The organism is Actinomycetospora lemnae, assembly GCF_028737315.1.
GTDB lineage: Bacteria > Actinomycetota > Actinomycetes > Mycobacteriales > Pseudonocardiaceae > Actinomycetospora > Actinomycetospora lemnae.
The window spans coordinates 452184-544652 of record NZ_JAQZAO010000003.1 but is presented as its reverse complement, the minus strand read 5'-3'; the positions used below and the strand labels follow the sequence as shown (position 1 = coordinate 544652).

Annotated in this window: 73 protein-coding genes and 4 tRNA genes (1 of these 77 cut by a window edge); 47 read left to right on the top strand and 30 right to left on the bottom strand. The window is 73.6% G+C overall.

Annotated features, from left to right (window positions below; genetic code table 11):
• Positions 1-400: 400 nt before the first annotated feature.
• On the bottom strand, positions 401-2506 hold the full coding sequence (locus PGB27_RS09515) for a cytochrome c oxidase assembly protein (protein WP_274200119.1): 2106 nt from the start codon (positions 2504-2506) through the stop codon (positions 401-403).
• A 60-nt stretch (positions 2507-2566) separates the two neighbouring features.
• Here PGB27_RS09515 and PGB27_RS09510 point away from each other — a divergent pair.
• Positions 2567-2639, top strand: a tRNA-Arg gene (locus PGB27_RS09510).
• 2 nt (positions 2640-2641) lie between these two features.
• On the opposite strand, the gene PGB27_RS09505 is transcribed toward PGB27_RS09510, so the two are convergent.
• Genes PGB27_RS09505 through PGB27_RS09495 form a run of 3 tightly spaced genes read right to left on the bottom strand, consistent with a single transcriptional unit; the run spans position 2642 to position 4287 of the window.
• Positions 2642-3262 (bottom strand): class I SAM-dependent methyltransferase, encoded by a 621-nt coding sequence (locus tag PGB27_RS09505; RefSeq protein WP_274200118.1) that lies wholly within the window; start codon positions 3260-3262, stop codon positions 2642-2644.
• Positions 3259-3393, bottom strand: a complete 135-nt coding sequence (locus tag PGB27_RS09500) for a hypothetical protein (protein ID WP_274200117.1) — start codon at positions 3391-3393, stop codon at positions 3259-3261. The genes PGB27_RS09505 and PGB27_RS09500 overlap by 4 nt, the downstream gene beginning before the upstream one ends.
• Before the next feature lie 60 nt (positions 3394-3453).
• Positions 3454-4287 (bottom strand): alpha/beta fold hydrolase, encoded by an 834-nt coding sequence (locus PGB27_RS09495; protein WP_274200116.1) that lies wholly within the window; start codon positions 4285-4287, stop codon positions 3454-3456.
• A 24-nt stretch (positions 4288-4311) separates the two neighbouring features.
• Between PGB27_RS09495 and PGB27_RS09490 the strand changes: the two genes are divergently transcribed.
• The 5 genes from PGB27_RS09490 to PGB27_RS09470 all read left to right on the top strand — a co-directional run bounded on the left by PGB27_RS09490 (position 4312) and on the right by PGB27_RS09470 (position 8597).
• Complete coding sequence (locus PGB27_RS09490) at positions 4312-4875, top strand: TetR/AcrR family transcriptional regulator (RefSeq protein WP_274200115.1); 564 nt, start codon at positions 4312-4314, stop codon at positions 4873-4875.
• 49 nt (positions 4876-4924) lie between these two features.
• Positions 4925-6118: a macrolide family glycosyltransferase gene (locus PGB27_RS09485; protein WP_274200114.1), complete on the top strand. Its 1194-nt coding sequence runs from the start codon at positions 4925-4927 to the stop codon at positions 6116-6118.
• A gap of 16 nt (positions 6119-6134) precedes the next feature.
• Positions 6135-6686, top strand: a complete 552-nt coding sequence (locus PGB27_RS09480; protein WP_274200113.1) for a putative glycolipid-binding domain-containing protein — start codon at positions 6135-6137, stop codon at positions 6684-6686.
• Positions 6687-6721: 35 nt separating this feature from the next.
• The gene (locus PGB27_RS09475; RefSeq protein WP_274200112.1) at positions 6722-7063 is read left to right on the top strand and encodes an ArsR/SmtB family transcription factor; all 342 of its coding nucleotides are present in this window, start codon (positions 6722-6724) and stop codon (positions 7061-7063) included.
• Between the two features lie 112 nt (positions 7064-7175).
• The gene (locus PGB27_RS09470) at positions 7176-8597 is read left to right on the top strand and encodes a WS/DGAT/MGAT family O-acyltransferase (RefSeq protein ID WP_274200111.1); all 1422 of its coding nucleotides are present in this window, start codon (positions 7176-7178) and stop codon (positions 8595-8597) included.
• On the opposite strand, the gene PGB27_RS09465 is transcribed toward PGB27_RS09470, so the two are convergent.
• Positions 8598-10082, bottom strand: coding sequence for a gluconokinase (locus PGB27_RS09465; protein ID WP_274200110.1), 1485 nt, complete (start codon positions 10080-10082; stop codon positions 8598-8600).
• A 174-nt stretch (positions 10083-10256) separates the two neighbouring features.
• Here PGB27_RS09465 and PGB27_RS09460 point away from each other — a divergent pair.
• The 8 genes from PGB27_RS09460 (at position 10257) to PGB27_RS09425 (ending at position 20962) form a co-directional block, all read left to right on the top strand.
• A tRNA-Sec gene (locus PGB27_RS09460) sits at positions 10257-10352 on the top strand.
• Between the two features lie 69 nt (positions 10353-10421).
• The gene (gene fdh / locus PGB27_RS09455; RefSeq protein WP_408630038.1) at positions 10422-13622 is read left to right on the top strand and encodes a formate dehydrogenase; all 3201 of its coding nucleotides are present in this window, start codon (positions 10422-10424) and stop codon (positions 13620-13622) included.
• Positions 13622-14701: a 4Fe-4S dicluster domain-containing protein gene (locus tag PGB27_RS09450; RefSeq protein ID WP_274200108.1), complete on the top strand. Its 1080-nt coding sequence runs from the start codon at positions 13622-13624 to the stop codon at positions 14699-14701. Before fdh ends, PGB27_RS09450 begins: the two co-directional genes overlap by 1 nt.
• A complete protein-coding gene (nrfD, locus tag PGB27_RS09445; RefSeq protein ID WP_274200107.1) occupies positions 14698-15792 on the top strand; it encodes an NrfD/PsrC family molybdoenzyme membrane anchor subunit in 1095 nt (364 codons plus the stop codon). The genes PGB27_RS09450 and nrfD overlap by 4 nt, the downstream gene beginning before the upstream one ends.
• Positions 15793-16136: 344 nt before the next feature.
• Entirely contained in the window at positions 16137-16457 is a 321-nt protein-coding gene (locus PGB27_RS09440; protein ID WP_274200106.1) for a hypothetical protein, read from the top strand.
• 7 nt (positions 16458-16464) lie between these two features.
• Complete coding sequence (gene selA, locus PGB27_RS09435; protein ID WP_274200105.1) at positions 16465-17772, top strand: L-seryl-tRNA(Sec) selenium transferase; 1308 nt, start codon at positions 16465-16467, stop codon at positions 17770-17772.
• Positions 17769-19559 carry a selenocysteine-specific translation elongation factor gene (selB, locus tag PGB27_RS09430; protein ID WP_274200104.1) on the top strand — a complete coding sequence of 597 codons (1791 nt, stop codon included), beginning with the start codon at positions 17769-17771 and terminating at the stop codon, positions 19557-19559. Before selA ends, selB begins: the two co-directional genes overlap by 4 nt.
• Before the next feature lie 146 nt (positions 19560-19705).
• The gene (locus PGB27_RS09425) at positions 19706-20962 is read left to right on the top strand and encodes a cytochrome P450 (protein ID WP_274200103.1); all 1257 of its coding nucleotides are present in this window, start codon (positions 19706-19708) and stop codon (positions 20960-20962) included.
• Here PGB27_RS09425 and PGB27_RS09420 read toward each other — a convergent pair.
• From PGB27_RS09420 to PGB27_RS09410, 3 genes are read right to left on the bottom strand one after another with little or no spacing between them, the layout of a single operon-like run.
• Complete coding sequence (locus tag PGB27_RS09420; protein ID WP_274200138.1) at positions 20935-21396, bottom strand: MGMT family protein; 462 nt, start codon at positions 21394-21396, stop codon at positions 20935-20937. The genes PGB27_RS09425 and PGB27_RS09420 overlap by 28 nt on opposite strands.
• Positions 21397-21401: 5 nt before the next feature.
• Positions 21402-22493 (bottom strand): DNA alkylation repair protein, encoded by a 1092-nt coding sequence (locus PGB27_RS09415; RefSeq protein WP_274200102.1) that lies wholly within the window; start codon positions 22491-22493, stop codon positions 21402-21404.
• Between the two features lie 14 nt (positions 22494-22507).
• Entirely contained in the window at positions 22508-23302 is a 795-nt protein-coding gene (locus PGB27_RS09410; protein ID WP_274200101.1) for a MerR family transcriptional regulator, read from the bottom strand.
• A 78-nt stretch (positions 23303-23380) separates the two neighbouring features.
• On the opposite strand from PGB27_RS09410, the gene PGB27_RS09405 reads away from it, so the two are divergent.
• Together PGB27_RS09405 and PGB27_RS09400 are read left to right on the top strand one after the other, a co-directional pair.
• A complete protein-coding gene (locus PGB27_RS09405; RefSeq protein ID WP_274200100.1) occupies positions 23381-23743 on the top strand; it encodes a nuclear transport factor 2 family protein in 363 nt (120 codons plus the stop codon).
• Between the two features lie 33 nt (positions 23744-23776).
• Positions 23777-24565, top strand: a complete 789-nt coding sequence (locus PGB27_RS09400; protein ID WP_274200099.1) for an SDR family oxidoreductase — start codon at positions 23777-23779, stop codon at positions 24563-24565.
• 192 nt (positions 24566-24757) lie between these two features.
• On the opposite strand, the gene PGB27_RS09395 is transcribed toward PGB27_RS09400, so the two are convergent.
• The 3 genes from PGB27_RS09395 to PGB27_RS09385 form a co-directional block, all read right to left on the bottom strand.
• Entirely contained in the window at positions 24758-25495 is a 738-nt protein-coding gene (locus tag PGB27_RS09395) for an RNA polymerase sigma factor SigF (RefSeq protein WP_274200137.1), read from the bottom strand.
• A gap of 92 nt (positions 25496-25587) precedes the next feature.
• Positions 25588-26043, bottom strand: coding sequence for an ATP-binding protein (locus PGB27_RS09390; RefSeq protein WP_274200098.1), 456 nt, complete (start codon positions 26041-26043; stop codon positions 25588-25590).
• Between the two features lie 93 nt (positions 26044-26136).
• Positions 26137-26502 (bottom strand): anti-sigma factor antagonist, encoded by a 366-nt coding sequence (locus tag PGB27_RS09385; protein WP_274192486.1) that lies wholly within the window; start codon positions 26500-26502, stop codon positions 26137-26139.
• 345 nt (positions 26503-26847) lie between these two features.
• Here PGB27_RS09385 and PGB27_RS09380 point away from each other — a divergent pair, with 345 nt between their 5' ends.
• Complete coding sequence (locus tag PGB27_RS09380; RefSeq protein ID WP_274200097.1) at positions 26848-27171, top strand: WhiB family transcriptional regulator; 324 nt, start codon at positions 26848-26850, stop codon at positions 27169-27171.
• A gap of 8 nt (positions 27172-27179) precedes the next feature.
• Here the strand turns inward: PGB27_RS09380 and PGB27_RS09375 are convergent, their stop codons facing one another.
• Positions 27180-27653 (bottom strand): bacterial proteasome activator family protein, encoded by a 474-nt coding sequence (locus tag PGB27_RS09375; protein ID WP_274200096.1) that lies wholly within the window; start codon positions 27651-27653, stop codon positions 27180-27182.
• Positions 27654-27794: 141 nt separating this feature from the next.
• Here PGB27_RS09375 and PGB27_RS09370 point away from each other — a divergent pair, with 141 nt between their 5' ends.
• Entirely contained in the window at positions 27795-28580 is a 786-nt protein-coding gene (locus PGB27_RS09370) for an ATP-binding protein (protein WP_274200095.1), read from the top strand.
• 16 nt (positions 28581-28596) lie between these two features.
• On the opposite strand, the gene PGB27_RS09365 is transcribed toward PGB27_RS09370, so the two are convergent.
• The gene (locus PGB27_RS09365) at positions 28597-29679 is read right to left on the bottom strand and encodes a DNA topoisomerase IB (protein ID WP_274200094.1); all 1083 of its coding nucleotides are present in this window, start codon (positions 29677-29679) and stop codon (positions 28597-28599) included.
• A 73-nt stretch (positions 29680-29752) separates the two neighbouring features.
• On the opposite strand from PGB27_RS09365, the gene PGB27_RS09360 reads away from it, so the two are divergent.
• The 4 genes from PGB27_RS09360 to PGB27_RS09345 all read left to right on the top strand — a co-directional run bounded on the left by PGB27_RS09360 (position 29753) and on the right by PGB27_RS09345 (position 35040).
• A complete protein-coding gene (locus PGB27_RS09360; RefSeq protein ID WP_274200093.1) occupies positions 29753-31456 on the top strand; it encodes a RecQ family ATP-dependent DNA helicase in 1704 nt (567 codons plus the stop codon).
• A 63-nt stretch (positions 31457-31519) separates the two neighbouring features.
• On the top strand, positions 31520-32005 hold the full coding sequence (locus PGB27_RS09355) for a hypothetical protein (protein ID WP_274200092.1): 486 nt from the start codon (positions 31520-31522) through the stop codon (positions 32003-32005).
• A gap of 43 nt (positions 32006-32048) precedes the next feature.
• Positions 32049-33998, top strand: a complete 1950-nt coding sequence (malQ, locus tag PGB27_RS09350) for a 4-alpha-glucanotransferase (protein WP_274200091.1) — start codon at positions 32049-32051, stop codon at positions 33996-33998.
• Between the two features lie 85 nt (positions 33999-34083).
• Positions 34084-35040 (top strand): type IV toxin-antitoxin system AbiEi family antitoxin domain-containing protein, encoded by a 957-nt coding sequence (locus PGB27_RS09345; protein WP_274200090.1) that lies wholly within the window; start codon positions 34084-34086, stop codon positions 35038-35040.
• Positions 35041-35072: 32 nt separating this feature from the next.
• On the opposite strand, the gene PGB27_RS09340 is transcribed toward PGB27_RS09345, so the two are convergent.
• Both PGB27_RS09340 and rfaE2 read right to left on the bottom strand, forming a co-directional pair.
• Positions 35073-35903, bottom strand: coding sequence for a glycosyltransferase family 2 protein (locus tag PGB27_RS09340; RefSeq protein ID WP_274200089.1), 831 nt, complete (start codon positions 35901-35903; stop codon positions 35073-35075).
• The gene (gene rfaE2 / locus PGB27_RS09335) at positions 35900-37438 is read right to left on the bottom strand and encodes a D-glycero-beta-D-manno-heptose 1-phosphate adenylyltransferase (RefSeq protein ID WP_274200088.1); all 1539 of its coding nucleotides are present in this window, start codon (positions 37436-37438) and stop codon (positions 35900-35902) included. The genes PGB27_RS09340 and rfaE2 overlap by 4 nt, the downstream gene beginning before the upstream one ends.
• A gap of 128 nt (positions 37439-37566) precedes the next feature.
• On the opposite strand from rfaE2, the gene PGB27_RS09330 reads away from it, so the two are divergent.
• On the top strand, positions 37567-37959 hold the full coding sequence (locus PGB27_RS09330) for an STAS domain-containing protein (RefSeq protein ID WP_274200087.1): 393 nt from the start codon (positions 37567-37569) through the stop codon (positions 37957-37959).
• A 23-nt stretch (positions 37960-37982) separates the two neighbouring features.
• Here PGB27_RS09330 and PGB27_RS09325 read toward each other — a convergent pair whose 3' ends face one another.
• The 7 genes from PGB27_RS09325 to PGB27_RS09295 all read right to left on the bottom strand — a co-directional run bounded on the left by PGB27_RS09325 (position 37983) and on the right by PGB27_RS09295 (position 44934).
• Positions 37983-38738, bottom strand: coding sequence for an SDR family oxidoreductase (locus PGB27_RS09325; protein ID WP_274200086.1), 756 nt, complete (start codon positions 38736-38738; stop codon positions 37983-37985).
• The gene (locus tag PGB27_RS09320) at positions 38735-40162 is read right to left on the bottom strand and encodes a PfkB family carbohydrate kinase (protein ID WP_274200085.1); all 1428 of its coding nucleotides are present in this window, start codon (positions 40160-40162) and stop codon (positions 38735-38737) included. The genes PGB27_RS09325 and PGB27_RS09320 overlap by 4 nt, the downstream gene beginning before the upstream one ends.
• Complete coding sequence (locus tag PGB27_RS09315; RefSeq protein WP_274200084.1) at positions 40159-40773, bottom strand: D-sedoheptulose-7-phosphate isomerase; 615 nt, start codon at positions 40771-40773, stop codon at positions 40159-40161. The genes PGB27_RS09320 and PGB27_RS09315 overlap by 4 nt, the downstream gene beginning before the upstream one ends.
• Positions 40770-42044, bottom strand: a complete 1275-nt coding sequence (locus PGB27_RS09310) for a glycosyltransferase (protein ID WP_274200083.1) — start codon at positions 42042-42044, stop codon at positions 40770-40772. The genes PGB27_RS09315 and PGB27_RS09310 overlap by 4 nt, the downstream gene beginning before the upstream one ends.
• A gap of 128 nt (positions 42045-42172) precedes the next feature.
• Positions 42173-43180: a glycosyltransferase gene (locus PGB27_RS09305; RefSeq protein ID WP_274200136.1), complete on the bottom strand. Its 1008-nt coding sequence runs from the start codon at positions 43178-43180 to the stop codon at positions 42173-42175.
• 126 nt (positions 43181-43306) lie between these two features.
• Positions 43307-44362: a glycosyltransferase family 9 protein gene (locus tag PGB27_RS09300; protein ID WP_274200082.1), complete on the bottom strand. Its 1056-nt coding sequence runs from the start codon at positions 44360-44362 to the stop codon at positions 43307-43309.
• Between the two features lie 41 nt (positions 44363-44403).
• On the bottom strand, positions 44404-44934 hold the full coding sequence (locus PGB27_RS09295; RefSeq protein ID WP_332843786.1) for an HAD-IIIA family hydrolase: 531 nt from the start codon (positions 44932-44934) through the stop codon (positions 44404-44406).
• A gap of 202 nt (positions 44935-45136) precedes the next feature.
• On the opposite strand from PGB27_RS09295, the gene PGB27_RS09290 reads away from it, so the two are divergent.
• From PGB27_RS09290 to PGB27_RS09255, 8 genes are all read left to right on the top strand, one after another.
• A complete protein-coding gene (locus PGB27_RS09290; protein ID WP_274200081.1) occupies positions 45137-45637 on the top strand; it encodes an ATP-binding protein in 501 nt (166 codons plus the stop codon).
• A gap of 239 nt (positions 45638-45876) precedes the next feature.
• Positions 45877-46614 carry a SigB/SigF/SigG family RNA polymerase sigma factor gene (locus tag PGB27_RS09285; RefSeq protein WP_274200135.1) on the top strand — a complete coding sequence of 246 codons (738 nt, stop codon included), beginning with the start codon at positions 45877-45879 and terminating at the stop codon, positions 46612-46614.
• A 4-nt stretch (positions 46615-46618) separates the two neighbouring features.
• A complete protein-coding gene (locus PGB27_RS09280) occupies positions 46619-47563 on the top strand; it encodes a glycosyltransferase family 9 protein (protein ID WP_274200080.1) in 945 nt (314 codons plus the stop codon).
• Between the two features lie 10 nt (positions 47564-47573).
• A complete protein-coding gene (locus PGB27_RS09275; RefSeq protein ID WP_274200079.1) occupies positions 47574-48383 on the top strand; it encodes a DUF2127 domain-containing protein in 810 nt (269 codons plus the stop codon).
• 152 nt (positions 48384-48535) lie between these two features.
• Positions 48536-49447: a YhjD/YihY/BrkB family envelope integrity protein gene (locus tag PGB27_RS09270; protein WP_274200078.1), complete on the top strand. Its 912-nt coding sequence runs from the start codon at positions 48536-48538 to the stop codon at positions 49445-49447.
• A complete protein-coding gene (locus PGB27_RS09265; protein WP_274200077.1) occupies positions 49444-50262 on the top strand; it encodes a carotenoid biosynthesis protein in 819 nt (272 codons plus the stop codon). The genes PGB27_RS09270 and PGB27_RS09265 overlap by 4 nt, the downstream gene beginning before the upstream one ends.
• Positions 50259-51380 (top strand): glycosyltransferase, encoded by a 1122-nt coding sequence (locus PGB27_RS09260; RefSeq protein WP_274200076.1) that lies wholly within the window; start codon positions 50259-50261, stop codon positions 51378-51380. The genes PGB27_RS09265 and PGB27_RS09260 overlap by 4 nt, the downstream gene beginning before the upstream one ends.
• A complete protein-coding gene (locus tag PGB27_RS09255) occupies positions 51377-52870 on the top strand; it encodes a phytoene desaturase family protein (protein WP_274200075.1) in 1494 nt (497 codons plus the stop codon). The genes PGB27_RS09260 and PGB27_RS09255 overlap by 4 nt, the downstream gene beginning before the upstream one ends.
• A gap of 72 nt (positions 52871-52942) precedes the next feature.
• Here the strand turns inward: PGB27_RS09255 and PGB27_RS09250 are convergent, their stop codons facing one another.
• Positions 52943-53578, bottom strand: coding sequence for a CDP-alcohol phosphatidyltransferase family protein (locus PGB27_RS09250; protein WP_274200074.1), 636 nt, complete (start codon positions 53576-53578; stop codon positions 52943-52945).
• Positions 53575-54567, bottom strand: a complete 993-nt coding sequence (ligD, locus tag PGB27_RS09245; RefSeq protein WP_274200073.1) for a non-homologous end-joining DNA ligase — start codon at positions 54565-54567, stop codon at positions 53575-53577. Before ligD ends, PGB27_RS09250 begins: the two co-directional genes overlap by 4 nt.
• A gap of 31 nt (positions 54568-54598) precedes the next feature.
• Here ligD and PGB27_RS09240 point away from each other — a divergent pair, with 31 nt between their 5' ends.
• From PGB27_RS09240 to PGB27_RS09210, 7 genes are all read left to right on the top strand, one after another.
• The gene (locus PGB27_RS09240) at positions 54599-54787 is read left to right on the top strand and encodes a hypothetical protein (protein WP_274200072.1); all 189 of its coding nucleotides are present in this window, start codon (positions 54599-54601) and stop codon (positions 54785-54787) included.
• A gap of 69 nt (positions 54788-54856) precedes the next feature.
• A complete protein-coding gene (locus PGB27_RS09235) occupies positions 54857-56878 on the top strand; it encodes an SDR family oxidoreductase (protein WP_274200071.1) in 2022 nt (673 codons plus the stop codon).
• Complete coding sequence (locus tag PGB27_RS09230; RefSeq protein WP_274200070.1) at positions 56875-58503, top strand: AMP-binding protein; 1629 nt, start codon at positions 56875-56877, stop codon at positions 58501-58503. The genes PGB27_RS09235 and PGB27_RS09230 overlap by 4 nt, the downstream gene beginning before the upstream one ends.
• A gap of 94 nt (positions 58504-58597) precedes the next feature.
• Complete coding sequence (locus tag PGB27_RS09225; protein WP_274200069.1) at positions 58598-59104, top strand: PH domain-containing protein; 507 nt, start codon at positions 58598-58600, stop codon at positions 59102-59104.
• On the top strand, positions 59101-60582 hold the full coding sequence (locus tag PGB27_RS09220) for a PH domain-containing protein (RefSeq protein WP_274200068.1): 1482 nt from the start codon (positions 59101-59103) through the stop codon (positions 60580-60582). Before PGB27_RS09225 ends, PGB27_RS09220 begins: the two co-directional genes overlap by 4 nt.
• Before the next feature lie 10 nt (positions 60583-60592).
• Positions 60593-61267 carry an oligoribonuclease gene (orn, locus tag PGB27_RS09215; RefSeq protein ID WP_274200067.1) on the top strand — a complete coding sequence of 225 codons (675 nt, stop codon included), beginning with the start codon at positions 60593-60595 and terminating at the stop codon, positions 61265-61267.
• A gap of 105 nt (positions 61268-61372) precedes the next feature.
• Complete coding sequence (locus PGB27_RS09210) at positions 61373-61792, top strand: cupin domain-containing protein (RefSeq protein WP_274200066.1); 420 nt, start codon at positions 61373-61375, stop codon at positions 61790-61792.
• Between the two features lie 7 nt (positions 61793-61799).
• On the opposite strand, the gene PGB27_RS09205 is transcribed toward PGB27_RS09210, so the two are convergent.
• Positions 61800-62042 carry a LapA family protein gene (locus PGB27_RS09205; protein ID WP_274200065.1) on the bottom strand — a complete coding sequence of 81 codons (243 nt, stop codon included), beginning with the start codon at positions 62040-62042 and terminating at the stop codon, positions 61800-61802.
• 157 nt (positions 62043-62199) lie between these two features.
• Between PGB27_RS09205 and PGB27_RS09200 the strand changes: the two genes are divergently transcribed.
• From PGB27_RS09200 to PGB27_RS09190, 3 genes are all read left to right on the top strand, one after another.
• Positions 62200-62272 (top strand) — tRNA-His (locus PGB27_RS09200).
• 65 nt (positions 62273-62337) lie between these two features.
• Positions 62338-62410 (top strand) — tRNA-Lys (locus PGB27_RS09195).
• A gap of 91 nt (positions 62411-62501) precedes the next feature.
• Positions 62502-63728, top strand: a complete 1227-nt coding sequence (locus tag PGB27_RS09190) for a tyrosine-type recombinase/integrase (protein ID WP_274200064.1) — start codon at positions 62502-62504, stop codon at positions 63726-63728.
• A 65-nt stretch (positions 63729-63793) separates the two neighbouring features.
• Here PGB27_RS09190 and PGB27_RS09185 read toward each other — a convergent pair whose 3' ends face one another.
• Positions 63794-65305, bottom strand: a complete 1512-nt coding sequence (locus PGB27_RS09185; RefSeq protein WP_274200063.1) for a restriction endonuclease — start codon at positions 65303-65305, stop codon at positions 63794-63796.
• Positions 65306-66083: 778 nt separating this feature from the next.
• On the opposite strand from PGB27_RS09185, the gene istA reads away from it, so the two are divergent.
• The 6 genes from istA (at position 66084) to PGB27_RS09155 (ending at position 85067) form a co-directional block, all read left to right on the top strand.
• Positions 66084-67505 (top strand): IS21 family transposase, encoded by a 1422-nt coding sequence (istA, locus tag PGB27_RS09180; RefSeq protein ID WP_274200062.1) that lies wholly within the window; start codon positions 66084-66086, stop codon positions 67503-67505.
• Positions 67502-68290, top strand: a complete 789-nt coding sequence (gene istB / locus PGB27_RS09175) for an IS21-like element helper ATPase IstB (protein ID WP_274200061.1) — start codon at positions 67502-67504, stop codon at positions 68288-68290. Before istA ends, istB begins: the two co-directional genes overlap by 4 nt.
• 1490 nt (positions 68291-69780) lie before the next feature.
• Positions 69781-73299: an exonuclease domain-containing protein gene (locus tag PGB27_RS09170; protein WP_274200060.1), complete on the top strand. Its 3519-nt coding sequence runs from the start codon at positions 69781-69783 to the stop codon at positions 73297-73299.
• Entirely contained in the window at positions 73296-76286 is a 2991-nt protein-coding gene (locus PGB27_RS09165) for a DEAD/DEAH box helicase (RefSeq protein ID WP_274200059.1), read from the top strand. The genes PGB27_RS09170 and PGB27_RS09165 overlap by 4 nt, the downstream gene beginning before the upstream one ends.
• Positions 76283-78643 carry a hypothetical protein gene (locus PGB27_RS09160; RefSeq protein WP_274200058.1) on the top strand — a complete coding sequence of 787 codons (2361 nt, stop codon included), beginning with the start codon at positions 76283-76285 and terminating at the stop codon, positions 78641-78643. The genes PGB27_RS09165 and PGB27_RS09160 overlap by 4 nt, the downstream gene beginning before the upstream one ends.
• Before the next feature lie 169 nt (positions 78644-78812).
• Complete coding sequence (locus tag PGB27_RS09155) at positions 78813-85067, top strand: hypothetical protein (protein WP_274200057.1); 6255 nt, start codon at positions 78813-78815, stop codon at positions 85065-85067.
• Between the two features lie 721 nt (positions 85068-85788).
• On the opposite strand, the gene mobF is transcribed toward PGB27_RS09155, so the two are convergent.
• The 4 genes from mobF to PGB27_RS09135 form a co-directional block, all read right to left on the bottom strand.
• The gene (gene mobF / locus PGB27_RS09150; protein WP_274200056.1) at positions 85789-90243 is read right to left on the bottom strand and encodes a MobF family relaxase; all 4455 of its coding nucleotides are present in this window, start codon (positions 90241-90243) and stop codon (positions 85789-85791) included.
• A 301-nt stretch (positions 90244-90544) separates the two neighbouring features.
• Entirely contained in the window at positions 90545-91408 is an 864-nt protein-coding gene (locus PGB27_RS09145; RefSeq protein WP_274200055.1) for a hypothetical protein, read from the bottom strand.
• 5 nt (positions 91409-91413) lie between these two features.
• Positions 91414-91770: a hypothetical protein gene (locus PGB27_RS09140; RefSeq protein ID WP_274200054.1), complete on the bottom strand. Its 357-nt coding sequence runs from the start codon at positions 91768-91770 to the stop codon at positions 91414-91416.
• Positions 91767-92469, bottom strand: partial view of a hypothetical protein gene (locus tag PGB27_RS09135; RefSeq protein ID WP_274200053.1) — the 3' portion only. The gene runs 23 nt beyond the window's last position; 703 of the gene's 726 nt are visible here — the last part of the coding sequence; the start codon falls outside the window, past its right edge; its stop codon occupies positions 91767-91769. Before PGB27_RS09135 ends, PGB27_RS09140 begins: the two co-directional genes overlap by 4 nt.

Below are 92469 nucleotides of genomic sequence, written 5' to 3'. Positions count from 1 at the left end.
AGGACCAGGCACTCAAAGAAACCCCACGACACCACACACACGCCACCAACGACGCAAGCATGATGCCGACGAGGACAAACACACCAAACATTCAGCACACTGTTGAGTTCTCAAAGGACAACCACACACGCCTCGCCGAGGCCGTTTCCGGCCCGGTTCTTCGCGGTGATGACCACTGTACCCGATCCGATCGGGGCCGTTTCCGGGGGGTCCCGGTCGGTCCGTCCGATGATCGGACGCGGTCGGTGCGTCAGCCCCGAGGGCTCGGCGCGACCGCGGTCTTCGACTGTACCCGAGGCGCTGGGCCCCGGTCGGCTCCCGGCCGGCCGCTGTTCCGCGTCCGTTCCCCGAGTGCTCCTCTACTGTACGCGAACGTCCGGGGTGCGCCGGAACATGGGGGTCAGGTCCGGCGTCGCTCCAGGTCAGGGGCCTCGTCCGCCGCGGGGGCGGGCTCGTCGGCCGTCGCCTCGGTCGTCGCCGACGCCGGGCGACCCGTCGTCGCGAGCGAGCGCAGCATCGCGTTGTAGGCCTCGAGGTCGGCGTCACCGTCCCGGTCCGCCCGGCGGTCCTCGCGGCGCGCGGTGCGCTCGTCGGCCCGCGACCACTGCACGAGCAGCGCGATCAGGACGAGCAGCATCGGCACCTCGCCGGACGCCCAGGCGAGGCCGCCCCCGGTGGTCTGGTCGGCGAGCCGGTCGATCCACGGCATCTCGAGCTGCTGGTAGAAGCCCGACCCGATCACCGTCTTCGAGCTCATGACGGCGATCCCGAAGAAGGCGTGCAGCGGGATGGCGACGAAGAGCAGCCCGAGGCGGCCGATGGGCGGCAGCGGGCGGGGGCTCGGGTCGATGCCGACGATCGGCCAGAAGAAGATCAGGCCGACGAGCAGGAAGTGCAGGTTCATCGCCACGTGCGCCCAGTGCGTCGCGAGGGCGACCTCGAAGAGCCCCGAGAAGTACAGGACGTAGAAGCTGCCGACGAACAGCGCGAGCGCCACCAGCGGCTGGGTCAGCACCCGTGCCACCGGCGAGTGCACGGCGGCGAGCACCCACTCGCGCGGTCCCGGCGGCGCCCCCGCGCCCGCCGGTGGCAGCGCCCGCAGCAGCAGCGTCACCGGTCCGCCGAGGACGAACAGGATCGGCACCAGCATGTTGAGGATCATGTGCTGGGCCATGTGCACGCTGAACACCGCCGGCGCGTACCGGCCGAGGCCCGACGAGGTCGCCACCAGCAGCACGAGGCACGCGGCGAGCCACGCCACCGTGCGCCCGACCGGCCAGGCGTCCCCGCGACGGCGCAGGCGCCGCACCCCGGCGAGGTAGAGCCCCGCGAGGACGAGCGCGAGCGTGCCGAAGATCAGGTCGAACCGGGCCTCGGTGATGAGGCCGGCGGCCGTCAGGGGCTCGTCGACCGGGTAGCCGAGCAGCGCCTCGGTGCGCGTGGGCAACGGCGCGGGCACCACCGGCGGCGGGGTGCGCCCGAGCGCCACGGCGACGCCGAACGTCGCCGCCATGAGCAGCACCTCGAGGCCCGCGAACCGCACGAGCGCGCCCTGGTCCCCGGCCGCGAGCGTGGGCATCGTGCGACGGCGGTGCCACAGTCCGAAGGCGCCGAGCGCGACGAGCGCCAGCAGCTTGACGAGGACGAGGGCGCCGTACGTGCTCGTCACGAGGTCGGCGGGCGTGATGCGCACCAGCGCGTTGACGACGCCGGAGATCGCCAGCACGACCCAGCAGACGAGCGCGACCGCAGAGAACCGGCGCGCGGCGAGTGCGGGGTGGCGACCCTTGGCGGCGAGGTGCGTGACGAGCGCGGTGAGCCCGCCGACCCACAGCGCCGCCGAGAGCACGTGCAGCACGAGGCTGTTGCTCGCCACGTCGTGGGCGCTGCCGCCCGCGGAGTGGCCGGTGAAGGCGAGCGGGAGGAGCCCCGCGAGCGCGACGCCCAGACCCACCACCGTCGCGCCCCAGCCGAGGACGACGCGGGTCACGACGAGGGCCACCAGCGCGACGAGCGCGGTGAGGGCCCAGGCCGTCGTGGTCTCGATGCCCGTGACCGAGGCCCCGAGGATGCGCACGTCGAGCATCTCGGAGACCGGCCGCCCGTAGGCGTCGGCCGCGCTGAGCGGGATCATCAGCAGCGCCGCGGCGGACCACGACGCCGCGGACCACGACGCCACGCGGACCGCCCGGTAGCCGTCGGCCGACAACCAGCCCGACGACGCCGGAGGCGTGAAGAAGGCCGCGAACAGCAGGAAGCCGACCGTGGCGGCCGCCGCCACCTGGCTGATCGCCCGCACGACGGGCAGGGCGTAGACGGTGACGGGGCCGGGGTCGGGCAGTCCGAGGCGGGCGAACGTCGCCGCGCCCGACAGGGTGCTCAGCGCCAGGGCCACCACCGCGGCGACGGCCAGGAGCGGCCCGACCTGCGCGGCGAACAGACCGCCGGGGGCGGCACGTGTCGCGGGGGTCGGCGCCTCGGCGGTCGGCGGGGTCGTGGTGGCCACGGGACCAGGGTAGGTCGCCGTCGTGGGGTGCACGTCCGGTCGGGCTACGCTCCCCCGCGAGCCCCCGTAGCTCAACGGATAGAGCATCGGCCTTCTAATCCGACGGTTGCACGTTCGAGTCGTGCCGGGGGCGCCTCAGGACCGGCGACGGGCCCGGACCACGGCGTCGACGCCGCTGCCCGCCGCCTCCCGCGGGCGGTCCTCCGCCACGAGGATCTCCCAGCGCTCCGGGTCGAGGGCCGCGAGCGCGTCGTCGACGGACACCTGCGTCTGCCCGGACGCCCGGGTGGGCGCGCCGGTGGATGGGTCGACCGGTCGGTGGCCGACGAGCAGGAGGGTCCCGCCCGCGGCGACGCCGCTCGCGAGGCGTCGCACCGCTGCCGTCACCGATCCCGCGACGTGGACGTAGAGGCAGGTCACGAGGTCGAAGCGACCGGCCGGCGGGGTCCAGGTGCCGAGGTCGGCCTCGATCGCCTCGACGCGGTCGCCGACGCCGTCGCGCTCGGCCCGGTGACGGGCCCGGGCGAGCGCGGTGGCCGAGAAGTCGACGGCGGTGACCCGCCAGCCCCGTGCCGCGAGCCACAGCGCCTCCGACCCGTGGCCCGCGCCCGCGTCGAGGGCCCGCCCCGGGGGCAGGTCGGCGACCTCGGCGAGCAGGTGCGCGTTCGGGTGCCGACGGTCCGCCGCCGGCGCGTCGGCGGCCAGCACCTGCGTCCAGCGCCGCTCCCAGGACTCCTGGCCGTGGTCGTCGCTCACCGGGTCCTCGCGACGAGGGTCTCGAGCCCGTGGGCCCGGTCACCGAGCAGGCGCCGGCAGAGCTCGGCCTCCTGCTCGTGGGTGAAGACGCGGGCGCGGTCCGCGGTGGTGCCCGCGGTGGTGTCGGTCATGCGCCCACGCTGGCGCGCCGGCGGCGGCCGGTCGAGGAACCTTGCCGGAACGGCAAGTGCTCAGGGGCCGGCCAGGAAGTCGAGGACCTCGCGGGTCAGGCGGTCGGGGTCGTCCTCCATGAGGAAGTGCCCCGCCCCGTCGACGACGACGAGCTCGGCGCCCGGGATGTCCTTCGCGAGCCGCTCGGCGTAGGAGACCGGCTGCCACCGGTCCGCGCGTCCCCACACGATCCGCACGGGCACCGCGATCTCGCCGAGCCGGTCGGTGAGCTCCTCGGTGTAGCGGGAGTCGTAGTGGCGGACCTGGTGCTCGAAGAAGGAGGTCCGGCCGATCGACGTCCGGTGCGGGGCGAGGAAGGCGGCGAGCTCCGCACCGCTCATGACGGACTCGTCGGCGACGGTCATCGTCAGCTGCCGGGTCATCATCGCCTCGAAGTCCTGCGCCGACATGCCCGCGTCGTCCTCGTGGCGGTTGCGGATGATCTCCTGCCAGGTCTCCGAGGGCCAGGAGTCGTAGCTCACGGTGTCGATCAGCATGAGGCGGCGGGCCGTGCCGGGGTGCAGGACGGCGACGCGCTGGCCGATCGCTCCGCCGATGTCGTGGGTGATCAGGGTCGGGTGGGTGACGCCGAGCTCGTCGAGCAGCGCGAGCAGCAGGTCGGTCTGGGCGGCGACGGAGGTGTCGCGGTCGAGCGGGCGCTCGGAGTCGCCGTACCCGAGGAGGTCGTAGGTGATCACGCGGTGGCCGGCGGCCTCGACCGCCGGCACGACGTGGCGCCACTCGTGGGAGTACGAGGGCGTGCCGTGCACGAAGACCACGGGCTCGCCCTCCCCGCGGTCGCGATAGGCGAGGCGGACGCCGTCGACGAGGACGTGGCGATCGAGGAGGCTCATGTTGGGTAGACTAGTCTACCTAGCATGAGCGCACGAGGATCGGCCCGCGCGAAGCTGCTGGACGCGGCGGAGGCACGCTTCTACGCCCAGGGCGTCGCGGCCACGGGCATCGACGTCATCACCGCGGACGCGGGCGTCGCGAAGATGAGCCTCTACAACAACTTCCGGTCGAAGGCCGAGCTCGTGGCCGCGTACCTCGAGCGGCGGCAGCAGGAGCTCCTCGAGATCCACCGCCGGCGGCTCGCGGCGCTCCCGGCCGACGCGGCGCCCGGCGAGCGCGCGCTCGCCGTCTTCGACGCCTACCTCGAGCACGCCGAGGGCGCCGAGGACTTCCGCGGCTGCGGGCTGCTCAACGCGGCCGGCGAGCTGCCCGCGGGCGACCCGGGGCGGGCGACGGTGGCGCGGCAGAAGGCCGAGGTCGAGGGGCTGCTGAGGGAGGCCCTGGCGCCCCGCGAGGACGCCGACGCGCTCGCCGAGCACCTGTCACTGCTGCTCGAGGGGGCGATGGTCCGCGGCGGGCTCGACGGCGACCTCGACCGTCTGCGCCGGGCCCGGGCGATGGCGGGGGCGCTGGTCGGGGCGGGATGAGGCGGAAAAGGCGTCGTCGGCCGGATCGGACGTCCCTACCGTCGCGCGCATGCCGCGCATCCTGTGCGTCGCCCTCGCGGGCCACGGCCACGTGACGCCGATGCTCCCGATCGTCTCCGAGCTCGCGCGCCGGGGCCACGACCTCGCGTTCGCGTGCGGCCCCGAGCACGCCGACGCGGTGACGCGCGCGGGCGCCGCGTGGGTGGAGCTGCCGGGGCTCCCGCCGTTCGTCCCGCCGGCCGAGGTCGGGCCGGCCGTGGTCGTCACCTGGTTGCGGCACTTCTTCGCGGCCCTCGCGCGGACCCACCCGGTGCTCCTCGCCCACGCCCGCGAGCGCCGCCCCGACGTCGTCGTGTACGACGCCACGAACTGGCCCGGGCGGCTCGTGGCGCAGGCCCTGGGCGTGCCGGCGGTGCGCACGGTGCCGAACCTCGCCGAGAACGACCACTGGCGCGGCATCGACCACGCCCTGTTCTCCGGGCTCCGCGACCACCCCGAGGCCGCCCGGCTGGGCGAGGACGTGGCGGCGTTCGCCCGCGAGCACGGCGTCGAGCTCGACGTGGCCACGACGCTCGAGGTCGTCGAGGACCTCAACCTCGTCTTCGTCCCCCGCGCCTTCCAGCCCGCCGGCGACACCTTCGACGACCGGTTCCGCTTCCTCGGCCCCGTGATCGGCGAGCGCGGCGAGGAGCCGTGGCGTCCACCGGTCGAGGACCGTCCCCTCGTCTACGTCTCGCTCGGTTCGATCTTCACCGGCCGTCCCGACGTCTACCGGGCCTGCCGGGACGCCTTCGCCGACGGGCGGTTCGCGGTGCGGATGACGGTCGGCGACGTCGACCCGGCGACGCTCGGGCCCCTGCCGCCGACGATGCAGGTGGCGGCGTGGTCCCCGCAGCTCGCGGTGCTGCGGCACGCGGCGGCCTTCGTCACCCACGCCGGCATGAACTCGACGATGGAGGCGATCCACCACGGCGTGCCGATGGTGGCCCTGCCGCAGATGCCCGAGCAGGTCGTGAACGCCGACCGCGTCGCGGAGCTCGACCTCGGCCGCCGCCTCGCCGCGGACGCGCTCACCGCCGAGGCGCTGCGCGCCGCGGTGGACGAGGTGACGACGAGCGCGGCGGTGCGCGCCGCCGTGGCGGCCGTGCGGGAGGACGCGGCGCGGGGCGGCGGGGCCGGCGCGGGCGCGGACGCCGTGGAAGGCGTCCTGGACGCGGCGGGCTTGCCCGGATCGTCCGGGTAGCGGTTGGCTCTCCGGCGTGCTCGCCCCGTTCCCCGCCTTCGCCGCGTGGCGGTTCGTCGACGGCGTCGACGGGTTCGAGGTCGTCTACCCCTCCCCCGGTCGCCTGCGCGGGCACACGTCGGCGGTGGAGGACGGCCTGCCGTACGCGGTGCGGTACGAGATCGTGCTCGACGACGACTGGCACACGCGCTCGGCGCGGGTGTGGACCGACACCCTCGACGGACCGTGCGAGGTCGCGCTGGTGTCGGACGGCGCGGGCAGCTGGACCGTCGACGGCGCGCCGGCCCCGCACCTCGACGGTCTCGTCGACATCGACATCGAGGCCTCCGCCTGCACCAACACGCTGCCGGTGCACCGGATGCCGATGCCGCTCGGCGAGGTGGTCACGGCGTCGGCGGTGTACGTCCGGGCGCTGGACCTCGCGGTGGTCCGGCTCGACCAGACGTACCGCCGGCTCGACGACCACCGCTTCGACTACACCTCCGAGGGCGACTTCACCACGCTGCTGGTCTACGACGACGCCGGGCTGGTCGTCGACTACCCCGGGGTCGCCCGCCGCTTCGCGTAGGCCCCTCTATCAGCCGTCGTTGATATCGTCGCGTCGTGCACGCCATGGACGTGCTCGGCGACCCGGTGCGCCGCCGGATCCTCGAGCTCCTCGCCGACGGGGAGCTGTCGTCCGGCGCGGTGGTCGAGCACATCCGCGCGGAGTTCGGCATCTCGCAGCCCGGCGTCTCCCAGCACCTGCGCGTGCTGCGCGAGAACGGTCTCGCCACGGTGCGCGCCGAGGGCACCCGGCGGCTCTACTCCGTCGACGCGACCGGGCTGCGCGAGGTCGACGGGTGGCTCGCGACGTTCCGGCACGTGTGGGAGCAGCGCCTCGACGCCCTGGGCACCGAGATCGCGCGGGGCAAGCGGGCCCGCCGCCGCGAGGAGGACGGGTGACGCGGTGCACGCGTGCGATCCGCGCGACACCGACTCACGAGTAGGTCACACTGGCGGACGATCGGCGCACCCGTCACACGCGGGCGCGCCTCGGGGGTCGAGGAGGCTGTCGATGGCGACCATGTCGTTCCGGGACGCGATGTTCCTGCTCGCGGAGTCGAGGGAACGACCGACCCACGTCGGGTCGCTGATGCTCTTCGACCGGCCCGAGGGCGCGGGGCCGGACTACCTCGCCGACCTGCACCGACGGCTCGTCTCCGGCGACGTCGAGGTGGCGCCGCTGTTCCGTCGCCGCGCCACGCGGGGGCTCTCGACGCTCGGCCAGTGGTCGTGGGTGGACGACGACGACGTCGACATCGAGTACCACGTCCGGCTCTCCGCGCTGCCCCGCCCGGGCCGCATCCGCGAGCTGCTCGAGCTCGTCTCCCGCCTGCACGGCAGCCTGCTCGACCGGCACCGGCCGCTGTGGGAGTTCCACCTCATCGAGGGTGTGGAGGGCGACCGCTTCGCGGTCTACAGCAAGATCCACCACGCGATGATGGACGGGGTGCGCGCGATGAAGCACCTCGAGAAGGCGCTGTCGACCGACCCGGAGCGCCGCGACATGGCGCCGTTCTGGGCGGTCGACCCGCGGCCCGGGCGCGCCAGCCGCCCGGTCGGCGAGAAGGCGCCCGCCCCGACGGGGTGGCTCGGGTCGGCGCGCGAGTACGTCGGCGGCGCGCTGCGCACCGCGGGCACGCTCGCCGAGGGCGTCGGGCAGTCGCTGAACGTCGGGCCGGCGCTCGTGTCCTCGGCCTACCGCGGGCTCGTCCAGCACGACCTCGCGCTCCCGTTCGAGGCGCCGCCGACCATGCTCAACGTCCCGATCACCGGGGCGCGCCGGTTCGCCGCCGAGTCGTGGCCGCTCAAGCGCATCCAGCGGGTGCGCGAGCGCACGGGCACGACGGTCAACGACGTCATGCTCGCCATGAGCGCCGGCGCCCTGCGCCACTACCTCTCCGACCACGGCGGCCTGCCCGACAAGCCGCTGGTGGCCGCGCTGCCCGTGGCCCTCGAGGACTCGGGCTCGGGCAACGCGCTGGGGGCGATCCTCGTCAACCTCGCGACGAACGAGCCCGACCCCGGGGAGCGGCTCAGGAAGATCCGGCAGTCGGGGCTCGCGGCGAAGCAGAACCTGCAGGGCCGCGACCCGATGACGATCGCCGCGCTGTCGGCCGTCGTCGCCGCGCCGATCGGCCTGGGCCTGGTCCCCGGGTCGTCGGCGATCAACCAGGGCTTCAACCTGATCATCTCCAACGTGCCCGGCCCGAAGGACCCGCTGTACTGGGAGGGCGCGAAGCTCAGCGGCATCTACCCGATCTCGGTGCCGCTCGACGGGCAGGCGCTCAACATCACGGTCATGTCCTACGCCGACGACATGGAGATCGGCATCACGGGCGACCGGCGGGCCGTGCCGCACCTGCAGCACCTGCTCGGCCACCTCGAGGAGGCGCTGGTCGAGCTCGAGGCGGTCGCGGACGCGGCGGACGAGTGATCACAGCCGGGCGATGACGTCGCCCAGCCCGTCGTGCACCTGCTCGAACAGGGGCAGGCGCGCGGCGTGGACGGCGGCGTTGGGGCCCGGGTGCAGGGTCTCGCCGAGCGGGATGCGCTCGGCGACGTCGACGAGCGCGTCGGGGCCGGGCGGGAGCAGGCCGACGCCCTGCATCCCGAGCAGCGCCGCGCCGAAGGCGGAGCCCTGGTCGACGGTCGGGAAGCCGACGGGCAGGTCGAGGACGTCGGTGAGCAGCCGACGCCACAGCGTGCTGCGGGCGAAGCCGCCGGTGGCGCGCACCTCGTCCACCGCGAGCCCGGCCTCGCGCATCGAGTCGAGGACGAGGCGCAGCTGCAGGCAGACGCCCTCGAGCAGGGCCCGCACGACGTGCCCGGGCGTGTGCCGCCGGTGCAGCCCGACGAGCGCGCCGGCGCCGCCGACGTCCCAGTGCGGGGCGCGCTCGGGCAGCAGATGGGGCAGGGCGAGCAGGCCGTCGGCGCCCGCCGGCACCTCCGCCGCCGCCGCGAGGAGGTGGTCGATGTCCTCGCCGAGCGTCTCGTGGGCCCAGTCGAGCACGAGCCCGCCGTTCGTGATGGCGCCGCCGACCACCCAGCGGTCGTCGGTGAGGTCGTAGCAGAACACGCGGCCGCGGGGGTCGACGGCGGGCCGCTCGACGGTGACGCGCAGGGCGCCGCTCGTGCCGATCGAGCAGGCCGCGACCCCGGGCCGCACGGCGCCGACCCCGAGGTTGGCCATCGGGCCGTCCGCGCCGCCCGCCACCACGGGCACGCCGGCGGGCAGGCCCCAGCCGGTCTCGCGCAGCCGCCCGACGACGGCGGTGGGCGCGACCGGCTCGCCCAGCAGGGCGGGGGTGATGCCGGCGATGTCGAGGGCCTCGGGGTCCCAGGTGCCGGAGGCGACGTCGAGGAGCCCGGTGCCCGAGGCGCACGAGGTGTCGGCGACGCGGGCGCCGGCGGCGCGGGCCAGCACGAGCTCCTTCATCCCTCCCCACGTGTGCGCCGCGGCGTGCAGGCTCGGGCGTGCGCGGCGCAACCAGGCGAGCTTGACCAGCGGGCTCATCGGGTGCACGGGCGTGCCGGTGCGGCGGTGCAGGTCCAGGGCGCCGTCCCGGGCGCGCAGCTCGCGGGCGACGGCGCTCGCCCGGCTGTCGGCCCAGGTGATGAGCGGTCCGAGGGGGTCGGCGCGGTCGTCGAGGGCGAGCAGCCCGTGCATGGCCGAGCTGAACGACAGGGCCGCCACCTGGGCGGGGTCGATCCCGGCGAGCGCGTCCCGGATCGCGTCGCCGACCGCCTCGTAGACCGCCTCGGGGTCCTGGACGGCGGCGCCCGGCTCGGGCTCGTCGAGGTGGTGGGGCGCCTCGCCGGTCCCGTGGTCGGCACCGTCGGGCGAGAACGCGACGGCCTTGGTGGCCGTGGTGCCGATGTCGACGCCGAGGACGAGGTCTCCGGTGACGTCGGCGCTCACAGCACGAGGCCCGCGAGGAGCACCACGACGGCCGAGGCCGTCACCACCAGCCGGGTGTCGCTCGCCGTCCACATGCCCGGCCCTGTTCCCCGACGGGGCGGCGCGCCGAACCTGCTCGCGTGTCCGCGGTGCCCCGACCTGCGTGCCCGGGGACCCCGACCTAGGCTGCTCCGCGGAGGCGTCAGGGTTCCTGGTGGGCCCCGCGGTCTTCAACACCGTAGTGGCCGAGCATCTCGGCCAGGCGGGTTCGATTCCCGTCCGCCTCCGCCAACCACCACATCTCCTCGACACCAGGGGGACCGACACGTGGGTGCCCGCACCTGGCTCGGTGAGTGGCCGATGTTCCGGCAGGCCACCGGCCCCGACCCGCTCGGGCGCGGCGCTGCCGTGCAGAGCCCCCGCACGCAGGCCCTCGGGCCACGGACCGCGGACGCCGACGAGGTCGTCAAGTCGGTCTGCCCGTACTGCGCCGTCGGCTGCGGCCAGAACGTCTACGTGCGCGACGGGCGCGTCACGCAGATCGAGGGCGACCCGGACTCTCCGGTCTCCCGCGGGCGCCTGTGCCCGAAGGGGTCCGCGTCGACGTCGCTGGTGACCTCCCCGACGCGCGTGACGACCGTGCGCTACCGGCGGCCGTACGGCACCGAGTGGGAGGACCTCGACCTCGACACGGCGGTCGACATGATCGCCGACCGCGTCATCGACGCCCGCCGCAAGGGCTGGCAGGACACCGACGACGACGGCCGCGTCCTGCGGCGCACGCTCGGGTTCTCGAGCCTGGGTGGGGCGACGCTGGACAACGAGGAGAACTACCTCATCAAGAAGCTGTTCATGGCGCTCGGCGCGATCCAGGTGGAGAACCAGGCGCGCATTTGACACAGCGCCACCGTCCCCGGTCTGGGGACCAGCTTCGGTCGTGGCGGCGCCTCGAACTTCCAGCAGGACCTGCAGCACGCGGACTGCATCGTCATCGAGGGCTCGAACATGGCGGAGGCCCACCCGGTGGGCTTCCAGTGGGTGATGGAGGCCAAGAAGCGCGGGGCCACCGTCATCCACGTCGACCCGCGCTTCACCCGCACCAGCGCGGTGGCCGACCTGCACGTGCCGTTCCGGGCGGGCGCGGACATCGCGTTCCTCGGCGGGCTCATCCACTACGTGCTGGACAACGAGCTCGACTTCCGCGAGTACGTCACGACGTTCACCAACGCCGCCGAGATCGTCGGTGAGGACTTCGTCGACGGCGACGTGAGCGGCCTGTTCTCCGGCTACGACCCCGAGACCGGGCGCTACGACCCGATCTCGTGGCAGATGGAGGGCGGGGTCTACGAGGCGCCCGCCGCCGGGCAGCGCGACCACTGGGAGCCCGAGCTGCGCGAGCACCACGCCGCGCACGCGGCCGACACCGGTGGAGGTGCGGGCGAGGCGGCGCACGCGCCGGCGGCGCCCGAGCGCGACGACACGCTGCAGCACCCGCGGTGCGTGTACCAGGTGCTCAAGCGGCACTACGCGCGCTACACGCCCGAGGCGGTCGCGTCGGTGTGCGGGATGTCCACGGCGCAGTTCCTGGAGGTCGCCCGCGCGATCACGAGGAACTCCGGTCGCGAGCGCACGACGGCGTGGGTGTACTCGGTGGGCTGGACCCACCACACCGTCGGCGCGCAGTACATCCGCGCGGCGGCGGTCCTGCAGACGCTGCTGGGCAACATGGGGCGTCCCGGCGGTGGCATCCTCGCGCTGCGCGGTCACGCGTCCATCCAGGGCTCGACGGACATCCCGACGCTCTACGACCTGCTGCCGGGCTACATCCCCATGCCCAACGCGCACCTGCACGAGGATCTGCAGAGCTTCCTCGACGCGGACGCCGCGAAGACCGGGTTCTGGGGCCACATGGACGCCTACCTGGTCAGCCTGCTCAAGGCGTGGTGGGGCGACGCGGCGACGCCGGAGAACGACTTCGCGTTCGACTACCTGCCGCGGTTGACCGGCAACCACGGCACGTACGGCATCGTCCGCGACCAGATCGACAAGAAGACGTTCGGCTACTTCCTCGTCGGCGAGAACCCGGCGGTCGGGCACGCCAACGGCAAGATGCAGCGCCTCGGGCTCGCGAACCTCGAGTGGCTCGTCGTCCGGGACATGCAGATGATCGAGTCGGCGTCGTTCTGGAAGGACGGCCCGGAGATCGAGACCGGTGAGCTGCGCACCGAGGACATCGGTACCGAGGTCTTCTTCCTGCCGTGCGCGAACCACACCGAGAAGTCCGGCACGTTCACCAACACGCAGCGGCTGCTGCAGTGGCGCCGCGAGGCGGTGCACCCGCCGGGCGACGCGCGCTCCGAGCTGCACTTCTACTTCCACCTCGGCCGCAGGATCCGGGAGAAGCTCGCCGGGTCGACCGACGAGCGCGACCGTCCCCTGCTCGACCTCACGTGGGACTACCCGACGTTCGGGGTGCACGACGAGCCGGACCCGGAGTCGGTGCTGGCCGAGATCAACGGCTTCGACGCCGACGGCAACCACCTGTCGAGCTACACGCAGATGAAGGCCGACGGGTCCACGTCGGGCGGCTGCTGGATCTACACCGGCGTCTACAAGGACGGGATCAACCAGGCCGACCGGCGCAAGCCCGGCTCCGAGCAGGACTGGGTCGCCGCCGAGTGGGGCTGGGCGTGGCCGGCCAACCGCCGCACGCTCTACAACCGCGCGTCGGCCGACGCCGACGGCAAGCCGTGGAGCGAGCGCAAGGCGTACGTGTGGTGGGACTCCGAGCAGGGCTCCTGGACCGGCCACGACATCCCCGACTTCGAGGCCACCAAGCCGCCGTCGTACCGGCCCCCCGAGGGCGCGCAGTGCGAGGACGCCCTGGCGGGCACCGACGCGTTCATCATGCAGGCCGACGGGAAGGCGTGGCTCTACGCGCCGACCGGGCTCGCGGACGGCCCGATGCCCACGCACTACGAGCCCGTCGAGTCGCCGGTGGCCAACCTGCTGCACGACCAGCAGGACAACCCGGCGCGCGAGGACATCGACCGCGCATGGAACCGGCTCAACCCGGCCATGTCGGAGACGTATCCCTACGTCTTCCTGACCTACCGGCTCACCGAGCACCACACCGCGGGCGGCATGAGCCGGTTCCTCGGCTACCTCTCGGAGCTCCAGCCGGAGTTCTTCTGCGAGGTCTCCCCCGCCCTGGCCCGTGAGCGGGGCCTCGAGCACCTGGGGTGGGCGACGCTGATCTCGGCGCGGACCGCGATCGAGGCCCGCGTCGTCGTGACCGAGCGCATGAAGCCGTTGCGCATCGGGGACCACGTGGTGCACCAGATCGGACTGCCCTACCACTGGGGGTCCAACGGCCTGTCCCACGGCGACCCGGCGAACGACCTGCTCGGCGTCGTCATGGACCCCAACGTCCACATCCAGGAGTCGAAGGTGGCCACCTGCGACATCCAGCCCGGGCGTCGACCCCGCGGACCCGCGCTGCTCGAGTTCGTCGAGTCCCACCGGCGCAAGGCCGGGGTGGAGCCGGGAGGTACCCGCTAGTGACCAACCTCTTCGACGCGTTCTCCGGGACCGCGCCGTCGCTGTCGGGCCCGCTGCCCGACCCGTCGACGGACGCGGGCTGGTCGGGGGACCATCCCAAGCGGGTCGGCTTCTTCACCGACACCTCGGTGTGCATCGGCTGCAAGGCCTGCGAGGTGGCGTGCAAGGAGTGGAACCTGGTGCCCGACGACGGCACCGACGCCTCCGATCTCTACCGCCTGACCGGGATGTCGTACGACAACACCGGTGACCTCGGCGCCTCCTCGTGGCGGCACGTGGCGTTCATCGAGGACGTCCGGCCGCACGGGACGGCGACGCCGGCGCACGGTGGCCAGGTCGGTGGTCAGCAGACCGGCTTCCTCCCCGACGGCCTGCCCGCGGTGCACGGCGGGGGCAACGGCCACACGCCCCGGGACGCCGCGACGGCGCCCCCCGACGGCGGCACGGTCGACCTGCTCGCCCTGCTGCCCGACGGCGGCGCGCACGGCCAGCAGACCCCCGACGACGAGCGCGACGTGCGCTGGCTCATGTCGTCGGACGTCTGCAAGCACTGCACGCACGCCGGCTGCCTCGACGTCTGCCCGACCGGCGCGCTCTTCCGCACCGAGTACGGCACGGTCGTCGTGCAGGACGACATCTGCAACGGGTGCGGCTACTGCGTCCCGTCCTGCCCGTACGGCGTCATCGACGTCCGCGAGTCCGACGGCGGCGCCCACAAGTGCACGCTGTGCTACGACCGGCTCGGCGAGGGCCTCGAGCCGGCCTGCGCGAAGGCATGCCCGACGAACTCGATCCAGTTCGGCGACCTCGACGAGCTCCAGGCCGCCGCCGACGCCCGGCTCGCCGAGCTGCACGGGCGCGGCGTGCAGGAGGCCCGCCTGTACGGGCGCGACCCCGACGACGGGGTCGGCGGCGACGGGGCGTTCTTCCTGCTGCTCGACGAGCCGGAGGTCTACGGCCTGCCGCCGGACCCGATCGTCACCACGCGCGACCTGCCCGAGATGTGGCGCAACGCGGCGCTCACGGCGGTCGGCCTGGGCGCGGCGGTCGTCGCGGCGTTCTGGGGAGGTCGCAAGTGACGGGACACGACGCCAACACCGAGCTGCCCGAGCGATTCGGACACGCCGAGGGCCGGGCGAACGACCGGGGCAGCGAGAAGCGCCGCGGGCGGGGCCGCAAGGGCGAGCAGCTGCAGGTCCCCGAGGCCGAGTTCCGCTCGTACTACGGGCGCCCGATCATCAAGGCGCCCGTGTGGAAGAACCCGGACGTCCCGCTGTACCTCTTCCTCGGCGGGCTCGCCGCGACCTCGGCGGGGCTCGGCGCGCTCGGCGGGGCGACGGACCGGCCCACGCTGCGGCGGACGGGACGGTTCGCGGCGGCCGGCGGCGCGATCGGCGGCACCGTCTTCCTCATCCACGACCTGCACCGTCCGGCGCGGTTCCTGCACATGCTGCGGGTGTTCAAGCCGACGTCGCCGCTCTCGGTGGGCACCTGGATCCTCTCGCCGTTCGCGACGTTCGCCGCGGCGACGGCGGCGGCCGAGGTGGCCGAGCCCGTCCTGCGCCGCCGGGGCGCGACCGGCCTCGCCCGGCTGCTGCGGCGCGCGGGCAACGCCTCGGGCGCCGCGTCGGCGGTGATCGGCCCGGCCCTGGGCACCTACACCGCGGTGCTGTTCTCCAACACCGCCGTGCCGACCTGGCACGAGGCGCACCGCCACCTGCCGATCGTGTTCGCCGGCAGTGCCGCGGCGGCCGGCGGCGGCATGGGGCTGGTCGGGGCGTCGGTGCGCGACAACGTGCCGGCCGCGCGGCTGGCCGTCGCGGGCGCCGCGGTGGAGCTCGCCGCGGGCGAGGTGATGGAGCGCCAGCTGGGGCTGCTCGGCGACGTGTACCAGAAGGGCCGGGCGCACACGCTGATGCGCGCGTCGAAGGCGTGCCTGGCCGCGGGCGCCGTCGGGACGGTGCTGGGCCGGAAGAAGCGCTGGTCGGCGGCGCTGTCGGGGCTCGCGCTCATGGCGGGCTCGGCGCTGACGCGGTTCGGCGTGTTCGACGCGGGCATCGCGTCGGCCAACGACCCGGCGCACATCGTCGTCCCGCAGCGCGAGCGCCTCGAGCAGCGGCGCTCGACGATGGACCAGGACGTGGCGCCGCCGGACCGCACCTTCGCCTGACGGGCGCGCGGTCCCGGGCCGCGCGTGTGAACCATCGACGGTCGTCCTCGTGCTGGCCGCGGCCGTGCAGGTCGCCCTGCCGTCGGCGTGGGTCGCCCGGGTGTTCGGCGCGGGCGTGCGCGGGGGTGTCCGCGGGAGCGCGCTGGCCCTGCCGTCGCTGATGTGCTCGTGCTGCGCCGCGCCGGTGGCGGTCGGACTGCGGCGGCGTGCGGCGGACCTGACCGCGACGCTCGCCTACTGGCTCGCGAACCCGGCGCTCAACCCGGTCCTGCTCGTGTTCTGCGGCGGTCCGGCTGCTGCCCGAGTACCTCGTCCTGGTCGTCGCGCTCGGCGCGTTCCGGGGGGTGCTCTTCCCCGTCGGGGCGTCCTGGATGTCGGGCACCGGCGCCGCCCTCGCCGTCACCGGGGTCGTCCTGCTCGCCGTCGCCGGCACGCTGCTGCCGATCCCGACCGGCGCCGAGGTCGCCGTGGTCGCCGCGCTGCCGGCCGTGGGGGTGTCGGGGCCGCTCGCCGCGGCCCTGCTGATCACCCTGCCCGCGGTGAGCCTGCCCTCGCTGCTCATGGTGCGCGGGGTCTTCCCGCGCCGGCTGCTCCTCGCGGTCACCGCCGCCGTCGCGGGCATCGGGCTGCTGACGTCGGTGGGGGCGCTCGCCGTCGGGCTCTGAGCGCACAATGGGCCGCGTGAGCGACGATCACCGCCGCCGGGTGCCGCGGACCGACACGGTGCTCGCCGACGCCCGGCTGGAGCCGGCGCTCGCGACGCTGGGCCGCGCGCGGGTCAAGGAGGTCGTCGTCGCGGCGCAGGGGCGTGCGCGGGCCGGGGAGATCGCGCCGGAGGCGGTCGCGGACGAGGTCGTCGCCTCCCTGCCCCGCACGGCCGCCAGCATGCGGCCCGTCCTCAACGCCACCGGGGTGCTGCTGCACACGAACCTCGGGCGCGCCCCGCTGTCGGCGGCCGCCCGCGACGCGATCGACGCGGCGGCCGGCACCACGGACGTCGAGCTGGACCTGGCGACGGGCGGGCGGGGTCGTCGCGGGGCGGGTGCGCTCGCCGCCCTGGCGGCGACGGTGCCGGACGCGGGCGGGGTGCACGTCGTCAACAACGGGGCCGCGGCGCTGATCCTGGCGGCGACCGCGCTGGCCGCGGGCGGGCGGGAGATCGTCATCGCGCGCGGCGAGATGGTCGAGATCGGCGACGGGTTCCGGCTGCCCGACCTGCTCGAGTCGACCGGCGCGCGGCTGCGCGAGGTCGGCACGACCAACCGGGTGCGGGTCGACGACTACGCCGACGCGGTCGGGCCGCGGACGGGGATGATCCTCAAGGTCCACCCCTCGAACTTCGTCGTCACGGGGTTCACGTCGTCGGTGCCGGCCTCCGAGCTGACCGGGCTGGGCGTGCCCGTCGTCGCCGACATCGGGTCCGGGCTGCTCGCGCCGCACCCGCTGCTGCCCGACGAGCCCGACGCGGCCACCGAGCTGCGCGGCGGGGTGCCGCTGGTGACGGCGTCCGGGGACAAGCTGCTCGGCGGGCCGCAGGCCGGCCTGCTGCTCGGTGACGCCGACCTCGTGCACCGCCTGCGCCGCCACCCGCTCGCTCGGGCGCTGCGCGTCGACAAGCTGACCCTGGCGGCACTCGAGGCGACGCTGCGCGGGCCGGAGCCGCCGGTGCGGGCGATGCTCGCGGCCGACGTGGACGCGCTGCGGTCGCGGGCCGGCGAGGTGGCCGCGGCGATCGGCGAGCCGGCGGCGGCGATCGACTGCGCCGCGCAGGTCGGTGGGGGCGGGGCGCCGGGGGTCGAGCTGCCGAGCGCGGGGGTGGCGCTGCCGGCCGCGTGTGCCGCGGCGCTGCGGGCCGGGGCCGATCCCGTCGTGGCCCGCGTCGAGCAGGGTCGGTGCGTCCTGGACCTGCGCTCGGTGCCGGCGTCGGAGGACGGGCGGCTGGTGGTGGCGGTGCGGGCGGCCCTGGCGGCTCGGGCATGAGGGTCGTGGCGACCGCCGGCCACGTCGACCACGGGAAGTCGACGCTGGTCCGCGCGCTCACCGGGATGGAGCCCGACCGCTGGGCCGAGGAGCGCCGGCGCGGCATGACGATCGACCTCGGGTTCGCGTGGACGACGCTGCCCGGTGACGACGAGCCGGTGGCGTTCGTCGACGTCCCGGGCCACGAGCGGTTCGTGACGCAGATGCTCGCCGGGGTGGGGCCGGTGCCGGCGACGATGTTCGTCGTCGCGGCGGACTCGGGGTGGATGCCGCAGTCGACCGAGCACCTCGACGCCCTCGACGCGCTCGGGGTGCGCGACGGGCTGCTCGTGGTCACCCGCAGCGACCTGGCCGACCCGGAGCTCGCGCGCGACGAGGCGCTGGAGCACCTCGCGGAGTCGTCGCTGGGGCGGCTGCCGGCGGTGTGCGTGTCGGGGGCGACGGGTGACGGGCTCCCCGAACTGCGGGCGGCTCTGTCGCGGCTGGTCGGCGGGCTGCCGGCACCGGACCTCGACGCCGACGTGCGCCTGTGGGTGGACCGCGCGTTCACGGTGCGGGGCGCGGGCACGGTGGTCACCGGGACGCTCGGGGCCGGGACGATCCGCGTCGGTGACGAGCTGGCGCTGGGATCGCGGACGGTCAGCGTGCGCGGACTCCAGGCGCTGGGCGAGAGCGTCGACCCGGTGCAGGCGGTCGCGCGCGTGGCGCTGAACCTGCGCGGGGTGGGGCTCGACGAGGTCGGGCGCGGCGACGCGCTGACGACGCCCGGCAAGTGGCTGCGCGGCGACGTCGTCGACGTGCGGGTGGGGCCGCCGCGCGGGTCCGACGTCGCGGTCGACCTGCCGCAGCAGGTGATGCTGCACGTCGGGTCGGCGGCGGTGGCGGCGCGGGTGCGGCCGCTGTCGTCGGAGCCGGGTGCGGAGCGGATGGTGCGGCTGACGCTGCGCGAGCCCCTGCCGCTGCGCCCCGGCGACCACGCGCTGCTGCGCGACCCGGGCGCGCACCGGGTGCTGGGCGGGGTGACGGTGCTCGACGTCCGGCCGCCGGCGCTGCGTCGTCGGGGTGCGGCCCGAGCGCGGGCCGGGGAGCTCGCGGCGACGGACGGGACCCCGGACGCCCTCGGGGAGCTGGCGCGGCGGCGGTGGATGCCGCGCGACGAGCTGGTGGCGCTCGGGGCGTCGGTGCCCGACGACGTCCCGTCGGCGGGCGGATGGCTGGTGGACCCGGGGTGGTTGCCGACGCTGGCGTCGCGGCTGGTAGCGGCGGTGGCCGCGCACGCGGAGGCGCAGCCGCTCGACGCCGGCCTGCCGGCGAAGGCCGCGGCGCGGGCGCTGGAGCTGCCCGATCCGCGCCTGCTCGACCTCGTGCTCGCCGAGCCCGGCGCGGCGTCGCTGGTCGCGGCGGGCGGGCGGATCCGGTCGCGCGACGCCGGCGGGCTACCCGAGGGCGTCCGCAGGGCCGTGGCGACGGTGCGCGCGGACCTCGCGGACGCGCCCTTCGCGGCCCCCGAGGCGTACCGGCTCGCCGAGCTGGGCCTGCGCGCCCGCGAGCTGGGCGCGGCGGTGCAGGCGGGCGAGCTGCTGAAGGTGGGCGACGGGATCTACCTGGCACCCGACGCGGTGGACGTGGCCGTGGCCCGGCTGGCTCTCCTGCCCTCGCCGTTCACGCTGTCCGAGGCGCGCCAGGCGCTGGGCACGACGCGGCGCGTGGCGGTGCCGCTGCTCGAGTACCTCGCGCGCCAGGGCCGCACCCGCCGCGACGACGAGGGCCGGCACGCCCTGCGCTGACGACCGTCGTCCTCGCTCGCACGACACGCCGGGCGCTCGGGCGCACGGGGTGTGCCAGCGTGGCGTCCACGCTGGCGTCAGACGTCAGGAAATCCGCCACGATCATCCGCCTTCCTCGCCACCCCGACGCGCGCCAGGATCACGTCATGGACCTGCGTCGCGACGTCGCCCTCGGGGCGCGGCTGGCGGCGATGCGCGCCGGCGGGCTGGCGCTGGCCCTGGCCGGCGACCCGGTGCTGCGCCTGCTCCACCGCCCGTGGATCGACGACCCGAGGTCGGTGCACCGGCAGCTGCGCGAGCCCCCGCAGCCCTACGCGAGCCGCAGCGGCGTGCTCGTCGTCGCCACCCACGCGCTGTGTCGCGACCTCGTCCGCGACCGTCGCTTCCTGGTGCGGCCGCGCGACGGGGGCTCGCTCGGCGGAGCGACCCCGGGCGCCCGTGACCCGCTGCTCGAGCCCGTCGACCTGTCGTTCCTCGGCATGGATCCACCCGAGCACACGCGGCTTCGGCGCCTCGTGGGCGGCTGGTTCACGCCGGCGCGGGTCGAGGCGTACGAGCCGCTGGTGGTCCGGCTGGCCGAGCGGTTGGTCGACGACGCGGCGCGGCGGGAGCGGTTCGACGTGGTCGCCGAGGTCGCGACGCCGCTGCCGGTCGCCGTGATCGCCGAGCTGCTGGGTGTCCCGGACGAGCACGCGGGGTCGTTCGCGCGGTGGGGCCGGGCGGTCGGGGCCGGGCTGGGCGGCGTGCGCTCGGTACGCGCGCTGCACCGGCTCGACGCCGCGGTCGGCGAGCTGCGGGGGCTGCTGGGCGGGCTGCTCGAGCAGCGGCGCCACGATCCCGCCGACGACCTCCTCAGCCACCTCGCCGCGCAGGACGCCGACGTCGAGGAGACGGTCAGCCTCGCGGCGCTGCTGCTGCTCGCCGGGTTCGAGACGACGAGCACGCTGCTCGCCAACGCCGTCGCCGCCATGACCGACGCCCGCGAGCCCTGGGCCCGGCTGGCCGCCGACCCCGGGCGTGGCGCCGACGCCGTCGAGGAGAGCCTGCGCCACGACGCGCCGATCCAGTTCACCGCGCGCACGCCGCACGAGACGGTGCGGTTCGGCGAGCGCGACGTCGCGCCGGACACCGTCGTCCTGGCGATGCTCGGGGCGGCCGGACGCGATCCCGCGGTGCACGCCGACCCGGACGTGTTCGACCTCGACCGCCCGACGCGCGGCGAGCACCTCGCGTTCTCCGGGGGCATCCACTACTGCCTCGGCGCGCCGCTGGCCCGGCTCGAGGGGCGCGTCGCGCTGGGAGTGCTGGCGGAGCGGATGCCGACGCTGCACCGGACGACGGGCGCGGTACGGCGGCGCTCGCTGCTGCTGCGGAGCTACCTGCGGCTACCCGTCGCGGTGTAGCCACGGGAGCGTGGTGTCCCCGGAGGTCGGCAGGCATCGGCGGACGTCGGAGCATCGCCACTCGGCCCGGGCCGCGGCGCTTCCCGGGTGGCGGGGGGTCGCGGATGCTCGTGGTCCTGACGTGGCTCGACGTAGCCCACATCGTCCGGGATGTGCCATATAGCAGCCGCGACGTCGACCGCGTAGGTCCCGTCGCCGGCCGTGTCCAGAGGGGTCTTCTCCTCGAGGAAGCGCTCGTGCGCGGCGTGCTCGGCACCAGGAGCGGGGCGACCGCTCGCGGTGACGACACGCCACCACGGCACAGCATGACCACCCGTCTTGAGCGCGTGCCCCACGCTGCGCGCGGTCGCGCCCTCGACGACGTCGGCGATCGATCCGTAGGTCGTCACCCGTCCTGCCGGTATCGACTCCACGATCGCGAGGATCTGCTCCATCGCACTCACGACGACTCCTCCGGGTCCACGAGTCGAAAGGTGTCGCGGCCGTAGGTCCGTCCGTTGACCTGCAGCTCGATCGCGTGTTCGCCGAGGTGGAAGGTCCGGGTCGTCCGAGCGCGGAACGAGTAGGACGTGTCGACGACGACCGCTTCACCCGGCGCGATCGACCGAGACATGATCTTGAACACCTTGGGTCGCAGCACACCGCGCGCCTTCCGGAAGTGCATGACGTAGTCGATCGCCGTCCGCGCCGGGACGGTTCCGGTGTTGATGATCCGCGCGGTGAACCGGACCTCCGCGCCCACGGGGACCTCGTGCTCGGTGACCGACGGTCCGTCCACCCGGAAATCGGCACCCTCGAACCCCATCAGCTCGAGGGCTCTCGGATGCCCCTTCTTGACCAACGTGCGCAGCGCATGACGGGCGACCCGTGGCGTGTTCTCGTCGGGGTGGTCCAGCCAGCCCGCCACGATGTCGGCCGCGAGGTCGGGATCGTCTCGCGCCAGGTCGTTGACGTGGTTGGCCACCGACCGGCGCACGTACTCCGATTCGTCGGTGTAGAGCGCGTCGACGATGGGGCGGGTGACCCCCGGCCGTCGGACCAGCTCCGGGACGCCTCTGGCCCACGGGAGGTGGGAGCGCGTCCCCTCACTGGCGAGCCGGCGCACGTGCAGGTCCACGCTGCTCGTCCATCCCGCGGCCACCGCGAGCGTCCGCTCGAACCCCGCGTCGAGCATGCTCCGGATGGCGAATTCACCGCTGAGTCGAGTAGTGAGCAGAGCGAGGACGTCCAGTGCGTCGTCGAAACTCCGCGCGGACCCCGACTCCAGAGCTCGGTCGACGACCGCCTCCGAGACCGGCCACAGCATCCACCCGGTGAACGTCTCGTCCGCGAAGGCGGCGCGGACGGCCGAGGCCGTCCCGTCGTACGTGGGCGGGAGATCGACCAGGAGGGCGTCGCGCACGATGTCGACCCGTCGGCGGAGCTTCTCCTCGCCGACGCGACTCGCCTCGAGTGCCGCCGGTCGGACGCCGGCCTGCCGGAGCGCGCCGGCGAGGTGCGTGATCAGCGCGGCGTCGATCAGCTCGTCCATGGCCCCCATGACGATCAGCCGACGCGGAAGACCGGCCAGCCGATCTCGGTGCGCCACGCCGCCGGGTCGGGTGTGTCGCGTGGCCCGACGAGGTAGCGCTCCCGCACCGGCCCGGCCACCGACATCGCGTTCTCCACCACCCACGCCCCGAGTTCGCCGTAGGTGACCTCGACGCCGTCGTGCTCGCCGACGTGGATGGTGACGGCCAGCTCCGCGGACGGCAGGTCCGCGGGGTGCACGCGTCCGGTCCGCGGTGGCGCTGCGGTCGGCAGGTACAGCAGCGCGTGGCCGCGCTCCTTCTGGAAGAGCGCGTTGTCGTAGGTGCCACCGAGGGGTCCGGAGGCCGCGGCACCGACGGCGGCCTCCAGTTCGGCCGTCGCGCCGGCGAACCAGCTCGCCACATCGTGGTGTCCGACGACGCCCTCCACCGCCGCGACCGTCCGGGCGGGCTCCGCGCGCAGCTCGACGTCGATCGGCGCGGGGTCGGGCCGGAGCAGGCGGCGCAGGGAGACCACCGCGGTACGGGTGCGGTCGAGCTCGTCCTCGAGGCGTTGCAGATGGTCCGCGACCAACGTCGCGCGAACCTCGGGATCCGGGGTCCGCAGGATCCGCCGGACGTCGTTCAGCGGGACGTCGAGTTCGCGGAGCCGGTTAATGACCTGCGCGGTCGGAATCTGGTCCACGCCGTAGTAGCGGTACCCCGTGGCCTCGTCCACCACGGCGGGTTCCAGCAGGGTCGCCTCGTGATAGCGGCGCAGGGTGCGCACGCTCAGGTGCGTCAGCTGCGAGAACTCTCCGATCGTGAGCACCCCGGCAGCGTGCACCCTCCCCCCGGGGGAGAGTCCACGGCTTGACCCTCCCGCCTCGCGAGCTCGCACGGTGGGCTCATGACACAGCACACCACCCCGCAGTCCGATGCGCTCCCGACCACCGTGCGCGACTTCCTCTCCGCGCACGTCGTCCGCGACGCCGACGCCTCGTGGTCCTGCCTCACCGAGGACGCGGTGATCGTCGACCAGGGCGAGGCCTTCCGCGGCCCGGAGCAGGTGTACGCGTTCCTGCGGGACGCCGGCTCCGAGTTCGAGTACACGACCGAGCAGATCGGTGCCCACCGCATCGACGACACCCACTGCGTGGCGGTCCTGCGGCTCGAGGGCTCCTTCCCGGGCGGTGTCGCCGAGCTCGACTACCGGTTCACGCTGCGGGACGACCGCATCGCCGGACTCGTCGTCGCCAACCACGAGGGCTGACCCGACCAGGCGACGCACAGACCGGAGACAGGAATGACCAGTACGGATCGCGATCGCCTCGAGGGGCGTCGGGCCCTCGTCACGGGCGGATCGAAGGGCTCGGGACGAGCCGTCGTCGAGCGACTGCGCGAGATGGGGGCCGACGTCTACGCGACGGCCCGGACGATGCCCGACGGGTACGACCGCCCCGACCGCTTCATCGAGGCGGACACCGCCACGGCGGCCGGCACCGACGCCGTGGCGGCCCGGATCGCCGAGACGGGGGGCGCACTCGACATCCTGGTCCACGTCGTGGGAGGCGCCTCGACGCCGCCCGGCGGGTTCGCGGTGATCACCGACGACCAGTGGCTCACCGAACTGAATCTGAACCTCCTCGGAGCGGTGCGGCTCGACCGGGCCCTCCTCCCGGCCATGCTCGAGGTCGGGTCCGGCGTGGTGGTGCACACCACCTCGATCCAGCGCGAACTGCCGCTGTACGACGCGTCCCTGGCGTACGCGGCGGCGAAGGCCGCACTGCGCACGTACAGCAAGGGACTGGCCAACGAGCTCGCCCCACGGGGCGTCCGGGTCAACGCCGTCAGCCCCGGCGGGATCGAGACCGAGGCCTACGAGGCCTTCGTCGACCGGATCGCCGAGGGCAACGGAATCACCCGGGACGGGGCGAAGCAGCAGATCCACGACTCGCTCGGGGGCGTGCCCCTGGGGCGTTTCGCGAGCACCGAGGAGATCGCGGACCTGGTCGGCTTCCTCGTCTCGGACCGCGCCTCGGCGATCGTCGGCGCCGAATACGTGATCGACGGCGGGACCGTTCCGACAGTGTGAGCCGGGATCGGTCCGATCCGGCCGCACCACCTTCTGCACGAGGGCCACGGGACCGTGGTGGGGATGTGGGAGCTGCGCCAGGTCAACTTCCGAAGGGGAGCTTTCCTGACGTTGAAGGCCAGCGTGGACGCCACGCTGGCACACCCCGGGCGCCGGTCCAGCCCGGCCATGCCGCATCGCTCCCGCGCAGAGCTACGACGCGGGGGGATCCGAGAGGTCGGCGCGCAGGGTCGCGAGGGTGCGGGTGAGCAGGCGCGAGACGTGCATCTGCGACACCCCGACGCGCTCGGCGATCTGGGTCTGGGTCATGCCGCCGAAGAACCGGAGCATGACGATCGTGCGCTCGCGCTCGGGCAGCTTGCGCAGGGCCGGCTGGACGGTCTCGCGGTGCTCGACCTGCTCGAGCTCGGCGTCCGCGGACCCCAGCACGTCGGCCAGGCGCCCGCTCGAGGGGTCGTCGACGAGCATGTCGTCCAGCGAGCTGGACCGGTACGCGTTGGCCGCCTCGAGGGCCTCGAGGACCTCCTCGCGGCTGCGCTGGAGGTGCTCGGCGAGCTCGCCGGCGGTGGGGGCGCGGTTGAGCTCCTGGGACAGGTGCGGCATCGCCGACCCGATGGCCAGGCGCAGGTCCTTGAGGCGCCGGGGCACGCGCGTCGACCACGCCTTGTCCCGGAAGTAGCGCCGGACCTCGCCGGTGATGGTCGGGACCGCGTACGACAGGAAGTCCGAGCCCCGCTCCGGCGAGAACCGGTCGACCGCGTGGATCAGCCCGACGGTCGCGACCTGCTCGAGGTCCTCCTGCGGCTCGCCGCGCTGGGCGAAACGCCGGGCGATGTGCCGGGCCAGCGGCAGGTAGCCCTCGACGAGCCGGTCGCGCAGCGCCTCGCGGCGCGGGTCGTCGGCGTCGAGCCCCGCGTGCTCGGTGAGCATCGGGACCAGGTGCTCGTAGGAGTCCTCGCTGCGGGAGCTCCCCCCGCCCGACGAGCCGCCCGCGCCGCCCGGCAGGGCGCGCGCCGCCTCGCTCACGGGTCGAGCCGTTGCTTGCGCAGGTGGATGCCGAGCCACTCCGGGTCGGCGTCGAGGACCTGGGCGTCGTCGGTGAGCGTGGTGAGGACCCGCCAGCCGAAGGTGTCCTGGCGCAGCGTGGCGTCGCCCGTGACCGGCACCCGGCAGATCACGTCGATGCGGCCGTCCGACATCGCGAACCCGCAGCGCAGCTGCCCGCCCTCGCGCGCCAGCGGCACGAGGGCCGAGCACGCCTCGTCGACCGCCATCCGGAGGTCGGAGACGGCGTCGAGGTCGAAGTCGGCGCGCGCGGCGAGGTCCGCCGCGACGGCGCGCACCGACGGGATCAGCGCGGGGTCGGCGTGCACGCGGACCTCGACGGGCGTCGGGGTCTCGGCCAGTCCGCCCGAGCCGTTGCCCGGATCGGTGGCGGTGGACGAACGATCACGCTGCTGCGGTTCCGGCGTCTGCACGGCTGCTGATCTCCGTTTCGCGGCAGGTGAGGCGGGCGGTGGCGGGGCCACCGTATCGGCGCAGGCGATGCGGACGGCAGGCCCCCGCACCGGTCATCCGGCGAGCGCGGCCTCGACCGACGGGTAGAGCGCGAACAGGTCGGTCAGCCCGGTCGCCTGCAGCGGCCGGCTCACCGGCCGCGAGTTCGCCACGAGGCGCAGCGCCACGTCACGGTTGCGGGACTCGTCGAGCGCCTCGACGAGCAGCGCGAGGCCGCTCGATCCCAGGAACTCGACGGACAGCATGTCGAGCACGAGCACCGTGGGCTTGCCCTGGAGCTCCTCGTTCACCTTGGCGCGCAGCGCGGGCGTCGTCAGCATGTCGATCTCGCCGGCCAGCCGGATCACCGACGCGCCGTTCGACCGCTGCACATCGACGCCCAGCGGGTCCTCCGCGGTGAGGTCGTCATCGGTGGCCACGGTCTGGTCCCCCTCCGGTCAGGTCGGGTGTGCTCCGGGGCGTGCGTCGAGCACTCCTCGTCGATCCACGGGCAACGTACTTGCCGTGCCGGTGAGCCTACTCGTCACCCCCCGTGGGCACCCGTTCATGGCCCGGACGGCCGCCCGGACGATGTCGCCGGACGCCCGGACGAGCCCGGCAGCGCGCGGTGACACGCCGACGACGGGCCGGACGACGCACGATCGTGACCTGCATTGGGCCGTTCAGGGGTGTTTGCCGTCTCGGAGGGCCGGGGATACCGCCGCTGCATCTCCGGTGCCGGGAGAACAGTGCCCCGTCCGGACGCCCTGACTGGGAGGACCGCCATGGCCGACATCCGCCTCCTGCCCGGCCCGATCATCGACGAGTGGGACTGGCAGCTCCACGGGTCGTGCCGTGGGATGGACTCGAGCTTCTTCTTCCACCCGGACGGGGAGCGCGGACCGCGCCGGGAGCACCGCGCGGCCGAGGCCAAGAAGGTGTGCGCGAGCTGCCCGGTGATCGAGCCGTGCCGTCGGCACGCGCTGGCCACCCGCGAGCCGTACGGCGTCTGGGGCGGTCTCACCGAGGACGAGCGCCGCGTCGCGCTGCGCGGGAGCCGCGGCGTCGAGACCCCCGCGGCCGGCGCCGTCGTCTACGAAGCCCGCTGAGGGGCTCCTCACAGGTACTGGCCGCCGTCGCCGCTCGGCGCGGGACGGCCGCGGCCCTGACGCATCTGCTCGAGCTGCCCGCGCGCGGCCATCTGCTGCGCGAGCACGGCGCTCTGGATGCCGTGGAACAGCCCCTCGAGCCAGCCCAGCAGCTGCGCCTGGGCGACGCGCAGCTCGGCCTGCGACGGCGTCGCGTCCGAGGAGAACGGCAGCGTGATCCGGTGCAGCTCCTCGCGCAGTTCGGGAGCGAGCCCCTGCTCGAGCTCGCGGATCGAGCGCTCGTGGATGTCGGCCAGCCGTGAGCGCCCCGCCTCGTCGAGCGGCGCCGACCGGACCTCCTCCACGAGCTTGCCGACCATCCCGGCCACCCGCATGACCGCGCCCGGGGACGCGACCAGGTCTCCGGTGCCCGCGCCCTCCCCCGCGCCCGACGCGGCGGCCGCCGCGAGGGCCGACGAGGGCCGTTCGTCCTGATCGCTCATGCGCCCATCATGGCGCGCCCCGGGCCGCCCGTCAGGACGACCGGCGACCGCTCCTCCACCGTGCGTCCACGACGGGCGACTCGACCTCGGGGACGCGCATGGCCCCCTGGGGGCGGGGGTACCAAGGTCCGGAGGTGAGTCGTGGACACAAGGATCGAGCTGTCCCTCGAGAACACGGGGGACGGCGAGGGCGACGCGTGGCCGGACCGGAACGGGAGCGAGCACGCGGCCCCGGGGGTGCTCGTCGCGCTGTCCGGTCCCCTGTCCCTGACCACCGCGCGCCCGCTCGTGGAGCGGGTCTGCCTCCTGATGCGCCGGTACGGCGCGGTCGTCGCCGACCTCTCGCGGGTCGACCTCGTCCACTCGGGCGCGGTGCACGCGTTCGCGGAGGCCGCCGCCCGCGCCGGTGAATGGCCCGAGGTCCGGCTGGCGCTCGCGGCCCCGGACGCGACGACCGCCGCGCTGCTCGTGAGCTCGCGCGTCGCCGAGCGCGTCCCGGTGCACCCCGACGTCGACGCCGCGCTGGCCCACCTCGACGAGCGCCCGACGCTGGTCCGCGGCTGGTGGCGCTTCGGCGTCGACCCCCGGGCTCCCGGCGACGCCCGGACGCACGTGCGCCGGGTCTGCGGCCACTGGTCGGTGGACGAGGAGGCCCGCGAGGCCGCCGAGATCGTCGTCACCGAGCTCGTCACCAACGCCGTCGAGCACGCGGAGAGCCGGTCGGTGGTCGAGGTGGAGCGCCGCGAGCACCTGCTGCGCCTGACCGTGCGCGACTTCGACCTCGCGCCCCTGCCGGAGGCGCACCTGCCCGCCCCCACGTCGCCGCGGGGGCGTGGCCTGGCGATGGTCGCCGCCGTCGCGGCGTCCTGGGGTGTCGAGCCCCACTCCGACGGCAAGACGGTCTGGGCGGAGATGACGACGGTCTGACCGGTCCCCGCGCTCCCTACGCGGCCGCGGCCAGGTGCACGACGTCGCGGTGGTCGAGCAGCTCGAGCACCGCCCGCTCGACGTGCGCGCGCATCGCCCGGTCGTCGCCCGGCGCCGATCGCAGCGCCTCGGCGATGGTCCGGCCGTGCTCGAAGTGCGAGACGATCACAGGGTCGACGTAGGAGCGCCTGCACACCGCCGGGGTGTTGCCCAGCTGCTCCGCGACCGCCTTCATGGTCCGCGTCACCGCGCCCTTCTGCTTGCGCTGCGCGCGCGGCGGGGCGCCGCCGTCGTCGCACTCGCCCGCGAGCGCCACGGCGGCCTGCACCCCCGCGTTCCAGGTGCGCAGGTCCTTGGCGGTGAACTCGTCGCCGATGAGCTCGCGCACGGCGTCGTTGACGTCCTGCGCGGTGACGTCGTGCCAGGGCCCGCGGTCGCCGCCACGCCCGCCGCGCCGGTAGGCGAGCAGGTCCTCGCCCCCGCCGCGGCGGCGCTTGAGGGAGCTGACGAGGGCGTGCACGTGCTCGTCGTGCAGCGTGATCCGCCGCGGCACCCCCGACTTGGCGGTGTACCGGAACTCGACGCCGCCGTCGCGACGCGCGACGGCGTGCTCGCGGCGCAGCGTCGCGAGCCCGAAGGACGCGTCGCCGGGCGAGTCGTCGCTGGCGTACTCCTCGTGCCCGACGCGGAAGACGCCGAGGTCGAGCATCCACACCGCGCCGGCGAGCACCCGGTCGCGACCGAGGCGGCGCCCGGCGGTGAGCCGCGCCGCGATCTCGGTGCGCGCGTCACCGATGACGTGCCCGAGACGGGCGACGCGGATGAACTTCTCCTGGTTGCGCTGCAGCGTCCACTGCTCGTGGTAGCGGTACTGCCGGCGCCCCGCGGCGTCGGTGCCGACGGCCTGGATGTGGCCGTTCGGGTCGGCACAGATCCAGACGTCCTCCCACGCGGGCGGGATGACGATCGCGCGGATGCGGTCGAGGTGGGCGGCATCGGTCACCGACGCGCCCGATTCGCGGTCGAAGTAGCTCCAGCCCTTGCCGCGACGACGGCGTCCGAGGCCGGGTCCGTAGGGCTCGACGTGCACGAGATCCACCGGCCGGGTCTACCCGCGGGTCACGCCGTACGAACGCCGTTTCTGGTGCAGATCGATCGGCTACCACCCGCCGGTGACCGACCCGGACCAGGATCTCCTCGGGCCCTGTGGCCCTGTCGATCGCCCCACCCGTGACGCGGTCGACGCGGCCGTCGTGCGCGTCCTCGGCGAGGGCGTCGAGCTCGGTGACGGCCAGCGCGACGCGGTCCTCGGCGCGCTCGTCGACGACTGCCTCGCCGTCCTGCCGCCCGCCGCCGGCAAGACCGCCGTCTACGCCGTCACGGGCCTCGTGCTGGGGGGACCGACGGTGGTGGTGTCGCCGACGCTGTCGCTGCACCGCGACCAGGTCGCCCACCTCGTCGACGCGGGCCTGCGCGCCGAGGTCCTCAACTCGACGCTCGCGAAGGGCCGGCACGGCGAGGTGCTGCGGGCCTTCGCCGACGGCGAGCTGGACGTGCTCGTCACCTCGCCCGAGCAGCTCGCGCGCCCCGACGTGCTCGACGAGCTCGCCACCGGCGAGCCCTCGCTGCTCGCGATCGACGAGGTCCACTGCGTGTGCGACTGGGGCCCGGACTTCCGCCCCGACTACCTGACGCTTGCCGTCGCGCGCCGGCGCCTCGGGCGCCCGCGCGTGCTGGGGCTCACGGCGACCGCGTCGGTGCCCGCGCGCCAGGAGATCCTCGAGCTGCTCGGCGTGCCCGAGGCGTGCGTCGTGGTGCGCGACCCCGACCGCCCGCACATCCACCTCGCCGCGCACCTCGTGCACGAGGAGGGGACGAAGTGGGAGCGGGTGGTCCGCGAGGTCACCGAGCTCGAGGGGACCGGCATCGTCTACGTGACGACCCGGGGGCACACGACCGAGGTGCGCGACCGGCTCCGCGAGGCCGGGATCGGGGCCGAGGCCTACCACGGCGGGATGAAGAACGGCGAGCGCGCGCGGGTGCAGGACGCGTTCATGGCCGGCGAGGTCCCGGTCGTCGTCGCCACCAGCGCGTTCGGGATGGGCATCGACAAGCCCGACGTGCGCTGGGTCGTGCACGGTGACACGCCGACCTCGATCGACGCGTACCACCAGGAGATCGGCCGCGCGGGCCGCGACGGCGCGCCGGCGACCGCCGTGCTGTTCCACCGGCCGCAGGACCTCGCCCGCCCCAAGCTCTTCGCCTCCGGTCGCGACGCGGGCGCGCAGGCCCTGACGACCGTGCTGACGGCGATCAGCGCCAACCCCGAGGGCGTCGCCCAGGGCGAGCTCGCCGACGCGGCCGGGCTGTCGAAGGCCGCGCTGGCGCGGGGGGTGCCGGGGCTCGTCGCGCTCGGTGCGGTGCGCCAGCTGCCCGGGCGCAGGCTCGCCCCGGGCGACGCGCTGGCCGACGGGGACGTCGACGAGATCGCGCGGGAGGCGGCCGCGCTCGTCACGCGCCGCCGCGAGCGCGAGCAGAGCAAGGTCGAGCTGGTGCGGCGGTACGCCGAGGCGACCGGGTGCCGGCGGCGCACGCTGCTCGAGGCGCTCGGCGAGTGCCGGGACGAGCCGTGCGGCTACTGCGACATGTGCGACGCCGGGCGCGCCGGGGACCCGGGCGACCGGACGGGGCTGCACGAGAGCCCCGGCCAGGAGGGCGACCCGGTGCCCGGCGAGGCCGTCCGTCACGACGCGTGGGGCCGGGGCACGGTGACGACGGTCGCCGAGGACTCGGTCGTCGTGCTCTTCGACGGCGGCGGCTACCGGACGCTGTCGTTGCCGCTCGTCCGCGAGAAGCACCTGCTGCAGCCCGCCTGACGTCACGTTTCGCGACGTCCCGGCGGAGCCGATCCCGGTGTGCATCCACGACGGAAGGTGACCGTGCTCCACGAACCGACCATTCCCACCCTGGCCCCGCCGGCCGCCGCCCCTGACATCCTGCCCACCCCCCGTCCGACCGAGGACGCCGAGGCCCCGCCCGAGGCCCTGCCCGAGGCCCTGCCCGAGGCCCTGCCCGAGGACCGTCCCGAGCGGGACTCCCCCCGTCGCCGACCCCGGGCGGTCACCATCCGGCCGAGCGGGCGCCCGGCGGCCCCGGCCGACCTGCGGGCCCTGGCCCGCCGCGCCGGACGCGACACCGTCGCGGCCCGCGAGCTGGCCGCCGCCCTGCTGTCCCGCGGGTGGGCGGTCCGGGAGGCCGTGGCGGCGACCGGCCTCGCCGAGAGCGCCGTCGCCGCGCTCGCGGGCGTCCGCCGTCCGGGCACCGCGGCCCGTGCCGTCGCCACCGACGTCGCCGCCCGCGCGCGCCGCCGCGCGGCCGGCACCGAGGAGCTCCCGCCCGCGCCGCGGGCCCGCCCCTCGGCCTGACATCCTGCTCCCCCCGTCCCACCGAGACCCCCAGGAGACGCCGGTGCCCGAGCCGGTCGAGCCGGACCTCGCCGAGCTCGCCACCGCCCACGGCGTCGCGGTGCGCTACCGCGACGCCGACGACCAGGAGGTCGAGCTCGACCGCGGCGTCGTGCTCGACGTCCTCCAGGCCCTCGACGTCGACGCCCGCACGCCGGAGGCGCTGAGCGCGGCGCTGGAGCGTCTGCGGTCGGCGGATCCCGACGCGCTGCCGGCGACGCTGGTCGTCGACGTCGGGACCACGCGGCCGCTGCCCGCGCCGGGGACGGTGACGCTGGAGGACGGCGCGCAGCGGTCGGTCGACGAGGTGCCCGCCGACCTGCCCGTCGGCTACCACCGTCTCGCGTGCGGCGACCAGGACGTCGCGCTGATCGTCGCGCCGCCCGCGCTCGAGCCGCCACCGCCGACGTGGGGCTGGATGGTGCAGCTGTACGCGCTGCGCTCGGCGCAGTCGTGGGGGTGCGGCGACTACGGGGACCTCGCGACGCTGCTGTCGCGGACCGCGTCGGAGCAGGGGGCGGGGGCGCTGCTCGTCAACCCGCTGCACGCGCTGGCGCTGGCCCCGGAGGTCGAGGCGTCGCCGTACTCGCCGTCGAGCCGGCGGTTCCTGCACCCGCTCTACGTGCGGGTGGCCGACACGGCCGCGTACGCCGCCGCGCCCGCGTCGGCGCGCTCGGAGGTGGACGCCTTGCGGCCGCCGTCGGGCGATCTCGTCGACCACGACGCGGTGTGGGCGGCCAAGCGGGCGGCGCTGGAGCTGCTGCGGCCGTACGACACCGCGGCCCCGACCGACGTCGACGCGCTCGACGAGGAGCTGCGCGACGTCGCCACCTGGTACGCGCTGGCCGAACGCCACGGCAGCGACCTGCACGCGTGGCCGGACGGGCTGCGGCACGTCGGGGACTCCGGCGTGGACGCGGCGCGGCGGGAGCTCGCGGACCGCGTGCTGTTCCACGCGTGGTGCCTCCAGCTGGCGGACGCGCAGCTGGCGGCGGCGCACGAGGCGACGTCGGGCATGGCCGTCGGGCTGATCGCCGACCTCGCCGTCGGCTGCTCGGCCGGGGGCGCCGACGCGTGGACGCTGGCGGGCGCGCTCGCGCCCGGCGTGACCGTCGGCGCGCCGCCCGACGACTTCAACCAGCAGGGCCAGGACTGGGCGCTGCCGCCCTGGCGCCCGGACGCCCTCGCGGCGTCGGGGTACGCGCCGCTGCGCTCGATGATCCGCGGGGTGCTGCGTCACGCCGACGGCCTGCGCGTGGACCACGTCGCCGGGCTGTGGCGACTGTGGTGGATCCCGCCGGGCCGCGGGGCGCGCGAGGGCGCCTACGTGCACTACGACGCGCGCGCGATGCTCGCGGTGGTGGCGATCGAGGCGTCGCGGGCCGGCGCGGTGGTGGTCGGCGAGGACCTGGGGACCGTCGAGCCGGAGGTCACCGAGGGGCTCACCGAGCACGGGGCGCTGGGCTGCGCGGTGCTGTGGTTCCAGCGGGACGCCGCGGGCGACCTGCTCCCGCCGCGGCGCTGGCACCCCGACACGCTCGGGACCATCTCGACCCACGACCTGCCCACGGCCGCGGGGTTCCTCGCCGACGAGCACGTGCGGGCGCGCGCCGAGGCCGGGGTGCTCTCGGACGTCTCGGCGGCGCAGGCCGACGCGGCGCGCGACCGGGAGGAGCTGCTCGGGCTCCTGCGCAGCGAGGGGTTCGGGGTCTCGGCGGACGCCGACGCCGACGCGGTGGTGCTCGCGATGCACCAACTGCTCGCGACCGCCCGCTCGCGGGTCGTGCTCGCGGCGTTCACCGACGTCCTCGGCGACGTCCGCCAGCCCAACCTCCCCGGGACGGTCGACGCCTACCCGAACTGGCGCATCCCTCTCTCCGCCTCCCTCGAGGATCTCCTCACCGACCCCCGCGTCCTCGCGGTGGCCCAGGCCCTCCGCTCCCGCCCCATGTGAGTAATTGGCACGCCTATAGGCGTGCCAACTACTCACATGGGGAAGCGGGTGGATCCGTCCGTCCTCGTCCTGCGTCGAACCGGGCATGGACGACCTCGACCTCGACGCGTGGCAGACGATCCGTCGCGAGCAGCACGACATTGTGACGATCGGCCAGCTCCACCGTCGTGGCTTCACCCAGCACGGCGTCGACGCCCAGGTGCGCGCCGGACGGTGGCAGCGGATCCATCGCGGCGTGTACGCCCTGCACAGCGGGCCGCTGCCCCCCGCAGCGCGGCGGATGGCAGCGATCCTCGCCTGCCGTGGCGGAGCCCTCCTGAGCCACCAGACCGCCGGTGAGCTGTGGGGGATGGTGCCCGCCGGTCCCGACGCACCGATCCACGTCACGGTCCCCTACGGCAACGCGGCGTACCGGGTCGACGGGCTGCGTCTGCACCGCTCGCGGGCGTTCGCCCACATCGGCGCGCCGGGTCTCGTGCCGCCGCGCACCGACCGGGTGCACACGCTGCTCGACCTCGCCATGGCCGCCCCGACGCAGGGGGAGGCGACCCGTCTCGTCCACGAGATCGCCGTCGCACACCGCATCCACGGGCTCCTCCTCGGCCGGGCCGTCGAGCTCCGACGACCGCTCCGCCACCGCCGCGCCATCACCGACGCCATCACGCTGCTGCTCGACGGCATCGACTCGATGCTCGAGCTGCGCTACCGGGAGGACGTCGAGGTGGCCCACGACCTCCCGGTCGGCAAGCGCCAGGAGCCGGTGGTGGTCGACGGGCACCGCCGCTACGAGGACGTCGTCTACGACCTGCCCACGGGCCGCGTCATCGTGCGCCTCGACGGCTACTGGTCGCACGCCGACAAGCTCACGGCCCTGACCGATCGGCGTCGGTCGGTCGCCGCCCTCCTCGATCACGCCGCGGCCCTGCCGTTCGGCTGGACCGAGGTCACCACCGCGCCCTGCCGCACCGCGCGCGAGGTCGAGGCGGTGCTGCGGATGGTCGGGTGGAGCGGACCTTCCCGGTCCTGCCCCCGATGCTCGTGAGTAGTTACCGCGCCTATAGGCGCCGCAACTGCTCACATGGGGAGGGCGTCGACGGCCGAGACTCCGCGGTCGGGGAGGGCGGTGGGGGACTCCTGGTGGTAGGCGCCCCCGGGCAGGATGCCGGCGGCGCCGCGGCGCGCCATCACCCGCTGCTGGGAGTACACGTCCTCGCCGTGCGCATCAGGTGGCACGTCCCGCCAGAACTCGAACCCCCCGGCATCGACCAGCGCGGCGCGGTCGAACAGCACGCACCCCGCCACCCAGGCCACCTTGTACGGCACGTAGCGCTCGGGCGGGGGCACCGGCGACCCCGGTCCGTCGAGCCCCAGCGACTCGGCCAGGTGCAGCCCGTTCGCCGCGTTGTGCAGGCGCCAGCGCTCCCAGCCCGGGCCGTCCTTGACCAGGGTCTCGGGCTGCACGCCGTCCTCCCACACCGAGAACGACGTCACCTCCCCCGGCCGCCGGTCGTCGGCGTGCCCGAGCGCCTGCATCGCCGCGCCCACCATCCCGCAGCGCAGCTCGCCCAGCGCCCGGTGCAGGCGCGCCAGCGCGCCCGGCTCGAGCCACACGTCGTCGTCGAGGTAGAGCACCGCCGGGGACGACGCCCGCGAGAGCAGGAACGCGCGCTGCTCGGCCATTCCGCGCCGGGGCAGGTGGCGCTGCAGGTCGACCTCGACCCCGCGCCGGCGCAGCCACCGGATCACCGTCCACGCGGGCGACGTGTCCCACGAGGGCGCGTCGTCGGACTGGTCCGAGACCACGAGCCGGTACGACACCCCGGTCTGCGCCGCGAGGCCCGCCAGCGTCGTCGCCAGCTCGATCGGCCGGTCCTTCGTGGGCACGAGGACGTCGACGTCGGTCACGGCGCCGACCCCCGGATGCGGTCGACGATCGCGCTGGTCGAGCGGTCGGGCAGGTAGTCGAGGATCACCGTGCGGCCGCCGTACGCGCGGACCGTCTCCGCCTCGCGCAGCATCTCGGGGGTGTAGTCGCCGCCCTTGGCGTACACGTCGGGGCGCAGCAGCTCGAGCAGCTCGACGGGGGTGTCGGCGTCGAACGTCGTGACGTGGTCGACGCAGCTCAGCGCGCCGATCACCGCGGCGCGGTCCGCGAGCGGGTTCACCGGGCGCTCGGGGCCCTTGAGCCGGGCCACCGAGTCGTCGGAGTTCAGCGCCACCACCAGGACGTCGCCGAGGCGCTTGGCCTGGTTGAGCGAGGCGATGTGCCCGCGGTGCACGACGTCGAAGCAGCCGTTGGTGAACACCACCCGCCGGCCCATGACGCGCTGCTCGTCGACGAGCGCGGCCAGTGACGCGGCGTCGAGCAGCGGGCCCTCGGCGGCGGCGACGCGCTCGGCGAGCTCGCCGGTCGCGCACACCGACGTGCCCGGCCGGCCCACGACGACGTCGGCGGCCGCCTGGGCCAGCTCGACCGCCGTGGCGGCCGGGGTGCCCGCGGCGAGCGCGAGGGACAGGGCGGCGGTGAACGTGTCGCCGGCCCCGCACGTGTGGCTCTCCGGCGCGGGGCGGGCGAAGGTGCGGTGCGCGGGCGCCTGCTCGTCGGGCAGCAGCAGCGCGCCGTCGCGGTCGAGGGTGACGACGACCGCGCCCGCCCCCGAGCGGGCCCGCAGCTCCGGGCCCGCGGCCTCGGCGGCGGCGACGCGGTCGGGACCGCCGAGGTCGCGGCCCAGCAGCCACGCCGCCTCCCCCGCGTTCGGGGTGACGACGTCGGGCCGCGCGGGCGCCCACCGCGCCGGGTCGTGCGCGTCGACGACGAGGCGCCAGTCGCGCCCCTCGTGCAGCGACCCGACCAGCGCGACCGTCGACTCGTCGAGCACCCCGCCGCCGTAGTCGCAGACGACCACGGCGTCGGCGCCCTCGACGGCCTCGCGCAGCGCGGCGTGCACCGTCTCGCGCACGCCCGCGTCCAGCGGTGTGCGCGGCGTCGTGTCGAAGCGCGCGACCAGCGCGTCGTCGGCGAGCACCCGGCGCTTGGCCGCGGTGGGTCGCGTCGGGTCGGTGAGGACGCCGTCGGTGCCGACGCCGTAGGCGGTGAGCAGCTCGCGCACCGTCGCGGCGTCCGCGTCGTCGCCGAGCACCGAGACGAACTCGGTGCGCGCGCCGAGCGCGGCGAGGTTGGCGGCGGTGTTCGCGGCGGCGCCGGGCGAGCCACGGGTGTGGTCGACCTCGACGACCGGCACCGGCGCCTCGCGCGACAGGCGCGTCGACGGCCCGGTCAGCCACTGGTCGAGCACGGCGTCGCCGAGCACGACGACGCGCGGGGCGGCGGCGGCCAACCGCGCGGGGAGGTCGGCGGCGAGCGGGGCGGCGTCGAGCGGGGGCACGACACCGGTGTCGCGATGACCGGTGTCGCGCCGGTCGATCTCGGGGGCGGCCATCAGCGATCCGTCCTTCCGGGGGAACACCTACGGGTGCGTTCGGCGGGGTGTGTTCCCGCCGGTCGGCGCGCCGCCGGTGGCGTGGGTACTGTCGTCCTCCGCCCCGTCACGCGCCTCCGGGAGTGCCGATGGCCCAGGACCCCCCGACCGATCCCGCGCTCGAGACCGAGGGCGCCGCGGACACCACCGTCACCACCCGTTTCCTGACCCCGGCCGTGGCCGTGGTCCGTCCCGTCGGCGACATCGACACCGCGACGGCCGGGCCGTTGCGCAGCACGATCCAGGAGCAGGTCGCCGCGGGCGCCCAGCACGTCGTGCTGGATCTCTCGGGCGTCGACTTCATGGGCTCGGCCGGGTTGGCCCTGCTCATCGCCGAGCGCGAGGCGGCGATCGCCCGCGAGGGCGAGCTGCGCCTGGCCGGCGTGCCGCGCACGGCGGGCCGGGCGCTGAGCCTGACCGGGCTCACCGAGCTGTTCGACACCTACCCGGACCCCGACGCCGCGGCCGCCGACCTGCGCTGACGAATCGGTCGGAGGGGGTCCGGTCACGGGTACGAGCCCTCTTCCGACGACGTGACGACGAGCTCGCGCACCTCGCTGCCCGCGGGGCGGGTGAGGGCGTAGAGCACGGCGTCGGCGGTCTGGGCGGGGTCGTTGAGCTTGGCGTCCGCTCCCGGCTTGTACTGGTCGGGGCGGTCGTCGAAGAAGTGGGTCCACATGCCGCCGGGGATCAGCAGCGTGACCCCGACGCGGCCGGCGGTCTCGGCGGCCAGCGCGCGGGTGAAGCCGACGACGCCGAACTTCGAGGCGCAGTAGGCGGTCGCGTCGGACACGGCCTTGACCCCGAGCGTCGAGGACACCGTGACGACCTTGCCGCGCCGTGACTCCAGCTCGGGCAGCGCGGCGCGCACCACGGCGGCGGTGCCGAGCAGGTTCACCGCGATGACGCGCTCCCACTCGGCGGCGTCGACGTCGACGAGCCGGCCGCAGCGGTCGATGCCGGCGGCGGTGACGACGGCGTCGAGGCCGCCGACCTGCTCGCTGGCGCGGCCGACGGCGGTCTCGGCGGCGCGGGTGTCGGACAGGTCGACCTCGACGAAGGCGTGCCCGGCGTCGGGCGCCTTGACATCGAGGACGACGGGCGTGCCGCCGGCGGCGACGACGGCCTCGCACACGGCGGCGCCGAGGCCCGACGAGCCGCCGGTGACGAGCACGTGGCCCGGGCCCTGGCGCTGCGAGTCGGCGGCGCGGGTGGCCTCGGGGTCGGCGGCGGGGACCGGGGACGCGGCGGCGCTGGTCATGGTGTTCCTCCCGAAGGGACGGAGTCAGGACTGGTCTCGTTCTCGAGGCGCGCCAGCAGGCGGGTCGACGAGCGGCCGGCGTGGTACGGCACGGCCACGACCTCGCCGCCCCAGCTGCGCACCAGCGGTGTCTCGAGCAGCTCGTCGGTGGCGTAGTCGCCGCCCTTGACCCAGACGTCGGGTCGTAGACGGTCGAGGACGGCGCGCGGGTCGTCCTCGTCGAACACCTCGACGGCGTCGACGGCGTCGAGCGCGGCGAGCATCTCGGCGCGGTCGGCCTCGGTGACCACGGGGCGGTCGGGGCCCTTGAGCCGGCGCACCGAGGCGTCGGAGTTGAGGCAGACGACGAGGACGCCGTCCTCGCCGGCGAGCCGTCGCGCCGCCGCCAGGGTGCGGGCGTGCCCGGCGTGCAGGAGGTCGAAACACCCGCCGGTGGCGACGACGGTGGCGCCGCGGGCGCGGGCGTCGGCGACGACGTCGGTGGTCCGCGGCTCCGCCGGGCTCTCGAGCGGCGCGTCGTCCAGCGCGGCCGCGCCGCCGGCGGCGACGAACGCGGCGGCCGCGGTGACCGCGGTGCGCACGGCGTCGTCGACCGCCGACCCGTCGGCGAGGGCGACGGCCACGCTCGCGGCGAACCGGTCGCCGGCGCCGCAGGGGTCGCCGACGCGCGCGGGCGTGGCCGGCGTGACCGACGTGCCCGTGGCCCCGCGCAGCACGGCGCCGTGGCGCCCGGCCGTGACCGCGACCGCGTCGACGCCCCACTGCGCGCGCAGCGTCTCCCCGAGCGCGGCGGGCTCGTGCGGGAACCCTCGTGAGCGGTCTTCCGGGCCATGGCTGGAGAGTTCGCTCACGTAGCCCCGGGCCTCGCCCAGATTCGGGGTCACGAGCGTGGCGCCGGGGACGGGCGGCGCGCCGTTCGGGTGCGGGTCCCAGACGACCGGCACGCGGCCGGCCGCCTCGCTCAGGGCCGCGCGGACCGCGGGGTCGGCGGTGATCCCGCGTCCGTAGTCGGAGACGAGGACGACGCCGGCGCCGGCGATGGCGTCCAGCAGGTCCCGGGTCGCCGCGACCGGGTCCAGGCCGCCCTCGTCGAGGCGCAGCAGCACCCGGTCGTCGGCCAGCATGCGGGTCTTGGTGGGCGTGGTGCCCCCGGTCTCGACCGCCACGACGTCCACGCCGGCCAGCAGCTCGCGCATCGCGTCGGCGTCGGACCCCAGCGCCGTCACCAGGCGCACCGGGCGCCGGGTGCTGCGCGCGGCGAGCAGGGCGGTCAGGCCCGCGCCGCCGGGACGCTCGCGCCGTTCGGCGGCGGCGAGCACCGGCGCGGGCGCGTCGGGGCAGAGCCGCTCCACGGCGCCGAACACGTCGACGTCGCGCAGGCAGTCGCCGACCACCACGATCGAGGAGCGCGTGCGGGGGCTCACGGCACGAGCTCCTCGGCGGCGCGCGAGGTCGGGGCCGAGGCGCGCCCGGCGAGCGCACGGTCGACCATCTCGCAGATGAGGTGCACGGTCACCAGGTGCGCCTCCTGCACCGACGGGGTCTCCCCCGGCAGGCACAGCGCCTCGGTGGCCGCGTCGGCGAGCGGGTTCGGGCCGGGCCCGGTCAGCGCCCACACGGTGAGCCCGAGGGACCGGCCCGCCTCCGCCGCGGCGACGAGGTTCGGGCTGCGCCCGCTCGTCGACAGCAGGACGAGCACGTCCCCGGGGCGGCCGTGCGCACGGACCTGGCGGGCGAAGACCTCGTCGTAGCCGTAGTCGTTGCCCAGCGCCGTGATCGTCGAGGTGTCCGCGTGCAGCGCGATCGCCGACAGCGGCTCGCGCTCGCCGCGGTAGCGCCCGACGAGCTCGGCGGTGAGGTGCTGCGCCTCGGCCGCGCTGCCGCCGTTGCCCGCGGCGAGCAGCCGCGAGCCGTGCCGCAGGCGGGTGGCCAGCTCGGTGCCCCAGCGCTCGATGCGCCGCGACTCGCCCGCGAGCCCGTCGAGTGTGGCGGCGAGGCCACCGAGGTGGCGGCGCACGATCCCGTCCCCGGTCATGCCGGGCTCCCCGTGGTCAGGGCGCCGACGGAGCCGACGGCGCCGGCGATCACCTCGCCGTACACGCGTTCGTGCGCTGCGGCGACGCGGTCCCAGCCGTACTCGGCCTCCGCGCGGCGGCGCCCGGCACGTCCGAGGGCGCGGGCGCGGCGCGGGGCGTCGCGCAGGCGGGCGAGCGCGGCCGCGACGGCCGCCGGGTCGCCCGCGGGCACGTGGTGGCCGGTGACGCCGTCGACGACGGTGTCGGCGAGCCCGCCGACCGCGGCCGCCACGACGGGGCGGGCGCACGCCATCGCCTCGAGCGGGACCAGCCCGAACGGTTCGTAGGCGGGCACGCAGGCCACGGCGTCGGCGGAGCGGTACAGGGCGGGCAGGGCGTCCTGGCCGACGGCGCCGAGGAAGTGCACGCGGTCGGCGACCCCGACCTCCCGGGCGAGGCGGCGCAGCCGCGCGACCTCCGGGTCGTCGTCGAGGCCCTCGGCGCGCGGCCCGCCCGCGACGACGAGCTCGACGTCGGCGGGCAGGTTCGCGAGGGCGGCGACGACGGTGTCGACGCCCTTGCGCGGCACGAGGCGGCTCACGGTCAGCACGCGGAAGCCGTCACCGCGGGCGGCGACCGGGCCGGCCCCCATGGTCGAGCTCCGCTGCGCTCCGTCTCCCGTCGCCGTGAAGTGCTGGACGTCGACGCCGCACGGCACCACCGTCACCCGGTCGACCGGCACCCCGAGGGCGACGAGCTCGTCGACCTCCTCGCGGCAGGTCGCGAGCACGCGGTCGACCGAGGCGCCCAGGTCGCTCTCGACCGCGACGCGGCGGGCGGGGCTGGTGTCCTCGGCGCCCTGGTGGCGGCGCTTGACCGACCCGAGCGCGTGGAAGGTCTGCACGACCGGCACCGCGAGCGCGCGGGCGGCCGGCAGCGCGGCCAGCCCGGACATCCAGAAGTGGGCGTGCACGACGTCGGGACGTTCCTCGCGCCAGCACGTCGCGAGCTCGGCGGAGAACGCGTCCATGTGCTCGACGAGCTCGTCCTTGGGCACCTCGACGGGTGGGCCGGCGTCGACGTGGTCGACGGTGACGCCCGGGGCGAGCGCGACGCGTCGTGGGGTGCGGCGGTCGGTGCGGCGGGTGTGCACGACCACGTCGTGGCCGGCGTCGGCCAGGGCCAGTGCCAGCGCGCGCACGGCGACGTTCTGACCGCCGGCGTCGACGCCGCCGAGCCCGTCCGACGCCGCCAGCGGGCTCGCGTGCTCGGAGACCATCGCGATCCGCATGCGCACTCCTCCCTCGGCCCGTGCAGGGGCCGGTCATCGATCGGGGGCGGCGCGGGGCGCGCCACGGGACGAGGGGGGACCCGGGACCGGCACGTTGCTGGACCGGTCCCGCACCCCCGTGTGGGTGGTCAGACCGCGGGTGTCAGGCGGCGGGGATCCCGGGCGCGCGCCGTCGCGTCACCCTCGATCAGCTCGTCGAGCAGCAGATCCCAGTCGCTGAGGAAGCGGTCCACCCCGTGGCGGGCCAGCGCCGAGGCCCGAGCGGTGGCGCCCGCCGCGCGGGCGAGCTCCGGATCGTCGCGGTAGGTGCGCAGGCCCTCGTGGAGGACCCGCAGGTCGGTGGCGACGACACCCGCCGCGGCCGGGACGTCGACCGCGGCCTCGGTGGTCGCGAGCGCGACCACCGGCATCCCGAGCATCATCGCCTCGATCAGCGACAGGCCCAGCGAGGTCCAGCGCACCGGGTGCAGGTAGACGCTCCTGCGCGCCATCTCGGTGTGCAGCCGGTCCTGGGGCAGGTCGCCCCCGATCGCGATGCCGGGGTGGCGGACGGCCTCGCCGAGGCGCTCGCTGCCGATCCCGTAGACGTCGAGACCGACGGTGTCGGCGAAGCCCGCGAGCAGGTCGGTGCCGGTGACGCGGTGGCGGCGTACCGGCTCGTTGACGACGACGACCGCGCGGTCGAGCTCGCCGGTGTAGCGCTCGCCCGGGTCCACCACGCCGTGCTCGACGACGTGGACCGGCGCCCGCCCGGTGTCCCACATCAACGCGTTGAAGTGCGTGACGTGGACGACGGGGATGTCGTCGCGGTCGGCCATCGGGTGGCGCGACGTGGGCACGTCACCCTTGGGTGTGTTGTGCTCCACGAACACCGCGGGCAGGTCGACGCCCGGTCGCCGCCCCGTCCAGCGCTCGGTGAGCTCGATCTCCTCGGGGCGCTGGAGCACGACGGCATCGATCGTCTCGGCGCGCTCGCGCAGCTGCTCCGGGGTGGCCTCCTCCGCCCGTGCCGGCCAGTCCCAGGCCGCCGGCCGCCCCCCGCCCCAGGGTCCGCGCTCCGGCAGCACCGGCAACAGGCACGTGTGCCGCCCCTGGACGAACGCGGTGGTCCAGGAGCCGTGGACGTGCCAGTGCAGGACGGTGCGCGCCGGAGTCCGGGCTGGTTCCGGATCCGACGCCGGGGACGGCGTGGGGTCGGACGGGTAGGTCACCGGCGAGGTATTGGTTCTGCGTCTAACCGATAAACTCCGCCCACCGAACTACTACTCTCCGTACACGACCGTGGTGACGGCTCTGACGACATCGTCGCCGCGCACACGGTCGAGACACGGATGACCAGGCACGGGGCAAGTCCGCGCGCGTGTCCCACGACACGGCGCGTCCTGGTCACCGAGCAGAATCCGTGGCACTCCGTAAGGAGCCCACCGCTCCGGCGGCACCACGGGAGCGAACAGGGAGATCACCGGCACACCCACCGCGGCGGCGAGGTGGGCGGGTCCGGTGTTGCCCACGACGACCGCCCGCGCCCCGGCCAGGACGGCGGCGAGCGCGCCGAAGCCGGTACGCCCGCCGAGATCCACTCCGTGGCGGCCGGCGACCTGAGCGGTCAGCGCCGTCTCCCCCGGCGCGCCGGTCACGACCACCCGGTGCCCGGCCGCCGCGAGCGCCGCGACGCCCTCGGCCGCCCGGTGCGGCGACCAGGCGCGCGCGGGCACGGACGCGCCCGGGTGCAGGACGACGTAGTCCCCGGCGACGTCGTGCGCGGCGAGCAACGTGGCGGCCTCCCGGCGCGCGTCGTCGTCGACGGTGACGGCGAGGCGCCCGTCGTCCCCCGCCGGCAGCGCGTACCCGGCGCGCTCGGCGACGGCCAGGGCGCGCTCGGCCTCGGGGAGGTCGTCGGGGAGGTCGACGGTCGGGTCGAGCGCCGGGTCGCCCGGGCGCAGGCGGACGTCGAGGAGGCTGCCGGGGTAGTCGACCGACGCGGCGGTGATGCGGGGGACGCCGGCGAGGCGCAGCACGAGCGCGGTCGGCAGCGGCGACTGGTGGAACGAGGTGAGCACCACCGCCTCGTCGACCCCCAGGGCCGCCAGGGCGTCGACGACCTCCTCGGTGCCCTCGCGCGTCACCGGCGGCGGCTCGCCGTCCACCCATGGGCAGCGCCACACCGTGACGGCGTCGATGCCCGGCAGCAGCCCGGCCGCCTGCCGCCCGCGGGGCCCGACGAGCGCCACCACCTCGTCGGCGCCGGCGGCGACCGCGCGGATCGCCGGCCCGGACAGCAGCACGTCGCCGTCGCTGTCGAGGCGCGCGACGAGCACCCGGCGTCCGGGAGACGGAGCCTGCGCAGCTCGACCCGTGCTCACGAGCCGAACCCCAGCAGCGCCACGGCACCGAGCAGGTCGTCGGCGAGGATGCCGCGGGCGCGGGCCGCCTCGACCTCCTCCGCGCGGGTGGCCGGGGTCGGCACGAGCACCGCCCGCGCGCCGGCGGCGTCGGCCGCCCCGACGTCCGCGGCGATGTCCCCGACCACCGCGACCTCGTCCGGCGCGACGCCCAGCGCCGCCGCCGCGGCGAGCACCATGCCCGGCGCGGGCTTGCGGCAGTCGCACCTGTCGTCGGCGCCGTGCGGACACCACCGCCAGTCGGCGAACGGCCCCAGCAGCTCCCCCACCCGGGCGTTCACGGCGGCCACCTGCGCGGGGTCCAGGAGGCCGCGCGCGACCCCCGACTGGTTGCTGACGACCCCGACGGGCACGCCCGCCGCGCGGAGGCGTTCGAGGGCCGCGGCGGCGGTCGGCACCGGCTCCACGAGATCCGGGTCGCCGTTGTAGGGGACGTCGACGACGAGGGTGCCGTCGCGGTCGAAGAGCACCGCGCGGGGACGGGTCACGGCCCGGCAGCACACCACGAGACCGGCCGGCGCGCACGTCCCCCCGGTGCGACGTGGCGCGTCTCCGGGCCCGGTTTGTGGGGTGGGGCCCCGGGTACACGCCGGGAGACCGGAGCCTCGCCGGTCTGTCCGCCGCCCGCGCGGGCGTGACCGACCAGGAGGACCTGCGTTGATCAGCCCCCAGCCACCCGAACACCGGGGCATGGGTGCGCCGCGTGACGTCGAAGTGCGCGTGCTGCCCGTGCCGGAGGCGCTCGTCACCGTGCGCACCGTCGCCGGCGACCTCGCCGCACGGGCCGAGTTCACCCTCGACGTGGTGGACGACCTGCGCCTGGCCGTCGACGAGGCGTGCACGTGCCTCGCCGCGCTCGCGCGCCCCGACACCAAGCTCACCGTCACGTTCGCCGTCGAGGACGAGCGGATCGTGATGACCGCGTCGGTCTCCACGACCGGGCCCACCACCCTGCCGACCGACACGTTCGCGTGGCGCGTGCTCACCGTCCTCGCCGACGACGTGCGCGTGCTCGCCGAGGCGCCGTCGGTGCCGGGCGAGGCGCACCGCCTCGCGCTCCGCGTGATCGTCGAACGCCGCCGCGACGTCCCCCTCGCCGACGTGCTGCCCGACACCGGGACCGCCGAGGAGACCACCCCCAGGGCCACCGTCTCCCGGCTCCCCGGGCCGCCGCGGGACGCGGGTCGGTGACGAGCCCCGCCGCCGGCGCGCAGGCCGGCCCCACCGATGCCCCCGAGAACACGGATGTGAGCTCGATCGACGTCATGACCGACACCGCCGGCGCGACCGGTACCCAGTCCGCCGACGGCGACGCGACCACCGCGCCGCGACCCGAGCCGCGGGAGAAGGGCACCGAGGACCGGTCCGACGGCCGCAACGGCGGACGCAACGGCGACCGCAAGGGCTCGCGCGGCGAGTACGACCACCTCATGCCGAAGCTCGCCGAGCACGCGGCCCTCGAGCAGGGCTCGCCGGAGCGTCTTCGGCTGCGCGACGAGCTCGTGCGCGGGCACCTGCCGGTCGCCCAGCACATCGCGCGCCGGTTCTCGCGACGCGGCGAGCCGGAGGAGGACCTCGAGCAGGTCGCCACGCTCGGTCTGATCAACGCCGTCGACCGGTACGACCCGGCCCGCGGCACCGACTTCCTGTCCTACGCCGTGCCGACGATCACCGGGGAGGTGCGCCGGCACTTCCGGGACCAGGCGTGGTCGATGCGCGTGCCCCGCCGGCTCAAGGACCTCAACGTCACGCTGAGCTCGGCGATGTCGCAGATGTCGCAGACGCTCGGCCGCGCCCCCAACGCCGCCGAGCTCGCCGAGCACCTGGGCATCGGCAAGGAGGAGGTGCTCGAGGCCCTCGAGGCGTCGAACGCCTACCGCAGCGGCTCGCTCGACGAGATGCTCGTCGACGACCCGGACTCCGGCACCGTGTCCGACCTGCTCGGCGAGGCGGACGCGGCGCTCGAGCAGGTCGAGTACCAGCAGTCGCTGGCCCCGCTGCTCGAGAAGCTGCCGCAGCGCGAGCGCACCATCATCATGCTGCGGTTCTTCAAGAACATGACGCAGTCGCAGATCGCCGAGCGCGTCGGGATCTCGCAGATGCACGTGTCCCGCCTGCTCGCCAAGACCCTCGCCCAGCTGCGCGACGGCCTCGGCGACGCGCGCTAGGGACGTGTCCCCCACCGCCGTCGTCCTGCGCGACCTGGGCCTCGGCGACCTGCTCGTCGCCGTGCCCGCCCTGCGGCTGCTGCGCCGGGCGCTGCCCGACCACGAGATCGTCCTCGTCGCCCCCGACGCCCTCGCCCCGCTCGTGGCGCGGCTGCCGGAGGTGTCCACCCACGTGAGCAGTTGTGACGCCTATAGGCGTGCCAACTGCTCACATGGGCCGGACCTCGCCGTCAACCTCCACGGGAAGGGGCCGGAGAGCCACGCACGGCTGGACGCCCTGGCGCCGCGGCGGCGGATCGGGCACGCCGCCCCGGGCTGGGATGGGCCGGCGTGGACCGACGACCCCGCCCGCCCCGAGCGCCGCCGCTGGTGCGACCTGCTCGCGGCCACCGGCCTCGTCACCCCCGACGCCGCCCGCGACCGCGCCGACGACCTGACGATCCCCGGCCGCCGCGCCGTCCCCGGCGGGCCGGTCGTCGTGCACCCCGGCGCCGCGTTCGGGTCCAAGCGCTGGCCGCCCGAGCGGTTCGCGGCGTGCGCGGCGGCGCTGGCCGCGCAGGGCCACGCGGTCGTCGTCACCGGGGGCGCGGGCGAGCACGCGCTGACCGCCGAGGTCGTCGCCCGCGCCGGCCTGTCCCCCGACGCCGACCTGGGCGGGCGCACCGACCTCGCCGGCCTGCTCGACCTCGTCGCCGCCGCGTCGCTCGTGCTCGCCGGCGACACCGGCATCAGCCACGTCGCCACGGCGTTCGGCACGCCCTCGGTGACCCTCTTCGGGCCCGTCCCGCCCACCCAGTGGGGGCCGCCGCCCGGCGGGCCGCACGTCGTGCTCGGCGACGACACCGTGCGCCGTGGCGAGCGCTTCGTCGACGACCCCGACCCCGCGCTCCTCGCCGTCACCCCCGCGGACGTCCTCGCCGCGATACCGGCCGCCGCCGTCCCCGCCTAACCTCGCCCCCGTGAGGCTGCGCTACGAGCTCCTGGGCTGTGCGCTGCACGGGCACGCGCTGGTCGGCACCGACGCGGCCACCGTGCGCGCGCAGGACGCCCTGCTCGTGCGCGAGGACGCCGACGGCCTGCGCTGGCACCGCTGCCTGCGCTGCGACGCGTGGGAGCCCCGCGCGGCACCGACGACCCCGGACCGCGACACCGTCCCCGGTCCCGACGAGGTCGAGGTCCCGCTGCGCGGGCGCCCGCTGCGCGACCGGTTCGTGCTGCGCCTCATCGCCCTGGACCGCACGGTGCACGTCGTCGGCCTCACCCTGTTCGGGACCGCCGTGCTCCTGTTCGCCACCTACCGCGAGGCCTGGGGCCCGACCGCCGGCCAGATCGTCGGCATCCTGCAGGCCGGGCTCGGCGGGCCGGTCGGTCACGGCGGCCCGACCCTGCTCGTCGAGGTCGAGCGTGCCTTCGCGGTGCCCTCGTCGACGCTGTACTGGCTCGCCGCCGCCCTGCTCGCCTACGCCGTCCTCGAGACCGTCGAGGCCGTCGGGCTCTGGTACGCGCGCCGGTGGGCCGAGTACCTGACGTTCGTCGCCACCACGGTCCTGCTGGTGCCCGAGGTCTGGGAGCTCACGCACGGGCCGACGCCGACGAAGATCCTGGCGCTGGTGGTCAACCTCGTCGTCGTCGCGTACCTCCTCGTCGCCAAGCGGCTGTTCGGGCTGCGCGGCGGCGGCCGGGCCGAGGAGGCCGAGCGGGCCCACGACACGGGGTGGCCCGCGGTCGAGCGCGCCGGCCCCGGCACCGGGCGGCTGACCGCGAGCTGACCACTCGTCGATCGACGTGGACCCGGGCCCGTCCGGGGACAGGACGGTTCGCCGTCCGGCAGGTCGGCGCCGGCGGACCCCGGGCCCACGTGTGAGGTTCCTGTGACCGGTTGTGCCCCCCAGGTGCGGGGTACGTCCTGGCAGTGCCGCGCATGCTCTCGTCGTCCCGACCGGTGGCCTTCGCCCGGTCGGTGGCGGCGTCCGTGGCGGCGACGCTGCGCGGGCGTGACCTCGCCGCCGTCGCCGCCGGCCTGACCTACTTCGCGGCGATCGGCGTCGTGCCGTGGCTGCTGCTCGCGGTGTGGGGCGCGGCGCTGCTCGCCTCGCCCGCGACGATCGCCGGGTACCTCGCCGACCTGCGGATGCTGGTCCCGCCGGAGATGGGCGCGCGGCCGGTGTACGACGCGCTCGTGCGGGCGGGGCTGGAGCTCGGGTGGTGGGGCGCGCTGGTGACGATCTTCCCGGCGACGTTCTACGGCGAGGGCCTGCGCCGGGCGTCCCTGCGCCTGTCCCCGCGCACCGACCGCTTCACCGGCTGGCGCGCGCGGGTGAGCCTGCTGCCGCTGGTGCTCGCCGTGCCCGTGCTCGCGCTCGGGGTGTTCGTCACCGCCCCGCTGCTCGCCGACCTCGCCCGCACCGGCGGCTTCTGGGGCACGCTCGGCCAGGTGGTCGTCGCCTTCCACGTCTCGTTCGTGGCCATCGGGGTCGTGCTGACCTGGGGGTTCCGGGTCGTCGCGCCCGGCGGACCCGGCTGGGCCGCGACGCTGCTCGGCGCGTTCGGCACCGCGGCGGTGCTCGCGGGCTTCCTCCAGGGCTTCCTGCTGTTCCTCGCCCTGCCGATCGACCTCGGCATCCCGTTCGGCGGCCTGGACATCGTCGGCGCCACGGTCGCGATCGCGCTGTGGATGTTCGTGCTCCACGTGCTGATGCTCACCGGCTGGGCCACCACCGACGCCCTCGACCGCCGCTTCCGCGCCGCGCGGGAAGCCCGCGCCGCGCAGACGCCCGACCCCGGGCCGTCCGCGTCCGACCCCGCCCCGCTGGCCGTCGGGGCGGGACGGTGAGCCCGACGACCCACACCCGCCCGGTCACCCGGCGGCGCCCCGCCGTCCGGCCGTCGTGGCAGGCCGTGCCCTGGGTGCTCGGCGCGGGCGTCGTGGGGGTGCAGATCGCGTTCCCCCTCACCGGCGGCGGCACCCCGGCGCTGACCGTCCTCGCCGTCGCGCTCTTCGCGGCCGCCTCGGTGTCCCACGCCCTGCTGACCCGCGGACCGGCCGCGGCGGTCGGCCTGGTCGTCGTCGCGGGCGGCGGCGGGCTGCTCGTCGAGGCCGTCGGGCTCGCGACGGGTGTGCCGTTCGGCGAGTACCGCTACACGGGCTCGCTGGGCGCCGAGGTGCTCGGCGTGCCGGTCGTCGTGCCCCTGGCCTGGACGATGATGGCCTACCCGTCCCTCGTCGTCGGGCGCCGTCTGGCCGCGGCGCTCGGTCGCGGGCGGGGCGCGGTCACCGTCCTCGGCGCCTGGGCGCTGGCCACCTGGGACGTCTTCCTCGACCCGCAGATGGTCGAGGCCGGGCACTGGTACTGGCTCGAGCCGTGGCCGACGCTGCCCGGGGTGCCGGGCATCCCCGTGTCGAACTTCGCGGGCTGGCTGCTCGTCGCCCTGCTGATGATCGCCGCGCTGGACCGCGTCGTCCCGGCGCCGCACGAGGGCGACGACCGGCTGCCGCTGACCCTGTGGTGCTGGACGTTCCTGTCGTCGACGATGGCCGCCGCCGTGTTCTTCGGGCGGCCATCGGTCGCGCTGGTCGGCGGCGTGCTCATGGGGCTGGTCGGGGTGCCGCTGCTCGTGGTGCTGCGACGCCACGGGGCGCGGACGTGAGGATCACCGCGCTGGGTACGGCCGTCGGCTCGGGGCTCGCGCTCGCCTCGCTGGGCCTCACCGTCGACAACCTGCGCCGCCTGCGCGTCCCGGACCCGAGCGCGCCGCCGCCGCGCGAGCGGGTCGCCGTGCTCGTGCCCGCCCGCGACGAGGAGGCCGACATCGTCGACTGCGTGCGGGCCCTGCTCGCCGCGGTCGAGGGCTGGCCGGTCCCGGCGGAGGTCCTCGTCCTCGACGACGGGTCCACCGACACCACCGCCGCCCGGGTGCGCGCGCTCGGCGTGCGCGTCCTCGACGGTGCGCCGACGCCGGCCGGCTGGCTCGCGAAGCCGTGGGCGTGCCACCAGCTCGCCGCGGCGAGGGAGGCGACGACCGCCGACGTCCTCGTGTTCGTCGACGCCGACGTCCGCGTGGCGCCGCACGGGCTCGCGGCCACCGTCGACCTGCTGCGCCGCACCGGGCTCGACCTCGTCAGCCCCCACCCCCGCCAGCGCGCCGAGGGCCCGGCCGAGCGGCTGGTGCAGCCGCTGCTGGCGTGGTCGTGGCTGGCGACGCTGCCCCTGGGCGTCGCGGAGCGCTCGCCGCGCCCGTCGCTGTCCGCGGCCAACGGGCAGCTGCTCGCCGTCGACGCGCGCGCCTACCGCGCGGCCGGCGGGCACCCGCCCGACCAGGTCCTCGACGACCTCGCCCTGGTGCGCGCGCTCAAGCGCCACGGCCGCCGGGGCGTGGTCGCCGACGGCACACGGGTCGCGGAGTGCCGGATGTACCACGGGGCGGTGGAGGTGCGCGCGGGCTACACGAAGTCACTGTGGGCGGCGTTCGGCACCCGCCCGCGCGCCGCGGCGATCGTCGGGCTGCTGGCGCTCGTCCACGTCGTCCCGGCGCTCGCGGCCCTCGGTGGGTCGCGGGTCGGGCTGGTCGGCTACCTCGCGGGGGTGGCGAGCCGCGTGCTCGCCGCGCGGCGCACCGGCACGCGCCCGGGCGACGCCGTCGCCCACCCCGTCTCGGTGCTCGCGGTCGCCGCGCTCACCATCGACTCCTGGCGCCGCCGCCGCGCGGGCACCCTGCGCTGGCGCGGGCGCCCGGTGGTGGCCGAGACGCCGTCGCGGGCGGCATGACGCGCGCGGTCGTCGTCGGCGGGGGGCTCGGCGGGCTGGCCGTCGCCGCGCGGCTCGCCGCGTCCGGGCAGCAGGTGACGCTGCTCGAGGCGACCGAGCGCGTCGGCGGCAAGCTCGGCACGGTCGAGGTGGACGGGTTCCGCTTCGACACCGGGCCCTCGCTGGTCACCATGCCCTTGGTGCTCGAGCGACTCTTCGCCGACACCGGGGCGCCCCTGCGCGACGTCCTCGACCTGCAGCGTCTCGACGTGGCCGCGCGCTACCGGTTCGGCGACGGGGTCGCGCTGGACCTGCCCGGCGAGCGGCCGGCGATCGCGCCGGCGATGGACGACGCCCTGGGCGACGGCGCGGGCGCCCAGTGGGAGGCGTTCCTGGCGCACGCGCAGCGCGTCTGGGACGCGACGCACGAGCACTTCCTCGAGTCGCCGGTCTCCCCCGGCGGGCTCGCGCGGCTCTCGCTGCGGGTGCGCGACCTGCTCGCCGTCGCCCCGTGGCGGAGCCTGCGCGGGGTCGGCGACCGCTACCTGCGCGACGAGCGCCTGGGCCTGCTGCTCGACCGCTACGCGACGTACTCCGGCTCCGACCCCCGGCGCGCGCCGGCGGCGCTCGCGGTCGTGCCGTACGTCGAGCAGCAGTTCGGGTCCTGGTACGTCCGCGGCGGGCTGCGGCGGCTCGCCGAGGCGGTGGCCGACCGCTGCCGGGCACTCGGCGTCGAGCTCCGGACGGGGGCGCGGGTCACGGCGATCGACACCGTCGGCGACCGCGTCTCGGGCGTGCGGCTGGACGCCGGGGAGCGGCTGGCCGCGGACGTCGTGGTGGCCAACGCCGACGCGTCGACGGTCTACGGGCCCGGCGGCCTCCTCCCCCACCGCGCGTCGGCCCGTCGTCTCGCGCGCACCACGCCGTCGTCGTCGGGGTTCGTGCTGCTGCTGGGCCTCGCCGGCCGCGACCCCGCCACACCCCACCACCGCGTGCTCTTCCCGCCCTCGCGCGCGGCGTACGACGCCGAGTTCGACGCCTACCGCTCGCGGGTCCCGGCGTCGTCCCCGACGGTCTACGTCCACGCCCCCGACGACCCCGCGCTGCGCCGCGACGACGACGGCGAGGGGTGGTTCGTGCTGGTCACGGCCCCGCGCCACGACCCGGCGGGCGGCGTCGACTGGGACGCGCCGGGCCTGGCGCCGCGCTACGCCGAGCGCATCCTCGACGTCATGGCGCGCCGCGGGCTCGACGTGCGCCACCGCATCCGCTCGTGCACCGTGCGCACGCCCGCCGACCTCGAGCGCGAGACCCTCTCCCCCGGCGGCTCGATCTACGGCACGTCGTCCGACGGCGCCCTCGCGGCGTTCCTGCGCCCGGCCAACCGCTCCCCGGTCGCCGGGCTCTACCTCGTCGGCGGCTCCTCCCACCCCGGCGGCGGCCTCCCCCTCGTGACCCTCTCCGCCGAGATCACCGCCCGCCTCGCACGTGAGCAGTCGGCACGCGTATAGGCGTGGCAACTACTCACGAGGGGCCCACCGTCGTCCGTGAGCGAACATTGGAGCTATAGCTCGAAAGTCCGCTCACGTGGTCAGGCGGCGGAACACCGTCACCACGACCTGCACGAATCCGACCACGGCCAGCACCGCCGCGATCACCACCGCGACGGTGGCCACCGGCAGCCCGGGTGTCAGCACCGTGCCCAGCAGCCCCAGCGACGTCACGATCACCCGCGAGGGCCGCTCCCACACGCTCACCACGCCCACCTCGGGCAGCGCCGCCGAGGCCCGCACCGACTCCTGCAGCAGCGTCAGCGTCCCCACCCCGACCGCGAGCCACCCCGGCGCGCCCGCCAGCACCAGCGCCACGAGGAACGCCACGTCGCCGACCCGGTCGACGAGCTGGTCGAGCACCCGCCCCCACGCCGTCGCGGTGTCGGTGAGCACGGCGACCGCGCCGTCGAGCCCGTCGAGCAGTGCGCACAGCACCGCCAGCACGGCGCCGAGGAGCGCCCCCCACCGGCCGAGCAGCACCGCGAGCGGCACCGCCACCCCGCACACCAGCGACGCGAGCGTCAGCACCCACGGCGGCACCCGCCGGCGCGCCAGCGGCCGCACCAGCACGTGCACCACCCGCAGCCAGCCGAGCACGAGACCTCGCGGCTCGATCCCGCCGTGCGCCGCCGACCACCGGCGCAGGTGGTCGGGGAACGAGGTCACTGCTCCCGCACGACGTCGGCGGGGTCCTTGTCCTCGCGCAGGCCCTGGTAGCGGGGGTGGCGCAGGCGCCCGTCGGTGGTCCACTCGCCGAACCCGACCGCGCACACCAGCTCGGGGCGCACCCAGTGCTGGCCCCTCTCCCGCACCGCGTCGACGAACGGGCTCTCCGCGACCGTCAACGGGTCCAGCCGGTCGCGCAGCATCACCAGCGTCGCCGCGTCGTACCCCGTCCCGACCTTCCCGGCGTAGCGCAGCTGCCCGTCGGCGTAGTAGCCCACGAGCAGCGCGCCGAGCCCCCGCCGCGAGCCGGACGGGTCGGTCCAGCCGCCGATGACGAACTCCTGGTCGCGGACGCACTTGAGCTTGAGCCAGTCACGGCTGCGCCCGCCGACGACGTACGGCGCGTCGCTGCGCTTGGCGATCAGCCCCTCCCAGCCGTCGGCGCACGCCTCGGCGAGCAGGTCCGACGGGTCGCCCTCGAGCGCGGGCGAGCGGAACAGCGGCGCCTCGATCCCGACGACGGCGTCGAGGATCCGGTGCCGCGTCGACTGCGGCAGCCGCGTCACGTCGACGTCGTCGAGCACGAGCAGGTCGAACAGGTGCGCCTCGACCACCACGCCCGTGCGCCGCGCCCGGTTCGGGTCCTGCAGGTGCATGCGCGCCTGCAGGCTCGAGAACGTCCCGTCGGCGGCGGTGATCTCGCCGTCGAGCACGAACCGGGACGGCCCGTGCGCGTCGAGCGCCTCGACGATCTCGGGGTAGCTCGCGTCCATCGGCTTCTCGTTGCGCGACCACAACCGCGGCGCCTCGCCCCGCTCGCGGGTGGCGATCACCCGGACGCCGTCGAGCTTGCGCTCGAAGACCCAGCCGGCCCCCGGCGGATGCTCCTTGGACAGGGTCGCGAGCATCGGCGCCCGGTAGCGCACGTCCTCCGCGCGGCGCAGGGCGCGCTGCTGCTCGGGCGGCAGGTCCCACACGTCGTCGGGCACCCCGCCTTCCTACCCCCTACCGTTCCGGTCCATGAGCGAGCAGCGTCAGGACGCCGCCGACATCGAGCAGCGCTACGTCCAGGAGTACGACGAGGACGCGGCGCTGGTCGAGGGCCTCGACCCCGACAAGCCGCGCGAGCAGAAGACCACCGACCAGGTCGAGGCCGTCGGCGACGACGTCGAGACCGACGTCGAGGAGATGGCCGACCCCGAACGGTGAGGTCAGCGCGGTGACCGACCGGTAACCACACGTGGCGGGTGGTCGTGGCCTGTGCCACGATCCTCCGCCATGCGGTATCTGGTGACCGGCGGTACCGGGTTCCTGGGGCGGATGGTGCTCGCGCGCCTGCTGGCCCGTGACGACTGCGAGGCCGTCTACGCGCTCGTGCGCGAGGGCTCACGCGACCGGCTGCTGCGCCGCCTCGCCGACACCCCGGGCCACGACAAGGTCGTGCCCGTGGTCGGCGACCTCACCCGCCCCCGCCTGGGCCTGCACGACGCCGAGGTCGACGGGCTCGCCGGCCGCGTCGACCACGTCCTGCACCTGGGCGCGGTCTACGACATCACCGCCGACGACGACACCAACCGCGCCGCCAACGTCGACGGCACGCGCGGCGTCGTGGAGCTGGCCTCGCGCCTGCGCGTCGGCTGCCTGCACCACGTCTCGAGCGTCGCCGTCGCCGGCGAGTACGAGGGCACGTTCACCGAGGACGACCTCGACGTCGGGCAGCGCTTCGGCAACCCGTACCACGAGACGAAGTACCGGGCCGAGCGCATCGTGCGCGAGGAGTCGACGGTCCCGTGGCGCGTCTACCGGCCCGCGGTCGTCGTCGGCGACTCGCAGACCGGCGAGATGGACAAGGTCGACGGGCCGTACTACCTGCTCACGGCCATCTCGCTCCTCGGTCGGTTGCCGAGCGCGCTGCGGTTCGCGATCCCCGAGCTGGGCGCGACCAACGTCGTCCCGGTCGACTTCGTCGCCGACGCGATGGTCCACCTCGTGCACCGGCCCGGCCTCGACCACCGCGCGTTCCACCTCGTGCACCCGCGCCCGCAGCCGCTGTCGGAGGTCTACAACGCCCTCGCCGCGCCGCTGGGCGCGCCGCAGGTACAGGCGACGATGCCGACGGGGGTCGGCGACCTCGTGCGCCGCGGCGCCGACCTCGCCCAGCGCGTGCCCGCGCTCGCCGCGGCCCGCGACATCGCCCTGGCCGAGCTCGACATCCCGCCCGAGGTCCTGCCGCACCTCACGTTCGGGGCGCGGTTCACGGCCGAGAAGACGAACGCCGAGCTCGCCGGCAGCGGCATCCGCAGCCCCGAGATCGGCGAGTACGCCGCCGCGCTCGTCGGGTACTGGCGCGAGCACCTCGACCCCAACCGCCACCGCCGCCCCCGCCCCGGCGGGCCGCTGCAGGGCCGCCGCGTCGTCATCACCGGCGCGTCGTCGGGCATCGGGCGCGAGACGGCGTTCAAGGTCGCCCGTGCCGGCGGCGTCCCGCTGCTGGTCGCGCGGCGCACCGAGGAGCTCGAGGAGGTCAAGACCCAGATCGAGCGCGACGGCGGCCAGGCCTGGGTCTACTCGTGCGACATCACCGACGCCGAGTCGGTGGACGCGCTGGTCAAGGCCATGATCAACGACCACGCGGGCCCCGACACCGGCATCGACATGCTGGTCAACAACGCCGGCCGCTCGATCCGCCGCGGCGTGCGCCTCGAGCTCGAACGCTTCCACGACTTCGAGCGCACGATGGCCATCAACTACTTCGGCGCCGTGCGCCTGACGCTCGCCCTGCTGCCGCACATGCTCGAGCGGCGCTTCGGTCACATCGTCGACATCTCCTCGATCGGGGTGCAGACCGGCCCGCCCCGCTTCTCCGCCTACGTCGCGAGCAAGGCCGCGCTCGACGCGTGGGCGAGCATCGTCGCCACCGAGGTGCTCGGCGAGGGCGTCACGTTCACCACCGTGCACATGCCGCTGGTGCGCACGCCCATGATCGCCCCGACCCGCATCTACGACGCGTTCCCCACCGACTCCCCCGAGGAGGCGGCGGACAAGGTGATGCACGCGCTGGTCGACCGGCCCAAGCACGTCGGCACGGCGCTCGGCACGTTCGGGGCGGTCGCGGGGGCGCTGACGCCGAGCATCAAGGACGCCGTCATGCACGTCGCGTACCGGGTGTTCCCGGAGTCGGCGGCGGCGCGTGAGGGTAGTGACCCCCCGAGCCACGACGACGCGCGGACGCTCGACACGGGCCCGCTCTCGCGTGGCGCCCAGGCCATGGCCCGACTTCTCCCTGGAGTGCACTGGTGAAGACCCCGTTCGGCACCCCGACCGAGCTCGCCACCGGCCTGCGGCTGCTGACCGGGGCGGGGGTCGTCGCCCCGATCCCGCCGCACCGGCTCGCGATGTTCCCGACGGCGCTGTACCGCTACGGGTTCACGCCGACCACGGCCTACGTCGTCTCGCGCTGGCGCCACCCGGACCGCGTCGCGATCATCGACGACCGCGGCACCCTGACGTTCCGCGAGATCCACGAGCGCACCGACCGCCTCGCCCGCGCCCTCGCCGACCGCCGCGTCGGGCCCGGCAGCCGCGTCGCCGTGCTCTGCCGCAACCACCGCGGCCCGATCGAGACGATCCTCGCGGTGAGCAAGCTCGGCGCCGACGTCGTCCTGCTCAACACCGGCCTCTCGCCCGCGCAGATGAAGGCCGTGGCCGAGGAGCAGGAGATCACGACCGTCGTCTCCGACGCCGACCTCGCCGACCGCCTCGACGAGGTCCCGTCCGACGTCCGGCGCATCTGGGCGTGGACCGAGGGCACCGGCTGCTGGGGCGACGACACGCTCGAGGGCCTCATCGGCGCCGACGGCTCGCAGGAGCTGCCGACCAAGCCGCCGATCGGCAAGACGATCGTGCTGACCTCGGGCACCACCGGCACGCCCAAGGGCGCCGAGCGGCCCTCGATCGGCGGGATCGGGCCGGTCAACGCGATCCTGTCCCGCATCCCGCTGACCGCGCGCGAGCCCGCGCTGGTATCGGCGCCGCTGTTCCACACCTGGGGCTTCGCCGCGTTCCAGATCGGCTCGCTGATGGGGTCGACGCTGGTGCTGCGCCGGAAGTTCGACCCGGAGGACGCGCTGGCCCAGCTCGCGCAGCACCGCTGCACCGCCATGTTCGCGGTGCCGGTGATGCTGCAGCGCATCCTCGAGCTCGACGAGGAGGTCATCGCGCGCTACGACGTCTCGGCGCTCAAGACCGTCACCGCGACCGGGTCGGCGATGCCCCCGGCGAAGGTCACCGAGTTCCTCGAGACCTTCGGCGACAAGCTCTACATGCTCTACGGCTCCACCGAGGTGTCGTGGGCGTCGATCGCGAAGCCCGAGGAGCTGCGCAGCGAGCCCGGCACCGCCGGCCGGCCGCCCGCCGGCACCGTCGTCAAGATCCTGGGTGACGACGACCGGGAGCTCCCCGCCGACGAGACCGGGCGCATCTTCGTCGGCAACGAGATGCTCTTCACCGGCTACACCGGCGGGCGAGGGGAGACCGAGATCGTCGACGGCATGCTCGGCACCGGCGACCTCGGCCACTTCGACCGCCAGGGCCTGCTGTTCATCTCCGGCCGCGCCGACGACATGATCGTCTCGGGCGGCGAGAACATCCACGCCGGCGAGGTCGAGGGCCTGCTCGCGGAGATGGACGGGGTCAAGGAGGCCGCGGTCATCGGCGTCGACGACGAGGAGTACGGGCAGCGCCTCGCCGCCTACCTCGTGCTCGAGCCGGGCGCCACGGTCGACGCCGATCAGGTGCGCGACCACGTCAAGAACCACCTGGCCCGATTCGCCTCCCCCCGCGACGTCGAGTTCCTCGACGAGCTGCCGCGCAACAACACCGGCAAGATCCTGAAGAAGGAGCTGGGCTCGTCGTCGGCCTCGTGAGTGCCAGCGAAGTCCCGTCGCTGACACTCAACGTCCGTATCGGTACTTCGATCACATCCGGCGGGCGCCCGCGCGCATCGGTCAGACTGGTCCCGTGACGACGCCGCAGTCGGGCGGCGCGCGGCTGCGCACGCCGGCCCACCGCGTCAGCCCGCGCGCCCGGCGCTGGTGGGCGCTCCGGTCGGCGATCGGGACGCTCGTGGTGCTCGCGCCGCAGGTCGTCGCCGCCGCCCTCTGGCCGCGCGTCGCCGACGTCCTGCTCGTCACCGGCGGCCTCACGCTCGTCGTCGGCGTCGCCCACGCCCTCGTCGTGCCGCGCGTGCGCTACGCGCTGCACCGCTGGGAGATCACCGACGACGCCGTCCACACGCTGTCGGGGTGGCTGCGCCTGGAGTGGCGGATCGCCCCGATCTCGCGGGTCCAGACCGTCGACACCGACCGCGGCCCGCTGCAGCGCGCGTTCGGCCTCTCGTCGGTGACGGTGACGACGGCGTCGTCCAGCGGCGCGCTGACCATCGACGGCCTCGACGCCGGCGACGCCGTCGTGCTCGCCGACCGCCTCACCCGCGCCACCGAGCACCTCGGCGGGGACGCGACGTGACGACCGTGAGCGACCTGCCCTGGCAGCGCCTCGACCGCCGCATGCTCGTCGTGCACCCGATCGTCGACCTGGCGAAGCTGGTGCCCGTCCTGCTCGTCATCGCCATCACCGGCGGCACCGCCGACGACCGCTGGCGGCTGTGGGGCGGGCTCGCGCTGGCGGCCGCGGTCATGCTCTACGGCGTCTCGCGGTGGTTCACGACGACCTACCGCATCGGCACCGACCGGGTCGAGCTGCGCACCGGCCTGCTGCGCCGCCACCACCACAGCGTGCACCGCGACCGCATCCGCACCGCCGACCTCACCGCCAACCCCGCGCACCGCCTCTTCGGGCTCGCCGTCGTGCGCGTCGGCACCGGGCGGCGCGAGGGCGGCGAGAACGCCGAGCTGACCCTCGACGCCGTCGCCCGCGGCGAGGCCGAGCGCCTGCGGGCGCTGCTGCTGCGCGAGGCCGTGCCGGTCGGTCCCGACGCGCCCGCGGCGCCCGAGCTCGCCCGCCTGCGCTGGACGTGGGTGCGCTTCGCGCCGCTGACCTTCTCCGCGCTCGCCGTGGTCGGCGCGGTCTGGTTCGGCCTGCTGCGGCTCGCCGAGGAGTTCTCGATCCGGCCCGGCCCGCAGGTGCTCGAGGAGACCGCCGGCCGCGCGCCGATCTGGCTCGGCGCCGTGGCGCTGCTGGTCACCGCGGTGGTCGGCGCCGCGGTCGTGTTCGTCGAGGGCTGGTGGGGCTACCGGCTCACGCGTGCCGACGACGGTGGGCTCGTGCTGCGCCGCGGGCTGCTGACGCGCCGCACGCTCTCGCTCGAGGGGCGGCGCGTGCGCGGGGTCGAGCTCGACGAGCCGCTGCTCGTGCGCCTCGGACGCGGCGCGCGCCCGCTCGCCCTGACCACGGGGCTGCGCGCGGACGGCGCCGGCGAGCACGTCGGCGCGGTCGGGCCGGCGATGCCGCGGCGGGAGGCGCACCGGGTGGCCGCGGGCGTGCTCGGCGTCGGTGAGGACGAGGCCACCCGCACCCGTCTCGTCCGCCATCCCCGGGCCGCGCTGGTGCGCCGCCTGACCCGGGGGCTCGGGCCGGCGCTCGTCGTCGCCGCCGTCCTGCTGATCCTGCCGCGGGTCCCCGGCGACGAGGTCCTCGTGCCGGTCCTGCTCGGCGGGGCCGCGCTGCTGGCCGTCGACCGGATCCGGTCACTCGGGCACGCGCTGACGCCGTCGGCGCTGGTCGCGCGGCAGGGCGCGTGGGTGCGCCGGACCGTGGTGCTGCGTCGCGGAGGGGTGATCGGCTGGCGCCTCGAGCAGAGCCTCACCCAGCGGCGCGCCGGGCTCGTGACGCTGCACGCGGTGACGGCGGCCGGCCGGGGGCGCTACGAGGTGCTCGACGTCGACGTCGCCCGCGCGCTGGAGCTGGTCGAGGACGTCACCCCGGGGCTGCTCGCACCGTTCGTGATCGACGGTCGGGGGGCTCGATCGTTCGTGCGACGTTAGGGTCGGTCATGTGAGTCCCCGGTTGGTGTGGATCGACTGCGAGATGACCGGCCTCGATCTGCGGAACGACGCGTTGATCGAGATCGCGGCCCTGGTGACGGACGCGGACCTCGTCCCGTTCGGCGAGGGCGTCGACGTCGTCATCCACGCGCCCGACGCCGCGCTCGACGCCATGCCCGACGTCGTGCGCGACATGCACGCCAAGTCGGGGCTGACCGAGGAGGTCCGACGCTCCACGGTGACGATGACCGAGGCCGAGAAGCTGGTGCTCGACTACGTACGGACCCACGTGCCCGAGGGCCGATCGGCGCCGCTGTGCGGCAACTCGATCGCCACCGACCGCGGCTTCATCGCCCGCGACATGCCCGAGCTCGACGGCTACCTGCACTACCGCATGGTCGACGTCAGCTCGATCAAGGAGCTGTGCCGGCGCTGGTACCCGCGCGTGTACTACGCGCAGCCCGAGAAGGGGCTCGCGCACCGGGCGCTCGCTGACGTCCGCGAGTCGATCCGCGAGCTCGAGTACTACCGGCGCACCGCGTTCGTGCCGATGCCGGGCCCGACCACCGAGGAGGCCCAGGCCGCGGCGTCATCGGTCGTCGCCGACGACCGCGCGGGCGTCGTCGCCGCCGCGGCCGACCGGCCCGGGCCCGCGGGCGGGCAGGCGCCACCGCCCGGGGCGTGACGACCACGTTTGGGTGACGCCCGCACCCGGTATCCCGGAGCCCGGCAGCCACGCCTCCAGCACCGAGGGGCCGTCCGTCCCTGCCTCCCCCAGTGAGGAGCGCCGATGCCGCACGCCGTCACCACGCTCGGTTCCGAGAACGCCCCGGGCCGCGTCGCCACCCCCGACGACTGCACGTGGGAGGTGTGGAACGACGACCGTGGCCAGCTGCGCTGGTGCCTGCTCGTCGACGGTGCCGACACCGCCCCCGACGCCGTCACCACCGGCGTCGCGGTCCTCGAGACCGGCGGCTGGCTCGCGCGACACCGCCACAGCGCCCCCGAGGTCTACTACGTCCACGAGGGCGAGGCGGTCGTCGACGTGGGCGGCGAGGAGGTGTCCGTCGGGCCCGGGGCCGTCGTGCACCTGCCCGGCGACGTCGAGCACGGTGTGCGCGCCGCCGGTACCGGACCCGTCCGCATGCTGTTCGTCTTCCCGACCTCGGCGTTCGACGACGTCGTCTACCACTTCAGCGACGCCGCCTGAGCCGCGGTCACCGCCGTCGCCGCCGCAGCATCAGCCCGATGACGATCCCGATGACGAGCGTGATCGTCAGCGCCGCCCACTGGGGCATCACGACGACCGGGATCAGCAGCCGAATCGTCACCAGGTCGCGGTTCTCGAGGATGAACACGAGCACCAGCACGGCCAGGACCGCGGGGAGCACCCAGCCGGCGCGCCACCAGGGCGTCGCGCCGGCCGGCCGGGTGGCCTTGCGGGACGGGGTGTCGGTCATGGCGTGCCTCCGGGCGCTCGTCGGGTGACGACGACGGTGCCGCAGCCGCCGGCCCCCGACCTCCCCCGCCACGGATGAGGTGTCCCGGTCGCAACCGCCTCGCGACCGGCTTGTAGGCTGGTCACAGCTCACCGGGGACGCCCGGAGGGTCGCCATGGTGGGTGTAGCTCAGTTGGCAGAGCACTGGGTTGTGATCCCAGGTGTCGCGGGTTCAAGTCCCGTCACTCACCCGGACGGCGGCGGGACCCACCCGCTGTCGGATCGAGATCCTGGCTTTGCTAAGGTTCCCGATCACGCGCCGTTAGCTCAATGGGCAGAGCAAGTGACTCTTAATCACTGGGTTCGGGGTTCGAGTCCCTGACGGCGCACCCATCGTTGCAGGTGTCGGGCCTGCAGTGCTTCCCTCCAGGAGATCGACGGTCCGTTCACGGGCCGGAAACTCCTCCGGAGGCGCTCCACATGGCCCGTCCACCCCTCCCGCTCGGCACCCCCGGGACCATCTCCGTCGCCGAGGAAGAGCCCGGCTCCTGGGTCGCTCGCTGCCGCTTCCGCGACCACGACGGTGTCACCCGTCGGCTCCGCAAGCACGGGCCGTCGAAGACCGCCGCGAAGGCCGCCCTGCACGAGCTCATCCAGCAGCGGCAGCGAGGCAAGGTCGGAAACGGGGGCGGTCTGACGCCGGCATCTCGCTTCCACGAGGCGGCCGAGCTGTACCTCGCGAAGGTGGACCGCAAGCGCGAGGACTCGACGCACGCGCTGTACGCCTACCACCTCAACCGCACGGTCCTCCCGGCCCTGGGCGCTCTCCAACTGCGCGAGTGCACCGTTGCGCGCCTTGACGCCTTCCTCGAGGCCCTTGAGCCCCGCTACGCGCCGTCGACCCGCCGCACGCTGCGATCGATCGTGAGCGGCGTCCTCCAGATTGGGGTGCTCCACGAGGCCCTTCCGGCCAACCCGGTCCGCGAACTAGACCGCATCGAGCAGCCGAGAGGCCAGGCCAAGAAGAAGCCCCGAGGGCTGACCGTCGACGAACGGCAGGCCTTGCTCGACTGGTTTGACCAGGACTCGGACGACGATCGAGTACGCCGCCTTCAGAGAGTCGCTCGAGCGGCAGAACTTCCTGCGCTGGTGCGCTTCTCACTTGGGACCGGCTTGCGCATCGGCGAGGCGCTCGCGGTTCGCAGGCTCGACGTGAACCTCGACGGGGTGCCGGTTCGCGGACATGATGGCCCACTGCACGTCCCAGTAGTCAGCATTGCCGGCAACGTGACGTGGGTGAAGGGCAAGGGCCTCGTGCGCCACGACGGCAAGAGCGAAGCGGCCCTCCGCGTCATCCCGCTCCCCCGGTTCGCCGCGGACCTTCTCCGCGAACGTCTGGCGCAGCCGGGCGAGGACGGGTGGCCGCTGTTCCCAGCGGCCGGCCGCGACGGCCACATCACATACCGCTGGCCGTCCAACGTTCGACGGACGCTGCGATCCATTCGCGAGGAGGTGGGCCTCGACTGGATGACGCCCCACACCTGGCGCCGCACCTACGCGACCATCCTCGACGACGAGATCGCCTTCACCGACCGCATGAAGGCTGACCTCATGGGCCAGGCCGACTTCCTAAAGAACACCTACGTCAGCCGCGGCGAGCTCCACGCTGGCGCCGCCATCCTCCTCGACGCAGCCCTCACCGCGTGAGGCTTCCACTCGTGCGTCCATCTCCACCCCAGCGTGGGCTTCCACAGCTTCATAGCAGCAGGCAGCTAGGATTCCTGAGCGTCGATTTCTATCTTTGCCTCGATGCCAAGGTGCTCCCTCAAGAGATACTTTAGCTCGCCTCCTTCGATGATGCGAACGCGATTGTTCTCGCGTGCGAAAGCCTTCGCCATGGGGCTAGCCCATGCAGTGGTAACGAGAAACCCGCGAGTAGCCCTCCTCACGTCGACGACGCCCGCGAGTTCGCGAATGTCCTTGACTGGCACCGCCCTTCTGTACTGCTTGGACTGTACTGCGAACTCGCCACCACTGACGATATGCTTATGGAACGAGACAGTGTCGACGCCGCCGTCGTTGGACTGCGGAGTATTGTAGGAGATGAGGTCCATTGCGCGCAGAAGATCAGTGACCAGCTTCTCGAACCGTCGATGATGTATTGCAAGAAGGTCAAGCTTCGAATCAAGGCCCACTAGAGGGTCGGCGGGGTCGCCGATTCGCCACTTCGCCTTATCGAACTCAAGGAATGGCTCGACCGCCTCGAGCTCCATGGGGCGCTTCGAGACCTCGGCGTTGAGCTGATTCCTCAAGCAAGCAATCGGGTCGACCCGTGCGAGGTTGACCGACAAGAATGATTCTCGATCCGCTTCCACAGAGACCAAGCACGGATGAATATCGTGACCGGTGGAGGGATCGACCGCTTCGACATGGGCGTTGAGAATGATGCTGTCGAACGCCCCTTCAAGATCAGAAAGAAGGAAGCACTGGTCAAGGCAGACCAAGACGATCTGTGCAACCAAGAGAGCGTAGAGCCCAGCCATGTCGTCTCGGCGACGAGGCGTTCGCTTGAGCTCGCGTGTCTTCTTGACATAACTAATCGAGTGATGGCCCGGAACAGCCTCGCTCGCTGGCGGAAGCTCAAGCTGGACGACGACCTGCCGATGCTCTGGTCGAAATACCACCTGTTGTCCGCACCGAACCTGTTCCGGTAGGTGCGCCAGGTCGATAGCACGGGACACGAGCTCAGCCACGCCCTCCTGATCACGATCGGTGACGGCTGTTTGCAGACGTAGTCGGTCACGCTCGGCCTCGTCGACTTGCGTCTGTATTTGATGAAGCGCGCTGTGATACGCCGAGATTTCTTCCGCATACCGCGAGCGTTGTTCTTCCCGCTCCTTCTGCCACCGCGCCGTAGCCGTATGGAAGCTGTCCTCGGCGAACGTGCGCTCCGCTCGAGTTATCCGTCGCCAGAGGCCGCGACCAGGTTGTGGCTCGAAGTCGACCCACCGTGGCGGGTTCTCCACGGCTGGCTCCACAGGCGCTGTCGGCAGTTCAGGGAACGGTGCGAGATCGTCTAGAGCTAGGTGTCGGCGTTGGGCGAGGTGACGGGCCAACAGCTGCCGCAGCTCGGCCACTTCGGCCTCGAGCTCCCTGGTGAGCGACTCGGCCTCCTTGAAGCCCTCCTCGTGCTGTAGCACCAGCGCAGCGCTCTCGTTCTTTCTCGCGGCCTGCTGCTCTAGTCGCTCCGCCCGCTGCTTCTCCCGCTCGAGCTCGCGGGCCACCTGAGCCTCGACCTGAGCGTTCCGTCGCGCCTGGCGTTCTCGGCTAGCACGCTCCTTCTGGTACTGCGTCCACCACGACGACCGCGTGGCCACAGGCCTCACCTCCGCAAGCAACCTCACCAAAGCGGGCGCGGAGAAGCATCGGCCACCGCGGGGACATCGGAACTAGCCATGGCTCGGGCGAGCGCGAGATGGTTCATCACGGGCGCTCCCGACGCGGTGACGTCGAACCCATGACCCGACGGCTTGTAGGAACGCGCTGAGTCGTGTCTCGGGGCTTCTACCAGGGCCTATGCTCTCGCTCGCCTGCCTCTGGTGGCTCCACGAGCCGCTCATAGCCTCCAATTCGCCCACGATCCGCACCACGAGATGAGATCTTGGTCCGCGAGCAGAGTGACCTCGGCCGCACCCTCAGCTTCCGCGAGCTCATCACGAACATGACCATCAGAGCGCGGCGCCTCCGCGCGATGCTTCGCGCCTGCGCCGTGGTGCCGGGTGGGCTTCAAGTGACTGTTGGTGCCGAGCCACTGCGGGCCGGGGGCCGCGGCGTTCGGAGTGCCGGCTTCGCGGCGGCTCAGTCCTGCGACCGTCGCTGTGGACAGGGGGACCCTGTGCGGGGACGGGCTCACGTGTCGCTGTAGGTACGACCTGACATGTCGTTGGTCCGGCGCGTCGGACCGATCGCTCATCTCAGGGAGGGACCACCCTCCGGGCTTGTCAGCCGCCAAGCAGACCAGCCCGGAGGGGGTCGCCCGTGATCCTGCCTGTGGAGGCATGGATGGACATCAGGAGGTTCGCCCCGCTACGCGCGGCAGGGGCGACGTGGACCGAGATCGCGGCCGAGGCCGGCTGCGATTGGCGCACCGCACGTAAGTACCTCTCGCCGGACGCCCCGGTCGGCCCGCCGCGGGCGCCGTCGCGGGCGGGGACTCAGCCGCGGCTGGTCGACCCGTTCGTGGAGGTGATCGACACCTGGCTGCAGACCGAGCCGCGGCTGCGGGCGTCGGTGATCCACGAGCGGCTCGTGGCCGACTACGGGTTCACCGGGCACTACCAGCGGATCAAGAACTACGTCCGCGACGCCCGGGTCCGCCTCGAGCTCGCCGCCGACCCGAGTGAGCGGCCGCCGGCGTTGCACCGCCGCTTCGAGGTGACCGCCGGCGCGCAGGCCCAGGTCGACTGGGGCGACGAGGGCATGATCGAGACCCCGGCGGGGCGGCGGAAGGTCTACTCGTTCCACATGACGCTGTCCTACTCGCGGGACCCGTTCGTGTGCTTCACCCACGCCCAGGACTTGGCGACGTTCTTCGACTGCCACCGCCGGGCGTTCGCCCACTTCGGCGGGGTCCCGGCCACGATCGTCTACGACCGCACCAAGACCGTGGTCCGCCGTCACGTCGCCCCCCGCCAAGCGGTGCCGCTGCATCCCCAAGTGGCGGCGTTCGCGCAGCACTACGGCTTCTCGATCGACGTGCTCGCGGCCTACCGACCCACCGGCAAGGGCCGGGTCGAACGCCAGGTCCTCATCGCACGTGAGCACGTCCTGGCCGGACGCGAGTTCACCTCGCTGGTCGAGCTGGATGCCGCCTTCGAGCGCTGGGTGCCGATCCGGCGGGCCCAGACCCATCGCACCCACGGCGAGGTCATCGGGCTCCGTGCGGCCCGTGATCACGCCGCGCTCGCGACGGTGCCGGCGCGGCCGTTGCTGGTCTCGGAGTCGCACCTGCGCCGGGTCGGGCGGGACTCGATGATCTCCTTCGAGGGGTCGTCCTACTCGGTGGCCGCCCGCGCCGACGACGGGCGGGCGACCAAGGCCGGGCAACGGGTCGAGGTCCGCCTCGAAGCCACCGAGCTGGTCATCCGACGGCTGCCGCTCGATAGCCCGAACGGCACCGCGATCGAACTCGGCCGTCATCCTCGCGCCGGGCAGCGGGGGCAGCGGGTGGTGGATCCGGCGCACTGGGCAGAGCTGCCCGACGGTCACACCCGCGCCACCACCGTGGAGGCCACCCACGCGACAAGCGACGCCGCGGCGGCCCCCGAGGTCCCCGAGCCGGCCCCGACGGTCCGCACGGAGGCCATGGCCGGGCTCGCCGTCAAGGTCGTCCACCGCCCGCTGACTGACTACGACGCCCTGGCCGGGCTCGCCCCGCCCCAGCACACGGCCGAGCGCGACCAGTCGTTGGTCGGTGCGGCATGACCGAGTTGGTCACCACCCGCATCCACGACCACGCCACCCGCCTCGGGCTCCCACACCTGGCCGAGCACCTCGAGACCCTGGTCGACCGCGCCGAGGCCGACACCATGGGCTACCGCGAGTTCGTCGACCTGCTGCTCGGCGAGGAACTCGGCCTGCGCGAAGGACGACGCCTGCGCACCGCGCTCAAGCTCTCCGGGCTGCCGCACCACAAGACCCTCGACGAGTTCGACTTCGCCTTCCAACCCGACCTCGACCCCCGCAAGGTCCGCGACCTCGCCGCGCTGCCGTTCCTGCCCCGACAAGGCACCGCAGCCAGCACCGCGAGCAACGTGGCGCTGCTCGGCCCACCTGGCACCGGCAAGACCCACATCGCGGTCGCGCTGGCCGTCGCCGCCTGCCAAGCCGGCCCCTCGATCTACTTCACCAGCCTCGACGACTGCGTCCGCCAGCTCCGCGCCGCCGAAGCCGCCGGGCGCTTCGCCAAGAAGCTCCAGACCTACCTACGGCCCTCGGTGCTCGTTCTGGATGAGGTCGGCTACCTGCCCTGCGACCGCGCCGCGGCGAACATGGTCTTCCAGCTGATCAGCCGCCGCTACGAACGCGGCACGATCATCCTGACCAGCAACAAGGCCTTCTCCGAGTGGGGCCAGGTCTTCACCGACGAGGTCCTGGCCACCGCCATCCTCGACCGGTTGCTCCACCACTGCGACGTCGTCGCCATCAACGGCCCCAGCTACCGACTCAAGGACCGGACGCTCACTCCAGCGGCAGCCGCCATGCCATAGTCACCCCACGCTGGCCAACGACACGTCAGGTCGTCCCCCGACCGACACGTGAGCCCGTCCTCCGACAGACCCGTGAGGTGGGCGCCCGAACCCTCACCCGGCTACACCGCCGTCTTCGATCGTCCATCTCGCCATGCCCCGGACGCGCCAAGGTGATGACAACGGCTCCTGCGCGTACGGCGCGGGACGAAGCGCAGGGTCGGGGCCAGGGGCTAACAGGTGGGTCATGAGACGATTCAGGATTGCCACCTTCAATCCCGAGAATTGCGATGAGACTGCAACTGGGGTGCGACCGTCACTCGACGAGCGGATCGCGCTCATGCGCCCGCAGATCGTGCGCCTCGACGCCGACGTCGTCTGCTTCCAAGAAGTCAGCGCCCAGGAACGCGACGGTCAACCGCGCGACCTGCTAGCACTGCGAGCCTTGCTCGAGAACACCAACCTCGCGGGCGCCGAGCTCGTAAGTACCCGAATAGGTGGGCGGAACGGCGACCTCGCCAACGAGCGGTAAGTAGATTTCGTCTGCGCCGGGCCTCGACCGACGGTGAACATGGCCTTCTGGTCGGCCACCGCTAGTGTGATCAGGTGAAGTCGGATCTCTGATTGCCCTTGGCGGGGCGGCCCGCGCTGGACCGAGCCCGACCCGCCCAGCGCCGACGAGGCGCCCGCCTGCTCAACACCGCCTGGCGCCACCCGGAGCTGGCGGCGCGCTCGTCGCGCTCGTGCAGCGCGGCGAGATACAGCCCCACGTCGAGGCACCGGTATACGACGCAATGATCGTGGCCACCTGACCCGTCACAACGTTGCTCTCCCAGCCCCGTCCCAGCTCGTCGCTCGCTGTCGTGCCGTCGCGCACCCCGCGCTGCGTACTGCTTGGCTCTCGCCGTAGGTGCTGAAGCGGCTAGCCAGTCTCCTGCCGGCAACTCTGCGTGCCCGAGGACCCTCGACAGCCTGCAATCGGTAACGAGCGCGACGTTGGAGACGACAGCTCATCAACGGCGTTGGGGGGCGATGACAGCGATGAGGAGTATGACCACGCTCGCAGCTGAGCGCCGTGAATCTCGGTACCTGGACGTGGTCCGTTCGGCGCCCGCGCTGGCACGGCCGGGCATGGACCCATGTCGCGGGTGGCGCGCGGCGCGCCCTCGCAGACTCGGCACATGCGCAGGCACAGGGGCTCACGCGGACGTTGAATGTCTCAGCAGCCGGCCGATAAGTTTGGACGAACGACGCCGTGGATCGGGGGGAGCGCGATCGGCACATCTTCGTCGCGCTAGCTTCGGCGCTACTTGCGGCTGGCGCACAGATCACACTCTTCGCGAGCGAGCCTACCTCCGCGTGAGTCCATTCGTCATACGGCGTTGTCGCGGCCTGAACGCACTTACCCCGAGCGTCACCAGTCCCGCTCAGACTAGGCCAGTGCCTGCCGATACTGTTACCTGACGCACCCGATCACGCGGTGCACATTGCACGACGCGAAGGAGTCAGCGTTGGCCAAAGTCGCCGGACATAGTGCGGCGTCCCCGCACGCCCAGCGGCTCGCCACCCTCGCCCTAGAGCACCTGCGCGACCACCCTGCACTCAGCGTCGACGAGCTGCTCACGGCCGTCATGCGCCGCTTCCCCGGCCAACGCCGCGAGCGTTTGGCCGCACTGCTCGACGAGGCCGTCGCCACCGGTCTTCTCCACCGCGACAGCCCCGGACACATCAGCGCACCCAGCGGCCCGACCGTACGAGCCGCCGTCGCGCCCACCACCGGTTCGTCCGCCGACGCCACCGCCTCCGGTGCGGCCGTCACTACCTCGACGGTAGACACCACGACTCTGCCCGCGCCCACCGATCCTGCCGAGGTACCACGTAGCGAACCGCCGACCGATGCGCCCGACGCCGTCGGACGCGCCCTGCGCGCCGTCATCGTCGACCTCGAGTCCGTCGTGCACACCACCACCAGCGACCCGTACACCGACAAGCGGATCTACCAGGTCGGCGCCGTCCGGCTGAGCAACGACAGCGCCTGGGTCAGCGAGCAGCCGCAGTTCAGCGCCTACGTCGAACTTCCCGACGACACTTGGGTCATCCGCTCCAAGCGCGTCCGCGAGGCGCACGCCGCAGCGGCCGTCAGCCCAAGACAAGCGCTGGAGGACTTGTACGCCTATACCAACGGCACCGACTTGATCGTCACCTACAACGGCACCCAGGCCGACTTCCCGCTGCTGAGCGGCACCGCCGCCCGCGAGGACCTGCCCGACCTACGCGGCACTTACGTCGACGCTCTCTACCTCACCCTCGCGTTATACCCGACCGCAACCCGGCACGCGCTCGCGCCCCTTGCCGACGACCTCGGCATCGACCGCACCGGGCTCGGTTGGCACGACGCCGTCGACGACAGCGAGCTGCTCGCCCGCGTCCTGCAGCACTGCGCACAGACGTTCGCCGCGATGCCGGTCGACCGTCAGGACCTGCTCGCCAGCCTGACCGCCGACTCCCCCGCCTGGGCCCTGGTGCGCTCATTGGCCGCCGGGCACCTCGGCGCGCCGGAGGACGAGCTGCTTGGCGACGAGCGCGTCCACACCACAGCAGAGGTCGCCGGCGTCCTGAACTCCGACCTGGCCGGGCATACTCCGAGGCGCAGCCCCACCGGACCGGTCGGACGCACGGCGGTCAGCGTGAGGACAAGCTTGCGCGGAGCTGACGGCAAGGTCGACGTCACCGCTCTCGCCCGCGCTGTCCGTCCCGGCGCCGCACTGCGACAGCCGCAGACGCAGATGACCCATCAGATGCACACCTGGGTCGGCCAGGCCAGCTCCGGCCTGGTCGAAGCGCCCACCGGCACCGGCAAGAGCTTCGCCGTGCTCGCGGTCGCCCTGGACTGGCTCGCTGACGACCCCGACCGCACCGCGATCATCACCACCGCGACCAAGCAGCTGCAGGCGCAGCTGGCCGCCGACGTCGCGCACCTTGAAGCGGCAATACCCGGGCTGCTCAACGCCTCCGACGTCGTCAAAGGCAAGGCCAACCGGCTGTCGCTGCGCGCGCTGACGCTGTCGCTGAGCGATGCAACCGCGCTGCTTGCCGCGCCGGCCGTTCCCCGGCGCAGCCGCATCACCAGTCGTAACCGCTTCCTCGGGCGCGTCATCTTCCGCGAGCTGCTCGCCTACCTAACGCTGCGTCTCATCACCTCCACCACCGTCGAACAGTCCTGGGCTGCACACTCGGTCGACCCGGTCGACGTGCCGCTGTTCTTCACCGGCTACAGCAACAACGCCGTCAGCATCTGGCTCGAGTCGCTATCCCAAGCGAACACCGGCGAGTACGAAGCGGCCGCCCCTACACCGCTGGCCGTCCACACCGACGGAGTCAAGGAGGCCCTGCTCGGCCACCGGCTCATTCTGGCCAACCACGCGCTGCTGCTCGCCCACCTCGATGAGCTGTCCGACCTCGGCCCGGACACCCTGCTCATCCTCGACGAAGCCCACCAGCTCGAAGACAGCGCCACCGGCGCCCTGACCGCCACACTGGACTACCGCCTGGTGGAGGACCTGTACAGCGAGCTCGACAGCTGGACCCGCGACGCCCGGCCCGGCATCGAACGCGACCAGGCGACCGAAAGTGTGCGCAACCTCGGCCTGCTGCTCGACCACGAGGCGCTGCCCAAGATTGCTGGACAAGCGTTCGACGGGCGCGGCACCGGCGTCGGCGCCCTAGTCGGCTCACGCACCGTCACCCTGGCCAGCCCGTACAGCGGCGCCAGCGGCGCCGGACAGGTCCGCTACCTGATGGGCCAGCTGCTGCGCCTGTCGGGCATGTGCGACGTGCTCGTCGGTACCCTGTCGGCCTACCGCGGCGGGCACGCCGCCAGCATGAGCTTCTACGACCTCGAACGCCTCGACGCCCTCGTCGTCGGCGCAGCCGAGGTCAGCGCCACCGCGCTGAGGATCGTTGCCGACACCGACGCTGCCCTCGGCCTGCCCGCCCCCGGCACCGCCGGAATGGCCGGCACCGGCCAGGGCAGCACGCCCGGCGGCAGCCCCGGCCCAGACGACGGCCCTAGCACGGGAAACACCAACGACGACAGTTGCGCCGGAAGCGGCCCCGCACCCGACGACGCCACAGACGACCCGGGCGGCGACAACGACGAGACGCTGCCGCTCGACGCGACCGACCCTTGGGGCGAATCCGACCCTGACGACCTCGACCCCGACGCGGCCCAAGGCCCCACCGGCACGGGCGACGGCGACCTGACCGACCACACCAGGACCGGCGACGGGGCGGCACCGGCGCTGGGTGAATTGCCGCCCGGCACCACCAATCAGGTCGTATACGCCGAGGAGGTGGAAGCGCTACGCGTCGAGCTGCGCCGCTACCGCTTCCGCATCAGCACCAGCCCGATCGAGCTGCCCGCCGACGGCACCTGGCAGCAGTTCCTGGCCACCTTCGAGCGCACCTACTTCGTGTCCGCCACGCTGCGCGTCGCTGCACAGTGGACCTTCATTCAGAGCAGGCTTGGGCTGCGCAGCACCGTCCCGACCCTGCACCTGCCGACACCGTTCGATATGAAGAACCAGGCCGAGCTCCTCTGCCTGGCCGACTTCCCCTCCTGGGCCGAGCAGAGCGACGGCGCGATGCGCACCGTCGCCCACCAGCTCACCGGCTACACCCGCGAGATGATCCAGCCGGTCCTGGACGAGGACGACGAAATCCCGGACTACGATGCTCGCGGCGGCTTCGACGGCGGCGCGATGGTCCTCACGACCGCCAAGAGCACCGCCGCCGGGATCAGCCAGTACCTGTCCGAGAGCCTGCGACGCGACGGCGACACCACCCCGGTGCACAGCGCCGTCCTGCTCGGCAACCCCCGCGCCGTTCGGCAGTTCGACAGCCCCACAGACGGGGGCGGCGTCCTAGTCGGCACCAAAGGCCTGTGGCAAGGCGTCGACATCGCCGACCCCGACCGGCTGCGCCTAATCTGGTCAACAAGCTTCCGTTCGCGCCGTTCGCCGCCCCCGTGATCGAAGCGCGCCGCGCCGCCGTCGTCGCCCGCGCCGACGCCGCCCACGCCGAAGACCCCGACGCGGTCGCCACCGAGATGTACTACCTGCCGTTGGCCGCGCTCCAGCTGCGGCAGGCCGTCGGCCGGCTCATTCGCTCCGAGCAGCACCGCGGAATTGTCATCATCAGCGACCGCAAGCTCGCTGGACACACCGCCCTGCGACGCGCCTACCGCGAGACGTTCTTGGGCAGCCTTGATGCCGGCCTGCTGCGCGCCGACCCGGTGACCGGCGAGCGCACCGGCGGCAATGTCATGCCGATGACCGACGCCTGGGCGCGTATCTGGGCCTTCTACGCCCGCAACAATCTGCTCGACCCGGCCCGCGCCGGCGAGCTGTCTACGCCGCAGGCGCTGCTCGAGCACACTGTCCTGCCGCAGACCCGGCGCATCCGTGAGCTCGCTCTCACCGCCGAGGAGGTCACGCAGCACCAGGCGAGCGGCATGCTTGTCGCCGAGGTACTCAACCGCTGCGCCCAGGTCGGCGGGCTGCTCAAGCTGTCCGACACCCCCACCGGGCTCAAGAGCTCACAGCAGGCCGTTATCACCGCCGTTGCCGAGGGCCGCAACGCCCTTGGACTGCTGCCGACCGGCTTCGGCAAGAGCTACTGCTTCCAGCTACCCGCGCTTGTGCTGCCCGGCGTCACCCTGGTCATCAGCCCGCTTGTGGCGCTCATGCATGACCAGGCGCTCGAGCTCAACGGCAGCATCGGCGGCGCCGTCCGCGCCCTGGTCGCTCCGCTGCGTGAGAGCAGCAGCCGCGCCGGAAAGACCGAAATCGCCGACCAGCTGCTCAGCCGCGCCAACCATCACATCAAGCTCATCTACGCCAGCCCTGAGCGCCTCGGACAGCGACGCTTCCGACAGATTGTCACCGAAGCGGTCCGCACCGGCGTGATCAGCCGCATCGTCATCGACGAGGCGCACACGGTCGTACAGTGGGACGACTTCCGCCCATCTATGCGCCGTGCCGCACAGTTCCTGGCAAGGCTGCGCGCCGACCACGGGCTGGCTGTCACCGCGCTGACCGCCACTGCCAGCCGCACCGTCCATGCCGCGCTGCGCACCCAAGTGTTCGGCCTCGACGCCGACATCCCCACGGTCAGGAGCGCCGAGGCGCTCGCCGAGGCCAGCGCGGCGGGGTCGACCGGACTGGTCACCGTCCGGGAGAACCCGATTCGGCCTGAGCTGGCGCTGTTTCGCCGCTCGATCAGCCCTGCCGGGCCGACCGTGAACGCCGGGCTGGCTGAAGAGGTCGTCGACCACATAGAGGACCACGCGATCTTCTACTGCCTCACCGTGCGAGACGTCGTCGCGCTGCACGCCCACCTGCGCGACTATGTGGGTGATGGCACCGTGCGGGTTCGGCGCTTCCACGGCCGGCTCACCGAGGCCGAGAAGCATGCCACCATGACCGAGTTCCGCGAGGCGCCCCGGTTCAAAGACGAGGGGTTCGCGCCGATGCTCATTGTCGCGACCAGCGCCTTCGGCCTCGGCATCAACCGACCCGACATTCGCACCGTCTTCTGCGTCAGCACCCCCACGGACCTATCTCAGCTGTACCAGCAGGTCGGCCGGGCCGGCCGCGACGTCGCCGGATCCGCCACCACCGGCGCGCCCGCCGAGGGCACCACCGCTGAGATCGCGAGCGGTACCGCAGCGGCAGCCGCGACGCCGCCGGCTAACGTCGGGCTGGCGCTGCTCACCCCGCGCGGACTGCGCACCGCCCGCTTCATGACCACAAGCGACTTGCCCGCGACACTGCTTGTTCGGATGGGCAAGGCCGTCCTGGCCGTCCACAACGGCGTCTTGGACGCCGGCACCATCGCCGACCGGCTCATCGCCGAAGACGTCGACGCCGGCCGACTCAGTCAGGACGACGCCGCCAAGTCACGCACCAGCGAGCAGTACACCTCCGGCGTTGTGCGGGCATTCGCCGCCCTGTCGGCGCTGGACGTCGTCGACGACCTCGGCGACTTCCCGCCGCTGTGCACCATCAAGCTCGGCGAGCTGCGCAACAGCGGCGATCAGGACACCGACCCGACCGAGCAGGCCGTCGTCGACGCGATCCTGGCGCTGCCGGGTCGCAGCGACGACCGCGCCAGCCTGCACCGGGCCCGGCTGCACGTCCCGAGCCTGCACCGGCACCTGAGCGCGACCGTTGAGCGCTACGCCGATCTCGCCGACGACCCGCCTAGCACGTGGCAGCTGCTGGCAGATCTGCACGACCGAGGCCAGCTCGATGTGTCCGCAGCACCCAGCCGCAAGCTCGTCACCGGAATCGCGGTGCACACTCCGACGCTGCCTGCCGGGTACGCTGTCGCGCTGGCCGGCAAGACCGCGCGCGCTGCGGAGGAGATTCGGCTCCTGCACGACTTCTTCACCGACCGCAACACCTGTGCCAACCGCAAGTTCGCCGACTACTTCGGCGTCGACACGCTGCCCGACGGATGCTGCAACACGGCCGCGAACCGGTGCTCGGCCTGCTGGGACAACGACATGACCATCCCCGTCGAGCAGAAGCCACCCGCCGCTGGTGACGCGTTCAACATGCCCAAGCCGCGTCTGGCCGGCGCCCGCACCGACAGCAGCGTCCGGCAGAAACGCCTCGACGAGCAGGTGTACCGGCTAGTCTGGGCCGACTACCGAGGCGTGCACGCGCGCGACGTGTACCGGGCGCTACGTGGCGAGGACTCCTACTACCACCCGATCCGTCGGCGTCGGGTTCGCCTGCGCCACAACCTCGTCGTGTCCCGCTACTTCGGCGCCCAGCACATGGTGAAGCTCGACCAGATCGAGGACAGCCTCGCCCGGCTGGAAGCCGACGGTCGCGTTGTACCGCTCGGACACGGCATGTGGCGCGAGCGCGGGCACGCCGACCGGGCCGCCGCCGCAGCCGGCCGCGCCGCCGCAACCGCCACGCCGCTTCCCGCCGGGACAGCCTCGTGACCACCACCGTCCCGCCTAACAGCACCACCAGCCGCCCGGACGCGGGCGCGCAGCGGCAGGTCGCACCGACCGCTCCCGAACCGACGCGCTCGGCCGCCGCCCGCCCATGGCGCCCGTACGCCGACCCCCCGCTGCTGACCCCGGCGATGACGCTGGGACCTGAATACGTCCCGGCCAGCCAGATGCAGGCGCTGCGCCGCTATCTCGGGGCGCTCGTCGCCGCCCGCAACACCCCGGTCCACGTCAACGTCGCCTTCAACGCCTGCTACTTCGGGTATGACCTGACCACCGGCTACGCCGGGGCTGCTGTGGACCCGGCCAGCTTCCCAACCATCGCGCTCGGCCAGACGATCGACGCGCTGCCCGTTGGGGCTCTAATCAATGTGGCGTCGGGCGGCGACCCCATCTGGGCAGAAGTCGTCTACAAGGAGGGCGCCCATTCCGAGCTCGGGGACGACGGCGCCGTGCCGTCCTGGCTTTCCGGCGCACCCGCCGGCGTGACCGGCCCAGCGCAGAGCGATCTGGACAGCCAGCCGATTCTGCAAGAGCGGCTCGTGCTCGACCTCGATGTCTTCGGGCTCGCGCCGACCGCCGCGCAGCTAGCTCGCCTGACCCGACGCGGCCGCTTCGACGAGCTCGGCCACGTACTCGTCGGCTCCCGCTACGCCACCGCCGAAGTCGCCGAGCTCGACGATGCCGGCTTCTACCGGCACTACCTGCTCGGCGCTGGCCACCACCTGCTGTTCAGCACCGCCGCCCCTGCGCCACTGCCGCTGCTGCTCACCGAGGACGCCGAACCCGAACAGCACCAGGCAGCGCTCGACGGGCTGTTCGCGACCGTGACCGCCGCGCTCCGCGAGCTCGACACCGCCCGCATGTGGCAGTCCTATGCCGTCTCCCGAGCCGGCCTGTCCGCCCGGCTACGCAGTTGCGATGCGCTGGGCGCTGACGACATCGCGTCGCTGGCGAGCTCTACCGCGCGTAGCGCACTTCCCGACCGGAGCCGCCGGCTTGACGCGGCCCGGCGCGTGACCTACACAGCTCTCGGATCGAGGCTGCGCTGCATCGACGGCGCCGCCGCCCCGATGCACGGGACCCGATACGCCGTCGTCGTCCTACACGCCAACCTCATCTTCGCCGACTACTTGCGCGACGATGCCAAGGACGGACTGCTGTTCGGCCAGGTGCATATGCGCTTGGACGACTCCTGGCAAGGGGGTGGAATCTGGCGGGCAGAAGCACCCGGCAGCGCTCATGCGCTGCTCGACCCGACCGTGCCCCGCGGCTTCGGCTGGGCCGAGACGCTCGTGTCTGTACCGCCTGCCGCTGTCGAAGAGCCCACTGCCGAGACCGAGCCGGAACCGGAACCGGCGGAACCGGAACCGGAACCGGAACCGGAACCGGAACCGGAAGATGGGTACGCCGACGACGAGCTCGACATCAGCGACTCACAGATCAGCTGGGCCGTCGCGCTACGCGCCGCACACATCGACGCCGGGCTGCTCACGCTGCCGCGACCGGCCGCAGACGTATTGATTAGCGACCGGCGCGACGGCACCCGCATGCGCCTGCTGCTTCACCACGACGGGTACCAGCTCGACGTCACCGACGCGACCCAGATGGCCACCGCCGACCTGCACAGGCCCCCCGCGGTGCTGACCGGCGTGTCCTGGCCGATGGACTACTTCCCCGGAATTCTGCTCACCGTCACCTGGCCCCGCAACACCCACACGCTGCGGATCACCAGCACGCTGCTGGATATGCCAGTCACCATCGACGACGAACTCGAGATCGAACACCGTTACGACCCACGCATCGTCACCCGGGACGCCCTCGACCGGACTGGCAGCAGCAGCAGCGCCACCCTGGCGCAGCGCATTCTTCGCGCCGTCCGACGCCTCGGCCTAATCGATCCTGACGGCGTTGCTCGCCTGGCACGTGATCAGCTAACCCAAGAGGTGTACGGCAGCAGCAGCGAGCAGACAGAACAGGCCCTAGACGCAGCCGTCGCGCAGCTACTAGAACGCGAGGCGCTCACCCAGGACACCGGCTCGCGTACCTCCGATGGAATCGCGTTCCCGGCCGTCGCCGGACAGCCGATCGTGCCGCTGCTCTGCTACACACCCAGCGTAGTGAACGGACCGCCGCGACCGCGCCGGTTCCAACGGCTAGACGCACGTTTCCTCAGCACGCACGTCGTCACCGGTTTCCTGCGCCGCATCGACCACCTAGGGCAAAGCGCCAGCCCGGACGCCCGCGCCAACTACCGCGAGTACCGGGCGCGGCACGAGCTGGCCGGTCCGGCCGAGCTGCCCGAGGGATGGACGTTCGTACGCCCGCACGAGCGCGGGAGCTGAGTCCCGACGCGAGCTGAAACATGCGACCGCGACCGTGGGCCTGCGGCCGGGACAGAATGCCAAGTTGACCGCGAGCTGCCACACGCGTGCGAGATGGTTGCCGCTCGCCGACAGCCGACACCCGACTTCCCGCTCACCCACTGCCCGCGGGAACCCACCGAGGAGTTCCATGGCACGCACCCGATCAGGCTGCCGCGACGATGCATACGCCAGCTACATCGTTTGGCCGCTCACTCGCGACATCAACGACGAGCTGCGCACCGCGCTCGAGCAGCTGGCCGAGGTGCTAAACACGGTCGACCGACCTATTAGCTACGTCGTCGAGGAGCTGACCACCCGAGACGTCCTCAACGCCCTGTCAGCCCTTCCGATCCGCGCCCGGCAGCACGCTCTCGAGCCGCTCGGCATCCATCTGACTCCCAAGACGCTGTCGCAGGGGCTGTGCCGCGACGTCGTTGGCAGGCTGCAGCGCGCCGACGAAGCCACCGCTCGGCACGCGGCGTTCCATCTGACCGCCGGGACGCTCTACGACGGCCTGCGCACCCTTGGTGCGCGATCCCTGGCTGACGCCGGCGGACCAGATGATCGCAGCTTAGACCAGATCGACGACGAGCTTGAGAGCCGCTGGACGCCCGCCCTGCTGCGCCTGGCGTTGTGGTCCGACGTCGCCCAGAGCGAGATGTCGGCCCGCGTGTGGAGGTGGGCGGTCGAACGGCCCTGGTTCGTTCACGGCGCAGCCGACACCCTCGCCACCGCGAGAATTCGCACCGCAGCCGAGAACGTCATCGCCCACTCCGCCGACCGCGACACCGTCCGCGAGGACCGCGACAACATGCCCGACGACCGGCCCGTCGCCCCCTCCGGTTCGCCCAGTCAGCCGGCCACAGCGCCAGAAGGCAGGAGCATCCTGCTGCCCGACTCCCGCACTACCCCGGACAGCATGCCCGTGACCATCGTCCCCGCAGACCCACAAACCTCACCTGCGGCATCTCCGGAATCTCCGGAATCTCCGGCCGACACCGAACAGGCCCTGCACGCTGCCCGCGAGTGCTTCGCGTTGGCCGTAATCTCCGCCGAGCACATCCTGGCCGACCTGCGGGCGGGCCGTGGACCCGCCGACGCCGACGTCTTTGCCGTGCGCTCCGCCCAGAGCACCTATAGCCACGCCTGCTCCGCGGTCCAGGAGGCAGGAGAGGAGGACCCCCGCGCCGAGTCCGACGTGCGGCCGACGCTGGACGAGATCGCGCGGATGCTCGCGGTGCGCGCCAGACGGGACGCCGACGCGCCGCTGCGCCTGAGCATCGCCGCAACAGCCCGTATCACCAGCGACGCCCCTGGCATCTCCGAGCACGTCGCGCAGCTGAGGTCGCTTTCCGTAGAGCTGCTGGCAGCGCACGACTGGACCGACGCTCAGCGCGCGCTGGCGCTCGCGATCGCCGCGCTGGTCGAGCTCGTCCGCGATCCGCAAGCCGCGCCGGAGACCCGCCTGGAGCTGCAGGCCCGCGTCAGCGGAGCGGTGGCTTCGCTGCCTGCTCTCGCCGTCCTCAGCATGCTCGCAAGCCAGCTGACTCTCGAAGCGCCCACCGGCACAGCTACGCCAACCGGGCAGGACTCTCAGCCGCCTGCCGCGCAGAAGCCGACGGCTATCGCAGCCGCACCGCCGCCCGAATCCGCAGCCGGTGCGCTCGCGCAGCAGGCCCCCGCCGCCGACGCTACCGACGTCAGCGTGCCGCCCGAAGCCACGAAGCCCAGCCAGACAGCCGCCGCGCCGACCCGTCCTCAGCCTGACCAGCGGCCAGCCCACGACGCACCGCTAACGGCAACTGACCCAACTGCCCAGGTCCTGGAAGCCGCTGGCACCGCTACGCCCGCGACATCTCGGAAACCCAAGCCGGTCACGACCACGGGCAGCGCGCGGACCAGGACCGTCCCGACGCGAATCGACCTGGGCGGCGCCAGTGCATCGACCACCCCTCGCACTACTACCGAGCGCAGCGCAGATCGGACAGACGCCGGTCGAAGAAGCACCGAGCAGCACGCGCCCACCCTTGGTGACGTCGAGCAGTCCGTCGCCGAGCTGCTGTCCACCTGCCGCTACGGGTTGGCGTCCCATTTGGCCGCCCGAGCCGGGTGGAGCGACACCCGCATCCGCGCCTTCCGAGTGGCCGGTTTGGCCCGAGCCGTCCGTACCGACACCGGACCCTGCGGCGCGATGCTGCGCCAGGAGCTGGCCGATCTGGACAGCAACCAGGTCGCCCAGGACAACGTAAGTCTGCTCATCGCCGTTAGCAGCCTCGTGCGCGTCGCGCTCATAACTGGCGAGCCCGCAGCTGGCGCGCTGCTCGGCGAATTCAGCAGCCGGCTCGACCCGCACCTGGCGAACATCGCCGATGAGATCGGCAGGCGCGCGCTGCGCGGCGTCTTGAACGCCACTCCAGCCCTCAACGTTTTGGCCGACGTCAGCGACGCTGAGCGGGATCTGCAGCTCATTATTGAACAAGCCCGAGTATCCGGACGGCCCCGGACGCTGCGGTTCAAGCGGTGCACCGACATCGCCAAGCGCTGGCTCGAGAAAAACGGCACTTTGGGGCGGCTGCTCGAGATTGTCGTCTCAAACGACGCTGACCGGCTCGTCGAGGTGCAGACCGGGGTTCAGCACCTATCCGACGCCGCGGTCCGCGAGCGGCAGATCGACGAGTCCGACGTCTACTTCCGCGGGCACAGTGGTAAGCCAATCGAAGGATCTGGACGACAGGACCTGCACGCGCTGATCCTCGAGACGCTCCGGCCCGTCCGCAGCTGGATCGAGTTGACCAGCGCTCTGACCCGCAGCCGCACCGGACGCGACGAATGGACCACCGGCGAGGTCGCTGACATGCGCCGCGCGGTTCTAGCCCAGCGTGACGCCGCCCTGGCCGCCCTGCTGACGCAGACCCAGACCGCCGACCCGCTGCTGGTCGCCGCCGCCCAGGCCGCACACACCAGCCTGCGGCAAACCTTCGCTATGCTCGATAGTGACGACCCGCTGCAGGCTGGCGAGCCACGCGTCACGGTCGCGCTGGACCTTGAGCTGCTTAAGGTCGATGACGTCGTCGTCACCGATGCAGGCACCCTTGAGCTGCGCAACACCGACCCACTTCCCCCGCTCATCAGCGCCGTTCATCGCGACTGGATCGAAGCGTTCGCGCTGCAACTGCAGCGTGAGAACTACCCCGCCGCGGAGTACCTGCTGGAGATGCAGGCCGCCGGCGTCTTGACCGACGATGCCCTCGGCGATGACGCCCGCAGCCGCTACAACACGGCGCTGGAACGCAGCCGCGCCGAGGTAGTCGCCGAACGCAACACTCTTGACGCCGACCTGCGTCGCGCCCGTCGCAGCAACGTCGTCACCGAGGAGGCAGACAGTGAGCTCACCGCGCTGCTGGCCAGCGCTAACCCGACTCGCGGCGACCTCGGCCAGGTCCGCGCCATCCTCGCCAGGATCAGCAAACTGCTGCCGGATTACCGCGAGCAGGCCGCGCAGCGCCTGCGCGACCGACTCGCCGCGCTGGATATCGACGACGAGGAGCGGGCTCGCATCAGCGATCCGATTGAGAAGGGCGACCTGCTCACCGCCGAGGAGCTGCTGTACTTCCAGGACGTCGGCGAGCCCGTGCCTCGTACTGACCACAGTCGGCGCGACCTGCGTGCGTTCTTCCCCGCCATCCCAGACGCGCTGCCCATGGGCGTCACCACCGAGCTGGTCACAGCCGTCCGCGAGCAAATGAGCTACGCCGGCAGCAACGTGCTCGACTACAGCCATCTGTCGCCCGACGCCGCCGAGCAGGTCGGCGAGGCACTCGGCGCCTGGCGTCAAGCCGCGACCGCGCCGGTTGCCAGCCGGCGCAGCTTGACCGAGCGCGACCTGCTGCTGCCGGCGATCCGCCTGATGGGCTACGAGTGCTCCAAGATTCGGCGCCTGGAAGACATGCCCAAGAGCGGCGAGCGCCGGTTCATTGAGATCACCGACGTCCGGCCCAACAGGGACGCGCAGATCCCAGCGTTCGGCAGCAGACTCGGCGGACGACTGCGCGTCCTGCTCGTGTGGGGTCAGCCCACCGAGGACGTGCTGATGACCTACGCCGACCACGACCAGTCCGGCGACAGCCTTCTCATCGCCCACTTCGGCACTATGAGCGCCGCTGCGCGGGCAAAGTTTGCTACCCGCGTCGAGCGCACCGGCGGTCCCGTTGCGATCCTCGACGACGCCGCACTGGCCTACCTCGCCGCCCGTGGCAACCGTCAGCTCGGCGTGGCCATGTCGATCCTCATGCCGTTCGCGGCCGTCAACCCCTACATCCGGATGAAGCGCGGCGCGGTCGCCGAGGAGATGTTTTACGGGCGCGACCTCGAGCGTGTGCAGGTCATCGACCCCGACGGCACGCAGGTGCTCTACGGCGGTCGCGGCCTGGGCAAGTCCGCGCTGCTGCGCTACGCCGCTGAAAAGTTCGAGTCCTCCGCCGAGCCCGGGCAGCGCATCGCGATCTACTTGAGCCTGGATTCGGTCGCTGCCGGTGCCGCGTTCAGCAAGGACGCCCTGTGGGTCGGGCTGCGCAACGAGCTAATCAAGCGAGAGGTGTTGCCGACCCCGACAGGAAAGGCCAAGAAAAGCGGCGACGTCTACGATCAGGTCCGCGCCGGGATGCTCGATTGGCGCAATGAGGACAGTCGCAACCGACTACTCATCCTGCTCGACGAGTCTGACCAGTTCTTCGAGGCCGACGCACCGGCCTTCCTAGACACCAAGCGGTTGCGCGACATCGGAGTGGTGACCGACAACAACGTCAAGGTCGTGTTCGCCGGTCTTCACTCGGTGCAGCGGTACGCCAAGAGCGCCCGCAACGGTCCGTTCAGCCACCTCGCGCAGCGGCCCACCGTCATCGGGCCGTTGCGCCCGCAATTCGCCGCCGACCTGTTGACCGAGCCGCTGGGTGTGCTCGGCTACGAGTTCGCCGACGACAACCTCGTCAACCGAGTTCTGGGCTACTGCTCTTACCAGCCGTTCCTGCTGCAAATGTTCGGCCATCGGCTGGTCGAGGCGTTGCACACCAAGCGGCGCGACGGCCTGGCTGTCGACCAGCCGCCTTACATGATCACCGACGACGACGTCGCTGTGGTCGAGCGCAACCGTGACCTGCGCGCCGACATCACCTCGGCGTTCCAGGACACCCTTAACCTGGACCCCCGGTACAACGTAATCGCCAATGTGCTGGCCGACCATGCCTTTCGATTCGGCTTCGATGCCCGCCTGCAGGACGCCGAACTGCGCGAGGAGTGCCTGAGCTGGTGGCGTGCGGGGTTCGAGTCGCTCGACAGCGAAAGCTTCCGTGCCTACCTCAACGAGATGGACGGCCTCGGGGTCGTCGCGCCGAACTCCGACGGGCGCGGGTGGCGGCTGCGCAGCCCGAACGTGCTCAACATGATCGGCAACCGTTCCGAGGTTGAGCGGCAGCTGCTCATGGCCGAGTCCGAATCGGTGCCCGAGACGTTCCTGGCGCTGGAGAGCCGGCCGCAGCTGTCCGACGGCAGCAGCGCGCCGCTGACCGCTGCGCAGCTCGACGACATCCTCGGCGACCACAGCACGCAGGTCCGCGTCGTCGTCGGATCGCGCGCCACCGGTCTGTACCGCGTTGACGAGGCGCTACGGGAGGTCACCAGCAAGGCGGGCGACTTCGACATCCCGCCGATCAGCGGCCGGCGCGCATTCGAGGAGGAGCTGCGCATCGGACGGGCCGGACGGCGGCGGGTCGTCATCGACGACCTGGCTAGCGTCCAGCCGCAGGCGTCGGCGCGCCTTGAAGCGCTCGAACTGGCGCTTACGCACGTACCGACCGCCGCGGGCGTCACCCGCGCCGCAGTCCTGATCTCCAGCCCGGAGCAGGCCGAGCTGTGGGACAGCGCCTTTGAGCACGGCGTCGCTGTCGCACTACACCGCTACGACCAGCAGACGTTGCGGGTCTGGACGATCACGCGGCAAATGTTCAGCCACGATGAGCGTCTACAGCGGCTCTGGAACCTCACCGGCGGGTGGCCGATGCTCGTCGAGCACGCCGCCACCCTTGCCGACAGTGAGGGCGCGCAGGAGCCCACCGCACTGGACGAGCTCGAGGCGTACGTCAACAGCCCGACCGGTCGCAGCGACCTGCTCGATGGTGTCGGTCTCATCCACGACCCCGGCTTGGCGCGCGCCTACGCCTCGATCGTCGCACTCGTCGACGACCAGAGAGTCAGCCGGGCCGATTTGCAGGTCGCCGCAGACACGGACGGCTCCGCTGCAGATGTCGTTGAGCGACTGCTGGCGCTGCAGGTATTCGACAACCACAGCGACGGCTCGTACAGCGTCGAGGCGCGCCTGCTGGCTGCCTGGCAGTCGTCGCTGACCTGACCGGCGATCCGTCGGCGATCTCCTCCCTCGAGCGGGCCGGGTGGCCGGTGGCGTACGTGGTGTCGATCGTGAGGCGAGGTAGGCCGCGAGCGGGGTGCGCCGGGCCAGGGAGCGGTGTGGGCGGCGGGTGTTGTAATCGGCGATCTCGAGCTATCCCGGGTACGGGAGCGCCCACAAGCTCAGGTGACGCGCGGGTGACAATCGTCCCTCTCCCGCGCCTCGGCCCCGCAGTCACAGTCGGCCCGGTGACGGTCGGGCTGAAGTGCTGGTCCTGGACTGATGGTCGGTGTCACCCTCAGGTGGTGGAGGTGACACCGTCAGACATCGCGGGCATCCCGCGCGTCAACATTCGAGTGCCACGATCCACCTTCGTCGCGCTCTGGCGGGCCGCGAGTGCTCGTAGCGCTGAGCACGGAGCCCGGGACGTCACCGACTGGTATGCCGGAGCAGTGGCACTGACCTGCCGCTGGTTAGCGGCTGCGCCTGTGCGAACGCCACGAGGTGGTGGATTGGTTCGATCGCCCGCGACGAGGAGGCGGATGCTCGCCTACGAGGAGCTAATCGAGGAGGAGTTCCTCGCGGCGCAGGACCTCGAGCAGCGCCGGCCTGACCTCGCCGCTCGCCCCGGTTGGTGTGAAGGAGTGCGTGCGACGTTGCGGTGGGCGTGGCGTGCAGAGGGTCCTCCCCCGCTTGAGCTGCCAGCGCTTGCCAACGCCCTCGATCACAGCTCGGACTGATCGAACGCGGTGGCATTCTCGTGATCGGCGCCCTCGTCGGTGCCCGTCTCGGCGGCGTGGTCGTCGGTCTCGTCCTGCGCCTGCCACTCAGCGAGCTGGTCGGCTCGGTGCTGCTCTTCCTCGCGCGCGTCCATCTCCTCGCGCGACCGCATCTCGGCGAGGGCTCGGTTGGCGCGCTCGATGGCTGCTGAGGTCTCGCCGGCGGTCGGGACCCGGACGTTGTCTTCGGCCACCTGAGCCGGCTCCGCCTCGGCGATCTCGCGGATGTCGGGCTCGGGCGGGGCGTGAGCGCCCTGCTGCTCGTTGGCGACTGGCTCGTCGTCGAGGACCTCGCCCGCCTCGGGCTGTTCGCGATCCGCGTTGTCAACGCGGTCATCGTCGATGTCTACGGGGCGGTCGGTGACGTCGGCCTCGGTCACGTCACGGTCAGCCTCTTCGTCTGCGACTGCCTTGCGGTGCGCCGCGAGCCACTCCCCTGCGGTGACCTCGGGCTCCGGCGCAACGTCGTCGGCGTGGCGGGCGGCGAGCTCGGCCTTCGCGCGCTCGGCGGCCGCGCGAGTCCCTGCGGTGTGCGCGAGCCACCTTGACCGTGCGGCGTCGAGCTCGGCGAGTTCGATGGCGCGAGCCGTGAGCGTGCCTGCGAGCGCCTCGGTCGTTTCGGCAGCCTCGTGCAGGCGCTCGCGTTCGGCTTGGTCGACGGCGGCTTGTGCCTCGGCGCGGCGGAGCTCGGCGTCCTGGCGTGCTCGGTCGGCGGCCTGGTGGGTGCCGGCGAGCTCGTTGGCGACGTAGCGGGGTGCCCAGGCGGCCTCGCGTTCATGAGCTCGGACCCGGACCCGGAGCTGGCCGTCGGAGAGCTCCAGCTCTTCGCGGTCGATGTCAGGGCGGCCCAGCGCTTGCCAGGCGGCGCGGTAGGACGCGTACGCCTCGACCTTTCCCGGCGCAGGTGCCGGGCCGAGGGCGTCGTCGGGGTCGTCATAGCCCTGGAGTTCGCGCCAGTTGGCGACGGTGCCAGCCGCGTCGAGCCACTCCTCTCGTTCCTGCGGGTCGGCGGGAGCTGGCCCGAGTGCCTCAGTCAGCCAGGACGGCGGGTTCTCCGCCAGTTGCTCGGCGAGCTCGGCAGTGCGTTGGTCGGCGGCGTCGGCGAGGGTCTCGAGGTAGCGGTCCCAGTCGGCGCGTCCGGTCGTAGGCCTCCATTCGCGCCAGGTCGTGCCCTGCGGGTCGAAGGTGTGGGCGTCGCGGATGCGGGCGTGGATGACGTTGGTGAGGTTGCGCGCGCCGTCGAGGGGCCGGTCGGTGACCGCGTGACGCAGGACCCGTTCGGCGTCCTGGCCGGCGATCTCGGCGCGGCGCAGCACGCGGGTCAGGGAGGCGGCGCCATCCTCGGCGGCGAGCCGGCCGCGGTCGTCACCGGTGATGACGCCTTGGGTGGCGAGACGGTCGAGCCAGCGCCCGGTGCGTTCGGTGGCGGCGAGGGCGGCGGCGTCGGCGAACAGCTCGCCAGCGGTGCGGGTGGTGGCTGCGTCGGCGGCGGACTCGGTGGCGATGGCCAGCGCGGACTGGGCGTCGAGGCCGTCGTCCTTGCCCATGACTGCGGCGAGCACGGCGATGGGGTCGCGGTGCAGGGAGTGGTCGGCGGCGAGGCCGCGGGCAGGGTCGGTGGGGCCGGTGATGGTGGTGACGTGGGCGGTGTTGGCGTCGCGGCCACGGGTGAGACCGACGTAGGCGGCGGCGCGGCTGGTGACCGGGGTGGCGACGAGGTGGCTGGTGTCGACGGTGGCGCCCTGCGCGGAGTGCACGGTGCCGGCGTAGGCGAGGGAGAGGTCGGCGCCGACGTACTCGGCGGGCAGCACGATCTCCTGCTGGCGCGTGGCCGCCTCGTCGTCGTAGGTCTCGGTGGGGGTGACGGTGAGGGAGCCGTCGTCGCCGATGGCAGTGACGCGGTAGGTCTCGCGGTTGATCGGGCCGCGCTGGTTGCCGGCGTGGCCGGTGAGCTCCCAGCCGTTGCGCCGCGCGGCGACGAGGTCGCCGACGCCGGCGTAGGTGCCATCGCGCCCGAGGAGGGCGCCGTGCTCGGCGACGCGTCCGAGGCGGACGAGCTCGGCGCGCAGGGCGGCGTTGAGCCGGTCGGCCTGGTCGTTGGTGTCGACGACGAGGATCGAGTGGCGCCCGGCGAGGGTGTCGGCGAGCCAGGCGCGTGAGGCGGAGGCTTCGGCGGCCTTGAGGTCGCCGGCGTCGAGGAGTCGCCCGTGGCGGTGGTAATCGCGCAGGACGGTCTCGTCGCCGTCACGCAGCCGCAGCGACGCGGGGCCCTCCCACTCGTGGCGGAAGCGGCGGGCCTCGGCGAGCTCGTAGCGGGTGCCGTTCTGCGCGACGAGGTCCATGGCGCCGCCGGCGCCGACGGCGGCGAGCTGGCGGTGGTCGCCGACGAGCAGCAGCTTGGCGCCGGTCGCCTCGGCGCGGGCGTGGATGGCGGTCAGGGCGGCGGTGTCGGTCATCGCGGACTCGTCGACCACGACGAGGTCCCCGGCGCGCAGGGCCCATGGAGCGTCGGCGGGGTGGGGCTGGTCGGCCTGCTCGAGTCGTTCCTGGGTCTTGAGCCAGCGGGCGACGTTGCGGGCGGTGAGGCCTTCGGCGGTGAGGATGTCGGTGGCGGCCTGGCTGGTGGCCAGCCCGAACACCCGGCCGGCGCCGGCTCCGCGTAGGTCGGGGTCGGACCAGCCGCGGGCGATCATGCCGACGACGAAGCTCTTGCCGGTGCCGGCCGGCCCGATGAGGGTCTCGACCTTCGCCCCGGAGGTGAGCACCCCGCGGACCGCGGCCTCCTGGTCGGCGCCGAGGTCGATGCCCTCGCCCTGCAACCGAGCGAGGAAGCGGTCGGCGATAGACCGCGGTGTCGCGGCGGCGTCGCCGCGGCGGCCGGCGGCGACCATGGCGCGCTCGGTGTGCACGTGGTCGGGCGTCGCGTAGAGCCGGGCGCCGGGGGCTCGGTAGGCCGACGAGCCGTCGGCCAGGCGCAGCTCGTCGGGCAGCGCCTCGGCACCCGGGCGGGCGGCGTCCAGCGGCGTCGCGAGGGCGATGCCCTGGTCGGTGAGCCGGTCGAGCAGGGTCGCAACGTCCTCGCCGTCGGCGATCCCGAGGGTGTCGGGCAGGGCATCGTTGATCGCGCGGGTGAGATCGGCGCGGGTCCACCCGGCCTTCTTGGCCTGCACCTCGGCCAGCGCGGTCTCGAGCACCGCGCTCGGCGACCACGACTGCGCCGCTGGCGGGCCTTCGTGGCGGGCGGCGAGGACGTCCTCGGCGACGCCGCGCAGCCCGCCGGCGACCTCGTCGCGCAGCTGGCGGTCGATCCGGTCGAGCAGCTGCTCGCGGGTCTCGCCTTCGTGCGACTTCGCGCGCCGGGTGGCCATGGTGGCCTGCCGGGAGAGCCGGTCACGCTCGAGGCCGTTGGCCTCACGGCCGTGGCGGGCCTCGAAATCGGCGATCAGCTCGGCGGCCTTCGCGGTGACCGCGCGCCGGCGGGAGGAGAGCAGGTCGGTGGCGGTCTCGTCGACGCCGATGACCTCGCGGGCCTTGCCGTCGGGCCGCATCGCCAATCGGACCCCGAGGGTCTGGGTGAGCCGTTCCTCGGTGGTGCGTTCCCCGACCGCGGCGGCGGCCGGGCGGAAGCGGTAGATGCTGCGCCCGTCGAGGGTGCGCCACTCCCCGTCCGGGCCCTCGACGCGGTTGAGGATCGGGTTGTGGATGTGCAGTTGCGGATCGTGGTCGCGGGAGTCGTGCTGGAAGAACGACGTGACGACCCAGTCGTGGGCGTCGACGTAGCGGCCCGCAGCCCCGCCGTGGTGCCCGACGCGGGCGTAGCCGGCGCGCTCGGCGAGGTAGGACAGGGCGGCGTTGTTGCCGGCCCAGATGGCGTCCTCGACGGCCCGGCGATACTCGCCCCATGCCGCGGCAGCCTCGTCGTCGCCTTCCGTACGGGCGGCGACCTCCTGGGCTTCGAACGCGGTGTGCAGCACCGTCACCGACTTCTGAACGCTGAACGTCGCGTCCAGGAAGGCCACGTTGTGCCGCGCCTGCTTTCCGGCCTCGATGCGCAGTTCAGCGCGACGTTCAGCCGAGGCGTCCGGCTCGCGTTCAAGCGCCGCGGCGTACAACTCGTCCTCGGTGGCATACCTGCGGCCGCGGTGACCGAGGGTCGGCACCTCGCCCCACCGCTGCGGGTCGCGGAAGGCTTCGTGGCGCGGGTCGAGGAAGTGCTCGTAGACCGCGCGCATGTCCTGCGGGTCGACCATGCCTGTCAGGCCGAGCTTCTCCGCGCCGCTTCCCCACCAGCGCCCCGGCGGCTCGCCGTCGGTGACCGCGCCGGTGTAGTAGTTCTCTCGGCCGGCCGCGACCTCGTTGAGGAGGTAGTCCGGCGAGTAGCCCGACGCGACGCTCAGCATCCGGACGACCAGCTCAAGGTCGATGCCGACTCCGGGCCAAGATCAACGGCGTGCGCGGATCGGTGGCAGCGGTTTCCGGGCCGGCCGGAGGCCGGCCTGTGCCTGGGGATCGTGATGCATAGGTGTGCGGCTCTTGATCTTTCCCTTGATCTTTTCGTCCTCCGGTCCTGTTGCTCGTGTCCGGTCGTCTGTTCGGCGTAGTGATCGGTGCCGGGAAGTGGTCGTGGTCCTGTCTCTTGTTCTTGTCCTGGTTCGTGGTTCTGGTCGGTGCTGCTGGTCGTGGTGATCGGCGCATCGGTGGTCATGGGTGGGCCTCGTCGGTGGTGTCGGGGTCGGTGGTGTTGATCAGGTGCAGGGGCATCGGTCGGTCCCGGAGCGCTTTCAGCGCGGCGGCGGCGGTGCCGCGGGAGACGCCGGCGGCGGTCTCGAGCTCGCTGACCGTCGGCCAGGCGCCGTGGCGCTGGGCGTGCCGCGACGCGGCCGCCTCGGCCCGGTCGCGCGCCGGTGACGGCGCCGCGCGGGGCGTCGAGGCGCTCGCAGCACCGCCGCCGGCGCCCTCCGGCTCGGCGTCCTCGGCCTCCGCGTCTCCTGGCGGCTGAACGGCGCCGGGGAGCGCGTCGGGTTGTACGAGAGGCGGAGTGAACGGGGGCCGGCGAACGCCGTGGTGCTGAACGGACGCCACGTCGAACGCCGGGTCCCGCGACGGCCGGGGCTGAACGGCGTGATCGGGGTCCGCGGTCGCGAGCAGGTAGAGCAGGTGTGCGACGACCGCGGCCGCGATCGCCGGCCATGCGCCCACCCCGAACCGCAGCGCCGGCGCCACCTCCACGGTGGGCCCGCCGGCGAGGTAGGCGGCCTGGGCGAGCCCAGAGAGCCCGGCCGCCGTGACGACGACCGACCACGCGTACCGGGCCGCGCCGTCGCGCAAACGGGCGGTGGCGCTGTAGGCCACCAGCGCGAGCCCGTCGGTGATCAGTGGGTAGAGCCACGCGATCCCGGTCGGCACCCGCGCCGCTACGGCGACCTCGAACAATCCGTGAGCGGTGGCGATGGCCGCGCCGAGTGCGACCGCCAGACCCGGGAGCCAGAGCAGCGCGCCCCTCGCGCCCGCTCGGGGCACCTGGTTGTCGACGTTGCCCGCAGGGTCGGTCTGATTCTCGGCCACCGCGATCACTCCGCGTCGGCGTCGCCGGCAGCGTGCGCGGCGTCGCGGTCGTCGCCGTGCCAGCGGGTGAGTTGCTCGCGGCGGGCCTGGTCCTGGAGGGCGCCGTCCTGATGCGCGGCCCCGCGGTTCGTGTCCCGGACCGCGGTGGGCCGCCTTGCGGGGTCGCGCGCTGCCTCGCGGTCGAGCTCGGCGACCGCGGCGCGGAGGTCGTCGAGGGAGCCGCAGAAGCAGTGGAACTGGTCGGGCGCGATCGCGTTCATGTGCGCGAAGTAGATGTCGCTGAGGCGGTCCCACTCGGCGCGCTCGGCGGCTTCGCGTGCGCGCTGCTCCGCGCGACTCTCGGACTGGTCGGTAGCGGTCATCGCGACCATCCCTCGCGGCCGCCTGTACCGTTCATGGCCGTGCTGATGCCGGCCCCGTTCGGCCGGTTGGTGTCCTCGGCCGCTGGCTCCGGGGGCGCGTCATCCCGGGCGGCGGCCCACCACCAGGCGATCGATGTCGCCGCGTCGGCTCCGGGGACCGGCGTGGCGCCGAGGGGGGCGCTGTTCCACCCGGGGCGGGTCTGGTGCCGTTCCCGCGAGCACGACGCAACCGAGGTCTTGAGCCGACGCACGACCCCGGGGCGCTGGCGGTCGTGCCAGTCCCCGGCCAGTTGGACCGACGCGCCCCGGCCCTCGTAGGCCGCGCGCCAGGCGTGCATGAGCCAGAGCAGCTCCTCGACGACGTCGGGGTGCCAGAGCCAGCACTCGGGCAGCACCGCGGCCCCGTCGGGGTAGCGCAGGAAGACTGCGTACAGCCATTGGCACAGCTCGTCGAGCAACGCCGCGAGGGCTTCGGAGTCGGTCGGCGCGGCCAGCCACGAGGGCGCCACGGTCGGGCCGGGCCGGGCGGGCGCGGCGGCGACGGCGTCGGCGAGCTGGGCGACTGTGCGGGCCAGGTCATCGACCCGGGTCGGCGTCCCGACGAGCGCCTCCAGGCCGCGACGCAGCCCGTCCACCTCACGGGCGAGGCCGGCGAGGGCCTCGACCCGGGCGAACTCGTCACCGTCGGTACCGCCGCGC

What these genes read in the sequence shown, in the direction of transcription:
- PGB27_RS09500 (WP_274200117.1), bottom strand. Translation starts at nt 3,393, where the DNA reads ATGACCGACACCACCGCGGGCACCACCGCGGACCGCGCCCGCGTCTTC.
- PGB27_RS09495 (WP_274200116.1), bottom strand. Translation starts at nt 4,287, where the DNA reads ATGAGCCTCCTCGATCGCCACGTCCTCGTCGACGGCGTCCGCCTCGCC.
- PGB27_RS09490 (WP_274200115.1), top strand. Translation starts at nt 4,312, where the DNA reads ATGAGCGCACGAGGATCGGCCCGCGCGAAGCTGCTGGACGCGGCGGAG.
- PGB27_RS09485 (WP_274200114.1), top strand. Translation starts at nt 4,925, where the DNA reads ATGCCGCGCATCCTGTGCGTCGCCCTCGCGGGCCACGGCCACGTGACG.
- PGB27_RS09470 (WP_274200111.1), top strand. Translation starts at nt 7,176, where the DNA reads ATGGCGACCATGTCGTTCCGGGACGCGATGTTCCTGCTCGCGGAGTCG.
- selA (WP_274200105.1), top strand. Translation starts at nt 16,465, where the DNA reads ATGGGCCGCGTGAGCGACGATCACCGCCGCCGGGTGCCGCGGACCGAC.
- selB (WP_274200104.1), top strand. Translation starts at nt 17,769, where the DNA reads ATGAGGGTCGTGGCGACCGCCGGCCACGTCGACCACGGGAAGTCGACG.
- PGB27_RS09425 (WP_274200103.1), top strand. Translation starts at nt 19,706, where the DNA reads ATGGACCTGCGTCGCGACGTCGCCCTCGGGGCGCGGCTGGCGGCGATG.
- PGB27_RS09420 (WP_274200138.1), bottom strand. Translation starts at nt 21,396, where the DNA reads ATGGAGCAGATCCTCGCGATCGTGGAGTCGATACCGGCAGGACGGGTG.
- PGB27_RS09415 (WP_274200102.1), bottom strand. Translation starts at nt 22,493, where the DNA reads ATGGACGAGCTGATCGACGCCGCGCTGATCACGCACCTCGCCGGCGCG.
- PGB27_RS09405 (WP_274200100.1), top strand. Translation starts at nt 23,381, where the DNA reads ATGACACAGCACACCACCCCGCAGTCCGATGCGCTCCCGACCACCGTG.
- PGB27_RS09400 (WP_274200099.1), top strand. Translation starts at nt 23,777, where the DNA reads ATGACCAGTACGGATCGCGATCGCCTCGAGGGGCGTCGGGCCCTCGTC.
- PGB27_RS09395 (WP_274200137.1), bottom strand. Translation starts at nt 25,495, where the DNA reads ATGCTCACCGAGCACGCGGGGCTCGACGCCGACGACCCGCGCCGCGAG.
- PGB27_RS09380 (WP_274200097.1), top strand. Translation starts at nt 26,848, where the DNA reads ATGGCCGACATCCGCCTCCTGCCCGGCCCGATCATCGACGAGTGGGAC.
- PGB27_RS09375 (WP_274200096.1), bottom strand. Translation starts at nt 27,653, where the DNA reads ATGAGCGATCAGGACGAACGGCCCTCGTCGGCCCTCGCGGCGGCCGCC.
- PGB27_RS09345 (WP_274200090.1), top strand. Translation starts at nt 34,084, where the DNA reads ATGGACGACCTCGACCTCGACGCGTGGCAGACGATCCGTCGCGAGCAG.
- rfaE2 (WP_274200088.1), bottom strand. Translation starts at nt 37,438, where the DNA reads ATGGCCGCCCCCGAGATCGACCGGCGCGACACCGGTCATCGCGACACC.
- PGB27_RS09330 (WP_274200087.1), top strand. Translation starts at nt 37,567, where the DNA reads ATGGCCCAGGACCCCCCGACCGATCCCGCGCTCGAGACCGAGGGCGCC.
- PGB27_RS09325 (WP_274200086.1), bottom strand. Translation starts at nt 38,738, where the DNA reads ATGACCAGCGCCGCCGCGTCCCCGGTCCCCGCCGCCGACCCCGAGGCC.
- PGB27_RS09315 (WP_274200084.1), bottom strand. Translation starts at nt 40,773, where the DNA reads ATGACCGGGGACGGGATCGTGCGCCGCCACCTCGGTGGCCTCGCCGCC.
- PGB27_RS09310 (WP_274200083.1), bottom strand. Translation starts at nt 42,044, where the DNA reads ATGCGGATCGCGATGGTCTCCGAGCACGCGAGCCCGCTGGCGGCGTCG.
- PGB27_RS09290 (WP_274200081.1), top strand. Translation starts at nt 45,137, where the DNA reads ATGGGTGCGCCGCGTGACGTCGAAGTGCGCGTGCTGCCCGTGCCGGAG.
- PGB27_RS09285 (WP_274200135.1), top strand. Translation starts at nt 45,877, where the DNA reads ATGCCGAAGCTCGCCGAGCACGCGGCCCTCGAGCAGGGCTCGCCGGAG.
- PGB27_RS09270 (WP_274200078.1), top strand. Translation starts at nt 48,536, where the DNA reads ATGCTCTCGTCGTCCCGACCGGTGGCCTTCGCCCGGTCGGTGGCGGCG.
- PGB27_RS09255 (WP_274200075.1), top strand. Translation starts at nt 51,377, where the DNA reads ATGACGCGCGCGGTCGTCGTCGGCGGGGGGCTCGGCGGGCTGGCCGTC.
- PGB27_RS09240 (WP_274200072.1), top strand. Translation starts at nt 54,599, where the DNA reads ATGAGCGAGCAGCGTCAGGACGCCGCCGACATCGAGCAGCGCTACGTC.
- PGB27_RS09235 (WP_274200071.1), top strand. Translation starts at nt 54,857, where the DNA reads ATGCGGTATCTGGTGACCGGCGGTACCGGGTTCCTGGGGCGGATGGTG.
- PGB27_RS09210 (WP_274200066.1), top strand. Translation starts at nt 61,373, where the DNA reads ATGCCGCACGCCGTCACCACGCTCGGTTCCGAGAACGCCCCGGGCCGC.
- PGB27_RS09205 (WP_274200065.1), bottom strand. Translation starts at nt 62,042, where the DNA reads ATGACCGACACCCCGTCCCGCAAGGCCACCCGGCCGGCCGGCGCGACG.
- PGB27_RS09190 (WP_274200064.1), top strand. Translation starts at nt 62,502, where the DNA reads ATGGCCCGTCCACCCCTCCCGCTCGGCACCCCCGGGACCATCTCCGTC.
- istA (WP_274200062.1), top strand. Translation starts at nt 66,084, where the DNA reads ATGGACATCAGGAGGTTCGCCCCGCTACGCGCGGCAGGGGCGACGTGG.
- istB (WP_274200061.1), top strand. Translation starts at nt 67,502, where the DNA reads ATGACCGAGTTGGTCACCACCCGCATCCACGACCACGCCACCCGCCTC.
- PGB27_RS09155 (WP_274200057.1), top strand. Translation starts at nt 78,813, where the DNA reads ATGGCACGCACCCGATCAGGCTGCCGCGACGATGCATACGCCAGCTAC.
- mobF (WP_274200056.1), bottom strand. Translation starts at nt 90,243, where the DNA reads ATGCTGAGCGTCGCGTCGGGCTACTCGCCGGACTACCTCCTCAACGAG.
- PGB27_RS09140 (WP_274200054.1), bottom strand. Translation starts at nt 91,770, where the DNA reads ATGACCGCTACCGACCAGTCCGAGAGTCGCGCGGAGCAGCGCGCACGC.